The sequence below is a fragment of the Amycolatopsis sp. NPDC102522 genome, from assembly GCF_055584485.1.
The window spans coordinates 54,089-169,431 of sequence record NZ_JBVJLY010000006.1 but is presented as its reverse complement, the minus strand read 5'-3'; the positions used below and the strand labels follow the sequence as shown (position 1 = coordinate 169,431).

At 69.7% G+C, this 115,343-nt stretch carries 96 protein-coding genes and 1 pseudogene (1 of these 97 cut by a window edge); 51 read left to right on the top strand and 46 right to left on the bottom strand.

From position 1 onward, the window contains the following. Positions 1 to 48: 48 nt before the first annotated feature. Together ACZ6YV_RS17485 and ACZ6YV_RS17480 are read right to left on the bottom strand one after the other, a co-directional pair. Positions 49 to 1,050, bottom strand: coding sequence for a LacI family DNA-binding transcriptional regulator (locus tag ACZ6YV_RS17485; RefSeq protein ID WP_465510567.1), 1,002 nt, complete (start codon positions 1,048 to 1,050; stop codon positions 49 to 51). Between the two features lie 32 nt (positions 1,051 to 1,082). Then, the gene (locus tag ACZ6YV_RS17480; protein ID WP_465510566.1) at positions 1,083 to 2,282 is read right to left on the bottom strand and encodes an MFS transporter; all 1,200 of its coding nucleotides are present in this window, start codon (positions 2,280 to 2,282) and stop codon (positions 1,083 to 1,085) included. 58 nt (positions 2,283 to 2,340) lie between these two features. On the opposite strand from ACZ6YV_RS17480, the gene ACZ6YV_RS17475 reads away from it, so the two are divergent. Beyond that, entirely contained in the window at positions 2,341 to 2,886 is a 546-nt protein-coding gene (locus ACZ6YV_RS17475) for a hypothetical protein (RefSeq protein ID WP_465510565.1), read from the top strand. A 114-nt stretch (positions 2,887 to 3,000) separates the two neighbouring features. Continuing rightward, entirely contained in the window at positions 3,001 to 4,407 is a 1,407-nt protein-coding gene (locus ACZ6YV_RS17470) for a PepSY-associated TM helix domain-containing protein (protein WP_465510564.1), read from the top strand. On the opposite strand, the gene ACZ6YV_RS17465 is transcribed toward ACZ6YV_RS17470, so the two are convergent. After that, positions 4,397 to 5,308 carry an SDR family NAD(P)-dependent oxidoreductase gene (locus ACZ6YV_RS17465; protein ID WP_465510563.1) on the bottom strand — a complete coding sequence of 304 codons (912 nt, stop codon included), beginning with the start codon at positions 5,306 to 5,308 and terminating at the stop codon, positions 4,397 to 4,399. The genes ACZ6YV_RS17470 and ACZ6YV_RS17465 overlap by 11 nt on opposite strands. A gap of 80 nt (positions 5,309 to 5,388) precedes the next feature. Here ACZ6YV_RS17465 and ACZ6YV_RS17460 point away from each other — a divergent pair, with 80 nt between their 5' ends. Both ACZ6YV_RS17460 and ACZ6YV_RS17455 read left to right on the top strand, forming a co-directional pair. Further along, positions 5,389 to 5,964, top strand: a complete 576-nt coding sequence (locus ACZ6YV_RS17460; protein WP_465510562.1) for a TetR/AcrR family transcriptional regulator — start codon at positions 5,389 to 5,391, stop codon at positions 5,962 to 5,964. Positions 5,965 to 6,322: 358 nt separating this feature from the next. Beyond that, the gene (locus tag ACZ6YV_RS17455) at positions 6,323 to 6,661 is read left to right on the top strand and encodes a helix-turn-helix domain-containing protein (protein WP_465510561.1); all 339 of its coding nucleotides are present in this window, start codon (positions 6,323 to 6,325) and stop codon (positions 6,659 to 6,661) included. Here the strand turns inward: ACZ6YV_RS17455 and ACZ6YV_RS17450 are convergent. Then, on the bottom strand, positions 6,658 to 7,179 hold the full coding sequence (locus ACZ6YV_RS17450) for an alpha/beta hydrolase fold domain-containing protein (RefSeq protein ID WP_465510560.1): 522 nt from the start codon (positions 7,177 to 7,179) through the stop codon (positions 6,658 to 6,660). The two genes, ACZ6YV_RS17455 and ACZ6YV_RS17450, sit on opposite strands and share 4 nt — an antisense overlap. 102 nt (positions 7,180 to 7,281) lie before the next feature. Between ACZ6YV_RS17450 and ACZ6YV_RS17445 the strand changes: the two genes are divergently transcribed. From ACZ6YV_RS17445 to ACZ6YV_RS17435, 3 genes are all read left to right on the top strand, one after another. After that, positions 7,282 to 7,878 carry a YdcF family protein gene (locus tag ACZ6YV_RS17445; protein WP_465510559.1) on the top strand — a complete coding sequence of 199 codons (597 nt, stop codon included), beginning with the start codon at positions 7,282 to 7,284 and terminating at the stop codon, positions 7,876 to 7,878. A gap of 146 nt (positions 7,879 to 8,024) precedes the next feature. Continuing rightward, the gene (locus ACZ6YV_RS17440; protein WP_465510726.1) at positions 8,025 to 9,203 is read left to right on the top strand and encodes an HNH endonuclease signature motif containing protein; all 1,179 of its coding nucleotides are present in this window, start codon (positions 8,025 to 8,027) and stop codon (positions 9,201 to 9,203) included. A gap of 499 nt (positions 9,204 to 9,702) precedes the next feature. After that, a complete protein-coding gene (locus tag ACZ6YV_RS17435; protein WP_465510558.1) occupies positions 9,703 to 10,356 on the top strand; it encodes a hypothetical protein in 654 nt (217 codons plus the stop codon). Positions 10,357 to 10,609: 253 nt separating this feature from the next. Here ACZ6YV_RS17435 and ACZ6YV_RS17430 read toward each other — a convergent pair whose 3' ends face one another. Genes ACZ6YV_RS17430 through ACZ6YV_RS17420 form a run of 3 tightly spaced genes read right to left on the bottom strand, consistent with a single transcriptional unit; the run spans position 10,610 to position 13,842 of the window. Further along, positions 10,610 to 11,785: a 4-hydroxybenzoate 3-monooxygenase gene (locus ACZ6YV_RS17430; protein WP_465510557.1), complete on the bottom strand. Its 1,176-nt coding sequence runs from the start codon at positions 11,783 to 11,785 to the stop codon at positions 10,610 to 10,612. 32 nt (positions 11,786 to 11,817) lie between these two features. Continuing rightward, the gene (locus tag ACZ6YV_RS17425) at positions 11,818 to 12,591 is read right to left on the bottom strand and encodes an IclR family transcriptional regulator (protein WP_465510556.1); all 774 of its coding nucleotides are present in this window, start codon (positions 12,589 to 12,591) and stop codon (positions 11,818 to 11,820) included. A gap of 12 nt (positions 12,592 to 12,603) precedes the next feature. Further along, complete coding sequence (locus tag ACZ6YV_RS17420) at positions 12,604 to 13,842, bottom strand: ArsB/NhaD family transporter (protein WP_465510555.1); 1,239 nt, start codon at positions 13,840 to 13,842, stop codon at positions 12,604 to 12,606. 71 nt (positions 13,843 to 13,913) lie between these two features. Between ACZ6YV_RS17420 and ACZ6YV_RS17415 the strand changes: the two genes are divergently transcribed. Next, positions 13,914 to 15,137, top strand: a complete 1,224-nt coding sequence (locus ACZ6YV_RS17415) for an FAD-binding protein (protein WP_465510554.1) — start codon at positions 13,914 to 13,916, stop codon at positions 15,135 to 15,137. On the opposite strand, the gene ACZ6YV_RS17410 is transcribed toward ACZ6YV_RS17415, so the two are convergent. Next, positions 15,134 to 15,484 (bottom strand): hypothetical protein, encoded by a 351-nt coding sequence (locus ACZ6YV_RS17410; RefSeq protein WP_378246479.1) that lies wholly within the window; start codon positions 15,482 to 15,484, stop codon positions 15,134 to 15,136. The genes ACZ6YV_RS17415 and ACZ6YV_RS17410 overlap by 4 nt on opposite strands. Before the next feature lie 51 nt (positions 15,485 to 15,535). Here ACZ6YV_RS17410 and ACZ6YV_RS17405 point away from each other — a divergent pair, with 51 nt between their 5' ends. Next, entirely contained in the window at positions 15,536 to 15,826 is a 291-nt protein-coding gene (locus ACZ6YV_RS17405; protein ID WP_465510553.1) for a hypothetical protein, read from the top strand. Here ACZ6YV_RS17405 and ACZ6YV_RS17400 read toward each other — a convergent pair. Next, complete coding sequence (locus tag ACZ6YV_RS17400; protein WP_465510552.1) at positions 15,807 to 16,763, bottom strand: helix-turn-helix domain-containing protein; 957 nt, start codon at positions 16,761 to 16,763, stop codon at positions 15,807 to 15,809. The two genes, ACZ6YV_RS17405 and ACZ6YV_RS17400, sit on opposite strands and share 20 nt — an antisense overlap. Positions 16,764 to 16,863: 100 nt before the next feature. Between ACZ6YV_RS17400 and ACZ6YV_RS17395 the strand changes: the two genes are divergently transcribed. Next, entirely contained in the window at positions 16,864 to 17,865 is a 1,002-nt protein-coding gene (locus ACZ6YV_RS17395) for a saccharopine dehydrogenase family protein (protein ID WP_465510551.1), read from the top strand. On the opposite strand, the gene ACZ6YV_RS17390 is transcribed toward ACZ6YV_RS17395, so the two are convergent. Further along, entirely contained in the window at positions 17,855 to 18,361 is a 507-nt protein-coding gene (locus ACZ6YV_RS17390) for a M15 family metallopeptidase domain-containing protein (RefSeq protein ID WP_465510725.1), read from the bottom strand. The two genes, ACZ6YV_RS17395 and ACZ6YV_RS17390, sit on opposite strands and share 11 nt — an antisense overlap. 154 nt (positions 18,362 to 18,515) lie before the next feature. Between ACZ6YV_RS17390 and ACZ6YV_RS17385 the strand changes: the two genes are divergently transcribed. From ACZ6YV_RS17385 to ACZ6YV_RS17310, 16 genes are all read left to right on the top strand, one after another. After that, on the top strand, positions 18,516 to 19,250 hold the full coding sequence (locus tag ACZ6YV_RS17385; RefSeq protein WP_465510550.1) for a response regulator: 735 nt from the start codon (positions 18,516 to 18,518) through the stop codon (positions 19,248 to 19,250). Then, positions 19,247 to 20,653 carry an ATP-binding protein gene (locus ACZ6YV_RS17380; protein WP_465510549.1) on the top strand — a complete coding sequence of 469 codons (1,407 nt, stop codon included), beginning with the start codon at positions 19,247 to 19,249 and terminating at the stop codon, positions 20,651 to 20,653. The genes ACZ6YV_RS17385 and ACZ6YV_RS17380 overlap by 4 nt, the downstream gene beginning before the upstream one ends. Beyond that, the gene (locus tag ACZ6YV_RS17375) at positions 20,650 to 21,111 is read left to right on the top strand and encodes a GerMN domain-containing protein (protein WP_465510548.1); all 462 of its coding nucleotides are present in this window, start codon (positions 20,650 to 20,652) and stop codon (positions 21,109 to 21,111) included. Before ACZ6YV_RS17380 ends, ACZ6YV_RS17375 begins: the two co-directional genes overlap by 4 nt. A 120-nt stretch (positions 21,112 to 21,231) precedes the next feature. Then, positions 21,232 to 21,981: a 2,3-dihydro-2,3-dihydroxybenzoate dehydrogenase gene (gene dhbA / locus ACZ6YV_RS17370; RefSeq protein ID WP_465510547.1), complete on the top strand. Its 750-nt coding sequence runs from the start codon at positions 21,232 to 21,234 to the stop codon at positions 21,979 to 21,981. A gap of 166 nt (positions 21,982 to 22,147) precedes the next feature. Then, entirely contained in the window at positions 22,148 to 23,344 is a 1,197-nt protein-coding gene (locus tag ACZ6YV_RS17365; protein ID WP_465510546.1) for an isochorismate synthase, read from the top strand. After that, positions 23,341 to 24,963 carry a (2,3-dihydroxybenzoyl)adenylate synthase gene (locus ACZ6YV_RS17360; RefSeq protein ID WP_465510545.1) on the top strand — a complete coding sequence of 541 codons (1,623 nt, stop codon included), beginning with the start codon at positions 23,341 to 23,343 and terminating at the stop codon, positions 24,961 to 24,963. Before ACZ6YV_RS17365 ends, ACZ6YV_RS17360 begins: the two co-directional genes overlap by 4 nt. After that, positions 24,960 to 25,631 (top strand): isochorismatase family protein, encoded by a 672-nt coding sequence (locus ACZ6YV_RS17355; protein WP_465510544.1) that lies wholly within the window; start codon positions 24,960 to 24,962, stop codon positions 25,629 to 25,631. The genes ACZ6YV_RS17360 and ACZ6YV_RS17355 overlap by 4 nt, the downstream gene beginning before the upstream one ends. Beyond that, positions 25,628 to 25,861, top strand: a complete 234-nt coding sequence (locus ACZ6YV_RS17350) for a phosphopantetheine-binding protein (protein ID WP_465510543.1) — start codon at positions 25,628 to 25,630, stop codon at positions 25,859 to 25,861. Before ACZ6YV_RS17355 ends, ACZ6YV_RS17350 begins: the two co-directional genes overlap by 4 nt. Beyond that, positions 25,858 to 26,712, top strand: a complete 855-nt coding sequence (locus ACZ6YV_RS17345; RefSeq protein WP_465510542.1) for a siderophore-interacting protein — start codon at positions 25,858 to 25,860, stop codon at positions 26,710 to 26,712. The genes ACZ6YV_RS17350 and ACZ6YV_RS17345 overlap by 4 nt, the downstream gene beginning before the upstream one ends. Before the next feature lie 31 nt (positions 26,713 to 26,743). Continuing rightward, positions 26,744 to 27,748 (top strand): ABC transporter substrate-binding protein, encoded by a 1,005-nt coding sequence (locus ACZ6YV_RS17340; protein ID WP_465510541.1) that lies wholly within the window; start codon positions 26,744 to 26,746, stop codon positions 27,746 to 27,748. After that, positions 27,745 to 28,728, top strand: coding sequence for a FecCD family ABC transporter permease (locus ACZ6YV_RS17335; protein WP_465510540.1), 984 nt, complete (start codon positions 27,745 to 27,747; stop codon positions 28,726 to 28,728). The genes ACZ6YV_RS17340 and ACZ6YV_RS17335 overlap by 4 nt, the downstream gene beginning before the upstream one ends. Further along, complete coding sequence (locus ACZ6YV_RS17330) at positions 28,725 to 29,747, top strand: FecCD family ABC transporter permease (protein WP_465510539.1); 1,023 nt, start codon at positions 28,725 to 28,727, stop codon at positions 29,745 to 29,747. Before ACZ6YV_RS17335 ends, ACZ6YV_RS17330 begins: the two co-directional genes overlap by 4 nt. Next, positions 29,744 to 30,520 (top strand): ABC transporter ATP-binding protein, encoded by a 777-nt coding sequence (locus ACZ6YV_RS17325; protein WP_465510538.1) that lies wholly within the window; start codon positions 29,744 to 29,746, stop codon positions 30,518 to 30,520. Before ACZ6YV_RS17330 ends, ACZ6YV_RS17325 begins: the two co-directional genes overlap by 4 nt. Next, the gene (locus ACZ6YV_RS17320) at positions 30,514 to 40,479 is read left to right on the top strand and encodes an amino acid adenylation domain-containing protein (protein WP_465510537.1); all 9,966 of its coding nucleotides are present in this window, start codon (positions 30,514 to 30,516) and stop codon (positions 40,477 to 40,479) included. The genes ACZ6YV_RS17325 and ACZ6YV_RS17320 overlap by 7 nt, the downstream gene beginning before the upstream one ends. Further along, positions 40,476 to 41,882, top strand: a complete 1,407-nt coding sequence (locus tag ACZ6YV_RS17315; protein WP_465510536.1) for a DHA2 family efflux MFS transporter permease subunit — start codon at positions 40,476 to 40,478, stop codon at positions 41,880 to 41,882. The genes ACZ6YV_RS17320 and ACZ6YV_RS17315 overlap by 4 nt, the downstream gene beginning before the upstream one ends. Further along, positions 41,875 to 42,918: a 3-deoxy-7-phosphoheptulonate synthase gene (locus ACZ6YV_RS17310; protein ID WP_465510535.1), complete on the top strand. Its 1,044-nt coding sequence runs from the start codon at positions 41,875 to 41,877 to the stop codon at positions 42,916 to 42,918. Before ACZ6YV_RS17315 ends, ACZ6YV_RS17310 begins: the two co-directional genes overlap by 8 nt. 37 nt (positions 42,919 to 42,955) lie before the next feature. On the opposite strand, the gene ACZ6YV_RS17305 is transcribed toward ACZ6YV_RS17310, so the two are convergent. The 6 genes and pseudogenes from ACZ6YV_RS17305 to ACZ6YV_RS17280 form a co-directional block, all read right to left on the bottom strand. After that, positions 42,956 to 43,387 (bottom strand): SRPBCC family protein, encoded by a 432-nt coding sequence (locus ACZ6YV_RS17305; protein WP_465510534.1) that lies wholly within the window; start codon positions 43,385 to 43,387, stop codon positions 42,956 to 42,958. Between the two features lie 134 nt (positions 43,388 to 43,521). Then, the gene (locus ACZ6YV_RS17300) at positions 43,522 to 44,148 is read right to left on the bottom strand and encodes a hypothetical protein (protein WP_465510533.1); all 627 of its coding nucleotides are present in this window, start codon (positions 44,146 to 44,148) and stop codon (positions 43,522 to 43,524) included. Between the two features lie 342 nt (positions 44,149 to 44,490). After that, positions 44,491 to 45,147 carry a response regulator gene (locus tag ACZ6YV_RS17295; RefSeq protein WP_465510532.1) on the bottom strand — a complete coding sequence of 219 codons (657 nt, stop codon included), beginning with the start codon at positions 45,145 to 45,147 and terminating at the stop codon, positions 44,491 to 44,493. After that, a complete protein-coding gene (locus ACZ6YV_RS17290) occupies positions 45,126 to 46,196 on the bottom strand; it encodes a histidine kinase (RefSeq protein WP_465510531.1) in 1,071 nt (356 codons plus the stop codon). The genes ACZ6YV_RS17295 and ACZ6YV_RS17290 overlap by 22 nt, the downstream gene beginning before the upstream one ends. Beyond that, entirely contained in the window at positions 46,189 to 47,292 is a 1,104-nt protein-coding gene (locus ACZ6YV_RS17285; protein ID WP_465510530.1) for a sensor histidine kinase, read from the bottom strand. Before ACZ6YV_RS17285 ends, ACZ6YV_RS17290 begins: the two co-directional genes overlap by 8 nt. 25 nt (positions 47,293 to 47,317) lie before the next feature. Next, positions 47,318 to 47,771 (bottom strand): annotated as a pseudogene (locus ACZ6YV_RS17280) (TolB family protein); the annotation flags it as partial. Positions 47,772 to 48,053: 282 nt separating this feature from the next. On the opposite strand from ACZ6YV_RS17280, the gene ACZ6YV_RS17275 reads away from it, so the two are divergent. Both ACZ6YV_RS17275 and ACZ6YV_RS17270 read left to right on the top strand, forming a co-directional pair. Further along, on the top strand, positions 48,054 to 48,674 hold the full coding sequence (locus tag ACZ6YV_RS17275; protein ID WP_465510529.1) for a hypothetical protein: 621 nt from the start codon (positions 48,054 to 48,056) through the stop codon (positions 48,672 to 48,674). A 71-nt stretch (positions 48,675 to 48,745) separates the two neighbouring features. Continuing rightward, a complete protein-coding gene (locus ACZ6YV_RS17270) occupies positions 48,746 to 50,386 on the top strand; it encodes a choice-of-anchor A family protein (protein ID WP_465510528.1) in 1,641 nt (546 codons plus the stop codon). Here ACZ6YV_RS17270 and ACZ6YV_RS17265 read toward each other — a convergent pair. After that, positions 50,383 to 51,261: a DUF2268 domain-containing putative Zn-dependent protease gene (locus tag ACZ6YV_RS17265; RefSeq protein ID WP_465510527.1), complete on the bottom strand. Its 879-nt coding sequence runs from the start codon at positions 51,259 to 51,261 to the stop codon at positions 50,383 to 50,385. The genes ACZ6YV_RS17270 and ACZ6YV_RS17265 overlap by 4 nt on opposite strands. Positions 51,262 to 51,799: 538 nt before the next feature. Here ACZ6YV_RS17265 and ACZ6YV_RS17260 point away from each other — a divergent pair. Continuing rightward, entirely contained in the window at positions 51,800 to 52,705 is a 906-nt protein-coding gene (locus tag ACZ6YV_RS17260) for a hypothetical protein (protein WP_378237069.1), read from the top strand. A 2-nt stretch (positions 52,706 to 52,707) separates the two neighbouring features. Here the strand turns inward: ACZ6YV_RS17260 and ACZ6YV_RS17255 are convergent, their stop codons facing one another. Beyond that, complete coding sequence (locus ACZ6YV_RS17255) at positions 52,708 to 54,981, bottom strand: hypothetical protein (RefSeq protein ID WP_465510526.1); 2,274 nt, start codon at positions 54,979 to 54,981, stop codon at positions 52,708 to 52,710. Between the two features lie 296 nt (positions 54,982 to 55,277). Here ACZ6YV_RS17255 and ACZ6YV_RS17250 point away from each other — a divergent pair, with 296 nt between their 5' ends. The 9 genes from ACZ6YV_RS17250 to ACZ6YV_RS17210 all read left to right on the top strand — a co-directional run bounded on the left by ACZ6YV_RS17250 (position 55,278) and on the right by ACZ6YV_RS17210 (position 69,723). Then, positions 55,278 to 55,607, top strand: coding sequence for a hypothetical protein (locus tag ACZ6YV_RS17250; protein ID WP_465510525.1), 330 nt, complete (start codon positions 55,278 to 55,280; stop codon positions 55,605 to 55,607). Next, positions 55,607 to 58,186: a hypothetical protein gene (locus ACZ6YV_RS17245; protein ID WP_465510524.1), complete on the top strand. Its 2,580-nt coding sequence runs from the start codon at positions 55,607 to 55,609 to the stop codon at positions 58,184 to 58,186. The genes ACZ6YV_RS17250 and ACZ6YV_RS17245 overlap by 1 nt, the downstream gene beginning before the upstream one ends. A 17-nt stretch (positions 58,187 to 58,203) precedes the next feature. After that, positions 58,204 to 61,506, top strand: coding sequence for a tubulin-like doman-containing protein (locus ACZ6YV_RS17240; RefSeq protein ID WP_465510523.1), 3,303 nt, complete (start codon positions 58,204 to 58,206; stop codon positions 61,504 to 61,506). Positions 61,507 to 61,510: 4 nt separating this feature from the next. Then, a complete protein-coding gene (locus ACZ6YV_RS17235; protein WP_465510522.1) occupies positions 61,511 to 63,988 on the top strand; it encodes a hypothetical protein in 2,478 nt (825 codons plus the stop codon). Between the two features lie 23 nt (positions 63,989 to 64,011). Next, positions 64,012 to 65,085, top strand: a complete 1,074-nt coding sequence (locus ACZ6YV_RS17230; protein ID WP_465510521.1) for a toll/interleukin-1 receptor domain-containing protein — start codon at positions 64,012 to 64,014, stop codon at positions 65,083 to 65,085. Then, complete coding sequence (locus ACZ6YV_RS17225) at positions 65,078 to 67,309, top strand: hypothetical protein (RefSeq protein WP_465510520.1); 2,232 nt, start codon at positions 65,078 to 65,080, stop codon at positions 67,307 to 67,309. Before ACZ6YV_RS17230 ends, ACZ6YV_RS17225 begins: the two co-directional genes overlap by 8 nt. Then, positions 67,306 to 68,280, top strand: coding sequence for a hypothetical protein (locus ACZ6YV_RS17220; protein WP_465510519.1), 975 nt, complete (start codon positions 67,306 to 67,308; stop codon positions 68,278 to 68,280). The genes ACZ6YV_RS17225 and ACZ6YV_RS17220 overlap by 4 nt, the downstream gene beginning before the upstream one ends. Then, positions 68,273 to 68,749, top strand: a complete 477-nt coding sequence (locus ACZ6YV_RS17215) for a hypothetical protein (protein ID WP_465510518.1) — start codon at positions 68,273 to 68,275, stop codon at positions 68,747 to 68,749. The genes ACZ6YV_RS17220 and ACZ6YV_RS17215 overlap by 8 nt, the downstream gene beginning before the upstream one ends. 80 nt (positions 68,750 to 68,829) lie before the next feature. Further along, positions 68,830 to 69,723: a hypothetical protein gene (locus ACZ6YV_RS17210; protein ID WP_465510517.1), complete on the top strand. Its 894-nt coding sequence runs from the start codon at positions 68,830 to 68,832 to the stop codon at positions 69,721 to 69,723. On the opposite strand, the gene ACZ6YV_RS17205 is transcribed toward ACZ6YV_RS17210, so the two are convergent. Next, on the bottom strand, positions 69,720 to 70,391 hold the full coding sequence (locus ACZ6YV_RS17205; RefSeq protein ID WP_465510516.1) for a GntR family transcriptional regulator: 672 nt from the start codon (positions 70,389 to 70,391) through the stop codon (positions 69,720 to 69,722). The two genes, ACZ6YV_RS17210 and ACZ6YV_RS17205, sit on opposite strands and share 4 nt — an antisense overlap. Further along, positions 70,388 to 71,821, bottom strand: a complete 1,434-nt coding sequence (locus ACZ6YV_RS17200) for an aldehyde dehydrogenase family protein (protein WP_465510515.1) — start codon at positions 71,819 to 71,821, stop codon at positions 70,388 to 70,390. Before ACZ6YV_RS17200 ends, ACZ6YV_RS17205 begins: the two co-directional genes overlap by 4 nt. A 138-nt stretch (positions 71,822 to 71,959) precedes the next feature. On the opposite strand from ACZ6YV_RS17200, the gene ACZ6YV_RS17195 reads away from it, so the two are divergent. Next, on the top strand, positions 71,960 to 73,405 hold the full coding sequence (locus tag ACZ6YV_RS17195; protein ID WP_465510514.1) for a GMC family oxidoreductase: 1,446 nt from the start codon (positions 71,960 to 71,962) through the stop codon (positions 73,403 to 73,405). On the opposite strand, the gene ACZ6YV_RS17190 is transcribed toward ACZ6YV_RS17195, so the two are convergent. Genes ACZ6YV_RS17190 through ACZ6YV_RS17180 form a run of 3 tightly spaced genes read right to left on the bottom strand, consistent with a single transcriptional unit; the run spans position 73,389 to position 76,381 of the window. Next, complete coding sequence (locus ACZ6YV_RS17190; RefSeq protein WP_465510513.1) at positions 73,389 to 74,312, bottom strand: alpha/beta hydrolase; 924 nt, start codon at positions 74,310 to 74,312, stop codon at positions 73,389 to 73,391. The two genes, ACZ6YV_RS17195 and ACZ6YV_RS17190, sit on opposite strands and share 17 nt — an antisense overlap. Then, the gene (locus ACZ6YV_RS17185) at positions 74,309 to 75,268 is read right to left on the bottom strand and encodes an aldo/keto reductase (RefSeq protein WP_465510512.1); all 960 of its coding nucleotides are present in this window, start codon (positions 75,266 to 75,268) and stop codon (positions 74,309 to 74,311) included. The genes ACZ6YV_RS17190 and ACZ6YV_RS17185 overlap by 4 nt, the downstream gene beginning before the upstream one ends. 9 nt (positions 75,269 to 75,277) lie before the next feature. Continuing rightward, positions 75,278 to 76,381 carry a zinc-binding dehydrogenase gene (locus ACZ6YV_RS17180; protein WP_465510511.1) on the bottom strand — a complete coding sequence of 368 codons (1,104 nt, stop codon included), beginning with the start codon at positions 76,379 to 76,381 and terminating at the stop codon, positions 75,278 to 75,280. A 50-nt stretch (positions 76,382 to 76,431) separates the two neighbouring features. On the opposite strand from ACZ6YV_RS17180, the gene ACZ6YV_RS17175 reads away from it, so the two are divergent. Further along, on the top strand, positions 76,432 to 77,811 hold the full coding sequence (locus ACZ6YV_RS17175) for an amidohydrolase (protein ID WP_465510510.1): 1,380 nt from the start codon (positions 76,432 to 76,434) through the stop codon (positions 77,809 to 77,811). Here ACZ6YV_RS17175 and ACZ6YV_RS17170 read toward each other — a convergent pair. After that, positions 77,728 to 78,444 carry an SDR family NAD(P)-dependent oxidoreductase gene (locus ACZ6YV_RS17170; RefSeq protein ID WP_465510724.1) on the bottom strand — a complete coding sequence of 239 codons (717 nt, stop codon included), beginning with the start codon at positions 78,442 to 78,444 and terminating at the stop codon, positions 77,728 to 77,730. The genes ACZ6YV_RS17175 and ACZ6YV_RS17170 overlap by 84 nt on opposite strands. Before the next feature lie 69 nt (positions 78,445 to 78,513). Between ACZ6YV_RS17170 and ACZ6YV_RS17165 the strand changes: the two genes are divergently transcribed. Then, entirely contained in the window at positions 78,514 to 79,455 is a 942-nt protein-coding gene (locus ACZ6YV_RS17165; RefSeq protein ID WP_465510509.1) for an aldo/keto reductase, read from the top strand. 288 nt (positions 79,456 to 79,743) lie between these two features. Here the strand turns inward: ACZ6YV_RS17165 and ACZ6YV_RS17160 are convergent, their stop codons facing one another. The 5 genes from ACZ6YV_RS17160 to ACZ6YV_RS17140 are packed head-to-tail and all read right to left on the bottom strand — an operon-like array spanning position 79,744 to position 85,668. After that, positions 79,744 to 80,436, bottom strand: a complete 693-nt coding sequence (locus ACZ6YV_RS17160; RefSeq protein WP_465510508.1) for an alpha/beta fold hydrolase — start codon at positions 80,434 to 80,436, stop codon at positions 79,744 to 79,746. A gap of 36 nt (positions 80,437 to 80,472) precedes the next feature. After that, on the bottom strand, positions 80,473 to 81,393 hold the full coding sequence (locus ACZ6YV_RS17155; RefSeq protein ID WP_465510507.1) for an ABC transporter permease: 921 nt from the start codon (positions 81,391 to 81,393) through the stop codon (positions 80,473 to 80,475). Further along, a complete protein-coding gene (locus ACZ6YV_RS17150; RefSeq protein ID WP_465510506.1) occupies positions 81,390 to 82,334 on the bottom strand; it encodes an ABC transporter permease in 945 nt (314 codons plus the stop codon). The genes ACZ6YV_RS17155 and ACZ6YV_RS17150 overlap by 4 nt, the downstream gene beginning before the upstream one ends. Further along, entirely contained in the window at positions 82,331 to 83,911 is a 1,581-nt protein-coding gene (locus ACZ6YV_RS17145) for an ABC transporter substrate-binding protein (protein WP_465510505.1), read from the bottom strand. The genes ACZ6YV_RS17150 and ACZ6YV_RS17145 overlap by 4 nt, the downstream gene beginning before the upstream one ends. Then, positions 83,908 to 85,668, bottom strand: coding sequence for a dipeptide ABC transporter ATP-binding protein (locus ACZ6YV_RS17140; RefSeq protein ID WP_465510504.1), 1,761 nt, complete (start codon positions 85,666 to 85,668; stop codon positions 83,908 to 83,910). The genes ACZ6YV_RS17145 and ACZ6YV_RS17140 overlap by 4 nt, the downstream gene beginning before the upstream one ends. Before the next feature lie 235 nt (positions 85,669 to 85,903). Here ACZ6YV_RS17140 and ACZ6YV_RS17135 point away from each other — a divergent pair, with 235 nt between their 5' ends. Continuing rightward, positions 85,904 to 86,890 carry a methyltransferase gene (locus ACZ6YV_RS17135; protein WP_465510503.1) on the top strand — a complete coding sequence of 329 codons (987 nt, stop codon included), beginning with the start codon at positions 85,904 to 85,906 and terminating at the stop codon, positions 86,888 to 86,890. Further along, complete coding sequence (locus ACZ6YV_RS17130) at positions 86,887 to 87,822, top strand: alpha/beta hydrolase (protein ID WP_465510502.1); 936 nt, start codon at positions 86,887 to 86,889, stop codon at positions 87,820 to 87,822. Before ACZ6YV_RS17135 ends, ACZ6YV_RS17130 begins: the two co-directional genes overlap by 4 nt. Before the next feature lie 264 nt (positions 87,823 to 88,086). Here ACZ6YV_RS17130 and ACZ6YV_RS17125 read toward each other — a convergent pair whose 3' ends face one another. From ACZ6YV_RS17125 to ACZ6YV_RS17110, 4 genes are read right to left on the bottom strand one after another with little or no spacing between them, the layout of a single operon-like run. Continuing rightward, positions 88,087 to 88,674 carry a TetR/AcrR family transcriptional regulator gene (locus tag ACZ6YV_RS17125; RefSeq protein ID WP_465510501.1) on the bottom strand — a complete coding sequence of 196 codons (588 nt, stop codon included), beginning with the start codon at positions 88,672 to 88,674 and terminating at the stop codon, positions 88,087 to 88,089. Between the two features lie 41 nt (positions 88,675 to 88,715). After that, positions 88,716 to 90,350: an amidohydrolase gene (locus ACZ6YV_RS17120; protein ID WP_465510500.1), complete on the bottom strand. Its 1,635-nt coding sequence runs from the start codon at positions 90,348 to 90,350 to the stop codon at positions 88,716 to 88,718. Positions 90,351 to 90,353: 3 nt separating this feature from the next. Further along, on the bottom strand, positions 90,354 to 91,145 hold the full coding sequence (locus ACZ6YV_RS17115) for a molybdenum cofactor biosynthesis F family protein (RefSeq protein WP_465510499.1): 792 nt from the start codon (positions 91,143 to 91,145) through the stop codon (positions 90,354 to 90,356). Positions 91,146 to 91,155: 10 nt separating this feature from the next. Then, a complete protein-coding gene (locus ACZ6YV_RS17110; RefSeq protein ID WP_465510498.1) occupies positions 91,156 to 93,021 on the bottom strand; it encodes a primary-amine oxidase in 1,866 nt (621 codons plus the stop codon). A 122-nt stretch (positions 93,022 to 93,143) separates the two neighbouring features. On the opposite strand from ACZ6YV_RS17110, the gene ACZ6YV_RS17105 reads away from it, so the two are divergent. Next, positions 93,144 to 93,863: an SDR family NAD(P)-dependent oxidoreductase gene (locus ACZ6YV_RS17105; protein ID WP_465510497.1), complete on the top strand. Its 720-nt coding sequence runs from the start codon at positions 93,144 to 93,146 to the stop codon at positions 93,861 to 93,863. A gap of 14 nt (positions 93,864 to 93,877) precedes the next feature. Continuing rightward, positions 93,878 to 94,675, top strand: a complete 798-nt coding sequence (locus tag ACZ6YV_RS17100; protein WP_465510496.1) for an SDR family NAD(P)-dependent oxidoreductase — start codon at positions 93,878 to 93,880, stop codon at positions 94,673 to 94,675. 256 nt (positions 94,676 to 94,931) lie between these two features. Here the strand turns inward: ACZ6YV_RS17100 and ACZ6YV_RS17095 are convergent, their stop codons facing one another. From ACZ6YV_RS17095 to ACZ6YV_RS17055, 9 genes are all read right to left on the bottom strand, one after another. Beyond that, positions 94,932 to 95,627 (bottom strand): ABC transporter ATP-binding protein, encoded by a 696-nt coding sequence (locus tag ACZ6YV_RS17095; RefSeq protein WP_465510495.1) that lies wholly within the window; start codon positions 95,625 to 95,627, stop codon positions 94,932 to 94,934. Beyond that, complete coding sequence (locus ACZ6YV_RS17090; protein WP_465510494.1) at positions 95,624 to 97,339, bottom strand: branched-chain amino acid ABC transporter ATP-binding protein/permease; 1,716 nt, start codon at positions 97,337 to 97,339, stop codon at positions 95,624 to 95,626. Before ACZ6YV_RS17090 ends, ACZ6YV_RS17095 begins: the two co-directional genes overlap by 4 nt. Continuing rightward, positions 97,326 to 98,186: an ABC transporter permease subunit gene (locus tag ACZ6YV_RS17085; protein ID WP_465510493.1), complete on the bottom strand. Its 861-nt coding sequence runs from the start codon at positions 98,184 to 98,186 to the stop codon at positions 97,326 to 97,328. The genes ACZ6YV_RS17090 and ACZ6YV_RS17085 overlap by 14 nt, the downstream gene beginning before the upstream one ends. A 12-nt stretch (positions 98,187 to 98,198) precedes the next feature. Continuing rightward, positions 98,199 to 99,377 carry an ABC transporter substrate-binding protein gene (locus tag ACZ6YV_RS17080; protein ID WP_465510492.1) on the bottom strand — a complete coding sequence of 393 codons (1,179 nt, stop codon included), beginning with the start codon at positions 99,375 to 99,377 and terminating at the stop codon, positions 98,199 to 98,201. Further along, positions 99,374 to 99,775, bottom strand: coding sequence for a nuclear transport factor 2 family protein (locus tag ACZ6YV_RS17075; protein ID WP_465510491.1), 402 nt, complete (start codon positions 99,773 to 99,775; stop codon positions 99,374 to 99,376). Before ACZ6YV_RS17075 ends, ACZ6YV_RS17080 begins: the two co-directional genes overlap by 4 nt. A gap of 48 nt (positions 99,776 to 99,823) precedes the next feature. Further along, complete coding sequence (locus ACZ6YV_RS17070) at positions 99,824 to 100,591, bottom strand: MoaF C-terminal domain-containing protein (RefSeq protein WP_465510490.1); 768 nt, start codon at positions 100,589 to 100,591, stop codon at positions 99,824 to 99,826. A 40-nt stretch (positions 100,592 to 100,631) separates the two neighbouring features. Beyond that, the gene (locus tag ACZ6YV_RS17065) at positions 100,632 to 101,630 is read right to left on the bottom strand and encodes an AraC-like ligand-binding domain-containing protein (protein ID WP_039917793.1); all 999 of its coding nucleotides are present in this window, start codon (positions 101,628 to 101,630) and stop codon (positions 100,632 to 100,634) included. A gap of 74 nt (positions 101,631 to 101,704) precedes the next feature. Next, complete coding sequence (locus ACZ6YV_RS17060; protein ID WP_465510489.1) at positions 101,705 to 102,190, bottom strand: hypothetical protein; 486 nt, start codon at positions 102,188 to 102,190, stop codon at positions 101,705 to 101,707. Between the two features lie 55 nt (positions 102,191 to 102,245). Next, positions 102,246 to 103,352 (bottom strand): abortive phage infection protein, encoded by a 1,107-nt coding sequence (locus ACZ6YV_RS17055; RefSeq protein ID WP_465510488.1) that lies wholly within the window; start codon positions 103,350 to 103,352, stop codon positions 102,246 to 102,248. Between the two features lie 39 nt (positions 103,353 to 103,391). Here ACZ6YV_RS17055 and ACZ6YV_RS17050 point away from each other — a divergent pair, with 39 nt between their 5' ends. Beyond that, positions 103,392 to 104,024 (top strand): TetR/AcrR family transcriptional regulator, encoded by a 633-nt coding sequence (locus ACZ6YV_RS17050; protein WP_465510487.1) that lies wholly within the window; start codon positions 103,392 to 103,394, stop codon positions 104,022 to 104,024. A gap of 22 nt (positions 104,025 to 104,046) precedes the next feature. Here ACZ6YV_RS17050 and ACZ6YV_RS17045 read toward each other — a convergent pair whose 3' ends face one another. Then, positions 104,047 to 104,958, bottom strand: coding sequence for an ArsR/SmtB family transcription factor (locus ACZ6YV_RS17045; protein ID WP_465510486.1), 912 nt, complete (start codon positions 104,956 to 104,958; stop codon positions 104,047 to 104,049). A 453-nt stretch (positions 104,959 to 105,411) separates the two neighbouring features. On the opposite strand from ACZ6YV_RS17045, the gene ACZ6YV_RS17040 reads away from it, so the two are divergent. Next, positions 105,412 to 105,804 carry a lactococcin 972 family bacteriocin gene (locus tag ACZ6YV_RS17040; protein WP_465510485.1) on the top strand — a complete coding sequence of 131 codons (393 nt, stop codon included), beginning with the start codon at positions 105,412 to 105,414 and terminating at the stop codon, positions 105,802 to 105,804. Positions 105,805 to 105,941: 137 nt separating this feature from the next. On the opposite strand, the gene ACZ6YV_RS17035 is transcribed toward ACZ6YV_RS17040, so the two are convergent. Further along, positions 105,942 to 107,276, bottom strand: coding sequence for a cytochrome P450 (locus ACZ6YV_RS17035; RefSeq protein ID WP_465510484.1), 1,335 nt, complete (start codon positions 107,274 to 107,276; stop codon positions 105,942 to 105,944). Positions 107,277 to 107,406: 130 nt separating this feature from the next. Here ACZ6YV_RS17035 and ACZ6YV_RS17030 point away from each other — a divergent pair, with 130 nt between their 5' ends. The 4 genes from ACZ6YV_RS17030 (at position 107,407) to ACZ6YV_RS17015 (ending at position 112,891) form a co-directional block, all read left to right on the top strand. Continuing rightward, on the top strand, positions 107,407 to 108,687 hold the full coding sequence (locus ACZ6YV_RS17030; protein ID WP_465510483.1) for a hemolysin family protein: 1,281 nt from the start codon (positions 107,407 to 107,409) through the stop codon (positions 108,685 to 108,687). Between the two features lie 63 nt (positions 108,688 to 108,750). Beyond that, positions 108,751 to 110,430 (top strand): dihydroxy-acid dehydratase, encoded by a 1,680-nt coding sequence (gene ilvD / locus ACZ6YV_RS17025; RefSeq protein ID WP_465510482.1) that lies wholly within the window; start codon positions 108,751 to 108,753, stop codon positions 110,428 to 110,430. 50 nt (positions 110,431 to 110,480) lie between these two features. Further along, positions 110,481 to 111,233 carry an NPP1 family protein gene (locus ACZ6YV_RS17020; RefSeq protein ID WP_465510481.1) on the top strand — a complete coding sequence of 251 codons (753 nt, stop codon included), beginning with the start codon at positions 110,481 to 110,483 and terminating at the stop codon, positions 111,231 to 111,233. Positions 111,234 to 111,748: 515 nt separating this feature from the next. After that, on the top strand, positions 111,749 to 112,891 hold the full coding sequence (locus ACZ6YV_RS17015; protein ID WP_465510480.1) for a helix-turn-helix domain-containing protein: 1,143 nt from the start codon (positions 111,749 to 111,751) through the stop codon (positions 112,889 to 112,891). A 3-nt stretch (positions 112,892 to 112,894) separates the two neighbouring features. Here ACZ6YV_RS17015 and ACZ6YV_RS17010 read toward each other — a convergent pair whose 3' ends face one another. Continuing rightward, on the bottom strand, positions 112,895 to 115,207 hold the full coding sequence (locus ACZ6YV_RS17010) for a LuxR C-terminal-related transcriptional regulator (protein WP_465510479.1): 2,313 nt from the start codon (positions 115,205 to 115,207) through the stop codon (positions 112,895 to 112,897). Between the two features lie 89 nt (positions 115,208 to 115,296). Next, positions 115,297 to 115,343, bottom strand: the end of a protein-coding gene (locus ACZ6YV_RS17005) for a hypothetical protein (protein ID WP_465510478.1). It continues 187 nt past the right edge of the window; only the last 47 of its 234 coding nucleotides appear in the window; its start codon lies off the right edge, out of view — the gene reads right to left on this strand; the stop codon is at positions 115,297 to 115,299.

The following is a 115,343-nucleotide window of genomic DNA, read 5'->3' as shown; positions in this document are numbered from 1 at the left end:
AGCAGGCGCCCTCCCGGGCGGGAAGGCGCCTGCTTCGCGGACGGTGGGTTACCGGCGGGCGGTGGAGCCCCGGACGACGAGTTCGGGCGCGAACAGCAGCTCCTCGGCCGCCACTTCGCCGCCGTTTATGCGCTTGACCAGCAGTTCCACCACGGCGCGGCCCATCGCCTCGATCGGCTGGCGGGTCGTGGTCAGCGGCGGGTCGGTGCAGTTCATCAGCGCCGAATCGTCGTAGCCGACCACTGAGATGTCGTCGGGCACCGACAGTCCCTGTCGCCGTGCCGCGCGGATCGCGCCCAGGGCCAGGAGGTCGCTCGCGCACAGGACGGCCGTCGCGCCGCGCGGGTACAGCCGGGCCGCGGCCGCGTGACCGCCTTCGATGGAGAACATGCCGTGCTCGATGAGTTCGTCCAGGACGGGGAGTCCGAGCTTCCCCGCGTAGGCGCGGAACGCCTCGAGTTTGCGCTGGGACGGCACGTGGTCGGTCGGGCCGAGGACGAGGCCGATCTTCTCGTGCCCGAGCGAGCTCAGATGCCCGACGACCTGCTCGACGGCGACAGCGTCGTCGCACGAGATCTGCGGTAGTCCGAGGTGGTCGACGGCGGCGTTGATCAGCACCGTCGGCAGGCGACGCTCGGCGAGATGGTGGTAGTGGGAGTGCACCGCGTCGGTCTGGGCATACAGCCCGCCGGCGAACACGACGCCGGAAACCTGCTGCTGGAGAAGTAGTTCGACGTACTCCGCCTCGGAGACACCGCCCGCGGTCCGCGTGCACAGCACCGGGGTGAAACCCTGCTGGGCGAGGGCGTTGCCCATGATCTCGGCCAGCGCGGGGAAAATGGGGTTCTGCAGTTCGGGAAGGACCAGGCCGACGAGGCGGGCACGGTCGCCGCGCAGCTGGGTCGGTCGTTCGTAGCCCATCACGTCCAGCGCGGTGAGGACGGCGGCCCGGGTGCCGGCGGAGACCCCGGACCGGCCGTTGAGCACCCGGCTGACCGTGGCTTCGCTGACCCCGACCTTGAGGGCTACTTCGGCAAGACGACGCGTCATGGGTGAAACTTTACCGCAAGCGAGCGCAAAAACTAGACACCCTTGATCGATGCGGTAGCGCGAAAGTCGCGCGAGGAGGGAACCAGCGCCGCTGCCGCCGGTGCGGCGAAGCAGACGACGGCGCACACCGCCAGCACTGGCGCCGCCCCGAATCCGTCGATCGCGGGCGCGATGAACGCCAGCCCTGCCGGTGCCAGGCCGTAGGAGAACAGGAAGTCCAAAGAGGACACCCGCGCGAGCTTCCCCGGTTCGACCTCCCGCTGGGTCGCGGTGAACCACGGGACGTTGAACAGTTCGATGCCCAGCCCCGCGACGGCGTAGGCGGCGATGACGAGAGCCGGGTGCACCGGGAACAGCAGGCTCAGCGGCGCGAAGCCGTAAAAGCCGAGCCCGATCAGTGCCGCCCAGCCTTGACGCTTCGGACGCCAGCGCGCGATGACGACGGCGCCCGCGAGCGCGCCGAGCGTGTACGCGGTGAGCCCGCCCGCCAGTACGGCTTCGGTGCCGTAGCGGTCGCGGCTGACCAGCGGCAGCACGACCCCGGTGGCGGAGTAGCCGGTCGCGATCACGGCGGTCAGCGCGCCGAGCCCGGCCAGGAACCACGGGTGACGGCGAGCTTCACGGAGACCGTCGGCGAACTCGCCGAAGAAGCGGGTCCTGGTGGCCGGAAGCGGCGCGAAGGTGCCTCGCGGCGGGATCAGCGCGGTGCCCAGCCAGAGCACTCCGGTGCCGATCACCAGGGCCGACGTCGAGGCGATCTGCGAGAGCAAAGCGGTGAGACCAGGCGCGACCAGGGTCGTGACCCGGACCGCCAGCGTCATCGCGGCGTTGGCCTGCTGACGCCGGTCCTCGGCGATCACTTCGGCGGTCAGTGCCTGGAATGCCGGGCGGCACGCACCCTGCCCGATCCCGACGACGGCGGCCGCGACGGCCGTCAGCAGGACGGACCGGCCCGTGCCGACCGCGATCAACGGCGTGGCGAGACCCGCGATCAGGCCTGCCCACAGCACGACCTGACGGCGGGAGTGCCGATCGGCGAGGACCCCCGCCACCGGGACGGCCCCGAGGAATCCCACGGTGCGGGCGGCCAGCACGATGCCGAGGTCCACCGCCGAAAGCGAGCGTTCGAGCACAGCGAGGCCGAGGATGAACGGAAGCGCCCAGGTCGCCAGCCCGGAGGCGGTGTTCCCGGTCCAGAGCCGGACGAACGGCAGGCTGGTGTGGTACTTCAAGCCAAATCCCTTCTTCTGACCCGCGACAGAAGGCCCGGTCGCGCTCTACTCTGCCTCCGTGCGCACGCCGACCCCGAACCGAGGCCCGGCCAGGCGCCTCCGCGGCGGCGTCGTGGGGGTCCTGACCGGCGTTTTGGCGACCGGTGCCCACGTCAGCACCAGCGGGCGTGTCCCCGACCTCGGGGTGGTCGTGCTGCTCGTCGCCCTGCTGAGCTGGGTGGCCTACGCGTTCGCGGTACGCCGTCGTGGCCCGCTCGCCATCCTCGGACTGGTCGCCGGCGGCCAAGCGGCGATGCACGCTTCCTTCACCTTCCTGACCTGGGAGTCACACTCCGGGCATGCCGAAACCCCGGGCAACGGCCTGCTCATGACGGCCGGGCACGCCACCGCGACCCTCGTGGTCGTCACGGCGCTGGCCGGCGCCGAGCGTGTCCTGTTCGCCCTCCTGACGCTGATCGCTTCGGTCCTCCCGCGCCGCCTGGCGCCACGACCCGCGACTGCGCCGCTGCGGATTCACGTCCCGCTCGCGGTGAAGTTCCCCTCGACCGAGGCGCTCCTGCGGGACGTGCTTTCGCGGCGCGGTCCGCCGGTGTCGTTCGCCTGATCCCCGAAACCCTGCCGAGACCCGTGTCGCGGCAGGGCTCAGCACGCGTGCCGTGATCACTCCGGCACGCGGCGAAGGCGCACGCCTCCCCACCGACGCCTCAGGAGTTCCCCCATGGCAACACAAACCGAACCGACCACGAGCCCACCCCGCGCGTCCGCCTGGCGTGGGCTGTTCCTCCGGCTCCACTTCTACGCCGGCGTTCTCGTCGGGCCGTTCGTCCTCATCGCCGCGCTCACCGGCGTCCTGTACGCGGCGACGCCGCAGATGGAGTCTTGGGTCTACTCGGACCAGCTCCGGGCACCCGTCGGGCTGAGCCAGGCCTCGCTCGCCGACCAGGTCAAGGCGGCGCAGGCGGCCAACCCCGGCGGCGAACTGGTCGCCGTCCGTCCGGCCCCCGAACCGGGCGACACGACCCGTGTGCTGTTCGCCGAAGCCGGACTCGGCGAGTCCGAGCGGCGTGCGATCTTCGTCGACCCGGCCACCGCGCAGGTACGCGGCGACCTCGTCGCGTACGGCTCGAGCGGCGCCCTTCCGCTCCGGACCACTCTCGACCAGTTGCACCGCAACCTGCTGCTCGGCGAACCAGGACGGCTCTACAGCGAACTCGCCGCGTCCTGGCTGTGGGTGGTCGCGCTGGGCGGCCTCGTGCTGTGGGTGAGCCGTCGTCGCGCCCGCCGGAACGAGAAGGCGGAGAAAGCCGCGAAGACCGAATCCGCGCGCGGGAAGTCCGTGCGCCGTCACGGATCCGTCGGCGTGTGGGTGCTGCTCGGCGCGCTGTTCCTGTCCGCGACAGGACTGACGTGGTCGGCGTACGCGGGCGAGAACGTCTCCGCGCTGCGTGAATCGCTCGGCTGGGCCACCCCGGCGTTGAAGGTGGCGGGCGCGGACGAGCACGCTGGGCACGCGGGTCACGGGGAAGCGCCCGCCGCACCGGCACCCGCGCGGCCCGAGAGCGTGGACGCGATGCTGGCCTCGGCCCGCGCCGCCGGGATCGACGCGGCCTCGGTGGAGATCGGGCTGCCCACCAAACCCGGCGCTCCTTGGCAGGTGGCGGAAGTCGAGCGCGGCTGGCCGACGCAGGTCGACGCCGTCGCGGTCGACGGGACCACCGGGCAGATCCTGGGCGAGGTGCGGTTCGCCGACTACCCGCTGATGGCGAAGCTCGCCCGCTGGGGCATCGACGCGCATATGGGCGTGCTTTTCGGCTGGCCCAACCAGATCGCGTTGCTCCTGCTCGGCGCCGGTCTGGTCACGCTGGTCGTGCTCGGCTACCGCATGTGGTGGCAGCGCAGGCCGACCCGGGCCACCGGCCTGACCTTCGGGCGGCCGATCCCGCGCGGGCAGTGGCGGAAGGCGCCCCCCGCCCTGGTGGCCGGGCTCCTCGTCCTCGCCGCCGCGATCGGCTGGTTCGTGCCGCTGTTCGGCATCAGCCTACTGACGTTCCTGGTGATCGACCTGCTACTGGGCCTGCGGTCCGGCCGTCAGTCCAAAACGGACTCCACCGACGTCACCGTGTGACCTCGGCGCCGGTGAGGCCGACGCTCGCCGCCCACACCCGGGCGGCGAGCGCGGTGTCGGCCAGCTTCCCGCGAACCGGTTCCCGTCGGGGTTCACCACGCAGGCCGAACACCCGGGGGCCGTACATCTCGCCGCCGCGCACGGCGGGGTCGAGCACGGCACGGACGGCGGGCCAGGCTCCGGCTTCCTTGCCCTGCAAGAGAAGCCCGGCCGGGAACTTCCGCCCGTCCGGCGTCGGGTGCACCGGCCGCGACGGGGTCAGGGAATCGAGCGCGCCACCGGGATGGTCGACGACGCTCAGCACCGTGCTCCCGGCCGCGCGCAGCCGCCGATCGAGCTCGAAGGCGAACAGCATCTGTGCCAGCTTCGAGCGCGCGTAGGTGCGTTTGGGCTGGTAGTCCCGCTTGCTCTGCAGGTCGTCCAGGTCGAGCTCCGCGGACTTGCCCACGAAACTGCCCGTGGTGACGACGCGGCCGGCCTCCGCGGCTTCGAGCAGGGGCATCAGGTGGTGCACCAGGACGAAATGCCCGAGATGGTTGGTGGCGAAGGTCAGCTCGTGCCCCTCGGCGCTCTCGCGCCTCGGCTGGTTCTCCAGGAGCACGCCCGCGTTGCAGACGACGGCGTCGAGCCGCTCGATCTCCAGGCTGTCCACTGAGGACTTGATGGACGGCAGATCGGAAAGATCGAGCTGCAGGTGCCCGAGTTTCGCGTCCGGGACCCGGGACCGGATCGACGTCATCGCGGCATCGGCCTTGGCGGTGTCCCGGCTGCCGAGGAGCACGGTGGCGCCGGTCCCGGCGAGCTGTTCGGCGGCGAAGTAGCCGATCCCCGCGTTGCCGCCGGTGACCAGGAAGGTCTTGCCGTCGGCGCGAGGCAGGTGGTGGACGTCCCACTGGTTCATGACGCGCTCCTCAAAGTCGAAGTCACTTCGAATATACATCGACTTCGATTTCGGAGGGCATCCGATGTAGTGTGGGTCGCATGGGACAGACCGAGCCGGGCAGGCGCGAACGCAAGAAGGCGGCGACCCGACAGGCCCTGTCGGGAGCGGCGAGAGAGCTGTTCCTGGAACGGGGCTTCGACAACGTCACCGTCGCGGAGATCGCGGACGCCGCGGACACGGCGGTGTCCACCCTGTTCGCGCACTTCCCGGGTGGCAAGGAGGCGCTGATCCTCGGCCACGGGCACGAACGCGAAGCGGCTTTGGCCGCCGCTGTCCGCGCCCGGCCCGAGGGGGTTTCGATCCTGCAGGCGTTGCGGGACTTTCTCGCGACCCGCGGTCCGTTCGACCCGGATCCCGATCCGCAGTCACGCCGGGTCGCGGATCTGGTGGTCGCCACCCCGGCGCTGCGCGCCTACGCCAGGACACTGTGGACGGGCTGCGAGGACGCGCTCGCGAAGGTCATCGCCGAGGAGACGGGCCAGGATGACTTCTCCGTGCGGCTGCTCGCCCGGTATGTCTTGGAGATCCCGGATCTGGCCGGTGTCGAACCGGATCCGGCGGCCGCGCTGGACGCCGCCTTCGCGTTTTTGCGGAGGGGTTGGCCGGGCTTCTAGCCTGGAGCGATGAAGGGTCTGCTTTTGCGGCTGTCCGCGGTGGACGCCGACGCGGAAGCCGCGGTCCGCGTGGCTGGCTGAGCAGGGACGGCCTCCCGTCGCCGCTGCGATTCACCCCGGACGGCGAGCGCGCCGCCGACGCCGTGGCCGAGCCCGCGTCGGCCGATCTCGGCGAGCCGCCGGGGAAGGTCTGGCTGGAGCGTTCCGGGCCGCCGGGACCGCTGGACGATCTCGTGCTGGAGCGAGCCGCCGAGGAGGACCGGGCCAGAGCGCTCCGGCTGCTCGGCCTGGAGACCGGGCGCCCGGTCTCGAAACCCGCCGGTCGTGGATGCAGGCGCGGCTGGCCGAACGTTTCGCCGTGCCCGCGGTGGAACCGGTCGTGGTGCACGGCGAACTCGGTTCGCTCACTCTGCTGGCCGAGGTCCCGGTGGCGCGACTACGGGAACAGGACGACGTCCGTGCTTTGGACGCGCTCGCCGCGACACCGACCGGGGCGGCCGATGTCGCGGCACTGGAAGCGTTCTGCCGCACGGGATCGCTGCGGCAGGCAGCCGTCGCGCTGCACCGCCACCACAGTTCGGTGGCGGCACGGCTGGCGCACGTCGAGGACGCGCTGGGCTGGCGGCTGGACGAACCGGGCGACCGCTTCAGAGCCCGCCTCGCGTTGCTCGCCCGCCGCCTCGCGCAGCGCGGCTAGACGTCCAAGGCGCGCGAGAGCACGGCGAGTGCTTCGGCGACCTCGCGTTTGCTCGCGGCGGCGTGCTTCACCGCGGCCGAACCATGGAACGTGCCGGGGAACAGGTGCAGTTCGGTGGTGACCCCGGACGCCAGCAGCGTTTGGGCGTAGGCGATCCCCTCGTCGCGCAGCGGGTCGAACTCCATCACCGAGACGTACGCGGGAGGCAGGCCGCTCAGGTCCACCGCCCTGGCGGGTGCGGCGTGGACCGGGACATCCGCGCTGCCGCGGTCCCCCTTGCCGAGGTAGCTGTCCCAGCTGACCTCGGCCCGCGGCCGGTTCCACTGTGGAGTGTCGACGAACGCCCGCATGCTCGGCGTCTCCAGCCTGTCGTCGAGTTCCGGTTCGCTTGCGAAGACGCTTTCGTCGTCGCGCGTGCTCCGCGGGAACGTGGTGCTCCTACTGCGACGATCTCGACGCCCGGTTCGCTCTGCTATTCGCCGCGGAGTTGCGGGAGAAACTCGGCGCTGTATGACCACGATTCTTCTGGTGAGTTTTGCATCGGAAACGACGGCTCAGTCCGGCAGATGAGACTTGCTCCGGTCTCTGCTGTGCGACACCGGGTGTCCTAGAGTCGCGGCATGAGGCGATGGGCAGGGTTGGCGGTGGCCGGGGCAGTGGTCCTGGGCTGGGGAGAATGGCTGAACCGGCGTTGGTCTCGTACTCTCGTCGGGCACAGTGGAAGCGGTTCCGAGGCGGTGGTCGTGCTGGGATACCGGAACCCTCAAGCGACGGCGAACCTCGTCAACCGCTGGCGAGTTCGTGCCGGCCTTCGTTCTCTCGCCGCCGGCGACGGCCGGGACACGCGCGTGATCTTCAGCGGCGGCGCGACCGGCGACGGCGCCGCGGAGGCCCGGTTGATGGCTGACTACGCGAAGTCCGTGCTCGGGTTCGACGGCACCGTGTTCCTCGAAGATCGCAGCAGAACGACGTGGGAGAACATCGCGAACGTGATCCCGCTGCTCGAAGACGTCGACCGCATCAAGATCGCCTCCCAGCCTGCTCACGCCCTCAAAGCCCGTGTGTACTTACGTCGGCAGCGCCCTGATCTTGCCGAAAAGCTCGTGCTCGCGGATGACTACCGCCCCGGAGAGTGGTTGATCCTCAAACCGCTGCTGGCTCTGTATGGACTGTGGACGCTTCGCGGCCTCGAAGGCGAGCGGAAGATCTCGCTCTAGCCGACGTCATCCTTGGAAGTCCTTGGTGGAAAAGGAATCGAGGGCTCGAATCCATTCTTGTCGGTGGTCGGTTGTAGGTTCGTTCCGTGGCTACTTCTGGGGCCGAGCTCTCGGCCGTTCTCGAGGAATTGACCGATCCGGATCGTTTGGAGGAGATCAATGCCTTAGCAGGTTCCTTGGATGGAAAAGATTCCTTGCTCGTCGCGAAGGAGGTCGGTTTCGCGATTGCTCGGCTTGAGGCATTGCGGTATCGGGCGCTGTCCCGGTTGAGCGAGGTACGCGCCGGTGTGCGGAGTGTGGTGCAGGAGGTCGCGCTGGAACTGTCTCTTGTGGACGGTTTCGCCGGTTCTCTCGTGGCGACAGGAGTGGCACTGACGTCACGGCTGCCGCGGACGTTGTCGTTGATGGACCGTGGCCAGGTGAGCGGGTTCGCGGCGCAGAAGGTGACCGAGGCGACCGCGTGGCTGTCCGATGAAGACTCCCTGACGGCGGATTCGGTGCTGGAGTCGCGTTTGCCGGAGAAGAACAGCGAGCAGGTCCGCAAGGCGGCGAGCTACGCGGCGATGAGGGCCGATCGATCCGGTGCTGAAAGACGGGCGACCGAGAGCAGGGAAGGCCGACGCCTGTCCATGGCTCAGGGGGAGACCGGAGTCGCCTCGATCGAGGTGGTGGACGGTCCCGTCGAGAAGGTCACGGCTGCCTATCAGCGAATCCACCGGGAAGCGCGGGCACTGCGGAACCAAGGTGACACGCGCACGATGGACCAGCTCCGCGCCGACATCGCGCTGGACCTGCTCCTCGGCGGTCAAGGTGGTGTCTCGGAACGTACCGAAGTGTTCCTGTACATGGACCTCACCACGTATCTGGGGCTGAACGACGACCCGGTGAAGATGGCCGGGCACGGCTACCTTCCGGCGGGGTTGGGCCGTCAGATCGCCACCGGACCGAACACCGTGCTCCGGCGGATCATCACCGACCCGCTCAGCGGTCAGGTCCGAGACCTGGGCAGAACGCGCTATCGCCCCGACGCGGCAACGGCCGAGTTCGTCCGGGTGCGAGATCGCGAGTGCCGAAGACCCGGTTGCACCCGGGCCGCCCACGCCTGCGAACTCGACCACTCGATCCCGTGGCAGTTCCAAGGCGAGACGAACGTGGCCGATCTCGTCACCTACTGCACTCGTGACCACCGGTTGAAGGACGAACCCGGCTGGATCTACCGCCTTGACCCCGACGGCAGCCTCGCTGTCACCACACCCACCGGACAGACCCACACCAGCACTCCGCCGCCTCTGCATGAACCTCGGCCGGAGGTGCTGCCGTTTTGAGTCGTTGCCGAAATGCGGCGACGGGGTCGGCTTCGGGCGGCGCCCGGATAGCTGGGTTTGTATTTGGTGGTGGGTGCTTACTCGAGCTGTTGCCGATAAGCGGCGACGAGCAGGTAGTCGAGAGCCGGTCAGGCCCACGCCAGTACGCGCCACCTCTGTATGAATCCAGGCCGGGTGTTGCCGTTTTGAGCTGTTGCCGGAATATGGCGACGGGGTCTGCTTTCTGGCGACGCCTGGGGCAGCTGGGTTTGTGTTGGCGGTGGATGCTTGCCCGAGCCGTTGCCGAAATGCGGCAACGAGCAGGTAGTCGAGAACCGGGTAGGCCCACGCCGGTACGCCGCCGCCATTGCACGAACCCCGGCCGGGGGAGCTGCCGTTTGAGTCGTTGCCGAAAAGCGGCAACGAGCACGTAGCCGAGAGGAGATGGTCGTTGACTCTGGTGTTGCCTTGGTCGGGATAGTGGGGTCGTGCCGAACCTGTGATCGGCTACCTTGCGGGCGTGGACATTCAGGTGCTTGAGGGCGCGCTGGTCGAGGCGCAGACGGACGCTGTCACGGGAATGGACAGGCGTGCGTTCGGGGAGTTCGTCGGGCCTCAGGGTGAACTGGCGTCGTACGCGCTCGGCTGGACCACCGGGTCAGATCCGCACGTCGCTCACCTGTCGGTCGGTATCGGCGCGGGCAACCCCGGTGGCGGGACCTTTCATGCTGTCGTCTTCGAAAACGACGGTGGGCACGCGTTCTCGCTGACCGACGACCCGTTCGAGCGTGTGCCGCAGGGTGGCCCGGACTTGACCGCGAACGAGGCGCGCGCCCATGAGGACCTGCCGTTCGTCTGGTGGGTCACTGACCAGGTCATGCAGCGCGATCGGCGGGCTTGGTGGATGCGGCACTGGCTGCTGCGCACCACCAGTATCCAGACCGTCGAGGTCTTCGAGCGCCGCGAGCCGATTCTGCTCGTCCAGCACGACGCCGACGACGGCATGTGGCAGCTCATCGGCGCTTCCGACGCGGACTTCGGCACCGGGAAGATCGGGCACCTGCATCACGCCATCGACGAAGACCCGACCCTGATCGACATCCTCGACCTGCCACCCGGCGGCAGCGCGACACGTACGGGCGCCGGAAGTCCTTGGACCGGCCGCTACCGCTGAGCGACACTCTCGGCCGAGACAATTCGGCTGCGACCGCCGCGGTGGCCGGGCGCCATGGTCGTGTGCGTCCCGGACACCTCCGCGGGGGACTGGCAGGCGGTATTCGATCTGGTCAAGTCGCGCGGTTGGAAGTGGGAGTTCCGTCAGGGCGCCACGACGTCGCCCTTGCCTCTGGTCGCAGAAGCGTTCGTCCGGCCGTTGGATCGGGTGAGGCTGCTGGCCGACCCGCTGAAGCGATGACAGCGACACAGCATCAGAAACCGATGGGCAGTCCCGCGTAGTTCTCCGCCAGCCCTGCCCGCCCAGCCTCGCTCCGAGCCAGCCAGCGCAGCTGCGAGAGCTGCAGCTGCCGGTCGAACGGATCGCCCGATTGGTGCAGCATCGTCGTCATCCACCACGAGAAGTGCGTGCACCGCCAAACCCGGCGCAGCGCGGTGTCGGAGTAGGCGTCGGCGAGCGTGGAGTTCCTGTCCCGCACCAAAGCGGCCAAGGCTGGGGCTAGGAGAGCGACGTCGGCGACGGCGAGGTTGAGGCCTTTGGCGCCGGTGGGCGGCACGATGTGTGCGGCGTCGCCGGCGAGGAACAGGCGACCGTGCCGCATGGGTTGCTGCACGAAGCTGCGCATGGGCAGCACGCTCTTGTCGGTGATCGGTCCGGGCGTGAGCGTCCAGCCGTTCTGGCCGTGGCCGAGCCGGGTCGCGAGTGCTTCCCAGATCCGGTCGTCGGACCACGTGCCGATGTCGGTGCCGTTGGGCACCTGCAGATACAGCCTGCTGACGGTGGCCGAGCGCATCGAATGCATGGCGAAACCGTCGGGATGCCAGGCGTAGATGAGCTCGTCGGTCGACGGGGCGACGTCGGCGAGGACGCCGAGCCATGAGTACGGGTAGGTGCGTTCCCAAGTCTGCTTCGCGGCGTCGGGAATAGCGGTGCGGCAGGGCCCGAAGGAGCCGTCGCAGCCGACGACGACATCGGCGTCCAGCCTCTGCGGTGTGCCGCCCGGGCTGGTGAAAGTGACGTAGGGCTTGTCGGTCTCAAGGTCGTGCACGGCGGTATCGGTGACCTCGTAGTGGATCTGTTGCCCGGCCGCCGCCCGCGCCTTGCCGAGGTCCTTGGTGACTTCCGTCTGGCCGTACACCGTGACGCTTCGCCCGACCAGGTCCACGAAGTCGAGATGGTGCCGTTCCTCCGGCCATTGCAAGTAGATACCGCGATGCTCATCGCCTTCGCGGTCGAGCCGGTCGGCGAGCCCTGCCTCGCGAAGGAGGTCCACTGTGGACTGTTCGAGGATGCCCGCCCGGATCCGCGCCTCGACGTACTCGCGCGAGCGGGTCTCCACGATCACCGATTCGACCCCTGCCAGATCGAGCAGATGCGACAGGAGAAGTCCGGCAGGGCCGGCGCCGACGATGGCGACTGGAGTTCGCATGACCGGAGTCTGATCGCCCCTGGGACGAACTGCTAGCGCTCGCTTCCACTCAGTGAAACTCCCAGGCTTCGGCCGATCCCGGCGGCCGCGACCTGGAGCGCGGAGACCAGCCGCGCCCGGCCGCGGCTCAGGTCCGGGACGACCAGGCCGAGCGCCGCGACGACGTCACCACCGGTGGACGGGCGGATCGGGACGGCGACCGAGCAGGCGCCTTGGCTCATCTCCTCGACGGTCTGCGCGAAGCCCTCCCGTCGGACACGCCGCAACTGCTCGCGCAGCCGCCCGGGCTGCGTGACGGTATACGGAGTGATGCGGGTCAGCGAAGCGAGCACCTGCCGCTGCACCTCCTCCGGGGCCCAGGCCAGTAGGACCTTCCCGACGCCGGTGGCGTGCAGCGGCAGCCGCCCGCCGATCCGGCTGACCACCGGCACGGACGCGTTCCCGGAGAGCCGGTCGAGGTAGAGCACCTGGCCGCCGTCACGCTCGCCGAGATGCACGGTGGCATCTGTCGCGCCGTAGAGATCCTGGAGGAAGGGCGCGGCGACCTGCCGTAGTTCGAACTGGACGGGGGCGAGCAGGCCGAGATCCCACAGCCGCCTGCCGACGGCGTAGCGATCCTCGCGCCGCTCCAGCGCGCCCAAGCCCACGAGTTCCCGCGCCAGCCGGTGCGCGGTGGGCAGCGGCAGACCGGCGCGGTTCGCCAGCTCGGTCAGCGACAGCTCGCGGTGGTCGACGTCGAAGGCGCCGAGCAGCGCGAACGCCCGCGAGACGACACCGGCGCCGGGGGTGGACAGGTTGCCTGGCATGCGCCCAGTTTCTCACTGAGTGGAAGTCAGGGCGAGTCCGAGCCACAGGCCGGCGACGGCGAGCACGATGGACGCCGGGACGGTGAGCAGCCCGAGCCGGGTGAACTCGCCCAGATCGGGCCGGGTGTCGTGCCGGTGCAGGATCCGCCGCCACAGCAGCGTCGCCAGCGAGCCGACGTAGGTCAGGTTCGGCCCGAGGTTGACCCCGATCAGCACGGCCAGCACCACCGGCGTCCCGCCCGCGGTGGCGAGCGGCAGCAGCACCAGCACCGCGGGCAGGTTGTTGATCAGGTTGGCGAGCACGGCCGCCACCGCGGCGGCGCCGAGCAGGGCGAGGAACGTGCTGGAGGTCGGCACCAGGTGGCTGAGTGCCTCGTCCAGCCCGTTGTCGACGACGGCGCGGACCACGATCGCCAGCGCGAGCACGAACGCGAGGAAGGGGATGCTCGCCGACCGCACGATCGCGGCGGGCGAGGTCCGCCGCTGCGCGAGGGCGCGGACGGCCAAGACGACGGCACCGGCGAAGGCGGCCCACGCGGGACTGACGTCCAGCAGCGACGTGACCACGAACCCGGCCAGCGTCAGGCCGAGCACCACCAGGACGAAGGCCGGGACCTTCCCGGCAGGGACCGCCTTCCCGCCACGGGGCCGGGCCGCCAGGTCGGCGGCGAAGAACCGGCGGAACACCAGGTACTCGGTGAGCACCGCCGCGAGCCACGGCAAGGTCATCAGCGCAGTGAACCGGAGGAACGAGATCCCGGTCGCGGCGACGGCGAGCAGGTTGGTCAGATTGGACACCGGCAGCAGCAACGACGCCGAGTTCGCCAGATGCGTGCAGGCGTAGGCGTGCGGTTTGGCCCGCGCGCCCATCCGCGCGGCGGTGGCGAACACGACCGGGGTCAGCAGGACGACGGTGGCGTCCAGGCTGAGCACCACGGTGACCGCCGCCGCGACGGCGAACACCGCGGGCAGCAGTCGTCGCGGCTTTCCCCGGCTGAACCGGGCCATGAGCGTCCCGGCCGCTTGGAAGAGCCCCTCGTCGTCGCACAACTTGGCCAGCACGAGCACCGCGGCGAGGAATCCGACGACCGGGGCGAGCCTGGCCACCTCGTCGACGGCGTCGGGGAACGAGATCGCCCCGGCCACCAGCACGATCCCGGCGGCGGGGACGGCGGCGACAGCCTCCGGCAGGCCGCGTGGCCGGATCACCGCGAAGGCCAGGACGATCAGCAGGAGCGCGATGGACACCATCTCGCCGGGAATGCCCGTCAGTGCGAACCTCCTCCGTGTGAAGCCGACTTCCGCAATCTAGGCTGGGTCTGGTGCGCGAGACGAACTGGGCGGGAAATCAGACCTTCACCGCGGAGCGGATCCTCCGGCCTCGCACGATCGAACAGGTCCAGGAGGCCGTCGCCGGAGCGTCCGCGGTCAAGGCACTCGGCAGCAGACACTGCTTCAACGACATCGCGGACTGTCCTGGCGGTGTCCAGTTCGATCTGTCCGCGCTTGACGTCGAGGTCGAACTCGACGCGGAGGCCGCGACGGTCACGGTGCCGGCGGCGGCTCGGTACGGCGACATCGCCGTTCAGGTGCACGAGGCCGGGTTCGCGCTGGCCAACCTCGCGTCGCTGCCTCATTGCACGGTGGCGGGCACCGTCGCGACCGCGACCCACGGTTCCGGGCGGCGCAACCAGGGTCTCGCGTCTGCCGTGTCCGGTTTGGAACTGGTCACCGCGGACGGCGGCCTGCGGACCTACGAGAGGCATGACGGCGTTGTCGTCGGCCTCGGTGCTTTAGGCGTGGTGATCCGGCTGACGCTCGACCTCGTGCCGTCCTTCGACCTCCGCCAGGACGTTTTCGACGGCTTGCCCTGGGAGACGGCGTACGAGCATTTCGAGGAGATCCAAGACGCGGGTTACAGCGTCAGCATGTTCACGAACTGGGCCCGCGACACGATCGACCAGGTCTGGGTCAAGGGGCAGGGGCAGCCGGGCACGGACTTCTTCGGTGCGCGGGCGGCGGACGGGCCGCGGCATCCGGCCCACGCGGCGGGGATCCCGGCGGACAACTGCACGCGGCAGCTCGGGGTCCCGGGGCCGTGGCACGAACGGATCCCGCATTTCCGCCTGGACTTCACACCCAGCGTCGGGAACGAACTCCAGACCGAGTACTTCGTTCCCGTCCGGCACGCCGTCGCGGCGATGGAGGCCCTGCGCGGCATCGGGCACCGGCTGGCGCCCGCCTTGCTCGTCTCGGAGATCCGCACGGTCGCGGGGGACGACCTGTGGCTGAGCCCGTTCCACGGCGGTGACCGGCTGGCGCTGCACTTCACCTGGCAGCCGGACGAGGACGCGGTCCGCGCGCTGCTGCCCGTCATCGAGGAACGCCTGGCGCCCTTCGGGGTGCGGCCGCACTGGGGGAAGCTCTTCCACCACGCCGCGGACTATCCGAAGCTGGCCGATTTCCGTTCACTGGTCGAGGAACTGGACCCGGACGGCAAGTTCCGGAGCCCGTTCGTGCGGCGCCACGTCTTCGGGGAGCGCTAGTCCGATTGCGACCACGCGGCGACGGGCAGTGAGAGGTACACGCCGACGTCGTCGATCCCGGTCGCCGATTCGATGCTCGTGCGCAACAGGTCCACTCGCTCCTGCCGGTTGTCCGCTCGGCTCGGGAACCACTTCGACCGGACCTCGACCAGAAGGTCCAGTCCGAAGCGGTCGTACGGTCCCGGCTGCCGGAAGCGCAGCTCGACGTCGCCAGGCTGAAGGTCGCCGTCGTAGGGCTCCTCGGGGCATTCCACCGCGACGGACACGAGATGCGGCAGCACCGAACCCAGCTCACGCAGCTTGGCTTCGGGAATTTCGGGGGAGTAGGTGATTTCCACGAGAGGCACGAGCTCCAGCCTAGCCGCTATCGGGGTTCTCCCGCGCCGGAACTGTTCGATGTGGACGGCCTCCGCGCCGTCTTCGGCAGGGCACTCGCCGACGAGCCCGGACAGCGCGCGCCACGGGCGCGGGTGCTGGTCGTCGACTACCTGACGATCGTGCCGCGCACCCGGCCCGCCTGTGACGGTGTTCCGCTCACCCCGGCGGCCACCGCCAGCGCGAACCACGACGGCTGCGCGGCCGTTCCCTGGATGGAGCGCTACTCGACCGCCCAGGGACGGGTTCCGTATCACCCGAACGAGGCAGGGATGGCGGCGGTCGCGGACCTGGTCACGGCGCGGATCCGCTAGCCGTCCGGGCGCGGAAGGTGCGGCGGTAGCTGTCCGGCGGCACTCCGACGGTCCGGTTGAAATGCCGCCGCAGTGTCGTGGCGGTGCCCATTCCGGTGGCCTCCGCGATGAGGTCGACGCTGTCGTCCGTGCGCTCCAGGAGTTCCTGCGCGCGGCGGATGCGCTGGATCAGCAGCCAGCGCAGCGGAGTCGTCCCGGTCGCTGACCGGAAGTGCCGGGCCAGGTTGCGCGAGCTCATGTTCGCGTGCCGGGCGAGGTCCTCGACGGTCAGCGGCCGGTCCAGCCGTTCGGTCACCCAGGGGAGCAGGCCGCCGAGCGGATGGTCGTCCTGCTCGGGCACCGGGGCGGTGACGAACTGGGCTTGCCCGCCCGCGCGGTGCGGCGGGACGACCAGGCGGCGGGCGACGGTGTTCGCGACCGCCGAGCCGAGGTCGGAGCGGACCAGATGCAGGCACAGGTCCATCGCGGCGGCCTTGCCCGCCGAGGTCAGCACGCTGCCGTTGTCGACGTAGAGGACGTCCGGATCGACCTCCACCAGGGGATGGCGGGCGGCGAGGACGTCGGTGTGCGCCCAGTGCGTCGTCGCGCGGCGGCCGTCGAGCAGACCGGCGGCCGCCAGCACGAACGCGCCCGTGCAGAGGGACGCCACCCGCGCGCCCGCCTCGTGGGCGGCGCGGACGGCATCGACGAGGTCGGTGGGCGGAGCGACGTCGATGTCGGCCCAGCCGGGGACGATGACGGTGTCGGCGCGGGCGAGATGGCCGAGCCCGCGATCCGGTTCGAGGAGGAATCGGCCGACCTTCACCGGCTTCGGACCGCAGACGCTGAGGTCGTACCAGGAACCGAAACCCGGCAAAGGGGTGCCGAAGACTTCGTGGGCGATGGCCAGCTCGAACTGGAGCATCCCGTCCGTGGCGGCGAGCGCGACCGTACTCATGTCCGAAAGTGTACGCATGATGGCGTTCCGGACACTGTCGGCGGTGGGTTCCCGTCGGCAGGATGGTCCACAGTGGATCAGTCGAGGGCAGGAGAATCCCATGGGTACGTACGACGTCGCGGTGTTCGGGGCTTACGGGCACACCGGGCGGTTTGTGGTGGAGGAGTTGCGCGAGCGGGGGTTCGGCGTGCTGGCCGTGGGCCGCGACGAGGCCAAACTCCGCGCCTTGCCCTGGCTCGATCTGGAGATCCGGCAAGCGTCGGTCGACGATCCGGCCTCGCTGGACCGCGCGTTCGAGGGCGCGGACGCGGTGATCAACGCCGCCGGGCCGTTCGCGGACACCGCCGCCCCGGTGATCGAAGCGGCGCTGCGCGCGGGTATCCCGTACCTGGACGTGGCCGCGGAACTCGAAGCGAACATGGACACCTTCGCGAGGTTCGCTGACAAGGCGGCGGGCGCGACGGTGATCCCGGCGATGGCGTTCTTCGGCGGTCTCGGCGACCTGATGGTCACCGCCGCGATGGGCGACTGGACGTCCGCCGACGAGGCGCACATCGCCTACGGGCTGAACAGCTGGCACCCCACGGAAGGGACCCGGGCGGCGGGCAAGGTCTCGCGGGAGCGGCGGAACGGCAAGCGGATCCGGTTCTCCGGCGGCCGGATCGAGCACCGCGACGACGCGCTGCCGGAGTCGGACTGGGCTTTCCCCGCGCCGCTGGGGACCCGTGCCGTGCTCGGCGAGTTCTCGATGGCCGACATCGTCACCGTCCCGAGCCACCTCGCCATTCCCGAAGTGGTCACGTACATGACCACGAACGCGGCCCGCGAAGTGGTGACGCCCGAGACGCCGGCGCCTCCCGCGGACGGCCCGTCCGCGCAGAGGTTCGTGGTCGACGTCGTCGTGCGGTCCGGTGGAGAGGAACGGCGGATCGTCGCAGAGGGGCAGGACATCTACGCGATCACGGCACCGCTGGTGGTGGAGGCGGTCCAGCGGGTGCTCGACGGGCGGACCAAGGCGACCGGGGTCGTCTCGGCCGGTGAGGTCTTCGACGCGGCCGACTTCCTGGCGGCGCTGGCTCCGCGGGTGACCGTCACCGGGTGACGCCCAGCCGCCAGCCGGGGTGAGGCAGCCGCACGGGCGGCACCTCGCCGGGCCGGTACTCGAAATGCCACCATTCGTTGTCGTAGATCCGGTAGAGCTCGAACCGGGCACCGTGATCCTCCAGCCACTGCGCGCCTTCGCGCGGCCGCACGTCCAGCGCGGTACCCCGGACGTGAGCCGAATCCTTCGGCGGCAGGACGCGCTTGTCTCCCCGCTCGGTCTCGTCGAGGAACAGGCGGAGCTGCTCGGCGGCGTCGCGGTGCCCCGAGGTGAGACCGAGCAGCGTGCGGTGCCGCCAGAACGCCTCGGTCCTGGCGGCGGTGAACGCGGCCAGGGTCCCGCCGGTGAGCCCGGCGAGGTTCTCGGCCGGGAACCGCAGCGACAGCGCCCAGCCGCAGGCGAGCCGCCGGGCGTGGCCGGGGGACCGCAGCCACGCCGGGATCAGCAGCAGTATCGCGAGGACGCGGGTGACCGCCGCGAAGACGAGTTCTTTCATGCCGTTCACAGTCGCCGCCGCTTGTGCCGGGCCGATCGCGGCGACGTGCGCGGACGCCGACGAAAATGTCACCGTTCCGCACGGTCCGCGTCGTGACGCAACGATGACAGTCCGCGGACGTTCCGCGGAAACGGGATCGGCACCATGACGTGTCATGGACGAGCGGATTCCGTCCGGCGCTGCGATAGTCGTCGGCATGCCCAGGGTGCTGCTCATCGAGGACGACCAAGCCGTGCGTGACGGGCTGAGCATGGCGCTCGGTGGCCGCGGCCACGCGGTCGACGCGGTGGCCACCGGGGAAGAAGGCCTGGCCAGGCTCGCGTCGCGGCCGCCGGACATCGTCGTACTGGACCTGATGCTGCCCGGGCTGGACGGCTTCGAGGTCTGCCGCCGGATCCGGGCCGCGGGTGACCTTCCGATCATCATGCTCACCGCGCGCAACGAAGACATCGACGTGGTGGCCGGGCTCGCCGCCGGCGCCGACGACTACGTGGTCAAGCCCGCGAGGGCCCAGGTGCTGGAGGCGCGGATCCGCGCGGTGCTGCGCCGCACCGCGCAGCCCTCGCCCCCGGTGCCCGCGCAGGCCGAGATCGAGCGGCACGGCGACCTCGGCGTCGACAGGGCCGCGCTGACGGTGACCAAGGGCGGCAAACCCGTCGCCCTCGCGCCGACCGAACTGCGGCTGCTGCTGGAACTGACCCAGGTGCCGGGCCGGGTGCTCAGCCGCCAGTACCTGCTGGAAAGTGTTTGGGAGCACGGCTATTTCGGTGATTCCCGGGTCGTCGACGCCTGCGTGCAGCGGTTGCGCGCGAAGATCGAGGAAGACTCTTCCGCACCGGCGTACGTGCAGACGGTCCGCGGGTTCGGCTACCGGTTCGGGCCGCTGTGAAGCTCGGAGGTCTGCGCACCCGGCTGTTGCTGGCGTTCAGCCTGCTGGTCGTGATCACCGCGGCGACGGTCGCCGGTGGCATCTACGTCCAGTCCCGCAACGTGATCCTCCGGCAGGCCCAGGACGCCACCGCCCGCGTCCTGGTCGACAAGGCCACCGCGCTGTACCCGCTCGGCCCGCTGCCGCCGGGTGACGGGACGCTGAGCCGGATCAGCGGCGAACTGTCCGACCGCGACTTGAGTTCCCTGGTCCTGTACGAGGACCGGTCGAACGGGAATCAGCAGGTACGGGCGCTGATCTCGCCTGATCTCCGCGAGGCGGTCCGGTCCGGGAACGTCGCCTGGCAACGGGTCGACGCCGGGGGCACGCCGATGCTGGTGGTGGGCACCAGGTTCACCGTGCAGTTTCCGGGCGGGCAGGAGCGGGCTTCGGGAATCGAGGCCTACATCGCCCGCAGCATGGTCCCGGAGGAACAGAGCATCGACGAACTCGCCACCCGTGCCTGGCTGATCGGCGGGGCGGCACTCGTTTTCGCCATCGGATTGGCACTGCTGGCCGCGCGCGGCGTCCTGCGGCCGGTCCGGGAACTGGGCGACGCGGCGCATCGGCTGGGAGCGGGTGATCTGCGGGCCCGGATCAACGTCCGCGGTTCGGACGAACTGGCCGGAGTGGCGCGGACGTTCAACGAGACGGCCGAAGCGCTGGAAGGTCACGTCAGCGAGCTGAAACGGATGGAAGCCGACGCGCGGCGGTTCGTCGCCGACGTCTCGCACGAACTGCGGACCCCGCTGGCCGCGATGACGGCGGTCGCGGACGTGCTCGAACAGGAGGCGCCGAGCCTTTCCGGGGACGCCGGTCGAGCGGCGCGGATGACCATCGACGAGACGCACAACCTGACGCGGCTGGTGAACGACCTCATCGAGGTGTCCCGGTTCGACGCCGGGGCCGCCGCCCTCGCGCCGGAAGAGGTCGACGTCGCCGAGGTGGTCACGGCGAGCCTGCGCATCCGGGGCTGGGTGGGCGAGGTGGAGGGCGACCTGCCCGCCGGGATCTTCGCCGTGCTGGATCCGCGGCGGCTGGACGTCATCGTGGCGAATCTGGTCGGGAACGCGTTGCGGCACGGGGAAAAGCCGGTCACGCTCCGGCTTTCCGAAGTGGGGGAGTGGCTCACGCTGGAGGTCGCGGATCACGGCCCCGGTCTGGCGTCCGAAGTGCTGCCGCACGTGTTCGACCGGTTCTACAAGGCGGATTCGGCCAGGGCGCGATCCGGCGGCAGCGGGCTTGGTCTCGCGATCGCCTGGGAGAACGCCCGCCTGCACGGCGGCACCCTGGTCGCGGCCAACGGTATCGAGGGCGGCGCGGTGTTCACGCTGCGCCTGCCCCGTGAGGGAGTGACGGCATGAAGAAGGCATGGCTCGCGCTGCTCCTGACGGTTTCGGTGGTCGCCGGCTGCGGCGTGCGGCCCAGCGGCGTCATCCCCGGCGCGCCCGCGCCGTCGGGCCCGGCCGACGGCGCGGTGCTCTACTTCCTGTCCGGTGGCCAGCCGGTCCGGGTGCTGCGCCCGCTCCCCGGCGGACTGGCCCCGGTGAACCCCGTCGACCTGCTCGCCGCCGGGCCGGACGAGAGCGAACGGGACCGGCTCTATGCCAGCGAAGTTCCCCTCGGCACCACGGTTCTCGGCCAGATGGCCACGCAGAACGGCCTCACGGTGACCCTTTCGGTCGGCGTCGCCGGGCTTTCGGCGCGGGCCGTCGAGCAGATCGCGTGCACCACCAGGGACTCGGTCGGCGGCAGCCCGCAGATCGTCTTGCGGGGCGAAGGAACCGAACGCGGTCCGCTGTCCTGCCCCCTGCCGGGCTAGAGGCCTTCCGGCGTGATTGCCGGGAGTGGTCCGAATCACCGGTGTCGTTCCCTCGCTTTGTCCGGATTCGCCCGCTAGCTTAGGCAAGGCTAAGCAAACGGAAACGTAGGGTGGTTTGGCGTGGAAGGGATCGAGGGCAAGGTCGCGCTCGTCACCGGAGGCGCGCGCGGGATCGGGGCGGCCGTCGTGGACGGGCTCGCCAAGGCGGGCGCGACCGTGGCGGCGGTGGACCTGACGGAAGGGCCTTCACGGGACGGGGTGACCTCGTTCGTCGCGGACGTCGGGGATCCCGAAGCCGTGGCGCGGGTGGTCGACGAGGTCGAACGCGAACTCGGGCCGATCGGGATCGGGGCGTCCGTGGCGGGCGTGCTGAAGCCGGGGTCCGTCTGTGAGACGAGCGACGAGGACTGGGCGGCGACCTTCGCGGTCAACTCCACCGGTGTCTTCACCGTGCTCCGCGAGATCTCCCGCCGGATGCTGCCCCGCCGGAGCGGGGTGCTGGTGACGGTCGGCTCGAACGCCGCGGGCGTCCCGCGCACCGGGATGGCCGCCTACGCCGCTTCGAAGGCCGCGGCGACGATGCTGACCCGCTGCCTGGGGCTCGAACTCGCCGGCTCCGGTATCCGCTGCAACATCGTCTCGCCCGGTTCGACCGACACCGACATGCAACGTCTACTGTGGACGGACGAAAACGGCGCGGACCGTGTCATCGCGGGAAATCAGGAGCAATACCGTGTCGGCATACCGCTGGGCCGGATAGCCGAACCGGCCGACATCGCCGACGCCGTCCTGTTTCTGGCTTCGGAGCGCGCGCGGCACATCACGATGCAGAACCTCTACGTCGACGGCGGCGCCACGCTTCGCGGGTGATCTCGATGACGCAACGAAGACTTTTCGGGCCCATATGATTAGGTTAGGCTAACCGAAAAGGTGTGTTCGGCGCGTCCGGGGGGTCACGGTCCGCGTCGGCAAAGGGTACTGCGACACAACAAGAGTGCCTGCCTGATCAGTAGTATTTGCGAAAGGGAATCCTGTCGTGTCCTCACCTGCACCGGCCCGACCAAGGCCGGTCCACCAGGCGGCCGATCTGCTGGCGGCGTACCTGCCCGGATCGTTCTACTACTCGTCCGCTCGAGGATCGCTGCTCGCCGACGGGGTTTACTCGCCGGTCCACGCGGCGCCGGGCAGGCGTGCCCGCGCCGCGGCCGAAGTCCTCGACGCCGCTCTCGTGGCGGGAGTGACCGAACCCGTGGTGGCCGGGGCGATCGGGTTCCGGCCCGACGCCCCGAGCAGCCTGGTGGTGCCCGCCGTGGTGCGCCGGGCGGGCCCGCCGCGAGCCGGTGGACCGGTGGCGCCGCTCGGCGGCGGGACCTGGTCGGTCTCGCCGCGGCCCGCGCCGGAGGTCTACACCACCGCGGTCGCCAAGGCGCTGGACGAGATCCGCGACGGTGATCTGCGCAAGATCGTGCTGGCCCGCTGCCTCGACGTCACCGGCGGCGACCCCGTCGCCGTGCCGCGCCTGCTGGCCCGTCTCGTCCACGCCGACCCGGCGGCGCACGCCTTCGCTGTCGACGTCAGCGCGCCCGGGGATCCCGCGCCGCGCACCCTGATCGGCGCGAGCCCGGAACTGCTGGTCTCCCGTCGCGGCCGGATCGTCATGGCCAACCCGCTGGCCGGATCGAGGCCGCGCGTGGCCGACGACGCCGAGAACTCCCGGCGCGTCGCCGATCTGCTGGCGTCCGAAAAGGACCGCGCCGAACACGCCCACGTCGCCGCGCAGGTGGCCGAGGTGCTGGGCCGGTTCTGCGTCGACCTCGACGTCCCCGCCGAACCCGAGGTGATCGGCACGCCCACGATGTGGCACCTCTCGACCCGGATCAGCGGACGCCTCGCCGACGCGGGCGACGCCGGTTCGTCCGCGCTCGCGCTGGCCGAAGCGCTGCATCCGACACCCGCCGTCTGCGGTGTCCCGACCGGACTCGCCCGCGACACCATCGCGGCGCTCGAACCCGAAGATCGCGGCTACTACGCGGGTCTCGTCGGCTGGACCGATCAGGATGGTGACGGCGAATGGGTCGTCACCATCCGCTGCGCCGAAGTCCGCGACCGGACCGTCCGGCTCTTCGCCGGCGCGGGAGTGGTGGCGGGTTCCGACCCGGCGGCCGAACTCGCCGAGACCGGCGCGAAGTTCGGCACCATGCTGCGGGCGCTCGGACTGGAGGGAGCGGCGTGAACCCGGACCACGTGCCCTGGCCGCCCGAAACCGCCGCGCGCTACCGGGCTTCGGGACACTGGCGCGGCCAGACCTTCGGCAAGCTGCTGACCAGTCTCGCCGAGGCTTACGCCGAACGCCTCGCCGTGATCGGCGAGACCGCGCGCTGGACCTTCGCCGAACTCGACGAGCGGGCGCACCGGCTCGCCGCCGGGTTCGCCGGAGCCGGGATCCAGGCCGGTGACCGGGTCGTCGTGCAACTGCCGAACGTGCCCGAGTTCGCGTCCGTGGTCTTCGGACTGTGGCGGGCCGGGGCGCTGCCGGTGTTCGCCCTGCCCGCGCACCGGGCCAGCGAACTACGGCACTTCGCCGAACAGAGCGAGGCCGCCGCGATCCTGACCGTCGGCGAGCACGAACGGTTCGACCACGCGGCGATGGCCCGTACTGTGGCGGCCGAAATCCCGTCGGTGCGCGAGGTCTTCGTCGTCGGTACGGAGAAATTCGCGGCGCTCGAAGCGACCGCACCGCGTGCCCTGCCGGATCCGGATCCCGCCGGTGTCGCGTTCCTTCAGCTTTCCGGCGGCAGCACCGGTCTGCCCAAGCTGATCCCGCGCACGCACGACGACTACCTCTACAGCGTCCGGGAAAGCGCCCGGATCTGCGGCCTGCGCCCGGAAAGCGTCTACCTGGCGGCACTGCCCGCCGCGCACAACTTCCCGCTCAGCTCACCCGGTCTGCTCGGCGCCCTGCACGCGGGCGCGGCGACGGTGTTCGCGCCGCGGCCGGACGCCGACACCGCGTTCCGGCTGATCGAGGCCGAGGGCGTGACGATCACCGGGCTCGTGCCGCCGCTGGCCGCCGCGTGGGCGCAAGCGGCCGCGAGGACCACCCGCGATCTGTCCACTTTGGACGTTCTCTTGGTCGGTGGCGCCAAATGCGCCCGCGAACTGGCCGAGAAGATCGGGCCCGCGCTGGGCTGCCGCCTGCAGCAGGTGTTCGGCATGGCCGAGGGGCTGGTCTGCTACACCCGGCTCGACGATCCGGACGAGTACGTCCTCGCCACGCAGGGACGGCCGATCTCCCCGGACGACGAGATCCGCGTCGTGAACCCGGAGGATCCACTGTCCACTTCGGACGACGTCGTCGCGCCGGGTGAGATCGGCGCCCTGCTGACCCGCGGGCCGTACACGATCCACGGCTACTACCGCGCCACCGAGCACAACAAGACGGCCTTCACCGAAGACGGCTTCTACCGCACCGGAGACCTGGTGCGGCAGCATCCGTCGGGACATCTGGAAGTGGTCGGCCGGGCCAAGGAACAGATCAACCGCGGCGGCGAAAAGGTGGCCGCGGAAGAGGTCGAGAACCATCTGATGGCTCACCCCGGCGTGCTCGACGCCGCCGTCGTCGCGGTGCCGGACCCGTACCTGGGCGAGCGCACCTGCGCCTACGTCGTCCCGGCTGCCGGTGCCGAGCCCGCCGCGGCCGAGCTGCGCCGGTTCGTGCGCGAACGCGGCGTGGCGGCCTTCAAGGTGCCCGATCTGGTCCAGGTGGTGCCGGAGTTCCCCGTGACCGGTGTCGGCAAGACCAGCAAACGCGAGCTGCGGGCGGCGCTGGCCGCCCTGGCGAAGGAGAAGTGAACGTGTCGCTGCCCAAGATCCAGCCGTACGCCCTGCCGACCGAGGCCGAACTGCCCGCCGGCCGGGTCGGCTGGAAACCCGACTCCGCCCGCGCCGCGCTGCTGGTGCACGACGCGCAGCGCTACTTCCTCGCGCCGTACGAGGGATCCCCGATCCCGGAGATGGTCGCGAACATCGCCGCGCTGGCCGCCGCCGCGCGCGCGGCGGGCGTTCCGGTCTTCTACACCGCGCAGCCCGGTCACCAGGCCGCCGAGGACCGCGGCCTGCTCACCGAGTTCTGGGGCGACGGCATCGGCGCGGTCATCGAAGACGACCCCGCGGCCGCCGACGTCGTGGACGAGATCGCCCCGCGACCGGGCGACGTCGTCCTGACGAAGTGGCGCTACAGCGCGTTCCAGCGCAGCACGTTCACCGAGCAGCTCGCCGAAGCGGGCCGGGACCAGCTGCTGATCACCGGCGTCTACGCGCATATCGGCTGCCAGGCCACCGCTGTCGAGGCGTTCATGCGCGACGTCCAGCCGTTCCTGGTCGGCGACGCGGTCGCGGACTTCTCCCGCGAACGCCACGACCAGGCCTGCGAGTACGTCGCCCAGCGCTGCGGCGCCCTGACCACCACCGCCGCCGCGCTCGCCGCGCTGGCGCCGATCCACGCCGGAGCCCAGCAATGAGCCTCACGACCGAAAAGATCCACGCCGACGTCGCCGAACTGCTCGGCTGCGACCCGGCCGAACTGAATCCGGAGACCGACCTCACCGACCTCGGCCTCGACTCGATGCGGATCATGGGCCTGGTCGAGCAGTGGCGCACCGAAGGCGCGGAGAACCTGGAGTTCGCGGACCTCGCCGAGCAGCCGACCCTCGGCCACTGGACGCAGGTCCTCACCGGGAGCGCCGCGTGAGCCGCGCAGACCACCGCCACCGGCACCTCGAACGCATCGCCGAGGTCCGCGAGGGACAGCACGCGGAGAAGGTGCCGTACCCGATCCGCGTCCGGCAGGCCGAAGTCGTGCGCACCGAGATGATCGGTTCCGGACTGCTCCGCGTCACCCTCGGCGGGCCCGGGACGGCCGGGTTCGAGGCGCATTCGCCCGACGAACACGTCAAGATCCTGTTCCCCGAACTGGACGCCGAGCCGAAGCTGCCGGTGCAGGACGGCGACATGCTGCGCTGGCCGAAGCCGTCGCCGACGTCGCGCGAGTACACGGTCCGCCGCTACGACCCGGAATCCGGGGAGCTCGATCTCGACGTCGCGCTGCACGAAGGCGGACTCGGGTCCGGGTGGGCCGAGGACGTCACACCCGGCACCCCGGTGCACGTCGCCGGTCCGCCCGGCGGGCTGATCGTGCCGCACACCTACGACCGCTACCTGCTCGCCGGTGACCTCACCGCGCTGCCCGCGATCGCGCGCTGGCTCGAAGAACTGCCGCGCACCGCCGCGGGCTGGGCGTTCATCGAGGTCACCGACGCGAGCGAGGAGATCGAGCTGTCCGCGCCCGAAGACGTCGAGGTGCACTGGCTGCACCGAGGCGACGTCGCGGTGGGCGCGTCCGACGTGCTGGCGCGGGCGGTCCAGACGATCGAGGTCCCCGCCGGTGAACGGCTCTACGCCTGGGTCGCGGGGGAGGCGGCGCAGATCAAACCGCTGCGCCGCTGGCTCAAGAACGACCTCGGGCTCGGCAAGGACGACCACGACGTCACCGGCTACTGGAAACGCGGGGTCGCCGACTTCGACGACGAGCACGACCACTGATCCCCACCCCACCGAAATAACGAGGAAACCCATGCGCACCACAAGAACCCGTCGGCTCACCGGAGCGCTCGCGCTCGCGTTGACGGTCGCGACCGCGACCACCGCCTGTGGCTCCGGCGAAGACGGCAAGCCGGCCGAAGGCGGTCAGACCCGGGTGTTCGCCGCCGACAACGGCCAGATCACCATCCCGGTCTCGCCGAAGCGGGTCATCGCCACCGGCTACGCCGTGCCCGCGCTGCTCGAAGCGGGCGCGCCGCTGGTCGGGGTGTCCAGCTGGAAGCGCGGTATCCCGCTGTTCAACGAGCAGGAGCGCAAGAAGTACGACGAGCTGGCGAAGGTCGCGGGCGAGGCGGCGTCGGAGACGAACTACGAGGCGATCGCGCAGGCGGATCCGGACCTCATCGTCATCGGCGTGCCGAAGCCGGTGCTGGCCGACATCGACATCAAGCGGCTCGAAGCGATCGCCCCGGTCGTGGCGATCGGCCCGTCCGTGCCGTCGATGTGGCGTGACCTCTCCCGCAAGCAGGCCGACGCCGCCGGCGCGGCCACCGGATTCGACGCGATCAAGACCGCGTACGACACCAAGGCCAAGGGCCTGACCGAGAAGTACAAGGCCGTGCTGCCGCAGCTGAAGCTGGGCCACGTCGGAGCGTACGGCGAGGTCGCCAAGGGCAACTTCCAGCGCGAGTTCAACGGTTCCTGGGGCACCAACATCGCCCAGGACCTCGGCGCCACCTACTACGGCCAGGTCAAGGTCAAGGGCGGCGGCTCCAAGGACGTCAGCGAGTACCCGTCGATCGAAGAGCTGTCGACGGCGTTCGCCGAGGCCGACGCGATCACCTACTCGGTCAGCGCCGACGGTGCCGTCCCCGCGCCGGTCAAGTACGTCCTCGACTCGCCGCTGTGGAAGGAACTCCCCGCGGTGAAGGCGGGCAAGGTCTACCCGTTCCGCTACACCGAGGCCGCCACCTACCGGGCCGCGACGTCCACTTTGGACGCCATCGACCAGGCGTTCGCGCCGCTGATCGAGAAGTGACCACCACCGGGCGGTCCGCGCTGCTCGGCGCCGCACTGCTCGGGCTCGTCGTGGTCGCCGTGCTGAGCGTCGGCATCGGCGCGCACGCCATCGCCCCCGGCGAGGTCGTGCGCGCCCTGCTGGGCGACGGGAATCCGAGTGACCGGGCGGTCGTCCTGGACATCCGGATGCCGAGGGCGGTGCTCGCGATCGGGGTCGGCGCGGCGCTCGCCGTCGGCGGCGTGCTCGTGCAGGCCCTGTCCCGCAACGCCTTGGCCGAACCCGGCGTGCTCGGCGTGACCGCCGGGGCCGGGTTCGCCATCGCGGTGGGTTCGGCGTTCGGCCTCGCCGCGTCGGCACCCGCCGAACTGGGCCTGGCCGTCGTGGGCGCGTTCGGCGCCTCGGCGCTGGTGTACGCCGTCGGCAGCCGGTCGCCGTTGCGGCTGGTGCTCGCCGGGACCGCGCTGAGCGCCGTGCTGCTGGGCCTCACCCTCGGCCTGCGGCTGCTGTTCCCGGACACCTTCGACGTCTACCGGTTCTGGTCGGTCGGTTCGCTGGCAGGGCGGGAACAGGCGCCGACCACGGTCCCGCTGATCATCATCGGCCTGTCCCTGCTGGGCGCGCTCGCGGTGAGCCGTCAGCTGAACGCCATCGCGCTCGGCGAGACGGTCGCGCACACGCTCGGCGCGAACGTCGCCCGCGTCAGGACGATCACCTTGCTGCTCATCACGCTGATGGCGGGCGCGGCCACCGCGCTGGCCGGGCCGATCCTGTTCGTCGGGCTGATCGTGCCGCATCTGGCGCGGCGGGTGGCGGGCGCTTCGATCCCGTGGCTGATCGCGTTCGCCGCGCTGCTCGGGCCGGTCCTGATGCTGGTCGCGGACGTCGGCTCCCGGGTCCTGCTGCCGACCGGCGAGGTCCCGGTCGCGATCGTGACCGCGTTCCTCGGCGGTCCGGTGCTGATCTGGGCCGTCCGCAAATACGGGGCGGCGCCGCTGTGACCACACTCGTTCTGCGGCGCGGGCGGTTCTCCGCCCGGATCGAACGCCGCACCCTCTGGTTCGTCGTGGCGATGCTCGTGGTCATCGCCGGGCTGACGCTGCTCGGACTCTGCTACGGCGCGGCGTGGGCGAGTCCCGCCCGCGTGTTCGCCGCGCTCACCGGCTCCGGTGGCGGCCCCGGCGTGGTCATCCGGGAATGGCGCCTGCCCCGGGTCCTCGCCGGGCTCGTGTTCGGTGCCGCGCTCGGACTGGCAGGCGCGATCTTCCAGAACATCACCCGCAACCCGCTCGGCAGCCCGGACGTGATCGGCCTCGACGCCGGCGCCTACACCGGCGCGCTGTTCGCGATCACCGTGCTTTCGGGGACGTCGACGCAGCTGACGATCGGTTCTGTGCTGGGCGGGGTGATCACGGCGGCCGTCGTGTACGCGCTGTCGCTCGGCGGCGGGCTGTCCGGGCTGCGGCTGATCGTGATCGGGATCGCGATCAACGCGATGCTGACCGCGTTCAACTCGTGGATCGTGCTGCGCGCGGAACTCGAGATCGCGATCGCGGCGGTCGGCTGGAACGCCGGTTCCCTCAACGGGGTCGGCTGGGACGACGTCGCCATCCCGTTCGGGGTGCTCGCGGTGCTGTTCGTCGTGCTGTTCACCCGGGCACCTGCGCTGCACCAGGCCGCGCTCGGCGGTGCGCTGGCGGTCACCACCGGTGTCCGCTGGGACCGGTTGCGGCTGGTCCTGGTGCTGATCGGGGTCGGCTGCACGGCCACGGTCACCGCCGTCGCCGGGCCGATCGCGTTCATCGCGCTGGCGGCGCCGCAGATCGGGCGGCGGCTGGCCCGCACACCCGGGATCGGCCTGCTGCCCGCCGCTCTCACCGGCGCCGTCCTGCTGACCGGCGCCGACCTGGCCGCCCAGATGCTGCTCGCGCCGGAATCGCTGCCGGTCGGTGTGGTCAGCACCGTGATCGGCGGCGGCTACCTGATCTGGCTGCTCACCAAGGAGGTGCGGCGCACATGAGTGCCCGCTTGACCGCGCGGGATCTGACCCTGCGCTACGGCGACCGGATCGTTTCGACCCGGCTGAGCCTCGACGTGCCCGACCGCGCGTTCACCGCCGTCGTCGGACCGAACGCGTGTGGCAAGTCCACCTTGCTGCGCGCGTTCGTCCGGCTGCTGCGTCCGTCCGGCGGTGAAGTCCTGCTCGACGGCAAGGACGTCGGTTCCTTCCCCGGCAAGGGTTTGGCGCGGGAACTCGGTTTCCTGCCGCAGGATCCGGTCGCACCGGAGGACGTCCGCGTGCGGCAGCTGATCGCGCGCGGCCGGTTCCCGCACCAGTCACTGTTCGCGTCGTGGTCCGAAGAGGACGAACGCGCGGTGATCGAGGCGATGACCGCGGCCGGGGTGGCGGGGCTGGCCGACAGGCCGGTCCAGGAACTCTCGGGCGGACAGCGTCAGCGCGTGTGGGTGGCCCTGGTGCTGGCGCAGAAGACGCCGTACCTGCTGCTCGACGAACCGACATCGTTCCTCGACATCGCGCACCAGTACCAGCTGCTGAACTTGCTGGCGCGCCTGCGCGACGAAGGGCGCACGGTGATCGCCGTCCTGCACGACATCAACCAGGCCTGCCGCTACGCCGACCACCTCGTCGCCTTGCGGGACGGCCGGATCGTCGCCGAAGGTGCTCCCGCCGACATCGTCGACGCGGAGCTGATGAAGGAGGTCTTCGATCTCCCCAGTGTCGTCGTGCCCGATCCGGTGACCGGAACCCCGATGGTGGTGCCCTCATGCTGACCCTCACCGGAGCCCAGCTCGGGATCTGGACCGCGCAGCGCCTGGAACCCGACTCGCCGTACTACGTCGTCGGTGACGTCATCGAGATCGACGGCGATCGGCCGGTCGGCCTCGTCGCGCTGGCCGAAGCGATCCGGGCGACCGCGGAGGAGGCCGACAGCCTGCGGCTGCGCGTCTTCGAGACACCGGATGGTCCTCGTCAGCTGGTGTCCGCGGAACCGATGCCGTCGCCGCAGGTGGTGGACCTGAGTGGTGAGGCCGATCCGGAGGCCGCGGCGCACGCGCGGGTGGAAGCCGAACGGCGCCGGGTCGCCGAGGCGTGCCGGGGCATGGTGGACCGGCCGCTGTTCTCTCATCTCGTCCTGCGGCTTTCGGAGTCGCGGGTGTGGTTCACCCAGCTCGGGCATCACCTGGTGTTCGACGGCTACACCGCGGCGATGCTCGCGCGCCGGACGGCGGCTCGCTACACCGCTTCGGTCCAGGGCAAGGACGTGCCGCCCTCGACGTTCGCCCGGTTCGCCGATCTGGTCGAGGCCGATCGCGAATACCTTGCCGGGGAACGGTTCCTGCGGGATCGGGAGTACTGGCGCGAGCGGTTCACGCCGTTGCCGGACCTCGACGACGGCGGCAGCGCGTCCGGTCCGCCGGAGAACACGGTGACCGCGCGGGCGGTCCTGCCCGCTTCGGACGTGGTGCGCCTGCGTGAGCTGGGCAAACGCGCCGGGACGACCTGGGGCGACGCGCTGATCGCTTGCTACTCCGCTTTCCTGCACCGCGTGCTCGGCTGGACCGACGTCGTGTTCGCGATGCCGCTGATGTGCCGCGAAGGAGCCGCGCTGCGGACGCCGGCGATGGCGGTCAACGTGCTGCCGCTGCGGGTCACGGTGCTCCCGGCGGATTCGGGGGCCGAGCTGACCGCGAGGGTCGCGGGCGCGCTGAAGGAGATGCGCGGGCATCAGCGCTATCGCGGTGAAGACCTGCCGCAGGATCTCGCGGTGCCCGGCGCCGGGGCGCTGCTGCACGGTCGCGGCATCAACCTCAAGGCGTTCGACCTCAAGCTCGACTTCGCGGGCTCGCACGGCGTCATGCGCAACGTCGCGGGCGGGCCGCCCGAGGACATGGGCCTGTCCGTGCTCCCGACCTCCGACGGCGGGCTGTTGCTCGGCTTCGAGGTCGACGCGCGGACCCACGACCAGGCCGCCGTCGACGCCAAGCTGACCGCCCTGCGCTGCCTGATCACCGCGCTGACCGAACCGGACGGCCCGAGCGTCGGCGGCGTGGACCTGGTCCCGGCGGGGGAGCGGGACACACTCCTCAAGGCGTGGTCCACACCGGCTCCGGACGCCGAACTCCTTGGGGTACCTGAACTTCTGGCCGAACTCGACCCGAACCTGACGGCCTTGGTGTCCGGTGACGAACGGCTGAGCGCCGGGGAGCTCGTCACGCGGGTGCACCGGCTCGCCCGGGCGTTGCGGGCCCGCGGTGTCGGGCCTGACGACGTCGTCGCGCTGGCCCTGCCGCGGTCGGCGGAACTCGTCGTCGCTCTGCTGGCGGTGCTCGACGCCGGGGCCGCGTTCCTGCCGCTGGATCTCGCCCATCCCGTCGAACGGTTGCGGGAACTCGCCGCCGAAGCCGGTGCGGTGCTCACCGTGGCCCACGATCCGGAGATCGTGCCGGGGCCGCAGTTGCTGCTCGGCGAAACGGATCTGTCCACACTGGACTCTTCTCCGCTTTTGCCGGCACGCCATCCGGAACATCTCGCGTACGTCATCTTCACCTCGGGCTCGACAGGCCGTCCCAAGGGCGTCCTCGGCCGGGTCGGCGGGCTCGCGACACTGCTGCGTCATCACCGCGCGACCACGGTCGCCGAGACCGAACGCGCCGCGGGCAGGCGGCTCCGCGTCGCGCACACCTACTCGTTCGCCTTCGATTCCGCGCTCGATCAGCTGATGTGGCTGCTGTTCGGGCACGAACTCCACGTCTACGGCACGGATGTCGCCCGCGACGCCGACGAACTGCTGGCCGCTTTCGCCCGCGACGGGATCGACGTCGTCGACACCACGCCGTCGATGGCCGCGCCCCTGATCGAGGCTGGACTGCTCGACTCGCCGAACCCGCCAGAGCTGCTCGTCCTCGGCGGCGAGGCGACACCGCCCGCGCTGTGGCGCCGGGTCGTGGAGTCCGGTGTCCGTGCCCGCAACATGTACGGCCCGACCGAGGCCACTGTGGACGGTGCCGGATCCTGGCTGGACGACGGGGAACCGACCGTCGGGACAGCGGTACCCGGCACGGCGGTGCGAGTGCTCGACGCCGCGTTGCGCCCCACGCCCGCCGGATCGCCGGGTGAGCTGTACCTCGCCGGACCGCATCTGGCGCGCGGCTACCTCGGGCGCCCCGGCGCCACCGCCGAGCGGTTCGTCGCCGATCCGTTCGGCGCGCCCGGCGACCGGATGTACCGCACCGGGGACCTCGTCCGCTGGGTGCCCGGCCGCGGGCTGGAGTACCTGGGCCGCCGCGACGGTCAGGTGAAGGTGCGCGGCCACCGCGTCGAACTCGGCGAGGTCGAGGCCGCGCTGGCCGCCGTCCCCGGCGTGCGCGCGGCCGCCGCCGCTGTGCGAGGACCGAGGCTGATCGGGTACGTCGTCGGCGAGGTCGTCCCGGACGACGTCCGCGCGGAACTCACCGGACGGGTGCCGGAGCATCTCGTGCCCGCCGCGGTGGTCGTGCTCGACACGCTTCCGTTGACCTCCAACGGGAAGATCGACCGCGCCGCGCTGCCCGCCCCGCGCGCGGCGGCCGGGCGGACCGCCGCCACCGACCGCGAGCGGCTGCTGTGCGCGACCATCGCCGAGGTGATCGGCGTCGACGAGGTCGCCGTCGACGACGACTTCTTCGCGCTGGGCGGCGACAGCATCACCGCGATCAGCGTCAGCAGCAGGCTACGCGCGCACGGCCTCGACCTGCGCCCGCGTGATCTGCTGGCCCGCCGCAGTTTCGAGGCACTGGCCGCGGCGAGCGCCGAGATCGGCGGTCCGGCGGCGCCGCCGGACGAGCCGGTCGGTGAGGTGCCCGCCCCGCCGATCGTCCGCGCCCTGCTCGACCCGCATCCGGACGTCGCGACGATCGCCGGCTACACGCAGTGGACCGCGATCCGGCTCGACGAGGACCTGCCGCCCACTCTGCTGATCGAGGGCGTCCAAACGCTGCTGGACCACCACGACGTCCTGCGTCTGCATTCAGAGGACGAAATGCGGGTCCGCGAGCGCGGGGCTGTGAAGGCGTCCGACGTGGTCATCGAAACCACCGGGGACCCGGCCGAGGTCGCGGCGGAACTCGCGGCCTCGCTGGACCTGCGGACCGGAGTGCTCAAGGTCGCGCTGCTGCCGGATCACCTCGTCGTCGTGGTCCACCACCTCGCGATCGACGGTGTCTCCTGGCGTGTCCTCCTGCCGGACCTGCGTGCCGCCTGCGCCGGCGAACCGCTCGAACCCACCGGGACGTCGTGGCGACGGCACGCGCTTCTCCTTGCCGAGCAAGGGGCTTCCGGCGCTCGTCGCGGCGAACTCGACCACTGGCGCGGCGCGCTCGACGGCCCGCGGCTCGGCCACCGGCCGCTCGACCGGGCCACCGACACGGTCGCGACCGCGCGGCGCTCGACGACGTTTACCTCACCGGAACAGACCGACGCGGTGCTGAACAGCCTGCCCATGGCTTACCGCGCCGGACCGGACGACGTCCTGCTCGCCGCGCTCGTGCTCGCCCTCCGGTCGTGGCGGGGTGCCCCGGTCGAGGCCGAAACCGTCTCGCTCGAAGGGCACGGCCGGGACCAGGACGGCCTGGATCTGTCGCGCACCGTCGGCTGGTTCACCGCCGAGCATCCGCTGCGCGTGCCCGCCGCCGCGGTGGCCGCGACCACGGACTTCGACAGCGCGCTCGCGGGCGGCGACGCGGCAGGGAAGCTGCTGCGGGCCGCCAAAGAGGCCAAACGCGCCGTGCCGGATAACGGTGTCGGCTTCGGCGTCCTGCGGTATTTGGACCCGCTCACCCGGGACGAACTCGCCGCCGTCCCGCCGCCGGACGTCGTCCTGAACTACCTCGGCCGGTTCGCGGCACTGCCCGGCACCGGCTGGCGGCTGCCGGAGGAGGACCCGTTCGCGGTCACCGAGCCGGACGCCAAGTCGCTGGAACAGGTGCTGGCGTTGAACTGCTTCGTGCGTGAGGACGGAAGTCCCCGGCTCGCCGTCGAATGGACGGCGGCCAGTGCGGTGCTCGACGCCGAAAGCGTTGAGGCGCTGCAAGAATCATGGTCCCGTGCGCTGGAGGCGATGGCCGCGCACGCCGCCCGGATCGGACCGGACGGCGGGGGGCTCACGCCGTCCGACCTGCCGTTGGTCGGCCTCGAACAGGCCGACATCGACCTGCTCGAACGCCTGGGCCGGGTCGAGGACGTCCTGCCCGCGACCCCGCTGCAGACCGGGCTTTCGTTCCACACCCTGGCGCGCGGCACCGAAGACACCGACGTCTACGTGGTGCAGGCCGTCACCCTGCTCAGCGGCGCGCTCGACGCCGACCGCATGCGGGAGGCCGCGGCGGAAGTGCTGCGGCGGCATCCCGCGTTGCGTGTCCACCTGCACACCACCGACGCGGGAGAAGTCGTCCAGGTGGTGCCCGCGGAGGTCACGCTGGACTGGCGGTCCGCGAGCGTGTCACCGGAGGAAGTCGCGGCCGAATGCCGGGCCGAACTGGCCCGCCCGTTCGACCCGGCGGCTCCGCCGTTGATCCGGTTCCTGCTGCTGACGCTGAGCCCGGACGTGCATCGCCTGGTGCTCACCAACCATCACGCGCTGCTCGACGGCTGGTCGATGCCGCTGGTCGGCCGCACCCTGCTGGCCACCTACGCCGAACTCGGCGGCGGCCCGGCGGCCCCGGTCGCCCCGCCGCTTTCGGAGTACCACCGGGTGCTCGGCGAACGTGATCCGGACGCGGCGCTGGAGGCGTGGCGCGAGGCGCTGGCCGGGCTCGACGAGGGCACGCGGCTCGCTCCCGCGAGCCTGGAGTCCACTGTGGAGCGTCCCGAGCGGGTCACCGTGGAACTGGGCGGGGAGTTCAGCGAGCGGCTGCGCGCCTTCGCCCGTGAACGCGGGATCACCCCGACGACGGTGTTCCAGACCGCCTGGGGTGTCCTGCTCGCCAGGTTGACCGGGCGCCGCGACGTCGTCTTCGGCTGCCCGGTCTCCGGCCGCCCGGCCGACGTCCCCGGCGTCGAGCGCATGATCGGGCAGCTCGGCAGCACGATCCCGGTACGCGTGCGGTTCGACGCCGCAGACACCGCGGTCACCGTGCTGGAGCGCGTGCACACCGAAAGCGTCCGGCTCACCGATCACCACCACGCCGGACTGCCGGACATCCAGCGCGCGGCCGGCGTCGGCGACCTGTTCGACACGATGCTGGTGATGGAGAACTTCCCGCTCTCCAGCCGCGCCCGTACGACCCTGGCGCCCGGCCTCGACCTCGTCGGGGTCGACATCACCGACGCCACGCACTATCCGCTCACGGTGATCGTGCTGCCCGGCGACGAGTTCACCGTCGGCCTCGGCTACCAGCCGCAGGCGTTCAGCCGCGACGAGGCCGAGTCCTACGGCCGCTGGCTGCGGGCCGTGCTGCATGAAATCGTCGCCGATCCGGCGCGGCCGGTCTCCCGGCTGCGCGCGCTCGACGCCGAGGAAGAGCGTGCGATGCTGCGCCTCGGCGAAGGGCCGGAACCCCGTCGTGAACGGGGCGGCATGCTGGCGGAGTTCGGCCGCTGGGTCCGCGAGACCCCGGACGCAGAAGCCGTCGTATGCCGTGACCGGAGCCTGACCTACGCCGAACTGGACCGGCGGGCCAACCGGCTCGCGAACACCCTGATCGGCGCCGGGGTGAAACCGCAGGACCCGGTCGCGGTCCTGCTGCGCCGCGACGTCGACCTCGTGGTCGCGCTGTTCGGCGTGATCAAGGCGGGTGCGGTGCACGTCCCGATGGACCCGGACTACCCGGCCGACCGGCTCGCCTACATGCTCGGCGACATCAAGCCGGCCGCGGCCGTGTCCACTTCGGACGTCGAAGGTCTTCCGGTGGTCGACCCGGATGATCTGTCCACTGAGGACACGGATCCGGCCGTCCGGCTCGGCGATGACGCGCTCGCCTACGTCATCTACACCTCCGGGACCACCGGCAAACCCAAGGGCGTGGCGGTGCCGCATCGCGGCGTCCCGAGCCTGATCGCGCTGCAGGAGGACATCGTCGGGATCGGGACCGCCGAGCGGTACCTGCACTTCGCCTCGACGAGTTTCGACGTCGCCTTCTGGCAGTTCATGCTGCCGCTGCTGTCCGGCGGGACCTCGGTGATCGCGCCGGAGGAGGTGCGCGTTTCCGGCGACGACCTGCTGGCCTACGCCGCCGAACACCGGGTCACCGGGCTCAACCTGCTGCCGTCGTTCCTGTCCGCGATGCCCGACGACGCGACCGTCGATCCGGACGTGTTCTTCGTCGTCGGCGCGGAACGGCTCGACCCGGAGCTGGCGCGGCGCTGGGGCAACCGGCGGGCGCTGTTCAACGCCTACGGGCCGACCGAGGTCACCATCAACTCGGTCACCTGGCACTACGACCCGGCCGATCCCGGACCGTTGCCGATCGGCCGTCCGGATCCGGAGGTCCGCGCGTACGTGCTCGACGGGGGTCTTCTCCCGGTCGGCACGAACGTCACCGGCGAGTTGTACCTGGCCGGGCCGAAGCTGGCCCAGGGCTATGTCGGCCGGGCGGCGCTGACCGCCGAGCGGTTCGTGGCGGACCCGTTCGGGCCGCCGGGGGAGAGGATGTACCGGACCGGTGACCTGGTCCGCTGGCGCCCGGACGGGCAGATCGTCTTCCTCGGCCGCGCCGACCACCAGGTCAAACTGCGCGGGTTCCGGATCGAACTCGGCGAGATCGAGACCGCGCTGACCGCGCACGACGACGTGCGCGCCTCGGCGGTGATCGTCCGCGAAGACCGGCTGGTCGCCTACGTCGTTCCCGTGGACGGCACCGAACCCGACCCGGCCGAGCTACGCGAGTACCTCGCCGCGGAGCTGCCCGCGTACATGGTGCCGACGGCGTTCGTGCCGCTGGACCGGCTTCCGCTCGGCCCGAGCGGCAAACTCGACCGGGCCGCGCTGCCCGAGCCCGAAGCCCGCTCCGACGGCGGGCGTGAACCCGCCACCCCGGCGGAAGCCGTACTGCTGCGGGTGGTCCGCGAGCTGCTCGGTTCCGACGTCGGACTGGACGACGGGTTCCTCGACGCGGGTGGAGACAGCATCGCCTCGCTGCGGGTCGTGTCCCGCGCCCGTCGCGAAGGGCTGCATCTGACCGCGCGCGACGTCCTCGAAGGTGGCACGGTCACCGGAATCGCCGCGCGCTGCGGCGAACCCGAACGGGCCGAGGAAGCCCACGCTGTCGGGGACGCCCCGCTCACGCCGATCATGCGCGATCTGTTGCGGCGCGCGGGAAAGGCGGCCGACGGGTTCTGCCAGTGGGTCGAGATCTGCGTGCCTTCGGCGGACGACGTGACGCGGTGGCGCTCGGTGCTCGACGCCGTCCTCGCCCGCCACGACGTCCTGCGTGCGCATCTGGTCGAGGACGTGCTGCGCGTCCCCGACGTCGGGGCTGTGACCAGCACCGACGTGCTCACCACCGTCCGGGTGGCCGACGATCCGCGTGCGGTGCTGGACGCGCAGGTCGAGCAGATCGTGGCCAGGATGGATCCGCGCACCGGGCCGATGCTGCGGGCGGTGCTGGTGGACGCGGGCGAGGAGCGGCCGGGACGGCTGCTGCTGGTGGCACACCACCTGGTCGCCGACGCGGTGACCTGGCGTGTGCTGCTCGACGACGTCGAACAGGCCTTCCACGGCAACACCCTGCCCCGGCGCGGGCAGTCGTTCCTGGGCTGGGCGCGATCCCTGCGGGCGGCCGCGCCGCATCGAGAGGACGAAATGCGGTATTGGCAGGGGGTCGCCGCCGCGCCGGTGACCACGCTCGGCCGGACGCGGCTCGATCCGGCGCGCGACACCGTGGCGACCGCGCGGCATCACCGGATCGACGTCGGGGCGGACACCACGCACGCCGTGCTCACCGCCCTGCCCACGGCCTACCGCACCGGCCCGGACACCGTGCTGCTGACCGCGCTCGCCCGCGCGGTCGCCGCCTGGCGAGGAACCGAGGCCGATCTGCTCGTCGCCGTCGAAAGCCACGGCAGGCCGGGGCACACGCCGGACTTCGCGGGCACGGTCGATCTGGCGCAGACCGCGGGCTGGTTCACCGCCGTGCATCCGGCGCGGATCGCCCCGCCCGCCGGACCGGTGCCGGACGCGCTGCGCGTCGTCCGCGATCACTTGCGTGCGGCGGGAGACGGCCTCGGCCAGGGAATCCTCGGTGTCGAAGGCCCGCGGCCCGAGATCGCCTGGAACTATCTCGGCCGTTTCCCGGCGGCCCCGGTCACGGAAACCCCGTGGCAGCGGCCACCGGACGCCGATCCACTCGGTTCCGGTGGCGGCGTCGAGATGCCGCTGCCGTACGCGCTGACGGTGAACGCGATGGTCCCCGACGGCGGCACGCTCGGCGTCCGCTTCACCTGGCCGTCCGCGCTGTTCAGCGAAGACGGGATAGCCGTTCTGGGCGAGCATTTCCGCCGCGCGCTGGACGAACTCGCCGCCGATATTCCGGGGCCTGGCGAGGTCATGCCGCTGACGCCGTTGCAGGAGGTGATCCTGCGCGAGTCCCGGACCGCGGAAGAAGATCCGTACCCGGTGCAGGCCGCGTTCACACTGTCCGGTGACCTTGACGTCGAGGCGCTTCGGGCTGCGGTGACCTCGATGGTGCGACGGCAGCCGAACCTGAGTGCTGTGTTCCCGCCGTCGCACGAGGTCCAGGTCGTCCCCGTGGAGCCACAGGCCGGGTTCCGTGTCCGTGATGTGTCCGAAGTGGACACAGTGGACGCCGCGCTGGACGAGGAGCTGGCGGAGCCTTTCGACCTCGCGAACGGGCCGCTGTGGCGCGTCACAGTGCTGCGGCAAGGGCCCGGCCGTCAGACGCTCGTGCTGACCAGCCACCACCTGCTGTCCGACGGCTGGTCCGCGCCGCGGATCCTCGGCGAGTTGTTCGCGCTGTACGAGGGGAAGCCGTTGCCGGAGCCGGTGCCGCCGGCCCGGTACACCCGCCTCCTCGCCGCGGCCGATCACTCCGCCGACGTCCGGGCGTGGCGGGCGGAACTCGACGGCCTGCCCGAAGGTGACCACCTGCCGCGCACCGTCGGCGCCGCCGAACCCGCTCTGTTCACTGTGGACGGTCCGTTGGTCGCGGAACTGACCCGACTGGGCGCGGCACGCGGGCTCACCGTCAACACCCTGCTGCAGGGTGCCTGGGCGGCCGTGCTCGCGACCCACGCCGGGCGCCGGGATGTGAGCTTCGGGGTGATGACCGCGAACCGGACATCCGATGTGGACGGTGTCGAGGAGATCATCGGCCTGCTGGCCAACAGTGTCCCGGTCCGTGCCCGGTTCACCGGGACGGTCGCCGAGGCGCTCGCCGACCTGCAGGCGAGGCAGCAGGCGATGGCCGGGCATCACCGGATGGGCCTGCCCGAACTCGCGTCGCTCGCCGGACGCGAGCGGCTGTTCGACAGTCTGCTGGTGTTCGAGAACTACCCGGTGGACCCGGCGAAGCTGCGCGAACCCGCGCCTGGCCTGACCGTCACCGGGACGAGGTTCCGCGAACGGACGCACCACGCGGTGAGCGTCACCGTCGTCCCGGGCGAGCGCGGCTGGGAAGGCGTCCTCTACGCACGGCACACAGACGCTCGTTCGCTGGCCGACGATCTGGTCCGGTTCCTGCGGGACCTGCCGTCCTGGCTGGACGGCGACGCCGCCGGATTCGTGGGGGAGCGGTGACCGCGCGCCCGATCGACGCCGCGCTGTGGCGCACGGCGGCCGTGCTGGTCCTCGGCACGTTCATGGCGACCTTGGACAGCACGATCGTCTCGGTCGGCGTCGACACGCTCGCCGAGGAGTTCGGCGCGCCGGTCACCGGCGTCCAGTGGGTGACGACGGCGTACTTGCTGGCCGTGGTCACCGCGGTGCCGGCGTCCGGCTGGCTCGCGGACCGGTTCGGCGGCCGCCGCGTCTGGCTCACCGCCGTCGCGGTGTTCCTGCTCGCGTCCCTGCTGTGCGCGCTGGCGCCGACTTTGCCCGCGCTCATCGCTTTCCGTGTCCTGCAAGGGCTCGCGGGGGGTCTGCTGCCGCCGACCGGGCAGGCGCTGCTGGCGCGAGCCGCCGGACCGGATCGGATCGGCCGCGTGATCAGCGTGGTCGGTCTCGTGCCGCTGTTGTCGCCGGTGCTCGGCCCGCTGGCGAGCGGCACGATCCTCGCCGTCGCCGACTGGCCGTGGCTGTTCTACGTCAACCTTCCGGTCGGCGTGGCAGCGGTGATCCTGGCGCGGCGCTGGGTCCCGGCGGGTGAACCGGGCGGCAGGGGAGACCGGTTCGATTTCCGGGGCGCGATGCTGCTTTCGCCCGGGCTCGCGGTGCTGGTGTTCGGGCTGACCTGGTTCGAACAGGGGAACCCGGTGGTCGCCGGGATCGCGGTCGCGGCGGGCGTGGTGATGCTCGCGGCGTTCGTCCGGCACGGGCTGCGGGCCGAAGCGCCGCTGCTCGATCCGAGGCTGTTCACCAAACCGCCGTTCGGGGTCGCCGCGCTCGCACTGGTGCTGCTCGGCGCGTCGGTGTTCGGCACGATGTTCCTGCTCCCGCTCTACCTCCAGCGCGGCGCCGGACTGTCCACTGGGGACACCGGTCTGCTGCTGGTGCCCCAGGGCATCGGCGCGGCGGCCGGGTCGGTGCTGGTGACCCGGCTCGTCGACCGGATCTCGCCGCGCACCCTGGTGCTGAGCGGGATCGGGCTGGTCGCCCTCGGCACCGCCCCCTTCACCCAGCTCGGTCCGGGTGTCCCGGACTGGGTGATCGCGGTTTCCCTGCTGCTGCGCGGTTTCGGCGCGGCGCTGATCGGCGCGCCGGTGATGACGATCGTCTACCGCCGGGTCGAACCCGCCCGGCTGCCCCGCGCGGCCGGGGCGCTGAACCTGCTCAACACGCTCGGCGGCTCGATCGGCACCGCGGTGCTGGCCGTGGTGCTGCAGGCCCGGCTGGCCGCGCGCGGCCCGGACGTCGCAGCTGCCTTCGCCGACGCTTTCTGGTGTGTTCTCGGCCTCGCCGTCGTGGCGGTCGCCGGTGCGACGCGGCTGCCCCGCACCGGGGTGGCCGCCCCCGACAAGAAGAAAGGTCACGCGGATGCCTGACCAGGACACCCTGCCCAGCCCGGCCGAGGTGGCCATGAGCGGCGTCGTGCCGGACGAGATCGCCCGGCACCGCGAAACCGTCGCGGACGTCCTCGCCCGGCGCGACTCCCGCCTGCTCGTCGTCGTGGGTCCGTGTTCCGTGCACGACGCCGGCGGCGCGCTCGAGTACGCGCACCGGCTCGCCGAAGTGTCCGGACGGTTCGCCGACGACCTCGTCGTGGTCTTGCGCGCCTACCTGGAGAAACCGCGGACGATCGCGGGCTGGACCGGCCTCGTGCCCGACCCAACCTTGGACGGCAAGGGCGACCTCGCGGCAGGAGTCCGGATCGGACGGCGGTTCCTGGTCGACGCCGCCGCGACCGGGCTGCCGCTGGCGTACGAGTTCGTCGACCCGTTCCTGGCGCCCTACTTCGCCGACACCATCAGCTGGGGCGCGATCGGCGCGCGGACCGTGGCCAGCCAGCCGCACCGGCACCTGGCGTCGTGGCTGCCGATGCCGGTGGGCATGAAGAACTGCGTCTCCGGACGGCTGGACACGGCCGTCGCCGCGGTGCGGGCGGCCGCGCTGCCGCACGTGTTCCCTGGCGCCGCCGCGGACGGGCGACCGCGGATCCAGCGCAGCACCGGGAATCCGGACGCCCACCTCGTCCTGCGCGGCGGTCCGAAACCGAACCATCACGCCCACGCCGTCGCGGACGCCCTCGACGCGCTGACCACCGCCGTCCTGCCGCACCGGCTCGTCGTCGACGCGTCGCACGGCAACAGCGGCAAGGACCACAACCGGCAGCCCGTGGTCGTCGCGGACCTGGCCGATCAGATCTCGGCGGGCAACGACGCGCTGGCCGGGGTGATGATCGAGTCTTACCTCGCTGACGGCAGGCAGGACGTCGGGTCCACGCGGCCGCGGCCGGATCTGAGCATCACGGACGCCTGCTTGGGCTGGGAACGGACCGTTCCGCTGCTGGAGTCTCTCGCGTGTGCGAACGCGGTGCGGCGGCTGAGCGCTCCGCGGCGCGCCGGAGCGTCCCGCAATTAGTCGACTGGTTGCGTTCGTGACCCTTTCATGACACTCGCTAAAGCGCTTCGAGGGCCTTCGTCATCTCCGGCACCAGCTCGTCGCCCATTTTCTCGAACTGCCGCTTCAGGAAGGGATCCGCGAGTTTCGCCAGCCCGTGGAACTCGATGGTGGCGTGATAGCTGATGGTCGTCGTGCCGTCTTCTTCGGTCACCGTCAGATCATCGGTGGAAGTGGCGGTCTTGTTGTCGCCGACGAACACGATCCGCCCCGGTTCGAGCCGGTCCAGACGGTAGGTGAGTTCGGTCTTCTTGCCGCGGAACTCGGACACGTTGTGCCACTGGGCCCCGACGACGATCGGGCCGGTGTCCGCGCGGGTGCAGGACACGGTTCCGGGATCCCACGCCTCGGCGTGGGCGAAGTCCCGCAGGTAGTCGACGACGGTCTGGGCGGGAGTCGGGACGGTGATCGTCCGGTGCACGTGAACCACCCGGTAAACGGTACGCACCGGTACCGCGCGCCGCAGTGTGGCCAGTGTTGGGTGAGTCGTGGCGGGCTCACCCAACACTGGCCACGGCTGCGCTGTGTCACATACTTCGGCGAGACTCGATTGACTGCGGGAATTTACTTCTTCCAGACGACCGGCTTGTCCTTGTAGGCGTCACTGTCGCTGAAGGTCGCGCCGCCGACCTCGTCGCCGTCCTTGATGGCCTGGAGCCCACAGGTCTCGAAGGTCGCGCCGACGGTCTTGAAGTCCTTCTTCGCCGTCTCGGACTGGCACTTCGGGGTCTCGCCGGTGATGATCACGCCGGTGCTCTTGCCGTCCGGGCCGACCGCGCGCAGCCGGATCGAGCTGTAGGTGAGGTCCGTGCCGCCGACGTTCTCCACCGACATCCGGATGTACACCGGCGTCATGCCCTTGGCCTTGTCACCGTAAGCGGCGAGGTCTTCCTTCGCGCCCAGTTCGATCGCCTTGACCGTGATCGCGATGGTGCCGGACTTGTCGTTGCCGTACTTGAACGGCACGACGGCGCGGTCGCCGACCTTCAGTTCGCTGCCCGGCGCGGTGGCGTCGGCGTTCGAGACCGGGACGGTGCCGCTGGTGGCGGGCGAGGACTCGGGAGCCGACGACGTCGGAGCGGGCGCGGGGGCGGGAGCCGGGCTGCCCCCGTCTTCCTTGCCGCCGCACGCGGAAAGCAGCAGCACGGCCGCGCAGCCGGTGGCGAACAGGGCGATACGGTGGGACTTCATGGATCTCCTCGGACTTCTCGCCGGGTCGGCTCCGGCGTACTCGCCACGCACCGTAATCGATGCCGGAGTACGGCGGGGTGGTCCGTTCGCACCACGGATGATCACGATTCGGTTACGCTGATCGGCCCAGTCGTTGTTACTTCTTCCAGATGATCGGGTCTTCCTTGTACCCGTCACCGTCGGTGAAGGTCACGCCACCGATCTCGCCGCCGACGAGGTCTTCCTTCGGCCCGATGTCGATCGACTCGACGGTCTTCCCGCCGAATCAACTCCCGGCGTGTTTGCTACGCAAGGTAGTCACTGAAGTGGTCCGATGCTGTGGCTCGTTCACACCACAACCGATCACAAATCGCTTACGCCGATCAGCCCGTCCTGGATCGCGCGCGCGACGAGCGCGGCCTTGGTCGGCGCCTCCCGCCCGATCTGCGCGTACTTGACCCGAATCCGTTCGAGGTGCGAGTTGACCGTGTTGGGCGAGATACCCAGCCTGTGTGCGACGAAGTCCTTCGACTCGGACTGGAACCACTCGATGAGCACCTCGGTCTCGCGCGCGGAGAGGGCGGGACGCCGCTCCGAGCGGTCCCCGGCCAGCGCGCCCGCGAGCGAGGGCGGCGTGTACGACCGGTCGGCCGCCGCCGCGCGCACGGCTTCGAGGAGGTGTTCCGCGCCCTCGGCCTTGGTGAGATAGCTGAGCGCGCCGAGTTCGAGGCACTGCAGGACGGTCTCGTCGTCGGCCCGCATCGAATAGACGATGACGCGCCGGCCCGCTTCGGTGAGCCGCCGCAGATCGCCCATCGCCGGGGTGGTGCTGTTCAGGTGCAGGTCGAGGATGACGACGTCGGCTCTCGCGCCCTCGCCGATCCAGGCGGCCCGCACGTCCTCGCCCTCGGCCACCACGGTGACCGGCGGGGTGCCCGAGGACAGCCAGTGCACGACCCCGGCCCGTACGGCCGGATGATCGTCGACGACCACCGCGGTCAGTTCGCTCGCGAATGCCATTTCGCCTCCATCCACGATCGTTCTCCCAACGCGTGCCATTCGACGTCGACGGCGCCCGATCCGTTCGGTGCCGCGCGGGGTTCACCGTCGGTGATCGCGGCGACCCGGATCTCGTCGCCGGTCCGCAGGACGCTGACCCTGGCCTGCGACCGGGCGGCGACCAGCGCGGTCATCAGCGGCCCGGTCAGTGCGCGGCGCACGTCGGTCGGGACGGGCGCCGGTTCGCCGCTGACAGCCAGGGTCACCGTCAGGCCCCGCCTCTCGGCGAGGTCGACGCACGCCGAAACCTCGTGCACCAACGGATCCGGGACGTCGTCGTTCTCCGCGAACAGCCTCCGCAGCTGCGTCGCGGCGAGCGTGCAGCGCTGCCGGACCGCCTCGTCACGAGGGTCCAGGGTGCGGTCGGCCAGTCCGGCGAGCAGCGGCAGGGTGGCGCCGAGCTGACCGGCGAACCGGCTCCGCTGATCGGCCTCCCGCTGCTCGGCGAGCGCCTTGCGATGGGCCTGCCGGTCCCGTTCCGCGGAGGCCTCCGCGGCCTCGCCCGCCCGCCGGTTGACGACCCTGATCAGGGTCAGCGTCGCGGCCTGGAAGGCGAGCACGCCGAGCCCGACGATCGCCACGGCACCGATCTCGCCGCGATCGGTGGGTGCCGAACCGATCTGCCGGGAGAGGGCGAGCGTCACGTGGACGCCGAGCGCGGTCATCGCGATCACGGGCCGGTCCAGCAGCAGCACCAGCAGATGCCAGCCCGCGAGACCGGACGCCCAGTCCTCGTCGCCGAACAGCTGATCCGCGGGCATCGCCCAGATCGCGAGCGCCGAGGCGGCGAGGACGACCACCGCTCCCGGGAGCGCCACCGGCCAGGGGACCGGCTTCCAGCGCAGCACCCACCACGCCGCCACGACGAGCACCAGGGCGAGCGCGGTGAACGCGATCCGGCTCGCGGTGTCGTTCAGCCGGGCCAGGCTGAGCCCGACCTGGATCACCGCCGTCGCGAGCAGGACCGCGATCCGGCAGCCGCCCAGTACCCGGTTCGCGGTCTCATTCATGGGGCCACACCAGAGCCACCGTGGTCCCCGCGCCCGGCGCGGAGGTCACCTCGGCCCGGCCGCCCACGGCGGCCATGCGCTCGACGAGCGAACCCCGGACCCCTCGCCGCTGGGCCGGGGTCTCCGCCGGATCGAAACCGCGGCCTTCGTCCCGGACAGTCACCCGGACACCGTCTTCGACCGTCAGCCGGGCCTCGCCGACCCCGGCGTGCCTGTCGACGTTCACCAGCGCCTCGCGCACGGCCCGGACCAGCGCGAGCGCCGCCGAAGCCGGGATCGGCGGGATCGGCGACCAGTGCGTCTCGACCTTCACCGGGCTCTGCGCGAGGACGCCGCGCAACGAGGTCTCGAGGTCGACCACACTGCCGGGACCGGATTCGCCGGTGAGGATCGCGAGATCCCGGCGGGCGTACTCGGCGACTTCGGCCGGGTCCGTCGTTTCCCCGCGCTGGGCCACCGTGAGGAAGGTGGCCGCCGCCGTGTCGTGCAGGACGGCCAGATACTCCCGTTCCTGCCGTCGCCGTTCCACGGCGAGGGATTCCTCCCGTGCCAGGCGGGCCCGGCGTTCGCGGAAGTGGTCGATCCGGCGCGTCGTCCGTGACAGCAGGAGATACGCGCCCCGGGCGAGCGTGGCTTCGAGCAGCACGCGCAAAACCACCGAGAAGCCGTCCTCGAAACCGAGCGGCACCACTTCGATCGTCAGCAGGCAGACGATGGCGGGCACGGTGATCTTCGGCGGCCACTCCCATTGGAGGGTGATCGCGGTGATCGTGAGGACGTTCAGCGCCCACTGGTTCAACTCGCCCGCTTCGGGCGCTGTCAGGAACTGGGTGCCGCAGATCGCCGCGGCGCGCACCAGCGTCAGCGCGAAGGCCACCGGCCTGCCGCGGCCGGTCTTCCCCGCCAGGTGCTCGGCCACGGCGGTGACCAGTGCCAGCGCGAGCAGTCCGAAAGCGAGCGGGAGCGCGCCCGTCGGCGTCGCGAGTACCCCGAAAGCGCTGATCACCAGCAGTCCGGCGCCCCGGGCCGGACCGGCGAACCGGCCGACCACCCGCAGGAACTCCGCTTCGACGGAGGTCTCACGATCTGACGGCACGGGCAGCAGTCAAGCAGGCAAAGGGTCACCGCACCACCGCGGGGGAGGAGGCGGCCGGCCGGACGAGGACGGGCGCGCCGGTCCCCGTCGGCGGGCACCGCGTAGATCGCTTTGTCCCGGCCGTAAGCGACGGTCCGATCGTCCAGCCACTGTGGCTGGTCGTCCAGATGCGCCGGGTCGGCGAGCGGGACATCGCGGCCGTCCACCAGGGACAGCACGTGCAGCCGCCAGCGGTCGCCCTCCCGGAACTTGTAGGCGACGCGGGTGCCGTCCGGCGAAAGCGACGGGCATTCGACGTCGCGCCGCAGCGTGGTCAGCGTCCGGCTCCGGAGATCGCCCCGCACCAGCCAGGTGCCGCCAGCCGACGCGGCGGTGGCGAGGGTGATCATCGCGTCCCTCGGCGCGGTGCGGATGCCCTTGCCCGCGCGGTCGGCGCCGATCACCAGGCCGATCGCGCCGAGCGAGGACTCCTCTTCCGGCTATGCAGGGAAGGCGATCAATTCGTTAACGTGCAAGGAATTCCGGGATTCTTCCGACCCTAATCGCGAACGGATCCCCGTCAACGAAAAGCCGTTCTCGACGCTGGACAACTAACTCTGAACGGGGCCCGGGCGACCCGACGAAAGTCGGGCGTTCCGGGCGGTACGCTGCGCCTTCATGACGGGGTGGCATCAGCGCGCTCAGTTACCGGCAGAACGGGGAGAACGTTCACCGGTCTGCTGGGACCGCGGCGGCCACGCGGCAAGGTGAACCCTCGCGCGGTGGCCTACGACCAGGTGTGGCGCCGTCCCGAGACGATCGCCCGCGCACTGGCGAAAGTGGACGCGACGCCGGCGGAACTCGACACTCCACATCGGCTTTCGCAATACGTTTCGTACCGTGTCGACGGCTACGGTCACGAAGAATCGTTGCGGGTCCGGCGGCTGATCCGCGCCGACCACGACGGCACCTCCCGGTTCCTGTTCGTGATCCGCTGTTCCAGCCTCACCAGGGAACCGATGGTGTTGTTCACCGAGGGCTGTCGTCCGGCGCGGTTCCGCGCGGACGTCCCGTCGTCCACTTGCGCCTTCGAATTCGCGCTGGATCGGACACTGGCGGCGGGAGAACTGGCCTTCGTGGAGTTCGGCGTTCGATTCCCGCCGGGACAGACCGGGAAGCACGCTCAGATGGCCATCTTCCGGCCCGCGAGGGACATGGCGTTGAGCGTGGCGTTCGATCCGGCCTGTCTGCCTCGGCGATGCTCCGCGTTCTTCCGTTCGCGCAGCGCGTCACCACCGGAAGAACGCGGAGAAACGACCTTCGACCAGGAGACCAGCACTTTTCAGTTCATCACGCTGGACCCGCTTCCCGGGCAATACGGAATTCGATGGAGCTGGACCTGAAACCACCCGGTCGGGGGTATTTCCGGATTCCGATTGTGTTCATCCGGTCGATGGGTATGAGAATCGCCCTCATGCGTGCAAGGCGATTCGCCTCTCTTTCCGCCGGTGCCGCCGCCGCGGTGTGCGTGGCGGCACTCGTGGTCACCGACGGCGCGGTCGCCGCCCCCTTGCCGGGCGGACTGGGACCGTGCGTCGGTCCGGCCTGCCCCGGCAAATACCCGCCGGTGAACAATCAGGACTACGCCGGCCGGGACAACGGCATCAACGTCTATGTCGGCGGCGAATTCCAGGTACGCGAAGCCGCTGCGGAAGCCGAAGGGCGAGTCGTCGTCCTCGGCAATTTCGACATGGCGAAACGAGCGGGCGCGTCCGCCATCTACAACGTCGGCGTCGCCGGTGTCGGATCACGGGTCCCGCCGCCGGACGGTGGCGACTTCCTGACCACCGGAGGCAACGTCGGTATCGCCGCGGACCAGCGGCTGGTCGCCGACGACGGCGTCGTCCGGCACGCGGGAACCGTCACCGGGACGGTGACCGGCACGCTCGAAAAGGACCCCGACGCGGCGAAACCCTATGCCGGCCTGCGCGAAGATCTCCAGGTGGCGAGCAAGTGCTACGCCCGGGAAGGCACCACGCCGCGACCGGCCACCGGCACGGCGGTCAACCAGGGATATCGCACCCTGTTCACCGGGGACGGGAAAGCCGCGCTGCAGGTGTTCAACGTCGACTTCGACCTGACCGGCGCCACCGGCGGCATGCAGGGGATCGAGTTCGAGGGCATCCCGGCCGGGGCGACGATCCTGGTCAACATGGTGGGGGCGGCCCGGACGATCAACACCTACACGGGTGACCTGAACGACCAGGACCCGCTGAACAAACTGCGGGAACGGCTCCTGTGGAACTTCCCGGACGCCACCAAGGTGAAGATCGCCGGTGGTGCCCAGTTCCAGGGCAGCGTGCTGGTCGGCGAGCCGGGGAGCACCGCGACCGTCACCGCGTCCGGGATGAACGGCCGCTTCTTCACCACGGGTTCGCTGGTGCACAGCTCCGAGGCCACCGGTGGTGGCGGCCAGGAGTTCCACGCCTACCCGTTCACCGGCGACCTGCCCGAATGCGGCAGCACGCCGACCACGACACCGAGCAGCTCGACGTCCACGTCCACCTCCACGTCCTCGTCGTCCAGCTCGACGAGCCCGACCACGACCAGCAGCTCGCCGACGAGTAGCAGTTCGACCACGACCAGCAGCTCGACCACGCCGACTTCGACCACCTCGACTTCGACGACGCCGACCACGTCGACCTCTACGACCTCGACTTCCACCACGCCGACGTCGACCACGTCGTCGAGCCAGACGAGCAGCACCACGTCCAGTAGCACTCCGTCGAGCAGCTCGTCGTCCAGCTCCACGTCGAGCAGCAGCGCCACTACGTCGTCGAGCTCGTCGAGCCCGACCAGTTCGAGCAGCGTGTCTTCCAGCAGTGCGCCGACCACCAGCAGTTCGTCGAGCACGACGCCAGGGCCCGGGGTGACCACGTACACGACACCGGACCAGCCGGGAGCGACCACACCGGGTGGTGGGCCGACCGACAGCGGTCCGCTGGCGTCGACCGGTAGCGACATCCGTGGCCTGCTGGTCTCCGGCGGGTTCCTGCTGCTCCTCGGTGGCGCGCTGGTGGCCCTCACGATCCGGTCCAGGCGCCGCGAGTCCTAGGCCAGCGCGATGTCGATGACGTCGCGGCGGTCCGCCAGCAGGGCCTCCGCGGCAGTGCGGCCGGTCGCGGCGAGGTAGGCGTCGATGAGGCGGTTGCCCGCCGCGTAGCCGGCACCGGTCGGCAGGCCGACGGGAGTGCCGCCGTAGCGGGCGGCGGTCTCGTCGCCGTGCACCCACGCCGTGAAGTTCTGCATGCCGGTGATCTCCAGCCCGGAGACGACCTTCGCGAACACCGCGTCGTCGCGCAGATGCGGCACGCCGATGCGCGCGTAGCCGAGTTCGTCGCCGTACAATTGACGGGCGAATGCGTCGGCCAGCCCTTCGGACACGATCTGCTCGCCGACGGTGACCGTCGCCGGATCCCAGATCACGCCGCCGGGGCTGTAGCGGAGGTTGTGGTTCAGCTCGTGGACCGCCGTGGCCTCCAGCCGCGCCAGGTTCTCCGGATACGGCCAGAAGTTGAGGTGGATGTAGCCGGACACGCTGCCGTTCGCCGTCATCCCGAGGTTCGGGCCCATGAAGTGCTCGTCGCCGGGATCGCCCAGCACGGTGAGGACGGTGATGTCCGGTACCGCCAGCCCGGGCGTCGCCGCGAGCTGCACGGTGACGGCGTCTTCGAGCGCTCGCTGGATGCGGTTCCAGGCGTCGGCTTCGTGCAGGGCTTCCAGCGCTTCGAGGCAGTGCTCTTCGTTCCGGTCGAGCGGGAAACCGGAGCTCATCGCGTGCATCGCGACGAGGTCGGCCTCGCCGGGGAAGTAACGGTACAGGCCGGCGGCGGGTTCGGCCATCGCCTTGAACAGCGCGGCGCGGTCCGCCTGCGGTGCGCGGAGGGTGTCGCGCATCGCGGGGTAGGTGTCGAGGACCTTGATCGTCATGGGAGTGACGGTAAAGCCTCCAGTGGGTGGAGACTCAAGTGATCTGCGGTGAGGCTTGCTCCGGCAGCTACTTTCTCCGCGGTGCGGGGAACCGAGCCGCGTTCCACGAATTTCGAGCCAAGTGTCCCAATGGGCATCGGAATACGTAGTCGATGCTGATGAAGATCATCGCCCGGAGCCGGTTGGCGTGCCCCCCTCTTGTGTCACGCCAACCGGCGGCGAGCACCGGAATTCAAGGCGGTACGATCAGGTTAATCGAATGATCCGACTGCTTACTGATCGGTCACCTTTCCGTTGTCACCCTGGAACAGTCGCACGCCCGCCGGGTCGCGACAAGCGTTTCCTGTTGCCTGTCAACAGGAAACCCGTCGGCGGGGGAAAGGGTCCCGGACTTCTTCCACCATGATCGACTGGACAACCGACTCCCCGACTCGCCACTATGTGCAGCCACGTGACAGACAGGGGAGGTTCTGTGGACGTCAGCAAAGGCGACCTGATCAGTGAACTGAAGATTCTGCGTAAAGGTCGTGGTGTGGCAATGCCGCAGCTGTCCGAGCGGGTGGGTCCCGCTCTCCGCATGGTGTGTGAGCTGACCAAAGAGGACGGTGCGACCGAAGCCCGCCGTAAGATTTCCGAGCGGCTGACGGTACTGAGTTCCCACTTGCCCGACGATCTGCGGACGGTCGTCCTGGCCGCGTTCGGGCTGACCCCGGACGCGCGGATGCCGTTCTATCAGGACCGGGTGCATTGGGCGGCCACCAGAATCAATCGTGACGATCGGACGGCGCGTCGCCGGATCGACGACGGCATCGCGCAACTCGCGGAATTCGCGGTCGGCACGCTGCGACCGGTCACCCGGGCGAAGCGGGTGGGACACCACTGGCACACCGAGGAACTGCGGGTCGCGCTCGCCGTCGACAGGCCGGTGCCGGAAGCCTTCGAATTCCGGCGGGTGGTGGCCGATACCGACGATCTCACCGAACTCGATCTCGCGCTGACCGTGGCGGCACCGGATTCGTCCGGCGCAAGAGCGCGAAAGGAAGACCTCGACGTCGAGGTCTTCCACGGTGGGATACTCACCGGAAGGCGCATGGAATCTTCCGACCGATTCGGGTTGGCGCTCAAACTGCCCGCCGCGTTGAACCACGGCGACAGACATGAGATCGCCTTGCGATTCCGTGCCAGGATCGAGCCGCACTACGTCTGCGTCCCCAGGCATCCCTGCGATCTTTTCGATCTCCACGTCCGGCTCGGCAAAGAGCGGGCACCCCGCGAGGTCGTCCTGCTGAACAAGGCTTTCCAGGGCGACGCCCGGGATCCGATCGCCGAAGGCACGAGCATTCCGGTGAATGAAGCGGGCGAGGTCCATGTCCGCTTCGAAAATCTCGATCCGGGGTTCGCCTACGGCATCAAATGGAGATGGTCGGAGCCGTCACTTTCCTGATTTCAGGGAAGGCGGTCGAGAGTGGTCATCAGCGACAGGACCGGCTTCGGCAGCCGGACGACCCATTTCGCGGTCATCACCTTCGCCGAAAGCTTCGCCACCGGCCCCATTGTGCTGGTGAGGCCGCGTTCGGCGGCCTCCACCAGCGCGACTTCACGCCCGCTCGTCTCCCTGCCGGACAACACCAAGGCGATGACCAGGTCGAGGTGACTTTCGATGGTTTCGGGATGACCGACCCCGAGCAACCGGATCTGGGGTTCGAGTATCGAGTCCAGAATGTCGGCCTGCCGCCCGAATTCGCGGAGCATGCCGTGCGCGAGGCCCATCCCGTGCCGGGCTCGGCAGCGAAGGGGATGGTCGTCCTCCAACACCCGGACGATGTCCCGCTCGGTGTCGGTCAGCGCCGCGAGCGCACGTTTCGGATGTCCGTGCGCGAGCAGCGCACGGCCCGCGCGCACGGCCGCCGCGAGCGTCAGCGGATGGTCGCGACCATGCTCTTCTTCGTACCTGGTCTTGACTTCGCGGAGCGCGACCGCAGACCACTCCCAGGATGGCGCGGCCGGTTTCAGCTCCGACAGGTCGAGTTCGAGGATCGCTTCCGCGTGGACGGCTTGCGCCTCCGTACACTCCGGATGCCACTCGCGGCCGGCCGCGCGGTACGCGGCGACGACCTCGTCCGCGACGGCTCTGGCCTTCCGCGGTTGCCCGGCCAGGTGCAAGGCCCGTGCCCATTCCAGCTTGGCGATCGGTACGACTTCCGCGAAATCGCCACGGGGGTGGGAGAGCATCGGCTCGAGTAAGGCGGCCGCGTCAGCCGGTCTACCGCGCAGCCGCCATGCGACAGCTGTCGCCAGCACCAGCCGGAAGCCTTCGTCATCGACGACGTCATCGCCCGCGGAGGGAGCGTGTTCCGTCCAGAACTCTTGCTCGGCCTCGGAATACCGGCCCAGCTCGTCCAACGCCCGCGCGGCGATCAGTTTCGCCCGGAGCCGGACCCGCTGATCGGCTTCGGCGAGTCCGGCCGCCTTCCCGGCATGGTCCACCGCTTCTGGTTGTAGTCCGCAGCCGAGTTCCACCCGCGCCGCCGCGACCAGGTCTTCCGGGCAGTCCGGGTGGATCGCCAGGATCCTCGCGCGAATTTCGCCCGCCGCGGCGAGATCACCCAGCGCCTCGTAGGCGTCCGCGGCGGGCCGGAGCAGCCGGGCCTGGTGTGGCACCGGCCATTCCGCCACCGCTTCGGCGTGCTGGATCAGGAAGTCCGGGCGATCACCACGGTGCTGCTCCAGCCAGTCGAGCACGACCGGCTCCGCTTGGAACGCGAACGTCGCGAGCCGTGTGGGATCCTCGCGAAGCACATCGAGAGCGACGTCGTGCACTTGCCAACCGCCGTCGGCCAAGTCGGTGAAGGGTGGCAGCCGCGGTTCGGTCGCCAAGCCGAGCACTTCCGAGATCAACCGTGACGGCACCGGTACCGGCGCGAGTGCCGCGGCGACGTGGAGTACGGCGAGCGCCCCCGGATCGAGCCGGTCGAGTTCGTCCCGGACGGTCTGTTCGACGTCGTGCGGGCGTGTGTCCAACGCCCGCACTTCGAGCCCGGCACTGATCGCGTTCGCCGCGCCGCGCAGAACCCAGGGCTGACCGGAACAGCGCTCGGCGAACCGGAGCACGGTTTCCCGGTCCGCTTGATCCATCGGTGGTGTCTCCGCCGAGAAGAACTCCAGGCCGTCGTCCGGCGTCAGCCCGCCCAGTTCCAGGGCCGGTGCCCACCAGGCCGATCTCTCGACTCGGCTGGTCAGCACTGTCGCCACCTGTCCGGACGGGATCAGCAGCTGATCGAGCACGCTCGGCGGCAGGTCCACCGGCAGGTCGTCGATGACCAAAAGCGCCTTCCCCGCGGAGAACCGGTCGGCGGCCACTCGCCGGAGCCTGGTGAGCGGGACACCACGAACGTCGAGGCCGAACTTCTCCGTCGTCACGCGTGCCAGGTCGAGATGGAACCGCGAAAGGAAGTCCTCTGGAGGGTGCTGTCCGAACGGTCCGATCCAGAAGATCCCGCCGGGGTAAGCGTTTCGGCGGCTGTGGGCGTACTGCGCGGCGAGACCGCTCTTGCCGATCCCCGGCCGGCCCGTGATCACGAGCGCCGCAGGGGAGGTGTCACCAAACAGGACATCGTGGATCGCGCGCAGTTGTGGACGCCTGCCGACGAAGCCGGACGACCACCGCACCCGGGCGGGCAGGTCGGCTTCGGTCGGCGCACTGGGATCGTTGTCGGGCATCAGCGGTTGATTCCTCCGATTGTGCCTGCTCATCGAGTGGTCACGCGGCGTCAGCGACGTTCGTGGCATCCACCGATAGTGGATTCTCACCCTGCCTTGTTTCGCCACCGGATTCACCGGAAGCACGGATATTTGTCCAGATTCTGACCAACCGCACGGTGAGACGTCCAGAAAACGGGCACCGGCGTCATCTTTGACAACTTCTGGACAAAGGCTGACCAAAGCGTGATACGGCGATCGGAGTAATCGACTATGTGGTGGCCCGGCCTGAAGACTGAAACGGATGGTTGTCCGCGATGAACGATGAATACGCCGACTCATGGCAGGAGAAGCGGCCGCCGATGGTCATTCTGCTGCTGGCCGTGCTTTCGGTGGCAGGCTCGTACATCTTGCTCCTCTTCGGAGATTTCGGCAGCCACCTCACGGGTTATCTGCTGGGATCGGTGGTCTGTGCCGGATTGATCACGGTGTTCATGAAGGTGGACATGAATCGCCGTACCGCGCCGGACGTGGTGTACCTGGCGTCGGCTTCGGCCCGGTTCGGCTGGTCCGCGGTGCTGCTGGGCGGAATCGTCGCCTCCGGGGCCCACGCCTGGTCGATCGCCGCGGAACTGGCGGTGCGCTGATGACCCGGTTCATCCGCCTGCTGCCGGTCCTGCTGGTATTCGCCCTGACGACCTTTTCGCCGGTGGGCAGCGCTTCCGCGCAAAACGGCCCGGCGACCGCGTACAGCGAGGTCGCTTCGTGTTTCTCCGCCCGCGGAAAGCTCGCCGTGCTGGCCTTGGTCGACGAATCCAAGAGCCTCAAGAGCACCGACCGCGACGCGAATAGGGTCGACGCGCTGGTGAGCATGTTGCGAACGCTCGCCAGGTACGACTCGACCGGTGAAGGAACGCCGAAGAAATCGATAGAAGTGCAGCTCGCGGGATTCGGAACGTCGTTCACGGCGGGTCCGTGGCGCGAGCTGAATCCCTCGACGATCGGTGACCTCGAAGGCCAGGCCAAGGGATTCGCCGAGCGGGACACGGCCAACGACACCGATTTCGCCACGGCGTTGCTCGGCGCCCAGAACGAGTTCGTCCGCAAAGACGCCGCGAGCGGCACCCAGCCGCCCTGCCGTCTCCTGCTGTTGTTCACCGACGGGATGTACGAGCTGACCACGAAGAACCTCGATCGGCCCTATGGCGGCGGCGCGAGCCGCACCGACCTCGACGCGATCGTCGCTCGTGGCAAGGAGTTCCTGTGTGGACCGAGACAGCTGACCGACCAGCTTCGCGAGGCGGGCACGGCCATCGTCGCGCTCGGGCTGGCCAGCCGGGAACAGGGGTTCCTGCAGTCCATCGCCGAACGGGACGCACCGGGAAGCCACTGCGGCGACTCGAACAGCCCGCCCGGTAAGTACGTGGCCGTCGGTGGCCTCGAAGAGTTGCGCAGCGCGTTCGACTCCGCGATCGCGCAGGCGCTCGGCGGCACTCCTGTCCCGTCGCCGCAGCCGGTCACGGTGTGCGCGCTCGCCTCGCCCGCCGACGAACGCTGCGCTCAGCGCTTCGCCCTCGATCAGTCCCTTCGCGAATTCCACCTGCTGCTCAAGCTCGGCGGCCCGGGGATCGCGGTGGACGTGACCCCGCCCAAGGGGAATACCTTCCGGCTGACCGCCGACCAGCGAAGCCCGCTCACCGTCGGCGGTGCCGAACTCACCGTCTCCGCGCTGACCGCGTCGGATCTGGTGGTCGACGGGCGGCTGCCCGCGGCGGCGCCGGAATGGGTGGGCACCTGGACCGTCCGGTTCGTCGACACCGGCGGGACCAATCCCGCGGCGATCGCGCAGTCGCAGCTCACCGTGTTCGGTGGCCTGGTCCCGGTGATCGACCCCGAGGCACCCGAGTTCCAGGCGGGGAAGCGCACCGACTTCCGGATCCGGGTGACCGACACGGCGGGGTCGCCGCGGACCCCGGCCGATTTCGTGCGCTCCGCCAAGGTTTCCGCGTCGTTGACCGATCCGCAGGGGAAGGCGGCGGACATCCCGGTGAGCCCTGGAGCAGAAGGTTCGTACACGGCGGGCTTCGCGATGCCCGACACCACGGTCTCTTCGGTCGCGACGCTGAAAGTGACCCTCGACGTGGTGACGGCGTCCGGCCTGAGGTTGCAGCCGCGCGTGGTGACTCGGCAGGTGACGGTCAAACCTCCGTCGGCGTACCCCACGGTCACCGGCGCCCTGGATCTGCCGCCGATCCTCGACAGCGGCACGACGACCGGCTCACTGACCATCACCGGCGGACGTGGCGGCAAGGGATGCGTCTGGTTCACCCCCAGGTTCACCCGGATCCCGCCGAACACCGGGGCGATGGCGACCCGGTTCACTCCGGACGCCACCGATCCCCAGCGCTGCGTGCAGGTCGGCCCGGGCCAGAGCACGCAGGTCGCCGTCGAGGTCTCGCCGGAGAACGTGCGCAGCGGAGTCGCACAGGGGGAGTTCACCGCGACGCTCACCGCGGACGGCGAATCCCCACGTGAACTGAACGTCCCGGTGCGGTTCCAAATGGACCGTCCACCGGACGCGGTCACGCAGTGGGCGTTGTTCGTCCTGATCGTCGTGGGCGGTGTACTCCTGCCGTTCGTGCTGCTGTGGCTGCTGAATCGGTGGTCCGCGCGGTACCTCGATCCCGGCCAGATCCGCCATGCCGAACGCGAGGTCGAGGTCACGAGCATCGACGTCCGCGACGCCGCGACGGCGAGACCGCTCCGAGAGGTACTGGACGTGCAGTCGTTCAGCTACCTCGACGGCGCCCCCAGCGAGAGGTGCAAGAGCTTCGCGTCCGGCGTGCTGAGTTTCGGCCGCCGGATCCCGGTGCTGCCGTGGGCTCTGCCCCACGGAACCGTCCGGGCCGGCGGTGCCGGCGTCCTCACGGCCGCGGGTGGCGGGCGGAAGAAGGCCGACTGGGGCCGGGTCGGTTTCGACCTCGGCCAGACCTGGGTGCTCGTCATCGACCAGGTGTCACCCGATACCCAGGGGCCGCTTCGCGGGACGTTGCACCTGTTCGTGACCGACTTCCACATCGGGGCAAAACTCGGGCGCCTGCTGGAAGCCATCGAAAGGGAAGTGCCCGCCGAGGTCCGCAACTCGGCCGACCGGATCCAGCCCCGGGAAACCGGTCCCATACCGGACTCGGAGCCGGAGCCGGAACCGTTCATCCCGCCCAAATGACTCTCTAGGAGAACCTGATGTTGCAGAAGTTCCTCGTCGTCGGCGTCGGCGGATCCGGCGGGGTCACGCTGCGGATGCTCCGGGCCCGGCTGCTCGAATACCTCGCGGAACGCGGGTACGACGGCGGCCTGCCCGCCGCGTGGCAGCTCATCCACATCGACGTGCCGCTCGAACAGGACCGCAGGCCGGAACGGATCCCGCTGCTGCCGCCCAGCGACTACGTCGGGCTGGCGGTCGAAGGGCTGACCTATCGGGACGTCGACGAGATGTTGTGCGCGAACGGCGACCCCGTCGTCCGGCACACGGCCGGCTGGCGGCCGGATCCCGACGAGTGCAACGTCGCGCCGGAGTCCGGCGGCGGCCGGTTCCGCGCGGTGGGGCGCGTCATCCTCGGCGCGCGGATGGGCTCGGCCCACGAACGGCTCCGCACCGCGGTCAACGCGCTGCACAGTGAGCAGGCGAACGAAGAGTTCAGCGAGGTCTGCCGACGGCTGACCGGGAACGGGGTGCCCAGCCAGAACCCCACGCAGGTCGTGGTGGTCACCTCGCTCGCGGGCGGCTCGGGTTCCGGGCTGTTCCTCGACGTCTGCGACATGCTGCGTCAGCTCGAACCGAGCGTGCAGGGCCGACTGGTCTCCGTGATGTACACGCCGGAGGTCTTCGACGAGCTGTCGCCCGCGGACCGCGCCGGGATCAACCCCAACGCGCTGGCGACCGTCTGCGAACTGCTCAACGGCCGGTGGAACGGCGAGGCGTCGTCGCCGGACGAGTTCTCGTTCCTGCGCGCGGCGGGCGCGGCCGCGGTGGACCGGATCACCACCCGCGGACCGCGGATCCCGTACCTGATCGGCCGCACCAACGGCCAGGTGAACTACTCGGACCAGGGCGAGGTCTACGAGGCGGTGGCCCGGGGGATGACCGTGTGGGCCACCAGCCCGGAGATCCAGTCCAGGTTCTCCAGCTACGAGATCGGGAACTGGGCCTCGCGCGCCAACGGACCGGACCGGACGGGACTGACCGGCGACAACACCGAGATCCCGCTCAGCTCCTTCGGCTGTGCCTCGGTCGGCATCGGACTGGACCGCTTCGCCGGGTACAGCACCGATCGGCTGACCAGGGAGGCCGTCGAGCACGTGCTCTCCGGCCATTGGCGCGTCGCCGACGAAAAGGTGGTCAACGAGGAGAAAGCGCGGCAGGACCGGGTGGAGGTGTCGGTACGGAGCTTCCTCTCCAACTGCGGCCTCGACGAACAGGGACCGCACCGCAACGACATCCTCGACGCGATCCGGGGCGGGCTGAGCAGCGACAAGGCGCGCGACGACGTCCGCGCGCAGATCAGGCCGAAGCTGCTCGACCGGGTGCGGGCGCAATGGCCGTCGAGGGCCGACGCGCGGCTGGTGGCCAAACGCGTCACCGAGCGCATGACCGAACAGTGGACGACGGAGTTCGCCGCCTGTGAAGCGCGCTACTTCGAAGCCACGACAGGGTGGATCCGCGATCTGCAGAAGGTGATCCAGAAGCACACTGCGGACTTGCTCGCGGCCGAAGGCGGTCCGGTGGCGGTCGACGTGCTCCGGCAGGTGAAGACCGAGCTGACCGAAATCGTCGTCAAAGAGCTGGTCGACGAACTGAACAGCCAGAAGCGCATGGTCAGCGAGATGAACAGCCGGGTCAGCGCGGCGCTCTCCGGCACGACGACGATGCCCGCCGACCACCCCAAGGTGGCGCAGGCCGTCGACGCGGCCATCGACTGCTTCCACAACCACACCGAAGTGCTGGTGCACGAACTGGCGATCGAGCTCATCCGCGACATCGGGGACAACCTGCTCGATCCACTGAGGACGGCGCTGGTCGCCGGCCTCGACAGCCTGCAGGCGGATCGCGCGGGTTCGTCCGTCCAGCCGTCGCCCGTGCCGGGCTGGCCGGTCGAGGACGCACCGGTCCCCGGTTCCTACTACCCCGCGGGCAACGAGCTCGTGCTGGAGCGGGTGAGCTCGTACCCCGAAGAGTTCACCCGGCTGCTGCGGGCGCAGTCGAACGACGAGAACGACGGTAACGCGATCATGCGGGCACGGACCGCGGTGATCACCGGGCAGGACCAAAGCGCCGTCGAGACCACGAAACGCTGGGTGCCTCGCGACGTGCGGCTGCGGCAGGCGCAAAGCCCGTCCTCCGCCAAGTTCAAGACCGGACTGGCCCTGACGGCGCTGCGGGAGCGCGCCCGCGACTGGATCCGGCGCCCGGACACGCCGATGGCCCGGCACCTCGGCCAGACCCTGGGTACCTATCTGGCGGAGAAGGGCGACCGGCGGCAGGAACACGAACTCCGGCTGGAGAACTTCCGCAACCTGCTGGCGCAGGCGGTGAAACTGTCGCGCCCGCTGATCGCGATCGACGCGCCCGCCCTGATGCGGGTGCACCAGCGGTCCCTCGGCTACCGCGAGGTGATGACACCGCTGCCGTTCCCGAACGGGCATCCGGGGCAGGACGCCGCACGCAAGGTCTTCGCCTCGCACAGCGACGCCGACTTCGGGCAGCTGCTCGGGACGCGGGACACCGAGCGGATCGACATCTTCACCTTCCTCGACGCGCCGGTGCAGCCCGCGGTGATCTCCTCGCTCACGCGTCCGATCGCCGCGCAGTGGCAGCAGGAGAAGAGCCAGCCGAACATGGCGGGCTTCTGGACCTGGCGCCGGGCGAGGGGGCTGCCGTGGTTCGTGCCGTGTCCTCCCGGCGTCCGCCGCAACATCGTTCGAGGCTGGTTCCTGGCGCGGTTCCTCAACCAGATCAACTGTGAGGGCGGCGATCTGCGCACCGTGCCCACCGGGGTGTGGACCCCGGACGGTTACGTGAAGTTCCCCTTCCCGTTGCTGGGCAAGAAGATCCGCAAGCTCAACGAGTGGCTGCCCGCGGTGCTAGAGTCCGTGGCCCTCACGGTCGTCGGCGTCGCCGATTCCGCGCCGTACGAACGGCTGATCCAGCTCGGCGAATCGCTGGAGCAACAGGACGAACTCAGCGACCGGGGTGAACTCGCGCGCTGGTTGGAGGACGGGCTCACCGGGGCGGGCGCGCCCATTCCCGAACCGGAGGTCGCGGGAACCAGGCACGACCCGCCGGAGGACCGGGTGAAGTTCGCCCTCCAGTACGTGCAGAAGTACCAGGACCACTACGACTCGTTCCGCGATCTGCCGCTCAACGCCGCGTCGGCGCTCGGCGTCTCGCGTGCCTGGGAGATACGGGAAGACATTTGGAGCGCGCTCGCGACCTTCCACGACGCCGTGGTCAACGGTGAAACCATCGATCCGTCCGATGTGGGGTGAGCCGGTGCGGACCATCACCGTCGTCATCGGAGCAAGGGAAACCAGGGAGGTGCTGCTGGCCTGGGGAGCGGCGGGTCTCGTCCGGCCGTTTCTGTGGTGGGAGGAGGAGAAAGAGGGCAGGCACTGGGTACGCCACAGCGACCAGGACACCGAACCGGTACCGCTGCTCGACGCGCTGGCGGCGGTCAAATACGACCGCGTGCGCCTGCTCTGCCTGCAAACCTTGACCGGAAGCGAGAGCGACTCCGGAGCGGTCGCACTTTCCTTGCGTGTCAAGGGCCTCGTCGAGCGTCATCTCGGCCGCGGCCAGCGACTGTCCACAGTGGGCGTCCTGGTGCCGTCGACTGGGGTGGCGAAGGTGCCCCAATCGGTGCTGTCGAACCGGTGGGACACGACCGCGGTCGTGGTGGACCAGGACGGCGTGGATCCCCTCCACACCAGCCGCGAGATCCACACCGCCGGTGATCTGGCCGCGCACGCCGCCCTCGCGGTCGCCACCATCGGGGGGATCTGGCCGGGGATGGACGACGCCCCGTTCGACGACGACGTGGCGGGTGCCGGGCACCAGGAACCCCGCGTTCGGCTGGTGCGCGCCCACGCGCGTGCCCTGCGCGGCGACGGCATCGCCGCGGAACTCGTGCGAACGACGCTGTCCCACCGCCGTGATCCGGAATGGGTGGCGCTCCGCGCGAACGCCGTGCCCGCCGCGGATCCGGACGGGATCGTCGAGCGTGCCACCGTCGAGTTCCTGGACGGGCCGGGAATACGGGTGCGCCGCACGCCGTACACCGGCCGAGGTCGCCGTCCTCTGCGGATCACACCGGGGCAGGTGCTCCGGCTGCTGGGGCTGTTCGTCCGCGGGCGGATCCCCGAACTGCGCCGGGAACTCGGCTCGGTGGTCGTCGACGGGGCCCATGACCGGGTCAGGCGGTTCGCACTGCGGCTCCAGGTCGAAGCGGAGACCGGTGTGGTGGTGGGACTCGACGACCGGAACCTGGACACGGGAAAGCTCCCCGATCTCGAGGTCACCAAGGGCACGGTGGACCTGGCGCGGGCGTTGCTCTCCGACGTCGCGAGGCACGCCAGGCCAGGCGGATTCACCGCCGAGTGGACGCGCTTGCGGCAGCTTGCCTTCGGCCTGGCCGACGCGGGAAGACTCCCTGACGGCTGTGTGGAACCGGTGTCCGGCGCGCGGCGCCAGGTGCTCGGCCCGGCGTCGATCAGCCCGGCTCCGCCCGCCTCGGAGAAGTCGCTGCGCGAATGGCAGGACGAACGGCCCGGTTCGCTGTTGTCAGGTATCGGCACTCGCCTGTTCGACGACGCGAACGCCGCGAAGAACGCCTTCTTGGCCGCGTTGAAGCGCCTGCGTGAGGCAGCGCCGGCTTTGTCCGCGAGTTTCACGCTGACGAAGCGACTGTGGTGGGCCTGGCTGGTGATCTGCGTGCTGACGCTGACCGGGACCGTCGGCGGCCTGATCGCCGGCTTCTCCGAAAGGCTCGACTGGTCGCAGGCCGCGCTGCTCGCCGGCGGTTCCGTCGCGGGTCTCGTCGTCTGCTCGGTGATCGTCATGACCTACGGGCTCCGCCTGTGGCTGTCCGACGCGCGCGGGTTCATCCGGATCACGACCGACTACGAGGACGCGCACCGTGTCGCCGAACACGAGGCGGCCGAACTGATCCGGCTCACGACCGCGTGTGGCGAGTATCAGGAGGTGGCCATGACGATCGCGATGGTCACGCATTCCGGCTGCGACGGTACGGCGGCGCCGACCGTGACCCCGGCCGACCTCGCGGCGCTGCCCCGGCCGTGGGCGTTCGGGGTGGCGGCGGCCGAGATCGCCCCGTCGAGGCTGGCCCGGCTCACGGCGATCGTCGGCGGCCGGGCGTTCGCCGGCGGCTGGATCTCCGCCCTGTACGCGGAGATCGTCGCGAAGTCGATGTCCGCGCTCAAGTTCGACCGGGGGCTCGCCAAAGCGGATCCCCTGCCGGATCCGGACACCGAGCCCGCCGCCCGCCGGGCACTGTGGACGGACCTGCGCAAAGGCGCGGCGGAAGAACTCCTCGTCGAGGAAATCCGCGCGCACGTCATCGAAGAGCTTCCCGGCGAACGACTCGAAGAGCTGTTCCCGACCGTCTCACCGGTCGACGGCGAACCGACTCCGGCTCTCTCCTTCTTCACCGGCCTCCGAGCCACGGGGGAGACGGGCGAAGGGACGTTCAACACCCGGTACTGGAACGCGGGATCCGGCTACCGCGCCGTCACGAACGCGACACGGGTCTGGTTGCCGGAAGCGCTGGGCCCGGAGCACACGGCCACTTCGACGCCGATCGGCTCACCGAACCTGGCCGAGGACCCCGTCACCGCGCATTCCGCGCGACTCGACGCGACCCCGCCGATCGTCTGGTCCGATCTGGCCCTGTTCGCCTGCGAGCCACTCGCCGACGAACCGCCCGCCCCCGAAATCGTCGGCGACGTCGGCTGATCCGGACATCAAGGAGCATGGGAATGACCGACCACGATCGATCCGCCGAGCGGCAGTACGACGTCTGCCTGTCCTTCGCCGGGCAGCAACGCGACTACGCGAGGGAAGTCGCCGAGCTGCTGGAAGCGGAGGGTGTCAAGGTCTTCTTCGACGAGTACAAGACCGTGGACATGTGGGGCGAGGACACCTACACACATCTCGACGAGGTCTACAACTACCAGTCCAGGTTCTGCCTGTTGTTCGCCTCCGCGGACTTCGAGCGCAAGGTCTGGCCGAACCACGAACGCGTCTCCGCCCAGGCACGCGCCATCCGGAGCGCGGAGGCCTACATCCTGCCGATCCGCTTCGACGACACGAAGATCCCGGGGCTCCGGGAGACCATCGGCTACCTCGACGCGAGGGACGCTTCACCGGCCACCGTGGTGAAGATGCTCATCGCGAAAATGAGGCGCACCCCGGTCCTGAAGACGGTCAAGGGGACCATTCTGGTCCTCGCCACCGAGAACCCGGACCTGGATGTCGATCGGATCCTCGAGATCGCCCTCACCCGCGGCCGGGTGGAGGTCCCGCCGGAGTTGCGGTCGCGGACGGCTTCCCGGAGCACGGTGATGATCCCGGTGTCGGAGCGGACGGCGGCGGAAGTGCTGTCCACCGTGATCCCCGCGCTCGAATCGGTCGCCGAGGAACGGCTCGCCCGGCTGTCCGGCACGACCTTCCGGATCGGCGTGCACGAGGGCGAGGTGCCCGCGGGCGACGGCTTGCGGTGCCTCGACGTCGTCGCGACCGAAGCCTCGGTCACCGCGGCCGTCGTGGACGAAACACTGGCGGCCGCGCCCAGGGCCGACTGCGTGGTGGTCGCCTCGCAACGCATCCACGACCACGTGCTCCGGACGGGACGCGCCGGTGCGGCGAGCTACCGGCAGGTGACCCAGCCGGACGGCAGCGCGCTCTTCCTGCGGGTACCCGGCTACCCGAAGCCTCCGGTTCCCGGGGAACCGGAGGACACGGCGCAGGGCAAGACGACGAACAACGTCTTCTTCAGCCAGGCCACCATCGATCACCTGGGCGACAACCACTACGGGGGCTCGAATGGCTGACGACGAGGACATCGCCCCGGAGGAAGGATCGGACGAGCCGGCGGCCGACGCCGAACCGCAAGAATCGGACCCCGAGCCTGCTCCGCAGCCAGCATCCGAGCCGACACAGCCGGACGATGCCAAGGAAGGCGCGGAGGCGGAACAAGAGCCGGCCACCGACCCTGCCACATGGAAGGAGCTGAACCACAACTTCGACGAGGCCCTGCGGTCGTTGCTCGGTGACGGCGGGTTCCGGTTCGGCGGGACCGGCACGAACAACATCTTCTTCGGGACGACGTCGGTCGCGACACTCGGCGACAACCACTCGTCCGAGGCCTCGGGCCGCTTCGGTCCGGCCTTGCGCAGCGGGCCCGTCTCGTCCGCGATGCTCGACCAGATCCGGGCGTCCTTTGTGGAGCCTGCGGGCTACCAGCGGCTGAGACAGGCACTGGAAGAACGTCAGTTCGTGTTCGTCAGGGCGCGTAGCGGCTCCGGGAGGACGACGACCGCGCTGCGCCTGCTCGACCAGACTTGCCGGACCGGGGTGCGCAAACTCGATCCCGACACGAGGCTCAAGGCCTTGGGCGCCAACGATTTCGAGGACTCCCACGGCTACCTGCTCGAATCGTTCGACCCGGATCAGGCGGCCGGGCTCCGCCTGTTCCACGCCGAAAGGCTCAGCCAGTTGATGCGGGACAAGGGTTGCATGATGATCGTCATCGTCGGCGAGACCGCGCCGCTGCCCGCGGGCGAATTCGGAGAGTTCGTCATCGAGGAGCTCGGCGCGATCGAACCGCAGACCCTGCTGACCCGGCACCTCAAGTGGCACCTGCGTGGAGCGCCCACCGAGGGCACGGCCGACTCGCTGCTCAACCGGCCCGAAGTGAAGGAGATCATCGCCGAGATCACCGAAGACGTGCCGCCACGAGAACTCGCCGAACTCGGTGAACTGCTGGTCCAGGTGGCGCATGACCGCATCGGCCTGGACGGGGTCCGTGAGCGGTACTCCCGAGTGGCCAGGGCCAGTTTCCTCGAATGGTTCGATCGGGAGTCCGACCCGGAGCAACGCGCCTTCGAGATCGCCTTGGCGGTGCTCAACAACGAGACGGTGACTCTGGTGTCCGACGCGGCGGCCATCCTCGCCAAGCGGATCAAGACGGTGGAGGTCCCGCGCCGCTTCGACCGGGCGAAACCGTTGTTCAAAACCCCGCTCCAGAGCCGGCTCGCCGCTGCCAAGGCCGAAGTCTTCCAAGACACCTTGCAACTGAAGTACGGAGACGTGGCGGTCCGGAAGGTCCGGTTCAACGACGACCGATTCCCGCGATGGCTGCTGGACCATGTCTGTGATCAGTACAGCGAGGAATTCGAGATCGTCCGGGAATGGCTCACCGAGCTCGGCGAGCAGAACAACGATCGGCTGAGGATGCGGGCGGCGGTGGCCGTCGGCCTGTTGAGCGGTTACGACTTCCCTTCGATCTACAGCAAGATCATCAGCGAGTGGGCGACGGCTGACAGCTACGCCCCGCGGTGGGCGGCCGCGGCGGCCTTGCAGTTACCCAGCGGGGACCCGGCACTGGGCCGGGTGATCAGCAGGCTGCTCACCGATTGGATCAAGAAGCCGGACATGCCGATGGCCTTACGGAGGACCGCGGCGCAGGCCCTTGGCACGACCGAGGCGATGAGCGCGGACAAGGTCCTGACCCTGCTGAAGTACGCGGCGCGGCAGGGGGATTTCGTTCTCTCTTACGCGATCTGCGAGAGCCTCTGCCGGCTCTTTCGGCAGCCGGAACGACGGCCGGCGGTGCTGGAAACCCTGCTGAACTGGACAGCGGACGAGAGATTCCCGTATCGGCGCGAGACCGGCCTCAGGGCACTGATCTTCATCTCTCGCTGCCTGGACGACGTGGAAGTGGCCGAGAGTGTCGAGGAGTGGCCGATCTTCCTGTGGGTGGCAGATCAGGACGCCGGGCAACGCGAACAGATCATCACGCTGTTCGGCCGGGTCCTGATCGCTGCGGGATTTCTGCACGGCGGCTATTCCAGGATCACCAACTGGGTCCGGCGGGCGCGGCGAGATCAGACGCTCCGCGTGCCGCTCGCCCGTTTTCTCTACGACGTCGGCAAGGAATCCGACGAACTCGAAAGCATCCGCGAACACCTCGAATACTTGGCCACCGCGAAGCGGAGCCTCGCCGGAACCGCACGGACACTACTGCTCCATTTCGACGAAAGGACCGTGAGATGAGTGAAGAACCGGCTGACGACGGCAAGGTCGTGCACACCATGGACGTCAGTCGGGCGAGCCTGCGCAAGGTCAACCCGGCCTCGTCGGGGCATACGGCCATCGTCTACCTCACCAGGCGCGGTACCTACGAACTCGCGACCAGCAAGCTGACCATGGGCGAACTCTGGCTGGACACGCCGAGCGAGATGTATACCGTCGACCTCACCACCCACGCCGACATCCTCTCGCTCGAACTGCCGTCACAAGAGGAAGCGTTCCGCTTTCCCGCCACCGTGCACGTCAGCTGGCGGGTCTCCGACCCGATCATCGCGGTGCGGACCGGGCTCAACGATCCGATCGGTCAGGTGCAACGCGTCCTCGAAGGACAGCTGCGCACGGTCACTCGCAAGTTTTCGCTCACCGAGAACCCCCAGGCGGAGGCCGAGATCAACGCGAGCTACCAGGGCAAGCCGATCGTCGTGTCCCCGGCGCTGGTCATCGAGAGCTGCTCCGTGCTGATCGATCCCGAAGCCGGCCAGCGAAGGCACGTGGAGGAACTGCGGGTCACCGCGCACGACCGGCAACTGTCCATGCTCAGAGAAGAGAACGATCTCGCGCTGAAGAAGCAGCGCATGGACATGTACATCGAGGCGTTGCGCGCCGACAACATGAGCATGCTCGCCCTGGTGCTCGCCGGACACGGCGAGGACGCCAAGGCAGTAATCGAACTGGTGGTGCGGGAAAAAGATCGGAACTCGGAGAAGGCGCGCGACGTCCTGGACATGCTGATCGAGAAGAAGCTGGTCAACCGCCACGACGTCAAGGAGATCATGAACGAGGCGGCCAAGACGGTTTCGGAGCACATCGGCGACGTCAACCCGCTCGCCACGCGCAAGACGGTCGCGGTCGACGAGAAGCCCCCGCCGACACGGGTCACGAGCCGCCGCGTCGAGGTCGACGACGATGATGACGACGAAGACGACGATGCCTGATGCCGTTCTCGTGAACCCGATTTCGGGCCTTCCACTGATCGGCGGTCTCTTCGGTCTCCTCGACGAGGCCGCCGACCGGCTCGGGTTCGCGCTGTGGTTCAGGATCTTCCTTGGCTTCGTCTACGCGGCCGCCTTCGGCTACCTCATCGCGTGGCTGCTCGTCACGTACGTCGTGCCGTGGGCGGGCTCGGCCCTGCGCCGGCCCGCCAGGAAGGTCGGCGAGGGCCTGCGGTTCGTCCTGCTCGTGCCGGACTGGGCGCTCAGCCGTGCCTTCCGGCGGTCGGGTCACATCCCGCCGCAGGTGGTCTACGACTACGGCGGCGTGGTCATGAGATTCGTCGACCGGTTACAGGAGGTCATCGAGCGCGGGCTGCCCAAACTCGCCGGCAGCCGCGCCGCACCGCGCTGGCAGCTCCTGGTGTTCGTGGCCGTCTGGTTCCTGGTCTGGGGCACTTCGCTTCCGCGTTAGGCCATGAGGGGGCGACCCTGAGACGGGACCAGGGAAAATCCCGGATGTCCCGAGCTCCGCCCGCCCCTAACCTCGTGATCATGATCCGACGGATACTGCTGACGCTGCTCGCCGGCGCGGCGGTCTTGCTCGTGCCCTGGACCGTCTACCTCGCGCACACGCTGCCCGACAGGTACGACACCGGCCAGTGGCGCGCGGCCTGGGTCGGATTCGACGTCGCCCTCTTGCTCTGTTTCGCCGCTGGAGCGTGGCTCGGGCTACGACGCCGCCGGGCGGCCGTGCCGCTGCTGTCCGCCACGGCGGCGATGTTGTGCTGCGACGCGTGGTTCGACGTCATGCTCGGCTGGACGTCGACCGAGCGGTGGACCAGTATCGCCCTTGCCGTCTTAGTCGAGGTCCCGGTCGCCGTCCTGCTGGCCCTCGCCGCGCGTCGCCTGTTGAGCGAGGCCATGCCACAGCGAGTGGTGACTTTGCGCGACATCATGATGCGGGAAGACCCGAGGTACCAACAGGTGATGCAGGAACTTCCCGCCGGCTCCGAGCAGGTGGCGCGGAAGTCCGGCCTGGAGGCGGAGGAAGTCGCCGAATGCCTGAAGACCCTGCAGGACACCGGTTTCGTACGCCGTGACCGGAAAGGGAACTGGATTTCGATCCCGCAAGACCTGCGTGAGCCGAGGCCGGACGACTACGACGGCGCGGACCGGGAGCGCGTTAACGCGTTCCTCGACGCGAAGTACGCGAACGAGGTCGCCCTGCTGTCCTGGGCGGCCGCGCACCGCGACGAGTTCGGCCCTTGGTCGACGGCTCAGCGGACCTCGACGCGGTTGACCGAAGCGGAATTCCGCGAACTGGAAGCCGAGTACCGCGAGCTGATCACGCGGTACTGCCAACGCCGTCGGCGGCCGGCGGCGGAAGAGAAGGAACTGTCAGTGCGCTTCTACGCGTTCCCGCCGCCGGTGACCGTGCCGTCTTAAGGGTGCCGCCAGGCCAGGAACGTCTCCAAGGTGGTCAGCCGGTGCTCGCGCACGGCCAGTTCGATCTCCCCGGCCGGGGCGTTCCGGTCGAACAGGTCGAGGATCTTCTGGTGCTCCTGCACGGATTCGTGCGCGCGGCCGGGGACGAAGCTGAACGTCGACGTGCGCAGCCCGGCCAGCCGGTTCCAGCCGCGGTTGACCAGGTCCAGCACCTGCGGATTGGGGCAGGTGCCGAACAGGACGCGGTGGAAGTCGCGGTTCAGGGCGGTGAACCGCGACGGCTCGAAGTTGTCCAGGCAGGCCGTCAGTTCCGCGTTGAGTCCTTTGGCCTCGTCGAGCACCTCGCCGGGCAAGGACGGCGCCGCCAGCGCGGCGGCGTAGCCCTCGACCAGCGCGAGCGTCTGCATGGTGTGCTGGTAGTCGCTCTCGTCGACCATCGCGACCTGGGCGCCGATGTTGTGCTCGTAGGTCACCAGCCCTTCGGCCTCCAGCCGCCGGACCGCCTCGCGGACGGGCACGGTGCTGACCCCGAGTTCCTGCGCGATCTGCCCGAACACCAGGCGGTAGCCGGGGGAGAAGGTGCCGTCGTCGATCCGTGCCTTGATCCAGTGGTAGGCGATCTGCGACTTGCTCTTCGGGGTCGAGTTCACCGCGTCGCCAGCGGTCACGAGTAGTGCAGCCAGACTGATTTGATCTCGGTGTACGCGTCGATGGCCCACGGACCCATCTCGCGACCCCAGCCCGACGCCTTGTACCCGCCCCACGGCGCGGCCATGTCCGGGATCGGCGGCATGTTGACGAACACCGCGCCCGCCCGGATACCGTTCGCGAACCGCTGGGCGACCCCGAGATCGCGGGTCCACACGGTGGCCGCGAGCCCGTATTCGGTGTCGTTCGCCCGTGCCAGGAGTTCGTCCTGATCGTCGTAGGCGGTGACGGCGAGGACCGGGCCGAAGATCTCCTCGCGCATGATCGTCATGTCGTCGGCGACACCGGCGAACAGGGTCGGCTTGTAGAAGTAGCCGTCGCGGTCCAGGGTCTGGCCGCCGGTGACGAGGTCCGCGCCCTGTTCGCGACCGGTCGAGACCAGGAAGTCCACGTGCTCGCGGTGCTTCGCGGACACGAGTGGCCCGAGCTGGGTGGACTCGTCGAGGCCCGGGCCGAGCTTGAGACCCTCCAGCCCGGCGGCCAGCTTCGCGACGAACTCCTGTTCGCGCTTGCGGTCCACGAAGAACCGGGTGTACGCCGCGCAGACCTGCCCGCTGTTCAACGTCGCGCCCGCGAGGTTGCCCGCGACGGCGGCATCGATGTCGGCGTCGCGTGCGATGATGCTGGGGGCCTTGCCGCCGAGTTCGAGGGTGAGCCGTTTGAGGTTCGACTCCGCGCTGGCCGCCGTGATCAGCTTCCCGACCGCGGTCGACCCGGTGTAGGACAGGTGGTCGACGTCGCCGTGCCCGCTCAGGAGCGCGCCCACCGCGCCGTCACCGGTGACCAGGTTGACCACTCCCGGCGGGAACCCGGCTTCGGCCACCAGTTCGACCAGCCGGATGCTGGTCAGCGGCGTGACCTCGCTGGGCTTGATCACCACGGTGTTGCCGGTGGCCAGCGCGGGCGCGAGCTTCCACACCAGGATCATCAGCGGGAAGTTCCACGGCGTGATCAGCGCGTTCACCCCGACCGGCTCCCGGCGGGTGTAGTGCAGCGTGTCCGGGAAGGACACCGGGTTGGTGGTGCCCTGGATCTTGGTCACCCAGCCCGCGAAGTACCGCAGGTGCTCGGCCGCGCCGGTGACGCTGACCTGGCGGGAGATGCCGATCGGCTGACCCTGGTCGCGCGTTTCGAGCGCGGCCAGCTCCTCGTGGTGCTCGTCGACCAGGCTCGCCAGCTTGAACAGCAGCGCGGCCCGCTGGACCGGCAGCAGTCCCGCCCAGGCGGGATCGTTCAAGGCCTTCCGTGCGGCTCCGACAGCGGCGTCCACGTCGGCGGCAGACGCGGTGCCGACGTCCTCGATCACCTGGCCGGTGGCCGGATCGTACGTCGGCAGGGACCCACCTCCGGCGGTGGTCCACTGTCCGTCGATGAACAGGCGTGTGGCCATGGCTAGCTCCTCCTCGACCGGTGTGTGATCGAGTATCGGGCGCGCCGGGCTCCCCGGTCTTGCCCGCCAGGGCACGCCGATTGTCGGCCAGCGAACCGAATCCGCCGGACGTCCTCCCACCTTGCGAGGGTGGGGGACATGGACGTCATCGTGGTGGGAGCGGGTTCGGCCGGTTCGGTGGTCGCCAGGAGACTGGCCGACTCGGGAGCGTGGGTCACCCTGCTCGAAGCGGGCGGGCCGGACAGCAACCCGGCCATCCACGACCCTTCGCGGGCGGGGGAGCTGTGGCACGGCCCGGAGGACTGGGACTACTACACCGTGCCGCAGCCGCACGCGGCGAACCGGCGGCTGCACCTGCCGCGCGGCAAGGTGCTCGGCGGGTCGCATTCGCTCAACGCGATGATCTGGGTCCGCGGCGCTCCGGCCGACTACGACGGCTGGGACCTGCCCGGCTGGCGGTGGGACGACGTGCGCCCGGTCTTCGAACGGATCGAGAAGGACCTGCTCGACGTCGTGCCGAACGAGCCGCTGCACCCGATCCAGCAGTCCATTGTGGACGCGGCCGTGCAGACCGGCCTGCCGTTCAACCCCGATTATAACGGGGACGAGCTCGACGGCGTCTCGGTGCAGCGCGTCACCACGCGCGACGGGAAACGGCTCAACACCTGGCTCGCCTACGGTCAGCCCGCCGCCGAGCGGATGACCGTCCACACAGGAGCGCTCGTACACCGGTTGCTCTTCGAGGGCGACAAGGTGACCGGCGTGCTGGCCGAGGTCGACGGCGAACTGCGCAAGGTCTTCGCCGACGAGGTCGTGCTCGCCGCCGGCGCGCTGGCCTCACCGGCGATCCTGCTGCGCAGCGGGGTGGGGCCGGTCGACGAACTGGAGGTACACGGGATCGACGTCGTCGCCGAACTGCCGGGCGTCGGGAAGAACCTGCACGACCACCTGCTCGCTCCGGTCATCTTCGCGACCGACAGCCGTCAGGTCGACCCGCCCGCGCCCGGCCGCTCGGTCACGCAGACGCATCTGTTCTGGCGCAGCCGTCCGGGGCTGGCGGTGCCCGACACCCAGCCGATCCACTTCAGCGTGCCGATGTACGAGTCGTGGATGACCGGCCCGGAGACCGGGTTCTCGCTGATGGCGGGCATGGTCACGCCGCGCAGCCGAGGCAGTTTGCGACTTGCGGGGCCGGACCCGGACGACATGCCATTGATCGATCTCGCCGCGCTGGAGGATCCGGCCGACTTCGAAAGCCTGGTCGCTTCGGTGGAGCAGTGCCGGGAGATCGGCCGGGCGGCCGCACTGGCGGAGGGCTGGGGTGCCCGCGAGCTGTATCCGGGGCCGGACACCGACGTCCGCGAGTACGTCCGGCGGACCGCCATCACCTACCACCACCAGGTCGGGACCTGCCGGATGGGCACCGACGCGGACTCCGTGGTCGATCCGGAACTCGCCGTGCACGGCATCAGCGGGCTCCGGATCGCCGACGCGTCGGTGCTGCCGCGGGTGACCACGGGCAACACCAACGCGCCGGCGGTGCTGGTCGGCGAGCAGGCCGCACGGTTCATGCTTCGCGGATAGCGCGGCGCAGCCAGGAGGCCCGGGCGGCGAGCGCGGCCCGGGTCACCTCGCTGTCCGGGGCGAACCGGTCGAAACCGTGGTACGCGCCCGCCCAGACGTGCAGTTCGGTGGGCACGCCCGCCTGCCAGAGGCGTCCCGCGTAGTCGACGTCCTCGTCGCGGAAGATCTCGGCCGCGCCGACCTCGATGAAAGCGGGCGGGAGCCCGGCGAGGTCGGTCGCGGTCGCCGGGACCGCGTACGGCGAGGTCTGTCCCTTCAGGAGGGATCGCCAGCCGAACTCGTTGGCTTCCCGCCCCCATACGCCGCGTTCCGCGAATTCCACTGTGGACGCGGAGTCGTTGCGGCTGTCGATCATCGGGCACAGCAGCAGCTGCCCGGCCAGCGCCGGTCCACCGCGATCCCTGGCCAGCAGGGCGATCCCGGCGCTGAGACCGCCGCCCGCACTGCCGCCGCCGACGATCAGCCGGGCCGGGTCGAAACCGAGTTCGGCGGCGTTCTCGACCATCCAGGTCAGGCCCGCGTAGCAGTCTTCCAGCGGCGCCGGATGCGGATGCTCGGGGGCGAGCCGGTAGTCCACCGTCACCGCGACGAAGCCGAACTCTTCGACGAGCGCGACCATCCGGGGCAGGTCGGCGAACCGGTCGTCCAGCACCATGCCACCGCCGTGGATGTTGTACAGCCCCGGAGCGCCTTGAGCGCCACGGGGTTTGACCACGGTGACGACGACATCGGTACCGGGAACCGTCCTGTCTTCCCAGACGAGATCCCGGTCGCCGATCGCCTCGGCGCAGCTCAAGTTCATCTCGGCCATGGCCTGCCGCATTCCCGGCAGCGACTCCGCGCTCAGTGGCGGTCCGGAGGGCAGGCCTTTGAGCGCTTCGGCGAGTTCGGGGTCGAAGGCCGTCACGGTCCCTCCGGGTCGACGATGTCCTGGTCCGCCCAGTGCGGCGCGACGAGTTCACGGAGTTCGTCCGCGCCCACCCGCTCGACGAGGTCCACGGCGCCCAGGTTGTCCTTGAGCTGCTCGGTACTCGTCGCGCCGAAGAGCGTGGTCGTGTTGGCCGGGTGGGTGAGGGTGAAAGCCAGGCACAGCTGCGCCGGCGTCGCACCCAGTCCGCTCGCGATCTTCGCGAGTTCTGGGGCGGAGGCGGCGATGCGCTCGCGGATGTCGCCGGGGTCGCGGCCGACCTGACGGGCGCCGCTGTTCTTGCCCAGCAGGACACCGCCCTCGAAGATGTCCGAGGACTGGAGCGTGACCCCGAGCTCGCCGAAGACCTTCTTGAAGGGTTCACCGTCCGGAATGGACCGCCGGGCGACGCTGTACTTCAGCTGCGCGATGGCGGGTCCGGGCACGTTCTCCGCCGCGGCGAAATCGTGCAGGGCCTGGATCGTGCCGGCGGACCAGTTGTTCACGCCCCACTGTCCGATGAGCCCGGCCTCGCGGAGTTCGTTCAGATCCAGTACCAGCTGGTGCAGGTCGGTGTCCTCGCGCCGGAGATCGCCCAGCACCACCAGATCGGCGTGGTCGACGCCCGCGCGGAACAGCGCGTTGTCCAGCTGGTCGCGGAGGCCGTGCTCCGGATAGCCCTCCAGCCAGAGCTTGGCGGAGAGCAGGTAGTCCTCCCGCCGGAGCCCGGCCGCGCGGACCATGGCGGAGAACAGCACGTCGGTGTAGACCGCGGTGGCGCCGGGGAAACCGTAGACGCCGACGTCGAACAGCGTGATGCCGGAATCGACCGCGGCGCGGACCAGGTTCACCGCCTCGCGGAAGTCCATCCGGTCGTAGGTGTGCCACGAGCCGAGCGAGAGGACACCGGTGAGCGGGCCGTCGCGGCCGACCCGGCGCTGGGGGATGACAGGCATTGAGGTCTCCTAGGGAAGGCGGGGATCGATGACGGCTTTGAGCTCGCTGAGCCGCGACATCGACTCGACGCTCTTGGACGCTTCGGAAAGGCCGACAGGCGCGCTGAACAGGTCGTCCCAAGGCATCCGGTCGGCGAACGTGCGGAAGAAGTCCACCGAACGGTGGTAGTCGGCGATGTCGCCGTTGAGCGAGCCGACGACCGTGAGTTCCTTGCCCATCACGGTGCCCAAGGCCACGGGGGACGGCATGGGGCCGGTGGACCCGACGATCGCGATCGTGCCGCGCTGGGCGGCGAAGGCGACGGCCTCCTCGCCGATGGTCGGCCCGCCCGCGAAGTCGAAGACGTGGTCGGCGCCGCGGCCGCCGGTGAGTTCCTTGACCCGTTCGACGCGGTCTTCGGCGGTACCGTCGACCGGGATCGTCGCCGTCGCCCCGAAGCGTTCGGCGGTCTCCAGCCGGTCGGCCGGGCCGCCGATGGTGATCACGTCGCCCGCGCCGGAGATCCGCGCGACGGCGGTGGCGAACACGCCCAGGGCGCCGGCGCCCTGGACGACGACCGTCGCACCGGGACGGATCCCGCCGGAGCGGGAAACGGCCCGCAGCACGGTTTTGCCCGCGCAGCCCGACATCGAGGCCCAGGTGTCCTTGACGTCGTCCGGCAGCAGGAGCTTGGCCGCGCCGGGCGTCACGTAGCAGTACCGGACGAGACCGCCGGTGGCGTACGGGAAGACGTCGGAACGCTGGAGGAAGCCGTACCCGCGCTTCTCGCAGGCGACAGGTTCGCGCAGGATCGTGCAGCCGTAACACTTTCCGCAGGTCGACTCGGACCAGCCGATGCGGTCGCCCTCGGCGATCTCCCGGCCGAGGGTGTCGGTGGTGCCCGGTCCGACGGCCACCACTTCGCCGACCATTTCGTGCCCCAGCACCATCGGGAGCATGCCGGGGAAGGTCATCTGGCCGGACCAGATGTGCACGTCGGTGCCGCACAACGTAGTGCAGGTGATCCGGACCAGCGCGGCGCCGGGTTCCGGCTCTTCCGGTAGCGGTAGTTCCCGCAAGGTGAGCGCGGAGCCGTGTTCGGTGAGCACCGCCGCTTCGGTTCTGTTGACCATCTTTTTAGTCTACAGTCGTAGGAGAAAAAGTCCAGATCCTGGAGGAAACCATGCCGTCGCAACGTATTCGCCCCGCTTCACTCGTGGTCCGCGGCGGCCCTGTGCTCACTCTCGACCCGGCGGGCACCGTCGTCCGGGCGATGGCCGTGCGTGACGGCCGGATCGTCGCCGTCGGTGACGTCGCCCTGGACCACATCGGCCCGGAGACCGAGGTGATCGAGCTGGCGGGGAGAACCGTCCTGCCCGGCATCAACGACGCCCACTTGCACGCGACCTGGCTGGGTGCCCGGTGGCCGGACACGCTCATCGGTGGCGCCGGATTCACCGGGGGAGAAGAGAAAACGGTGCGGGACTCCGCCGAACGGCGGGCCGCGATCCTGCGTGCGGGCGAGCTGTGCGCGTCGCTCGGCATCACGAGCTACACCGAGCCCGGTCTGGGCCCGGGGGAGACGGGGTGCTTCGGCGCCGAGGTGCTGGAGGAATACGCGGCGCTGGCGGCGGAAGGGCTCCTGCGCGCGAGGGTGACCGCGCTGCGCCTGTTCGGCCTGCTCGACGGTGCCAGTTCGCTGGAGGACTTCGAGCGCGGGCTGACGACACCGTCACCCGCTGCGGATCCGTTGTGGCTCACCGTGCCCGGCGTCAAGATCTTCGCCGACGGCATCCCGCCGATGCGGTCCGCGTGGACGCATCACTGCTATGCCGACGGCTCTCACGGTGCGTTGCTCGTCGACGGCGACGACGATCCAGGCCGCGCGGGCAACCTCGCCGCGATGATCCGCCTCGCCCACGACGCCGGGCAGGTGGTCGCCGTGCACGCTACGGGCGACCGCAGTATCGAAGCCGCCCTCGGGTCGCTTCGCCGCGGTGACCACCTGGTGCACGGGGATCTGGTGACGGCGGAACAACTGGCGCGGATGGCTTCGGCGGGGGTCGGCCTGACCGTGCAACCCGCGATCGCGGTGGCGATGCGGGGGATGCTGGCGGACGCGCTCGGCGCCGAGGTCGGTGCCCGAGCCTGGCCGCTGGCGGAGATGCTGGACTCGGGCGTCCCGCTGACCTTGAGCAGCGACGCGCCGGTGGTCACGCCGGACTGGCGGGTGCACATCGTGGCGGCGGCCGGGATGCTGGAGGCGTCCGAAAAGGACTCCGCGCTGATGGATCGGCTGCTGCGCTGCTACACGGTCGCGGCCGCCGAGCAGGACGGTGGTGCGGAATGGAAGGGTTCATTGACCGTGGGCCGTGTCGCCGACTTCTGTGTGCTGTCGGCGAATCCGCTCGAGGTCGCGTTCGCGGACCTGCCGGACGTCGGTGTCGAACTCACCGTGTCCGGCGGCCGCGTCGTCTACTCAGGTGAGCAGTTGCCCGCCGTCGACCTGGAGGCTCACCCCGGTGAGATGGCCGGCGTCGGCGGAGGCGAGGAACAGGACTGACGGCACCACGTCGGCGACGGAAGCGATGGTTCCCAGCGGAATCCTCGCTTCCCAAGCCGCGCGGGCGGCGGTGTCCGAGGCGAAGCCCGCCGTCATCGGGGTCAGCACCGGGCCCGGTGCGACGGCGTTGACCCGGATGCCGTGCGGTGCCAGTTCGAGCGCGGCCGAGCGGGTGAGCGCCTCGACCGCGGCCTTGGTGGCCTCGTAATGACCGAGTCCGGGGGTCGGCTGCCGGGCGCCGATGGAGGTGATGTTGACGATGGCACCCCGGGTCCCGGCCGCCAGCATGTGCGCGCCGACCGCGCGCGTCATCAGGAAGGTGCCGCGGAAGTTCACCCGCATGCACAGGTCGAAGACGCCGATGTCCAGCCCCACCAGGGGACCGCCGCCCCCGGCGAGGCCGGCGTTGTTGACCAGGACGTCCACCGCGCCGAACTGTTCGGTGATCAGCGCCAGGGCCGCGTCGACCGAACCCGGGTCGGAGATGTCGAGTTCGACGTGTTCCGCGCCGAGTTCGCCGGCCAGGTCGTGGGCCGCGCGCGCGTCGACGTCGGCGATGACCACGCGGTCACCCGCGGACTGGAAGGCTTCGGCGACCCCGCGGCCGATGCCACTGGCGCCGCCGGTCACCACTACGAGTCTCTTGTTCATTCTACGATCGTAGACTAAAACTTGTTTCTGTTGCCAGAGAAAGGAAAACTCGTGCACGAGAAGCAGAACGGACTGGGCTTCGCCACTTCGGCGCTGAGCCTGGGCTCCTGGAACACCTGGGACCGCATGGAGTTCGACGACGCGGTGCGCCTGATCCGGCACGCGCTCGACGCTCGCGTCACGCTGTTCGACGTGGCCCACTACAACATGGGACCGCATTCCGAACAGTCGCGCACGGATCTGATCTTCGGCGAGGCCGTCCGCGCGGCAGGGATCAAGCGCGACGAGTACCAGCTGTGCGGGAAACTCTGGCTCTGGGACTACCCGAACACCGGTTTCGCCGAGCAGCTCACGACTTCGTTCGACCGCGTCGGCGTCGACCACATGGAAGCCGTCGTCGTCGGCGACTACTTCGAGCGGCCGGACATCCCGCGGATCGTCACCGAGGTGGCCGAACAGATCCGGCTCGGCCGGTTCGACGTCTGGGGTGTCAACAACTGGCACGCTTCGGATCTCGACCTGGCACTGGACTTCGCCGCTGCCGAAGGGCTTCCGGCGCCGGCTTTCGCCCAGCTGAAGTACAGTGTCGCGCGGCGTTCCATGGCGGAAGGCCCCTTCTACGGCCCGCATTTCGAGGCCGGTCGGCTGACCTTGCAGGCGTCGGATGTGTTCGAGGGTGGGGTGCTGCTCGGCAAGACACCGGAACGGAAGATCGGGGCGGACATGGGTGGGATCCGGGAGTCGATCCGGGATGCCGCCTCGCGAGTCGCCGCCGTGGCCGGGGACTTCGGCGTGAGTACTTCGCAGCTGTCCCTTGCTTTTTGTCTCGCCTACGGGCCGGTGGCGAACGTGTTGTTCGGGGTGAGCCGGATGGCTCAGCTGGAGGACAACCTCGGTGCGGTCGCGCTGGCCGCTTCTCGTGGTGCGGAGGTGCGGGCGGCTCTGGAGGATCTCTGGCTGGACCGCTCGGTCGCCGCCGATGGGACCTTCTGACGCCGTCGGTGATGTTATGAACGGGACTTTCATCGCAAATTTTGCGATGAAAGTCCCGTTCATAACATCGGTCGGGTGGCCGACGCGGCGCGGGCAAGGAAGCGATGTCGCGAAAGCCACTTTCGGGACATCAGACGTCCCCAAAGTGGCTTTCGCGACACCTCCGCGCCCCCAACCTCCGCGACCCCACGCCTCGCAAGTCCGTGAAGGCTCCCTTCCCTCGGCTCAGCCGAGGGAAGGGAGCCTTCACTACCTTGAGGGTAGGAAAGGAGGCCTTCACGGAGCGCGTCAGGCCAGGAACTCCAGCACGGCCGCCTTGAACTCCGGGCTCCGCAGCGCCCCACCGTGATCCCCGGGCACCCGCACGAGATCAGCGCCCGAGACCAGCTCGACCAACGTCTCGATACCCTGGCTCACCGGATCGTCCACCCCCGCCACGAACCGGGTCGGAACAGAGACAGCACCGGCGACAGGAGCGAAAGGCTCCTCACGTAGATCCTCGATGCACCGGGCGAGCGCGGCCGGATTCCGTCCCGGCGCGGTGATCATGTGCGCGATCATCCCCGTCAGCGGATCCGCGGGTGCCTTGCCACCATCGGCGAAGGCCAGCGCGGCCGCGACATCGACAGCGCCGAAGGGTTCGAACGGGCTCACCCCCGCCAGCACGAGCCGCCGGACCGGAGCCTGCGCGGGCAGCTCCCAGGACAGCCGGGCGCCCAGCGAATACCCGACGACGTCCACTTCGGACAGATCGGCGACGAGCCGCGACAGTTCGCCGGTGATCGCGACAGCACCCAGCGAGCCCGAGGGAGCCGGGCTGGAACCGTGCGCGGGCAGATCGGGTACGAGCACCTCACGGCCCGCGGCGGTGAGCGCGGCGGGCCACCCCGTGGTGATCCAGTCGGTGTGCCCGTCGGAGGCGAATCCGTGCACCAGCAGCACAGGCGGTCCCGAGACGGTTTCGGGAGCGAATCGGCGCACGGCCAGAGAAGTAGTGGCAGACAACGGAATCCTTTCTCAGGTGCCGGAGGGCCGGCGGGTGCGCAGACGCTGCATCTCGCTCAGTGTCCGCGCGCGGGCGTCGACGGCGATCCGCAGCGACGATCCGATGAGGTTCAGCAGGAACACGCACACCATGATCGTCACGCCGGGCGCGATCACCAGCCAGGGCGCCTGCACCAGGTACGACCGGCCTTCGGCGATCATGTTGCCCCAGGTCGGGGTCGGGGGAGCGATGCCGAGACCGAGGAAGCTCATCGCGCCGTCGACCAGCATCGCCGCCGCGGACAGGATCACCACCTGCACCAGCGCCAGCGGCAGCACGTTCGGGAACACGTGCACGACAAGGATCTTCCACTTGCTCATCCCCGAGACCCGCGCCGCGCCGATGTAGGCCCGGCCGGCGATGCCGAGCACGCGGCTTCGGATGACGCGGGCGGTGAACGGCGTGAAGATCACCGTCAGCGCGATCAGTTCGGTCCAGATGCTCGCGCCGAGCGAGATCGCCAGCGCCATCGCGAGGATGATCGCCGGGAACGACATCCAGGCGTCCATGATCCGCATCAGCACCGCGTCGGCCGTTCGGAAGAACCCGCTGATCAGCCCGATCACCAGACCGGTGAAGGCCGCGCACAGGGTGATCAGGGCGGACAGCCCGAGCGACGCCCGCCCACCGGAGACCAGTCTGGCGAGCACGTCACGGCCGAACGAGTCGGTTCCGAGGAGATGCGCGCCAGAAGGCGGCAGCAGCCGGTTGACGGGGTCGGTCGCGCTGACACTCGGCAGGAAGAACGGCAGCACGATCACCGTCAGGACGAGCAGCGCCAGCACCACGGTGCTGATCACCAGCATCCGGTTGCGCCGGAACACCTTGGCCGCGCGACCGGCAGGGGGTTTCTCCCGCACCGAAGACGTCCTTTCCACCAGTGCCACGCTCACGAGACACGCACCTTCGGGTCGAGCAGCGCGTACGACAGGTCTACCAGCAGGTTGACCAGCACGAACAGCACCGCGACGAACAGCGTCACACCCTGGATCAGCGGGAAGTCGCGAGTGGACACCGCGCCCATCAGCAGATGGCCGAGCCCCGGTACGACGAAGATGGACTCGATGATCACGATCCCGCCGACCAGCATGGCGAAGTTGCTGCCCAGCTGGGTGATCAGCGGCATCAACGCGTTCGGCAGGACATGCTTCGTCATGACCTGCCGCTCGGACAGCCCCTTGACCCGCGCGGTGCGCAGGTACGCCAGCGGCAGCTCACCGAGCAGGCTTTCGCGCAGGGTGAGCACGAACAACGCGGTCTGCCCGATGACCAGCACGGTCAGCGGCAGCACCAGCGCGGGTACCGCCGTCGCCGGGGCGGTGAACAGGTTTTCGTAGCCGCTGGAGGGGAACCAGCGCAGCGTCACCGAGAACAGCAGCACGAGCATCAGCGAGATCCAGAAGTCCGGCATCGCCATGCCGAGCGCGGACAGCCGGTCCAGCGCGCGGGCCACCGGATTGCGCGGCGACACCGCCTGCCAGGAGGTGATCGCGACCGAGAGGAAGAAGCTGATCACCGTCGACAGCACGGCCAGGGTCAGCGTCGGCAGGATGTGGTCGGCGACCACGCCGAGCACCGGCGCGTGATAGGTGATCGACGTGCCGAAGTCGCCTTGCAGCACGTTTCCGGCCCAGCTGAGGTACTGCTCCCACAAGGGCCCGTCCAGCCCCATGCTCTCCCGCAGGGCGTCCACATCGGACGGTCGCGCGGTCGGGCCGAGGATGGCCTGCGCCGGGTCGCCGGGGATCAGCCGGATGACGAAGAACATCATCGTCCCGACGATCACCAGGATGATCGCCAGATCGCGCAGCCTGCGCAGCAGCAGACCGGTCATGACGCCAGCCAGGTGTTCCAGAAGACGCGGTAGAAGTCGCCGTAGCCCTTGAGCTTGGGGGAGTAGGCCGCGTACAGCCTGGACTGGCTCAGGGTGATCACCGACAGCTGCTTCCAGGTGAACGCCTGCAGCTTGTCCACGACCGTTTTCGCCTGCTCAGGCGTCGTCGAGGCGTTGAACTCGGCCATGAGCCCGTCCAGCTCGGGAGAGGTCGAACCGTTCAGCGTGCCCAGGGTGAGCGCGGGCATCTGCGCGGGCGAGGTCAGCGCCGAGTCGAAGAACAGGGTGGTGATGTCCCAGCCGCCCGGTTCCTTGGTCAGCGTGCCGAGCATGGTCGCGAAGTCGAAGGTGTCGATCTTGGTGTTGATGCCGATCTTCGACAGGCTGTCCTGGATCAGCACGGCCCACTTGCCGAACTCCGGGTACGAGTTCGTGGTGACGATGCGGATCGTCGCGCCGGCGGTGATCCCGGCCTCGGCCAGCAGCTGCTTGGCCTTCTCGGGGTCGTGCTTCTTGTAGACCTCTTCACCCGCGGTGGAATAGAACTGCTTGTTGTCGGGCGAGGCGAAGGCACCGGTCTCGAGGGTGAGGTCCTTGCTGCCGCCGGTGGCCGCGTTGATCGCGGGCTTGTCCAGCAACAGGTTCAGCGCCTCGCGAGCACGGGGGTCGGCGAACTTCGAACCGGTGTTGAAGTTCGGGATCACCACGTTGTCGTTGCCGCCGGGCAGGTTGTGCACGACCACGGCGGGGTTGTTGCGCAGCGTCTCGTACTGGTCGTTCGTGGGCATGATGTGGTCCCACTGCCCGGTCTGCAGGCCGTTGATCAGCGCGTCCTGGTCGGAGACCACCTTGTAGGTCACGGTGTCCAGGTACGAGTGCTTGGCGCCCGCCTGCCCGCCCCAGTCCTCTTCGGACCGGGACTTGTAGCCGGAGTACCGCTCCAGCACCAGTTCACGGCCGATGTCCCAGCTCTTCAGCTTGTACGGCCCGGTCCCGATCGCCTTGTCCTGGGCGAAACCGGTCGGCGCGACACCGGTGAGGTTCTTCGCCTCGTAGATCTCCGTGCCCGCGCCGGCGAGTTCGTTGATCAGCGGGTACCGCGGCTGCTTGAGCTTGATGGTCACCGTCGCCGGGTCTGCCGGGGTGATCGCCTCGATGTCCGGGGTGACCAGCTGGCCGGTGCGGTGCACCTGTTGCCACCGCTTCAGGCTCGCCACGACGTCCTCCGACGTCAGCGGGTTGCCGTCGTGGAAGGTGACGCCCTGGCGCAGCTTGAAGGTGTAGGTGAGCCTGTCCGGGCTGGTGGTGAAGTCCTCGACCAGCATGGGCCGGGCGGTGAAGCCCTTGTCCACCTCGAACAGCTTCTCGTACATCATGTTGCCGATATGCGCGGTCACCTGGCCGGGGTTCGCGACCATGTCGAGGGACTGCGGGTCGGTGGGCACGGCGACGTTGAGGTTGCCGCCGGGCTTCGGGGGCCCGTCCGCGGCGCCACCGCCGGCCTGCCCTCCCATACACGAGCTGAGCAGCAGGACGGTCGCCAAGCCGAGGGCGGCCGAGGTCAGGGTTCGTCTCATGGGTTCCGCACTCCAGTGTGGGGGTGGGCGGGCAGTTCGGGGTTCGCCGCGAGAAGACGGCGGGTGTACTCGTGCCGGGCGCGGAGCCGGATCTCGTCCGGGTCGCCGATTTCGATCAGTTCGCCCTGGTACATGACGCCGACGCGGTCGGCGACCGAGAGCACCAGGCTGAGGTTGTGCGTGATGAACAGGAAGCTGAGCGCGCGGGTGCGCCTCAGTTCGAGCAGCAGGTTCATCACCTGGCCCTGCACCGAGACGTCGAGCGCGGAGGTGGGCTCGTCGGCGACGATGAGGTCCGGTTCGGCGGCGATCGCGCGGGCGATCGAGACCCGCTGCCGCTGTCCGCCGGAGAGTTGCGACGGCAGTTTCTTCGCGGTGTCCGAGGGGAGACCGACCTCGTCGATCAGCTCGGTGACCCGGCGGTCCAGTTCGGCGCCGCGGAGGCCGGTGAGCTCCCGCAGGGGTTCGGCGATGATCCGGGCGGCGGTGTGCCGGGGATCGAGCGAACTCTGCGGGTCCTGGAAGATGAGCTGCGCACGGCGGCGGAACGCGCGCTCTTCGCCGTCGAGCCCGGTCGGCGTGCACCGGTGCTCACCGAAGGCGATGGTGCCCGCGGTGGGCGGTTCCAGCGCGCTCACCAGGCGGCCGAGCGTGGTCTTGCCCGAACCGGATTCCCCGACCAGGCCGAAGAACTCGCCGGGCGCGATCTCCAGTGAGACTTCCTTGACCGCGTGCACCTCGGGCTCGCGGTTCAGCGAGAACCGGCCACGGCGTCCGTACACTTTGGACACCGAGTCGATGACGAGCGCGGTGCCCTCGCCGGCGTTGTCGGCCTTGGCGCGGTTCAGCGTCCTGGTCTCTGTCGCGACCGCAGAGTCGCCGTTCATCGCGGCTTCGAGCAGGGCTTCGGAGATGGTGGGGAAGCCGTCCCGCCTGCTCACCCCGAGCTTTGGGACACAGTCGAGCAGCGCCTTGGTGTACGGATGCTTCGGCGCGTGCAGAATGTCCTCTTTGGACCCGAGTTCGACCAGTTCGCCGCGGTACATCACCGCGATCCGGTCCGCCACCTGCGCGGCCACGCCCATGTCGTGCGTGATGAAGACGCACGCGGTGCCGTGGTCGCGGCGGACGCGGTCGAACAGGGTGAGGATCTCCGCCTGCGTGGTCACGTCCAAGGCCGTGGTCGGCTCGTCGGCGATCAGCAGGCTCGGGTCGGCCATCAGCGCCAGTGCGATCATCACGCGCTGCTGCATCCCGCCCGACATCTGGTGCGGATACAGGGAAAGCACGCGGTCGGTGTCGGTGAGGCCGACCTCCTTCAACAGGCCGCGAGCCTTCGCGTCGGCCTCGCGATGCAACGGCGTGCCCTTGCGCGCGGCCTGGCGCGGCAGGGAACCAGGCTTGCGATAAGCCTCGATCAGCTGCTTGCCGACCCGTTGACTCGGGTTGAGTGAGTCCAGTGCCTCCTGAAAGATCATCCCGATCCGCGGGCCGCGGTAGGCGCGCATCTCGTCGGCGGACAGGCGCGTGAGGCCCACGCCGTCGACGGTGATCTCACCGCGGGTGAACACCGGCGCGACGAACTCCAGCAACCGGATGATCGACAAGGCCGTCACCGTTTTACCGCTGCCGGATTCGCCGACCACGCAGAGTGTCCGGCCTTGTTCGAGGTCGAACGAAAGTTCGCGCACCAGTTCGCGTTCGGTTTCGTCGGCGATGACGCCGACGGTCAGTTCTCTTAATTCGAGCAGGGTCATGAATCCCCTTTCCCGAGCCCGCCCGAAGCGGACCGCACAGCCGGGGAACGGGCCTCCGGCGGGGGTAGTTCTACGCATGTTGACACTGGGCGAGTGCGCTGTCAATGGGTATATTCTACGAATGTAGGAAGTTGATATCCGGCAGGTTTTTCCTGGTGGTGGGCGAAAACTTGCACTGGATTCTTTTGTCTACGTCTGTAGACTCTCGGCCGAAACGAGCTTAAGGAGGGCACCCGTGAGCGGGTCGACCAACACTGCCGGTCCCGAGCGGATCGTGGACATCGCCGTGGGCTACATGGCGGCCAAGCAACTCTTCGCGGCGAGCCGGATCGGCCTGTTCGCGGCACTCGCCGACGGGCCGCTGACGGCCGCGGAACTGGCGGAAAAGACCGGTAAACCGGAGAAGATCACCCGGATCCTCGGTGACGCCATGTCATCACTCGGCCTGCTGTCCCGTGTGGACGGAAGTTACGAACTGGCCGCCGACGCGGCGGAATATCTCGGCGGCGGGGGCCTGGACCTGGCGCCGTTCCTGACGTTCCTGGACTCGATCAGCTACCCCCATTGGTTGCAGTTCGGCCACACCGCCGACACCGGCGAACCCGGCAAACTGGAGATGGACGACGCGCGCTGGGGCACGTTCATGTCCGGCGTGATGACGTATAACGCCCTGCACGCCAAGATGCTGGCCGGCGCGTTCGATTTCGGCTCCCATCGAAATCTTCTCGACCTCGGTGGGCTCTCGAGCGCGTTCGCGGTCGAAGCCATGAAGGCCAACGAGGAACTGCACACGACGTTCGTCTTCGACCCGGGCTTCACCGAGTCGGTCACCACGGCGGCGGCCTTGGCGGGTCTCGCCGACAGGGCGACCGTCGTCGGGGCGGAGACGCCGACCGCGCGTCCCGAAGGCGAGTTCGACCTGGTGATGGTCAACCACGTCGTCCACCGCTTCGACGCGAAGCAGAACGCGGAGATCCTGCGCAACGCCCGCGCCGCCGCGTCGTCCGGGGCCACCCTGCTGTTGCTCGACTTCTTCCTTGACGACGACGCGGTCCAGCGGCCGATCGACGCGCTGCACGCGGGGGAGTACCTGGTGATCGACGGGACGGTCGTCTACCCGGAGGCCGAGGTCCGGGAATGGCTGACCGACGCGGGCTGGCGGGTCACCGACCGGCTCGCGCTGCCGGGCAGCCCGCGGGTGCTCGTCGCGGAAGCGGTGTGACGGTGACCCTCGATCCCGCGGTCAAGGAGCTGCTGGCCCGCAGCGCTTCGGAGGAGGCCCCTGCCGGACCGCTGACGGCCCCCGAGTTGCGAGCCGCTTTCGCCGCCTCGTGGCGACGTCCCGACACGGTCGAAGAGGTCGCCTCCGTCACCGACCACGTCCTGCCGACCGGTGTCCGCGTGCGGATCTACCTGCCTGAGGTCGCCGCGCCGGTGCCGGCGTTCGTCTGGATCCATGGCGGCGGCTGGACCATCGGCTCGATCGACGAGAACGAGGTCGCGTCGCGGGCGGTGTGCAACGCGGCCGGGGTCGCCGTCGTCGCGGTGGACTACCGGCTCGCGCCGGAGAACCCGTACCCGGCGGCCCCGGTCGACTGCTACACCGTCGTCGAATGGCTGGCCGCGGGGGGCGCCGGAGACGCGGTCGACGCGGGGCGGATCGCGATCGGCGGGGAGAGCGCCGGCGGCAACCTGTCGACGGTGGTCTCGATGATGTCCCGCGACCGGAGCGGCCCGCCGCTGGCCGCGCAGGTACTGATCTGCCCGGTCTACGGGCACCCGGACGACGGCTTCCGGTCCTACGCGGACTTCGCGGAGGGGTTCGGCATGACCGCCGGGGCGATGCGGTTCTTCTTCGAGCAGTACGTGTCGGACCCGGCGCAGCTGAACGATCCGTACCTGCTGCCGTTGCGTGCCGAGAACCTGACCGGGCTCCCGCCCGCGCTGGTGCTGACGGCCGAGTACGACGTCCTGCGGGACGAGGGGGAGGAGTTCGCGCGGCGTCTGACCGACGCCGGGACCCAGGTCGAGATGACGCGGTACTCGGGGCAGATCCACGGCTTCTACGGGCTGTACACGGACCTGCCCGCTTCGCCGCGCTCGCACAAGCACGTGGCGAGCTTCCTCACCCGGGTGTTCGACCGGCGCGTTTAGTCCTCTGAGGGTCCCTTCCCCGCGTTCAGCGCGAGGAAGGGACCCTCAGAGGCGCCAACGCTGTGCGCACATACCGATCTCGCGTGCTTGAAGGCGGAACTCGCGTGATTGAAGGCGGAACTCGCGAGTTCCGCCTTCAATCACGCGAGTTCCGTCCTGAATCACGCGAGTTACGGCTTTGATCACGCGAGTCGCGCCTGCGGGACCGGTTGTTCGCACTACGTACTACCGCATCGAGAGGACTGAATGCGGGAGTACGCGGTGTCAGGGGCGGGTGAGGCGCGCGAAGAACGACTCGAGGTGCTGCCCTTGCAAGGCGATCGTCGAGAACTCCCCGGCGACCAGGCTCATCACGTTCGCCCCGGCGTTGATCAGCACGATCTCGTCGACCAGCTGCTCGTCGGGGGTCTCGGTGACGATGTCGCCGTCCTCCCGGCCCTCGGTGAGATACCGGTGCAGCAGACCCCGCCACGAACGGATGTGCTCGAGGTACTTGTCCTGCAGCTTCGGGTTGGTCAGCGAAAGCTGCCAGAAGGTGAGCAGGACGCGCCCCGCGGCGATGCGGTCCTCGTCGATCGGCATCGACGACACGCACAGCTCGCGAAGCGCTGTCAGGCCCCGTAGTTCGTCCAGTTCCACGTACTCGCGCATCATGCCGAGCGCGCGTTCGTAGGTGGCCTGGATGATGTCTTCCTTGCTCGGGAAGTACAGCTTGAGCGCACCGTTGGCGAAGCCTGCGGCCGCCGCGATTTCGCGCATGGTGGCGGCCTCGATCCCGCCCTGGGTGATCAAATCCCAGGTGACGTCGACGATGTGGCTGCGCCGCTCGTCGTGGTCGATGATCTTCGGCATCGGCAGACCTCCCGCACTGGTTCTTCTACCAGTGTAGGAGATCAGGCGCGGTGATACACGCGGTGCCCGGCGAACCACGTTTGCGTCACCTTTGTCTTGACGAGCGCGGACGGATCGGTTTTGAACGGATCGCGGTCCAGGACGACGAAATCGGCAGACTTCCCGGGCACCAGCGAGCCCGTGACGTCGCCCAGCCCCATGGCGCGGGCGGCGGCGAGCGTGAAGACCTCGACGGCTTCGGCCAGGGTGATCGCCTGCTCCGGCCAGAGCGCCCCGGGGAACGTGCCGGTCGGGTCCTGGCGGGTGACGAGGCCGTGGATGCCCTCCCACGCGTTCGGGGACTCGCTGACCGGCCAGTCGGAACCGCCCGCGACCAGCGCGCCTTCGTCCAGCAGTGACCGGTTCGGCTGCATCCGCCCGGCCCGCTCATCGGGCAGCACCTCGGCGATGGCCGCCGGGATGACCCCGGGGACCCACAGGAACGGCGAGATGTCCGCGGCGACACCCAGCGAGGCGAAACGCGGGAGGTCGTCGGGGTGGACGAACTGGCCGTGCGCGACCTGGAACCGCGCTTCGGTGAACCCCTCGCCGCGGACCTTTTCGACGGCGTCCAGCGTGGCGCGCACCGACGCGTCCCCGGTGCAGTGGACCTTGGCCGAGAGCCCCGCCGCGGCCGCGGTGCGCAGCCAGCCCGCGAGTTCGTCGCCCGGCATGGTGGTCGCGCCGTGATGACAGGCGCCGTGTGCGGCGTCCGGCAGGTACGGCTCCAGGAAGGCGGCGGTACGGGTCGGCGGCACGCCGTCGAGGAAGATCTTCACGAAGTCCGGCCGGTGGTGCTCGCTCCGGTACTGCCCGGCGACCTCCAGCAGCGGCGCGCCGATCGGGTCGAAGCCGAAGATCGGGTCGTTGATCAGCAGGGACGACACGACCCACGCGTGCAGTTCGCCCGCGTCGTCGAGCGACTTCAGCGCGCCCAGGATGTCCGCGGAGACGCCGGCGTCCTGGAACGCGGTGACCCCGTACGAATGCAGCGTGCCGATACCGTGCCGCGATGCCGCAATGTGCTGATCCGCGGAAAGTGTCCGCGTCTCGCTGAGCGCCCGCTCGACGGCGACACCGGCGGCCTCGAGCAGGACGCCGACAGGCTCGCCGGTCGCGGGGTCGCGGACGATCTCACCGCCCGTCGGATCGGGCGTCGTGTCCGTGACGCCCGCCAGTTCCAGGGCCCGGCTGCTGACCCAGCGGTTGTGCCTGCTGTCGTCCGAGAGCATGACCGGACGTCCACCGGCGGCCTCGTCGAGCGCGTGCCGGGCCGAAGACCTCGAAAGGGTGCTGACCAGAGTGGACGCCCAGGCGCCCCCGACCACCCATTCGTCCGGTCCGAGGTTCGCGGCCCACGAGCGGACCGCCGCGAGGATGTCGTCCAGGCCCGCGTCGAGGCCGAAGTTCAGTTCGAACAGGGCCGCGCGCCCGGCGAGGGCGTGGTGGTTGTGCACATCGACCAGGCCGGGCATCACGAACGCGCCGTCGAGGTCGACGACCTCGGTGTTCGGCCCCCGTTCGATGTCCTCCAGGGACAGCACCCGGCCGTCCTTGATCGCCAGTGACGACGCCCAGGGCCGGGCACCGTCCACTGTGTACACCGTGGCGTTGGTGAGGATGAGGTCGGCGGTCAAGGCTCAGCTCCCGGCGGGGTCGTAAGCCTCGGGGTGCACGGTGGTGCTCAGCAGCTTGCCGTGCGCGCCGAAGGTGAAGTGGGTCGGAGTGTTCCCGGTGGCGTCCAGTCCGAAAAGGACACCGTGCGAGCGCAGCCGCTTCGCGTCACGGTGGTCGGCGACGGTCACGGAAGCGCACGGGATCACCTTCTCCCGCCAGGCGAAGACGTAGATGCCCGGCCGCAGTTCGTAGACCGAGTTCTCGTCGGTGTCCGCGAGTCCCCTCTCCGGTCCGGCCAGGCACTGCCAGGTGTACCAGTGCGGGCTGAGGTACACGTGCTCGTAGGCGTGTTCGGTGCTGTACACCCACAGCACCCGGCGCCCGACCAGGGACGTGGTCGGGGCCAGCGACTCGCCGCTGGGCTCGATCCCCCCGATCGTGGCGGCCACGAACTGCTGCGTGACCCGCGGCGAGGTGTCGCCGATCTTGCTCAGCACGAGCAGCGCGCGGCCGCGGCGCAGGTCGAGCAGGAGGGTGAACGCCTCTTCCTGCCGGGCCTGCGGGTGGAACTGGACGTAGTACAGGTCGTCGTCGACCAGGAACGTCTCGCAGCGGTCGGTGCCGGTGCCGTGGTAGGTCCATTCGATCCGGGTACCGGAGAAGCCAGCGGTGAACTTGGTGCCGTCTTCGCAGGCGAGTTCGAAGGTGCGGCCGTGCAGGTCGCCGACCGTGGGGGCCTTGTTCGCGTCGAAACCGGGGGCGAGGCCGTCCAGCGGCAGCCAGGTGGACGTGTCGGACAGGGTCAGTTCGGGCATCGCGGGAGTCCTAGTGATCGTGGGCGGAACAGTGATCGTCAGCAGCGCCGGACGGCAGGTCGAGGGCCGGGTTTCGGTCCAGGAAGCCGTAGGGGCGCAAGGAGAAACCGGAGTAGTCGACAGGCATGACCGGCCAGTCCTCCGGGCGCGGGATGTGGGTCGGGCCGAACACGTGCCACAGCACGAGGTCGGTGTCGGTCAGGTCCCGGTCGGCGGCGGTCCAGGCGGGCAGTCCCGCCCCGCCGGGATGCGCGTTCGGCCGGTCGCCCGCCGGGAAGCGTTCGTCGGCGCGGTACGGCGTCGCCCACAGGTGCCGGGTGGCGAACGTCGCCCGCTGGTGGACGGTCGATTCCGGCTGCGCCATCAGCGTCGCGGACGGCCGGGGGACCAGCTGGTACGCGGTGGGCGTGCCGAGCCGGTTGGTCCGCTCCGCGCTGCGGATCTCCCAGACACGCGCCTTGGCCGGATCCGCGTGCCGCCGCGCTTCCAGCTCGGTCCGCAGCGGGGTTTCCTTCCAGGTGAAAGCGTTCCCGTACGGGTTCTGCTCACCCATCGGCACCCGTTCGACGTCGACCTCGACGAGCGAGTTGCGTTCGCCGTCGATCGCCACGTCCAGCCGCGCGCAGAACAGGTGCTGGTGCACCGGCGCGAACAGGCCGGGCGCGATCTCATTGGCGTGCGGGTGTTTCGTGCCCGCGGGCGCGGCGCCGGCGAACACGATTCCGGTGGCCTTCGCCTCCAATTCCACGGTGCCGTCGAGGTAGAGGTACCAGAAGAAGCCGTAGTCGTAGTTGCCGATGGTGGAGATCGACGAGATCACCAGCCGCCGCGAGCGGCGGACCTCGGCGCGGCCGTCGAGATCCGTGTGCTTCCACAGGATCCCGTAGTCCTCCTCGTGCATGCAGATCGCGCGCGGGATCTCGACCGGGTGACCGTGGTCGTCGGCGACGAACGCGGGGAAGTAGTGGATGACACCGAGGCAGTCGCAACCCAGCCGCAGGTCGTTGCCGTTCTTGCCGAGCAGGTACTCGCCCGCGTCGAAGTAGCTGATCCAGAACCGGCCGGGCGCGGTGTCCCCGTACGGCACCACCATCTCCGGTACCGACGCACGGTGCAGCACCGACCGGTCCTGGAAGCTGATCTGGTGCAGCGTCAGTCCTTCGCGGGCGTTGAAGCCGACGCGGAGTTTCCAGCCTTCCCAGGTGACCTCGTTGCCGTCGACGGTGAAACTCGGCCCCTCGGGCTGAGTGATCTCGATCGGCTTGAGCGTGGTCCGGGCCGGCACGTCGCCGTAGCGGCCGTGTTCCGGCGGGACGGGCACGTCGCCCTCGTCCTCGACCCGCAGCACCCGCTGCTCGGTCAGGTTGATGTGCACGATCAGGCCTTCGACCGGATGCGCCCACGGGCTGTCGGACTCGTCGTCGCGCAGGAACGTCAGCGAGCGGATGACGCGGCCGGTCTCGTCGGGGCGACCGAAGAACCCGGGCGCCAGAGGAGCGCAGAAGGCGTGCTCGATCCGGTCGGCCAGCCCGCGCCGCTCCATCGCGGCCCGCCATTCCGGCGACGCCTTGGTGATCGACGCGGCGAGGTCGTACTCCTCGAACAGGTACGCGGGCTGGCCGTCGCCGCAGTCCACGGTGGAGAGCACTTCGCGTTTCGCCAGCGAAACGACCACGTCGCGAGCGTGCCCGGTCGCGGTGTCCAGCAGCGTGTACTGGACGCGCCGGTCGGGGGCGGCGTCGCCCTTTTCCGGCTCGACCGGCAGGACCGACGGGAACCGCGTGGTCGCGGTCAACTGGCCCTCGTCGGCCAGGATCGCCCGGCCTGCGGTGAGTTCGTCGGCGGTCAACGGGTCGAGCGGATGCGGCCTGGTCATGCTTCGCAGTCTTGCCTCTTCGCCCCCGGGTGAAAAGACCGCGAGGCCGTCATGCCGCTTTCGACAAGAAGGATGCACTGACGGCCAACCGCCGTGAAAGGTCCGGACCGCAGGATGGCGCCATGGGACTGGAGCTCGCGGGCAAGGCCGTGCTGGTGACCGGCGCGGCGTCCGGTATCGGCCTTGCCTGCGTCGAGGCGTTCCTGGCCGAGGGCGCGCGGGTCGGCGCCCTCGACCGGGCACCCGTGCCCACGCTCGCGGACGGCCTCCTGGCCGTGCACGCCGACGTGACCGATGAGCCGTCGGTGGTGGCCGCTGTCGACGCGGTGGCCGGCCGGTTCGGCGGGCTCGACGTCGTCGTCGGCTGCGCCGGGATCTCCGGCCCGGTGGGGACGCCGGTCACCGAAACCTCGGCGGAGGACTTCGCCGCGCTCATGGCCGTCAACGTCACCGGCCAGTTCCTGCTGGTCAAACACGCCGCGCCGTGGCTCGCCGCGTCGAACGGCTCGGTCGTGCTGCTGGCCAGCGACTCGGCGTTCACCAGCGCGCCCGGCATGGTGCCCTACTGCGCCTCGAAGGGTGCCGTGGTCGCGATGACCAGGGCGCTCGCGGTCGATCTCCCCGGCGTCCGGGTGAACTGCGTCTGCCCGTCGGTGGTCGACACCCCGATGGCGCGCGGTGATCTCGGCGAGGTGCTCGACGATCCCGCGTTCCCGGTGCAGGCTCCTGACGAAGTCGCCTGGCAGGTGCTCCATCTCGCGTCCGCGCGTTCGCGGGCTGTCAACGGCCAGGCCGTGCTCGCCGACTTCGGCGTCTCGGCCCGCTCCGGTTTTCCCGCTTAGAAAGGACTCCGCTGGTGAAGAAGGTTGTCGCGATCACGGGTGGCGGTACCGGTATCGGTGCCGCGGTCGCCCGCCGTTACGCCGACGAGGGTGCCCAGGTGGTGGTGCTCGGACGGCGGCTCGAACCGCTGGAAAAGGTGGCCGCCGAAACCGGCGCGCACGTCATCGCGTGCGACGCCAGCGATCGCGAAGCCGCCGAGAGCGCGGCGGCGGAGATCGTCGGCAAGTTCGGCAGGCTGGACGTCGTGGTGGCCAACGCCGGCGGGCACGGCCTGTCTTCGGTGGTCGACACCGGCGACGAGGAATGGGAACTGGCGCTGCGCTCCAACCTCTCCAGCGCCTTCGTGTTCTGCCGGGCCACGCTGCCGTCGCTGGTCGAATCCGGCGGTCAGGTGGTGATCGTGTCGTCACTGGCCGGGCTGTTCGCCGGGCCGAACGTCGCCGGCTACACCGTCGCCAAGCACGCGCTGATCGGGCTGACCCGCTCGATCGCCCGCGACTACGGGCCGAAGGGTGTCCGCGCGAACGCGGTCTGCCCCGGCTGGGTGCGCACTCCGATGGCGGACGGCGAGATGGACCAGTTCGCCGAGGCCGCGGGCTTCGACGGCGGACACGCCGAGGGATACCGCCGCGTGACCGCCGAGGTCCCGCTGCGCCGTCCCGCCGAGCCGGAGGAGATCGCGTCGATCGTGCGGTTCCTGGGGTCTGCGGAGTCGTCGTACATCACCGGTGCGGTGATCGTGGCGGATGGCGGCGCGCACGCTGTCGACCTGCCGACGCTGGCCTTCGAACGGGCGGGTATGGGTTCTTAGCCGCTAGACGCGCGTGAAGGCCCCCTTCCCTACCTTGAGGGTAGGCAAGGAGGCTTTCACGGACTGTCGAGTGACCCTCCCCGGTACTGGGGAGGCTGGGCGTGTCGCGAAAGCCACTTTCGGGACGTCTGATGTCCCCAAAGTGGCTTTCGCGACCTGGCTGGCGGGGACATCGGGCAGGGCGTCCCACCAGGCCGTGAAGGCCTCCTTGAGGGACCCAGAGTCCCTCAAGGAGGCCTTCACGGACTTGCGCGCGTCAGGATTCGCCGAGGTAGGCCGAGTGCAGCGTGCCGGGGGAGTCCAGCAGGTCCTGAGCGGAACCCGCATAGGTGACCCGCCCCGAAGACACCACCAGAGCATCGCTCGCCACCCTGAGAGCCAGATGCGTGAACTGCTCGACCAGCAGGATCGCCGCCCCCTCCTCGGCGAACCGCGTCACCATCGGCAGCAGTCGCGTGAACACCACCGGCGCGAGCCCCAGCGACATCTCGTCGATCAGCAGGAACGACGGCCGCGCGGCGAAGGCGCGGGCCAGCACCACCATCTGCTGCTCGCCCCCGCTGAGCAGGGCCGCCGGCGAATCGCGGCGTTTCTCCAGCTCGGGGAAAAGCTCGAAAAGTTCGTCGGCCCGCGCGCGGGTGCGCGCGGTCAGCATCAGGTTCTCCAGCACGGTCAGCCCACCGAACACCGCGCGACCCTGTTCGATATGCGCCAGACCTCGGCGGGCACGGGAGACCCGCGACTGCTTCGTGATCTCGTCCGGTCCGATGTGGACGGTCCCCGACGCGGCGGGCACCACGCCGGAGACGGCTTCGAGGAGGCTGGTCTTCCCCGCGCCGTTGGGGCCGACGAGCGCGGTGATCCGGCCCGGCTCCAGGGTGAGGTCGACGTCCCGGATCACCGGCCCGGCACCGCGGGTGACCGTCAGTCCCGCTATCCGCAACGCGTTCACAGCATCTCCGTTTCACCCATGTACGCCTTGAGCACGGCCGGATCCGCGAGCACCTCGGCCTGGGGGCCGGAGGCCAGCACACTGCCGAAGTCGAGGACGGTGATCGTGTCGCAGACCGAGCGAACCAGGTCGAGGTCGTGCTCGATGAGCAGCACCGACACCCCGAACCGCGCGGGGACCTGCCGCAGCCGTTCCCCGAACGCGACGTGCTCTTCGTGCGGGAGTCCGGCGGCCGGCTCGTCGAGCAGCAGAACCCGCGGCCGCGCCAACAGATGCCCGACGACCTCGACCAGCCTGCGCGCGCCGACGTCCACTTGCGACAGCGGGGTGCGGGCGGCGGGGCAGCCGAAGAAGTCCAAGGCCTCGCCGATCTCGTCGGCGGTGAGCCGGCGCCGGGCGAGGAACTTCAGGTACGCCCCGACCGTCAGTCCCGGCGGCACGCGGTCCTGCTGGAACGTCCGCCGCAACCCGGCGCGAGCCCGGTTCGACGGCGACCCGGTCAGCGGCTTGCCGCCCAATTCCACTGAACCCTCGGCGTTGGGCAGGAATCCGCTGATCGCGTCGACCAGCGTCGACTTGCCCGCGCCGTTGGGCCCGATGACACCGAGCACCCCGTGTTCCGGCACCGCGATGTCCACTGAGGACAGGGCGGCCACGTGCCCGAAGTTCACGCTCAGCCCGCGCACGGTGAGCACCGGCGGACCGGGCGCCACGGACTCGATCTCCACGGTCCCGGCCGCGAGGTCGAGTTTCGCGGGTTCCTTTTTGGACCGCCGGTACCACACCTGCCGCACCGTGGTCCCCAGGTTCCCGCCACCGGCCAGCGCCTGCACGCCGAGCACGCCGAACACCACGAATCCCCAGTCCTGCGGGATTCCCCAGCGCTTCAGCAGTTCCGGCACCCCGACCCACAGCACCGCGCCGAACACGGCCATGTCGATCAGATGCGCGCCCGACATGATCGCCAGCACGTAGAGCGCCAGCGACTGGATCGCGGTGAAACTGGCCGGGAAGGCGAGCCCGACCTGCCCGGTCAGCAGGCCGCCGCTGATCCCACCGAGGGTGGCGCTCACCGCGAACGCGGTCAGCTTCGACGTCCGCACGCTCGTGCCGGCGGCCGCCGTGCCGCGTTCGGAGAACGCCACCGCCTGCCACGCGCTGCCCCAGCGCCCGCGGCGCAGGAAGTACACGGCCAGGCAGCACAGCACCAGCACCACGACGGCGAGCTGGAAGTAGGACCGGTCGTCGGAGAAGGCGTCCGGCCGTTCGACCGAGATCCCGCCGGAGACACCGGGGAACTGCAGCTGGACCAGCGCGAGGTCGGCCGCGGCGGCGAGCCCCAGCGTGACGACGGCGAGGTTGATCCCGCGCAGCCGCAACGCCGGGAGCCCGACGAGCACCCCGACCGCCCCGGCGGCGAGACCGCCGAGCAGCAGCCAGGTGAGGAACCCGCCGGGCGCCTGCGCCTCGTTCAGCGCCGACACCACCCAGGCGCCGACGGCGCCGAAGGTCAGCTGGCACAGGGAGATCATCCCCGCGCTGCCGGTGACCACGCCCAGCCCGAGCAACGAGATCCCGGCGACGACGGCGCTCATACCGAGGTACACGAAGTACCCGTCGAGCCCGACGCTCAGGCCGAATCCCACCGCGATCGCCACGACGGCGACCACGAACGGGATCCCGGCGCGTATCCCACGTTCAGCGAGCCGCATCCCACACCTCCTTGCGCTGCGACCAGAGCAGCAGCGCGACGATCACGACGAACGGCAGGAAGTACCGCACCACCGAAAGGCCGTCGACCTGCGCGGCCGCGCCTTGGATCAGGCCGAGGCCCAGTCCGCCCGCGACCGCGAGGTCGAGACGGCGGAACCCGCCGAGCAGGGCCGCCGCGGACGCGGGGACCACCAGCATCGCCAGCGACGTCGCGTCGTTCGACTGCGACGGCGCGACGATCGAGATGACCAGCGTGCTGACCACGCCGGTGACCGCCCAGACCGCGATGCTGAGCCGTTTCGCCGGGATGCCCAGCAGCTCCGCCGTCGTCGGGCGTTCGGACAGCGCCCTGAGCTGGACCCCCGCCGGGGTCCGGCTCAGCACGATCCGGCTGGCCACCGCCACCAGGACGGCCAGCGCGACGGTGACCACGGTGACCTGGCTGATCACCACGCCGCCGACGGTGACCGCCGGACCGTCGAGGATCGGGTGGAACGGCTGCGGTTTGTTGCCGAACAGGATGAACGACAACGAGATCAGCAGGAGCAGCACCGCGACGGTGACCGCCGAGCGGGTGCCGGTGTCCGCCTCGGCGAGCCAGGTGGACACGATCCAGCCGAGCAGCGCGCTCAGCGCGCCGCCGAGCAGGATCCCGGCGATGGTGGCGAGCCATATCGGCAGGCCCAGATCGACGGACAGGAACACCGCCACATAACAGCCGAACATCCCGGTGGCCGACTGGGCGAAGTTCACCACCCGCACCAGCCGCGACATCAGCGTCAGGCACACCGCCAACACCGCGTACAGTCCGCCGGCGGCCAAGCCTGCCAGCGCTCCCTGCAGCATCGAATCCTCCTGTTACTTCTTGGGAATCCGCAGCCAGTCGTCGGCGACGAGCTCCCATTTGTTGGTGCCGGAGGCGAGCTTGATCGGCCAGCCCGCGGTGTTGTCGTGATGGGTCTTGCCCGGCCCGAAGACGTACGGCGTGCCGACCATCGGATCGGTGATCGGCTGCATCTCGCGCAGCGCCTTGGTCACCGACTCGCGCGTGACGTCACCCTTGATCCCCTTGACGACGTCGAGGAAGTACTTCGCCGCCAGGTAACCGCCCTGGCTGAACGAGGTCAGCGGGATGTTGTTCTTCGTCATCAGCTCGCGCCAGTCCTTGTTCTGCGGGCTGGTCGAGTCGGTGAACGGGTAGAACTCGGCGGGCACGTACACCCCGGCACCGGCGTTGGTGATGGCCTTGGCGTAGTTCTCGCTGTAGACGCTGGTCAGCAGCAGCCAGGTGACGTCGTTCCAGCCCTGCGCCGCGGCGGCCTTGAGCTGGCCGATGGAATCCGGCTCGACCGGGTTCACCGTGATCGCCTTGCACCCGGCGTTGCGGGCCTTGACGATGTAGGAGGTGTAGTCGGAACCGCCGTAGGGCACGGTCGCGTCGAGGTACTTGAGCTTCTTGCCGGTGATGGCCGACCACTCGTCGATGGCAGCCTGGTACGAGGGCAGCGTGTTGCCCGCGATCTCCAGCAGCGCGCAGATGTCGTTCAGCTTCAACGTTTCCGAGCCGTAGAGCAGGGTCAGCGTCATGTCGTGGTACGGGCCGACGTTGGCCGGGGCGATGTTGGGGCTGGTGAAACACGCCGGGTCGACGCCGACGCCCTGGATGGACAGGATCTTCTGCTGCTCGTAGTACTTGTTGTTGATCTCGCACTCGATGAGGCTGGACGACCCGACCAGGGCCACCGCCTCGTCACGGCCGACGACCTCGCGAGCGGCGGCCGCCGCGGCCGCCGGGTCCCCCTTGTCGTCGAGGGCCTTGTACTCGATCTGTCTTCCGTTCACGCCGCCGCTCGCGTTGGCCGCGTCGAAGACCGCCTTGGCCGCCTGGGAGGCTTCGGGGAAGGTGGCCGCGCCGCTGAGCGCGTTGACCGAGCCGACCTTGATCGGCCCGCTCGAACCGCTTTCGGCTCCCGCGCAGCCCGCGGTGGCGAGCAGGACGACGGCGGCGAGGGCGACCAGGCGCCGCGCGGGCTTCACCGGCCCGCCGAATCGTTCGCGGCGTTGACGACGGGGACGGAGTCGACGATCTGCTCGAACGAGGTGACCTTGCCGCCGTCGAACTTCCACACATGCGCGACGCGGGCGGTGAACGAGCGACCGGTCTCGCGGTGCTTGCCCTGGTAGGTGCCGATGCCGATCACCGTGTCACCCGCGTCGGCGAGCTCATCGAGTGAGAAACCGTAGCCCTCCCAGTCGTTCGCGATCGCGCCGAAGACCTTCTCCTTGACCTCGTCCGGGCCGGTGTAGGTGCCGGCGTAGGGGAATCCGGCCGCCTCCGTCCAGGTGGTCTCGGGACCGAGCGGGGCCAGCATGCCCGGCAGATCGCCCCGGTCGCTCGCGGCGTAGTGCGCGGCGATGATGTCTGAATTGGACATTCAAGCTCCCTGATGTCTCTGGTGAACCGCGGCTGCGCTTGTGGGTGGTCAGACCGGTTGAGCGTCGGGGTAGGCGACCGAGCCGAGCGGGTAGATGTGCCCGCCCGCGCGGGAGTGTTCCGACCGGCCGTCGCCGGTCAGGCCGAGGAAGACGCCGGTGGTCTTCAGCGCGTAGCCGAGGTCGTGCAGCCACACACTGGCCACGGCGATGCGGAATTCGCGGAAGCAGAACAGGTAGAGCCCGTCCTGGAACTTCCACACCGTCGACAGGTCCATGTCACCATGGCCGCGCTGCACGCCTTCGAGGCATTGCCACGCATAGCGCTGCGACGACACGTACACGTGTTCGTAGAGGTGTTCCGGGCTGTAGCGGTAGACGTTGCGCTTGCCGATCAGGTCGCGCGACGGTCCCGGTTCCTCGCCGGTCGCCGTGCCCGCGTCGGTGGTGCCGGACCAGAACGTCTGGGAGACACGGGGAACGCCTTCGACGTCCTCGGCGCCGATCACCGAGCGCACGGCGAGCGCGCGATGCGTCGTCGTGGAGAAGACGACGGTGAGTGCTTCACCTTCCACGCTGGAATGGGGGAGATTGACGAAGAAGACGTCTTCCCGGACGGCGACCGCGTCGTACGGATCCTTGATGCCGTTGCAGGTGACGGTTTCAGCGTCCTCGAACCGCAGCGCGAGCGTCGTCCCGTCGTCGAGGGTGACGGTGAACTCGCGTCCCGACAGGTCCGCGTTCGGCAGGCGGTAGGTGGCTATTCCGGCGGCGAACTCGTCATACGTGCGCCACTGTTCCTCGGGTGCTTCGGGCATGCGGTCATCGTCGAGGCGACCGCCCTGGCAGGGCCAGCTGTCACGCGCTGGGCGGCAACAACCGATCGCTCACGGTCAAGCCGCGGCGCAGTTCGCTCGGCGAGCAGCCGAATTCCGTCTTGAACACCCGGCTGAAATGCGGCGCGTCGACGAAACCCCACTTCGCCGCGATGGCGGCGACTGGCCGGGAAGCGTGCACAGGGTCCAATAATTCACGACGGCAGTGTTCCAAGCGGCGGGTGCGGATCCAGCCCGAGACGGTCGTGCCCTGTTCGTGGAAGAGGCCGTGCAGATGCCGGGTGGAGATGTAGTGCTCGGCGGCGATCTGCGCCGGGCCGAGGTCGGTGGAGGAGAGGTTCGTGTCGATGAAGGCGAGGACGCGGCGCATCAGCTCGTGGTGCGGCCCGGCCGTCGCGCGGGCGAGGTCGAGTTCGCTGGCGAACAGCGTGGCGAGCAGATCGACCGCCGTATGCGCGAGCCGGACACCGGCCGGCCCGCCGAGCTGGTCGAGGTTGCTGCCGAGTTGCGCGAGGAAGGGCACCACCACGTTGCCCATGCCGCGCTTGCCCGACATCGGGACCGCTGTCAGCTGGCCGACCAGGTCGCGGGGGAGATCGATGAGCCGCTGCGGGAACATCACCACGAGCGTGCGGAAATCCTCTTCGAACGCCAGGGAATACGGGCGGTGCGTGTCGTACAACGCCACGTCACCGGGGCGCAGCATCGCCTCGCGGTTGTCCTGGATCAGGAGCCCGGTCCCGGAAAGGATCAGGCTCAGCTTGTAGTAGTGCCTGTCCGCCCTGGCGATGAGCTCGGGCGTCCGTTCGACGACGTGCGCCGAGGCGGTCACCTCGGTCAGTTGGACGTCGTCGGCGCCGCACGAGCGGATACGGCCGCGGAAGTGGTCCCGGTGTTCGCTCGTCACGTGCAGCGGCACGAAGGAGTGCGACACCACCGTGCGGAAATCCGTGAAATCTCGCGCGACCGTGGTGGTGGTCGGGTCGGCGGTGGCGGTGGTCACGAGGTCACCTCGCAGCATCGGGGGGTGAATTTCATATACGATAAGCGATACGATGCTGTCGGGCAATGATCGCGACGAGGTCGTGTCGTGGATCAGTCGGCGAGGCGGAACAGGAGGGTCCGAGGGTCCACGTCGACGGGCACCACCGTGCCCGTTTCGTAGCGGCCGACGTCTTCGGTGAGGACCCGTGCACTGAACGGAGTCACTCCCGGACCGGTGACGACGAGGTCGACGTCGTCCGTGGGAGTGCTCACCTCGTCGACCCAGATCCGCGTACTGGACACGACTTCGGCGTTCGCGCGGACTCCCGTCCGGTCGAGCGCGCGGTGGGTCCCGCGGGCCCTGGCGTTCTGCCAGAGGTGCGAGCCGACGGTGCCCAGCCCGCCGATCGTGAACACCACGCCCATGGTGACGACGACCAGGCGATCGTCGTCACCGGGGTCGAAGTGGGTGCTGATCCAGAGCAGGCCCGGGCCGATCAGGACCAGCACGGTCATGAAAAAGCCCATCATGCACCCGATGACGGTGAAGGCGGGCAACTCCGGGGCTTCCTTGCCGTGGCGCTCCGGAGTGGTCACCAGGGCGAGGTTACTGACCGGTTTCCCGAGCTGGTTCGGTAAAAATGCCCGCTTGTCAGCGGTTGTGCCGGGCCATCGCCACGAAAGATCGCTTGGGCTCGAACCGGTACGGTGACTCCTCGTCGTGGTGCTGTTCGCGCAGTGTCTTCACCAGGCCGTACGACGCCATGTCGTAGTCGTACTCCGGCCGGGACGGATGATGCGGCTGGCCCGGCGCGATGAACGTGTACACGTGCGCGCCCTGGATCCCCGCCGCGCCGAACACGCGCAGCAGGCGGACGATGTGGTCGGCCTGTTCGCGCTCGTCCCGCACATGGCCCGGCTTGATCCGAGGCGGGTCCTGGTCGCGGTCGACGATGTCCCAGCCCATCCCGCCCGCCTGAGCGGCGCCGGTGAAGGTACACGCGCCGAATTCCAGCACCGTCACGGGTTTGTTCCACTTCCGGAACTGGGCGAGGTCCTTTGCGTACTCCGCATCGGTGGCGAAGTACGGGTAGTAGTCGATTCCGACGATGTCGAAAAGAGTCCAGTCGACCTGCTCCGCGCCGCCGAGCGCGGCGTAGGTGATCCGGCCGCGGAAGTTCCGGCGGGCGACGTCGGCCGCCCTCGCGAGGAAGTCGGTCAGCCGTTCCATGATCTTCGGCCATTCCTCGGGCGGGATCGTGCCCAGGTTCGCGATCCGCTCCTGGAAGGTCGCGCCCGGCACGATGCCCGGCGTGAAGAGGAGGTGCTCGCAGCCGGCGACGAACTTGACGTCGTCACCGTCGCGCTGCCTTTCGGCCTGCCGCGCGGATTCGGCCAGGTGCTCGAGGACCTCGTCCTGTGGGTGGTCGTAGAGCCTCGGCTGGACGTACACCTCCATCCCGTGCCCCAGCGCGGCGGCCGTCGTTTCGGCGAGCCTGCCGATCTCGGAGCCGAACGCGGTGACGGACGGGCAGCGAAGGCCTTCGGCGACCACGCGGATCTCCTGCTCCACCTGCCGGCGGCTCCAGCGCACCCGGCTCAGCGGATCGCCCGCCGCGTGCAGGACCCCGGTGTCGTAGGCGACCCCTCCCCGAAGCCGGCGCGGGCCGCCTGTCGCCGCCTCGGCCACGCCTTCGCCGAGGCCGGCGACCGCCGCCGCTCCCGCGACGGATTTCAAGAACGTCTTCCTGCTGATCACGACTTCCCCCTTGCTAGTTACTCGACTAGGCTACTGGTCATGCAACCAGAAAATGAGTCGAGCGACCAGGGGAGGCGCTCGTTCATCGAGGAGGCCCGGCGCGGGCAGATCATCTCGGCGGCCGTCGAGACCATCGCCGAGATCGGCTACGCGAAGGCGTCCTTCGTACAGATCGCGCGGCGCGCGGGGATCAGTCCCGGCCTGATCACGTACCACTTCGCCAAACGTGAAGAGCTGATGTTGCAGGTCATGCAGACCGTGCACACATCGATGGACAAGGCGCTGAGCGCGCGGGCCGAGGAGGCCGAGAGTCACGCCGCCGCGGTGCGCTCCCTGATCGAAGGCTTCGTGTTCTACTTCGCGGAGCGGCCGAAGGAGCTCATCGCCCTCGGCCAGATCGCTTCGGCGTCAAGGGATGCCGAGGCCGCGCGGAGCTGGTTCGAGGAACAGAGTGCGAAGACGCTGGCCGAAATGGAGGACATGTTCCGCGAGGGGCAGCGGCTGGGGGAGTTGCGGGAGTTCTCGCCGCGGGTGATGGCCGTGTCGGTCATCGCCGCGATGGAGGCGGCCCCGGCCGAGTTGCTGACGAGGCCCGAGACCGATGTGGCCGGCTACGCGCGGGAGTTGGCCGACCTGTTCGTACGAGCCATGAGCCCGGCGAGGAGTTCGTAGGAGCGTCGGCGACCGGCGCTTGTCAGTTCAGGCGCGGTTGTCGTCCGTGGAGTAACGCGGTGCCGAGCGGGGTGATCGCGTGGATCATCATGTTCTTGTGGCGGTGACTGGTGATCAGGTTGGCGTCGCGGAGCGCGGTGGCGTGGCGACTGGCGGTGGGTAGCGGTGTGGCGGCCCGGCGGGCCAGTTCGGTGGTGGTGGCGTCGGTGTTGTCAAGAGCGCGCAGGACGCGGGTGCGGGTGGTCCCGAGCAGGGGGACGATCGGATCGCCGGCAGGTCGGCGTGCCGGTTCCGCCGGGGTGATGGCGCCGAGGGCGAGGGGCACGGAATAGACCAGCACTGGGGGAAGCGCCGGGTCGATGAGGGTAGTGGGGTTGGGGCCACGGCCGAAGACCACCGGCTGCAGCAGCAGGCCTCTGCCGTCGAGGCGGACGTCGTGGTCGAAGAGATAATCGATGCTCAGCAAGGGAAAGCGCCACGTCGCCGCGGGGCTCAGGGTATTCAGGACTGCTTCGACGCCTTGGTCGGCCATGAGCTGGGCGCGGCGGGTGTGATCGTGTCGCACGGCGGTGGCGATCGCGTCCCAATGCGGGGCGAGGCAGGTGTGGAAATACTCCCGCAGGGCGTGGCCGACCATCCGCAACGCGGGCGGTCTTCCTTCCGCGAGATCGACGGTCCAGGAAGGGAGCGGCCGTTCCTGTGCCAGGTGCGCGAAGTCGGCCGTCAACCGGGAACGTGGCGTGCTCAGCAGCGTGTCGATGCCCTCGGACAGGGTGCCCCCGCACGGCGGGGTCAGGAAGTCGGGCGAGGATCCTGACGCGGGAACCAGGTCCAGCAGCGGCCGCGCGGACGGCGGCAGCCTTCTCCGGGTCTGGTCTCTCCAGCCGCCCAACACCATCTCGGCCCGGGGTTTGCGCAACAAATACGCACTCATCAGGACCTCCCACATCGGATCCGGGCGCCGCGCTATCCGGATACGGGCCAGATCCTCGAGTGTGAAATGGATTCGCAGCATCCCCTGTTCCTCCCCCCGTCTTCGAAGCTACTGCGGAAAACATGATCGTTGCCACCGCGCTCGTCGAAGCCCGCCGGTGATCGATCATGTGGCGGATGTGTCGCAGATCGGTCCGACTGCACCCGAGAGTCCGGAAATCGGCCTCTGGCCAGCGTGTTTTCGGCAGGATGAAGATACTTTCCGCCTTTCTCAGGCCGTCGTAGTATTGGCGTCGCATTCTCGCGGTTCACCTTCCGTGAGTGGGGGACATCGATCGATCAGGCACCCGTGAGTGCCATTTTCGATTCGATCCGAACGGGGTATCGGATGATCGAATTCCGTGCGGCGCGGTGTCTCGCCGAATGCAATTCATCACGATTGTGAAGGAGCGTCATGAAGATTTTGACAGGAGCGGTACTGGGGTCGAGCTTGGTCTTCGCGAGCCTGTTCGCGGTGGCTCCGATGGCCTCCGCCGACTCGGCAGAGGGTGTCTCCGTGGTCCTGACGTCCCCGGGCGTCGGCGGTGTGGTCCTGAAGGGCGACTCGGTGCCGTTCACTTGCCAGAATGTCAGCGGCGGCACGTGGTGCTACGGCACCGAGTCGGCGGGAAGCGGGCAGAAGAAGTGCTACTCGCACTATCTGCACCCCAGCAGGCGCCACAGCGCGACCGCCATTTTGGGCTCCAGGCAAAGCAAGAAGACCGCGAATCGCGGGCAGTGGGCCAAGGCCGAAGTGATCGGCTCCGCGAGCCAAACCTGCAACGCGTACTACAACTCGAACGCCTGATCCAGCCGAGACTGGATGCTGCCAATGTGGCGTTGGGGACGTTCACCGTCCCCAACGCCACATTCGGGGCACCATGGTGCAGTGACGGCTGAGCCGACTAGTGACAGCGAAGGTCCCGCGACCGCCCTCTCGCTGATTTAGGTGAGCGCGGCGGGAAGCGTCTCGAAACCGCGCAGGATCCGGGTCTGCCGCCGCCGCGCCCCGCCCAGGAGCCGAAGGTCCGGGAACCGCTCGAAGATCGACCGCAGCCCGACCTCCCCTTCCATCCTCGCCAGTGAAGCGCCGAGACAGTAATGCCGTCCGGCGCCGAACGACACGTGATCCCGCGCGTTCGCCCGCTCGACGTCGAAAACCGAAGGGGCGTCGAAGATCTCCGGGTCCCGGTTGGCGCCGGCGAGCACCGTGCTGACGATCGCGCCGCGGCCGATCGGCTTCCCGCCGATCTCGGTGTCCCGCGCGCACAGCCTGCCGGTGAGCAGGACGGGCGGGTCGTAGCGGAGGATCTCGTCGACGGCGTTGCTCCACAGATCCGGATTCCCGCGCAGTTTCGAGAGTTCGTCCGGGTGCCGGGTGAGCAGGGCGATGCCGTTTCCGAGGAGGTTGACGGTCGTTTCGAAGCCGGCCGCGAGCACCAGTCCCGCGGTGGCTTTGAGTTCCCGCTCGGTCAGGCCGACGCCGTCCTCGCGGGCGGCGATCAGCTTGCTGAGCAGGTTGTCGCCGGGATTCGCCCGCAGCCTCTCCAGGTGCACGGTGAGCCACGAGTCGAACTCGGCCAACGTGGCTTCGACCGTCCGGAAGGTCCGCCACGGCAGGCCGAGGTCGAGACTCGGCGCCGCTGCTCCGCCGAGCGCGAGCACCTTGTCGCGTTCTTCCGGTGGGACACCGAGGATCTGGCTGATCACGGTGACCGGCAAGAGACCGCAGTACTGTTCGACGAGGTCGACGGGGCTCGCCGGGTCGAGGCCGTCGAGCAGTTCGTCGGAGATCGCCTGCGTGCGCTGCCGCAGCTGTTCGACCGCGCGGGCGGTGAAGACGCGGGTGACCAGCTTCCGGTAGCGCGTGTGGTCGGGCGGTTCGCTCGCCAGCAGCGACGGCGGTTCGATCGGGTGGATCAGCCCGGACTCGGACCAGGCGACGAGCCGGTTGAGCACCGGGTTGTCCGGGACGAACCGCACGGATTTGAACGCGTCGCTGGTGAGGATCTCCTTGCACGCCGGATGTCGCGTGGTCACGTGCCCCACCCGGGTGGTGGCGATGTCGCCGTGCGCGCGGATCTCGTCGAACAGCCCGGTCAGGTCCGCTCCGCCGCTCGCCTCGACGGACAGCCTGCCTTGGAGGTCGCCCCGCCGCGCCGCGGCCCGCAGGGCGACCCGGGGGATCGCGTGGCCGATGCTCCAGCGGGCGACCGGTTTGGCGATCTCCTGCGCCCGGCGCAGGAAGGTCCGTGCGGGAGCGGTCTTGAGTGCGAACATCAGGACTCCGTCCGTGCGGGGTCCTTCGAAGGTATCGGAACTACCCGTCAGTAGCCAGGTACTCGCGACATCTGCGGACCCGCGTTCCGCTCGGTAATGTTCTGCACTTCCGGCGGGCCGGGGAGTGCTTGTGGGCGGCTACGGGTTCGACATCGCGCTGGTCGCGGTGCTGGTGGTGCTCAACGCGGTGTTCGCGGGCAGCGAGATGGCGTTGATCTCGTTACGTGAGGGGCAATTGCGGGCCCTGGAGCGGGACGGCCACACGTCCGCCCGGACGCTGGTGCGACTGGCGCGCGACCCGAATCGCTTCCTGGCGACGATCCAGATCGGCATCACGCTCGCCGGGTTCCTGGCGTCGGCGACGGCGGCGGTGTCCCTCGCGCAGCCCCTGGTGCCGGTGCTGAGCTTCCTCGGCAACGCCGCCGGAGCGGTGGCCGTCGCGCTGGTGACCATGGTCCTCACGTTCCTGACCCTGGTGCTCGGGGAACTGGCACCGAAGCGGCTGGCCATGCAGAACGCGCTGCGGTGGGCGCTGCTGGTGGCGCGTCCGCTGAACTTCCTGTCGGCGGTTTCGCGGCCGGTGGTGTGGGCGCTGAGCGCGTCGACGAACTTCGTCGTGCGGGCGCTGGGCGGACGGTCGGAGGCCGATCCGGACCAGATGTCGCCCGAGGAACTGCGGGAACTGGTCTCGGCGCAACGCGGCCTGAACGCCGAACAGCGCATGATCATCAACGGTGCCTTGGAGATCCACGAACGACGGCTGCGGGAAGTGCTCGTCCCGCGCCGGGCGGTGCTGACGCTCGCGGCGGAGCAGGACCTGCCGTCCGCGCGACGGCAACTGGCCGAGTCCGGCTATTCCCGCGCGCCGGTCGCCCGCGGCGGCCATCTGGACGACGTCGTCGGCGTCGTGCACCTGCGCGATCTGCTCGGCGAACACGAAGACCTCGCCGAGGTCGTCCGGCCGGCGGTGGTGTACCCCGATTCGCTGCGGGTCTCGGACGCGCTGCGCAGTTTCAAGGCCGAGCGGGAGCAGATGGCGCTGGTGGTCGACGAGCACGGCGCTGTCGCGGGCATGGTCACGCTGGAGGATCTGCTGGAGGAGATCGTCGGCGAGATCTACGACGAGACCGACCGCGACGTGCTGGCCGTCCGCGACGGCAAGGACGGTTCGCTGGTGCTGCCCGGCACGTTCCCGGTGCACGACCTCGTCGACGTCGGGGTCGAGCTGCGGGACGCGCCGTCGGGGGAGTACGCGACCATCGCCGGACTGATCCTCGTGATCCTCGGCCGGATCCCGGAGAAGCCGGGCGACCGGGTGGTGGTGTCGGGCTGGACGGCCGAAGTGCTCGGCGTCGAGCATCACGCGATCACGCGTGTGGCGCTGCACCGTGGAGCGAATGCGGTGCGGTGAGTTGCGCCGGGCCCGCAGGGTTGGCAGCGTGCCCGGTGTCCCACCACGAAGAAAGGTGTCCCGATGCCGCAGGACCAGCCGGATTTGAAACCTCGTTCGCGCGACGTGACCGACGGCCTGGAGCGCGCGGCGGCCCGCGGGATGCTCCGCGCGGTCGGAATGGGCGACGACGACTTCGCCAAACCGCAGATCGGGGTGGCGTCCTCGTGGAACGAGATCACCCCGTGCAACCTTTCCCTGGACCGGCTGGCCAAGGCGGTCAAGAACGGCGTGCACGCGGGCGGGGGCTACCCGCTGGAGTTCGGCACGATCTCGGTGTCCGACGGTATTTCCATGGGGCACGAGGGCATGCACTTCTCGCTGGTCTCGCGGGAGGTGATCGCCGACTCGGTCGAGACGGTGATGATGGCCGAGCGGCTGGACGGCTCCGTGCTGCTGGCGGGCTGCGACAAGTCGCTGCCGGGCATGCTCATGGCCGCGGCCCGGCTCGACCTCGCCTCAGTTTTCCTTTACGCGGGCTCGATCATGCCCGGTCAGGTCGACGGGCAGGACGTCACGATCATCGACGCGTTCGAGGCCGTCGGCGCCTGCCTGGCGGGCAAGATCACCCGCGCCGAGGTGGACAAGATCGAGCGGGCGATCTGCCCCGGTGAAGGCGCCTGCGGCGGGATGTACACCGCCAACACGATGGCGTCGGTGGCCGAGGCGCTCGGGATGTCGCTGCCCGGATCGGCCGCCCCGCCCGCCGTCGACAGGCGCCGTGACGGTTTCGCCCACCGGTCGGGGGAAGCCGTCGTCGGCATGCTCCGCCAGGGCATCACCGCGCGGCAGATCATGACCATGGAAGCGTTTGAGAACGCGATCGCCGTCGTGATGGCGCTGGGCGGTTCGACCAACGCCGTTCTGCACCTGCTCGCGATCGCGCGCGAGGCGGAGGTCGATCTGCGCATCGACGACTTCAACCGGATCGGCGACAAGGTCCCGCACCTCGGTGACCTCAAGCCGTTCGGGAAGTACGTGATGAACGACGTCGACAAGGTCGGCGGCATCCCCGTGGTGATGAAGGCGCTGCTCGACGCCGGGCTCATGCACGGCGACGTGCTCACCGTGACCGGCAAGACCATGGCCGAGAACCTCGAAGGTCTCGCGCCCGCCGGGGTCGACGGCGAGATCATCCGCCCGCTCGACCGCCCGATCCACAAGACCGGCGGGCTGACCATCCTCAAAGGATCGCTGGCGCCGGAGGGCGCGGTCGTGAAGTCGGCGGGCTTCGACGAATCGACGTTCACCGGCACCGCGCGGGTGTTCGACGGCGAGCGGGCCGCCCTCGACGCGCTCGCGGAGGGCCGGATCGTCGCGCGCGACGTCGTCGTCATCCGGTACGAAGGCCCCAAGGGCGGGCCGGGAATGCGCGAGATGCTCGCCATCACCGGCGCGATCAAGGGCGCCGGACTCGGGAAGGACGTCCTGCTCATCACCGACGGCCGGTTCAGCGGCGGCACGACCGGCCTCTGCGTCGGGCACATCGCGCCGGAAGCCGTCGACGCCGGGCCGATCGCGTTCGTGCGGGACGGGGATCCGATCACGCTCGATGTCGCGAACCGGACGCTCGAAGTCGAGATCGACGACATCGAGGCACGCCGGGAGGGCTGGACGCCCAAGCCGCCTGCGTACACGCGCGGAGTGCTCGGCAAGTACGCCAAGGTCGTCCGGAGCGCCGCGCACGGGGCCGTCTGCGAGTAAGCCGACCAAGGAGGGTTCCGTGTTGAATCAAGTCGTGAATAAATAACCACATGCGACGGTTCAGCACGGTCCTCTTCGGCACGCTCGCCGCTCTGCTCTTCGTGACAGGAACAGCCTCGGCGGCCCCGCCGCAGGCTTTGGACTGGTCGGCGCCCTGGCCCGACCGGACCTACGAACCCGCCTTCGACTACGACGGCGACGGTTGTTACCCGACCCCGGCCATCGGCCGTGACGGCACCCTCGCGCCCGGGCTCGCGCTGGGTGGCGACGTCAACGGCCAATGCCGCGATCTGTCCGATCTGGACAACACCAACGCGTACTCGCGGGTGAAGTGCAACAACGGCTGGTGCGCGTACCTGTACGCGCTCTACTTCGAGAAGGACCAGGCCGCGCTGGGCCCCGGGAGCGCCGGTCACCGGCACGACTGGGAGCACGTCGTCGTCTGGGTCCAGGGCGAGTGGGGCCAGTACGTGTCGACGTCGGCGCACGGCAAGTACACGACCCGCGCGCGCGACGAGGTCCCGTGGGACGAGACCGGTAAGCACCCCAAGGTGATCTACCACAAGGACGGCATCGGCACGCACTGCTTCCGGCACGCGGGCTTCGGCGAGGAGCCGGAGAACCACAAGAAGCAGTGGCAGTACCCGCCGCTGGTCGGCTGGGACGGCTACCCGCCGGGCCTGCGCGACAAGCTGACCGGGCACGACTTCGGCAGCGCCCAGCTGGGGATCCGGGATTCGTCGTTCAACGGCGAACTCGCCAAGGCGAAGCCCGCCGGGATCCCGTTCGACCCGAACGCCTGAAGCCTGGGCAGGAGTCGTGAGTGGCGTTTCGGGCTCTCCTGAGAGGTAAGGCAAAGGTGGCGTCGGGTCTGAACCCGCGGTGAGCGAGGACGTGACTCGCGTGATCAGGAACGGATCTCGCGTGATCAGAGGGCGAACACGATGAACGGCGTCCGATCACGCGAGATCCGGCTCTGATCACGCGAGTCACGGCTCTGATCACGAGTGATCGCCGTTTGATCACGCGAGACCGCACGACCGTAGGTACCTAGGACACAGTTGGTTCTATGTGGGTTTTGGTGCGTTGGATGACCGGAAATCCACACACCTCTCACCCTGAGTGACAACTCGCGCCCTCGTCGGACACGTCGACCCGACATGTTTGCCGTACCCCTCGAATAACCCGAAACGCGACTTCGCGAACGGGTGATGCGTAGGCGGGATGGGCCCGAGTACGTAATTCACCCGATGTGCCCCTTTACTCCGGAGTAGCAGACTCGGCGCCCCGACGATTCCCGCTGCCCCGGAGGTCGACGATGACCGCGTCCCACGCTCCAGTCCGTCCCGCCCCGGCCCCCTCGGCCCCGACCCGCTCCGCCGCCCTCGTGATCGCCCGCGTGGTCGTCGAGAGCATCCGGCATTCGCTGCCCGAGCACGCGCCGCTGTTCGACGCGCGCGCCACGGAGTTCGTCGCGCTGGTACTGGAGCACGACGGGATGAACTCCGCGCTGGGGATCGCCGCCGGTGCGGACGCCTTCCGGCAGGTCGGCGTCGCCGAGTACGCCGCGGGCAAGGACCTGGCCCGGCTCTCCCGGGCTTACCACTCGGCGGGCCGGTGTGCCCTGCCCGTCCTGGCCTCGCTGTCACGGCAGCCCGGGGCAGGGGCGGCCTTGATGGACACCGGCGTGGAGGCTCTGCTCCGGTGCGCCGACGTCTTGATCCGGCTTTCCACCGCCGCCTACCGGGCCGCGCACACGCCTTCGATGGCCGAGCTGCGCCGAGACCTGCTGAAGGAGATCCTGAGCGGCCGCCCGCCGTCGAAGTGGGCGGGACTCGCGGCCGAGGCGGGCTGGGTGCCGCCCGCGAGGGTGGTCGCCATCGCCGCCGAGCCCGGCGCGGTCCGCGCCTCGTTCGGCCCGGAGGTGCTGGCCGACCTCACCGGCGAGTATCCGCACCTCCTCGTGCCCGACGACGTCGAGATCAGCGGTGTCCTGGCGGGGACACGGGCGGCAGTCGGGCCCGCGGTGGCGCCCGCCCAAGCCGCGGCGTCCCTGCGGTGGGCCCGCCGGACGCTGGAACTGGTCCGGCGTGAGGTGATCGAGGACGGCCCCCTCGTGTGCTGGTCGGACCACCTGACCACGCATTGGCTGTTCGCCGACGAGGTGCTCACCACCGCGCTCGTCACGCGCAGCCTCGCGCCGATCGCCGACCTGCCGGTGAACGAGCGCACCAAACTCGCCGAAACCCTCGAAGCCATGCTCGCCGCCCGCGGCGGGGCGCCCGAGATCGCGAACAACCTGGGCGTCCACCCGCAGACGGTCCGCAACCGTCTCCGCCGTCTCCGGGTCCTGTTCGGTGCCCGGCTCGACGACCCGCAGGAGCGGCTGGACCTGCGGATCGCACTGCGCGCGGAGCTCCTCACCCCCGAGCAGCAGGCCACCCCGATCAGGGCGGCGTGAGCGTCAGGCGGGATCGCCGGACCGGGTCACCCAGGTGGCGACCTGAACGCGGTTCGAGTAGCCGAGTTTGGTGAGGATGTGGTCGATGTGGGTGTCCACCGTGCGGCGGGCGATGCCGAGCCGGTCGGCGATCTCCTGGTTCGTCAGCCCCTCGGCGACCACGTGCGCGATCTCGGTCTCGCGTTTGGTGAGCACCTGCGCGGCCTGTTTCGGCGGCTCGGGGGAGCGCTCGTCGAGGGCGTAGGCGATGGCGTCGGCGGTGGGCATCGCGGCGCCGTCGGCGAACTCCTTGATCGCGACCTCCCAGCCCAGCGCCGCCGTCACGGTGTCGGTGTCGGTCTGCAGCGGTTCGGTGAACGCCTCGTACCGTGTCGGCCACGCGCCCACCGTGCGCCAGACGTTCATCGCCGCGCCCTGCAGGATCGCCGCCCGGTTGGGACGTCCGGTGCGTGCCGCGCAGCCGGCCAGGACGGTGAGCGTGAACCCGACGACGACGCGGTCGTCCACTCGCTCGTGCAGGCGCAGGACCTGTTCGCAGCACCGGCTCGCCACCGCGAGGTCACCTTGCAGGTACTCGGCGGCGGCGCGCGACCACAGCGCCCAGCCCCGCCAGAAGACCTCGCCCCGCCTCTCGCAGCGCTCGACGGCTTCGGCGAGGATCGCCCGGCCGCGGTCGATGTCGCCGTCGAGCCAGACGGCCAGCCCGTGGTTGTAGCTCGCCCAAAGGTCCGCGCCCTCGTCGCCGTGGGCGCGGAACAGGTCGATCGCCGTGCCGAACAGGCGCGACGCCTCGGGCATGTCGTCGCCGATCAGCGCGGCGTAGGCCCGGACGTGGAGCACGTACGCGGCGGCGAGTTCGTCGCCGCTCGTCTCGGCCTCGGCGGCAGCCCTGTCCAGCATGCACCGATGGGCGGACAGGTCTCCCTGCACCAGCGCCAGGAACCCGGACAGCCACAGCCCGTGCGCCCGCTCCGGGACACCGGGCGCCGCGACCTCGTCGAGCCGCCGGACCCACATCCGGCCCTCGGTGTTCAGCCCGCGGACGATCCAGAACTCCTTGACGTCACGCAGCATCCGCAGCCCGACGACAGCGTCCTCAGGCTCGCCGGTGCAGTAGTCGAGGGCGACGCGCAGGTTCGCGTGTTCGCGCCGCAGCCGTCCGATCCAGGCGAGCTGATCGGTCTCCAGCCACTCGGTGGCGTACCGGCCGGCGAGTTCGGCGAACCAGTCCCGATGCCGTTTCCGAACCTCCGTCGTCCCGTCCGTCTCGCGGAGCCTGTCGACGCCGTACTCGCGCACCGACTCGAGCATGCGGTACCGCACGCCGCCCGGGTACTCCTCGCGCAGCAGGATGGACTTGTCGAGCAGCCCGTCGACGACTTCGAGGACTCGTTCGCGGGGCAGTTCGCCGCCGGAACAGATCTGCTCGGCGGCGTCGAGGTCGAAGCTGCCGGAGAACGCCGACGCGCGCGCCCACAGCAGCCGTTCGGGCCCCGTGCACAGCTCGTGGCTCCAGTCGATCAGGGCCCGCATGGTCTCGTGCCGCTCCGGACGGCCACGCCGGTCCTTCGTGAGTACGGAGAACTGCTTGTCGAGCCTGTCGGCCAGCTGGCGCAGCGACAACGCCCGCGCGCGGACGGCGGCCAGCTCGATGGCCAGCGGCAGCCCGTCGAGCCTGCGGCACAGCCGGATCAGCGGTTCGGTGTCGGCTTCGGTGAGCCGGAACGACGGCGCGACCGCGGTCGCGCGGTCCACGAACAGCCGCACGGACTCGTCGTTCACCGCGCGTTCGAAGGAGTCGCCCTGCTCCGGGATCGCCAGCGGCGGCACCGGCAGGACCCGCTCGCCCGCCACGCCGAGCGACTGCCTGCTCGTGGCCAGCACCCTCACCTGGGGACAAGCCCTGACGACGGTGTCGGCGAACCAGGCGCAGCTGTCGACCAGATGCTCACAGTTGTCCAGTACCAGCAGCAACCGGCTCGCCTGCAGTGCTTCGACGACGACCTCGATGGCCGGTTTCGCCGAGCGGTCACCGAAACCGAGGACGTTCGCCACCGTCGGCACCAGCAGCGCTGGTTCCCGCAGTTCGGCGAGCGACACGAACACGACCTCGTCGGCCGTCGACTCCCGATGGACCGCCGCCACCCGCCACGCCAGCCTGGTCTTGCCCACGCCGCCCGGTCCGGTCAGCGTGACCAGCGACGACGCCGCCAGCAGGCGCCGCGCCTCGCCGGTCTCGACGTCGCGGCCCACGTAGCTGGTCACTTCGGTGGGATCGGCCGACCACCCCGAAAGCGAGCCGACCCCGTCCGCCATGCGCTCTCCCGCTATCGCCCAGACCCGCGAAGTCCGTCCGATGTAGACGGAAATCGCCCGGCTGGGGATCCTAGCGGACCGGCGTTCCCCTAGCCGGACACTTGCTTGCCGCGGCTGTGCGCCCAGCCCGCCAGCA

Excerpts from the sequence above, each read along its gene's own strand:
- ACZ6YV_RS17485 (WP_465510567.1), bottom strand. The coding sequence starts at position 1,050 with ATGACGCGTCGTCTTGCCGAAGTAGCCCTCAAGGTCGGGGTCAGCGAA.
- ACZ6YV_RS17470 (WP_465510564.1), top strand. The coding sequence starts at position 3,001 with ATGGCAACACAAACCGAACCGACCACGAGCCCACCCCGCGCGTCCGCC.
- ACZ6YV_RS17465 (WP_465510563.1), bottom strand. The coding sequence starts at position 5,308 with ATGAACCAGTGGGACGTCCACCACCTGCCTCGCGCCGACGGCAAGACC.
- ACZ6YV_RS17460 (WP_465510562.1), top strand. The coding sequence starts at position 5,389 with ATGGGACAGACCGAGCCGGGCAGGCGCGAACGCAAGAAGGCGGCGACC.
- ACZ6YV_RS17445 (WP_465510559.1), top strand. The coding sequence starts at position 7,282 with ATGAGGCGATGGGCAGGGTTGGCGGTGGCCGGGGCAGTGGTCCTGGGC.
- ACZ6YV_RS17430 (WP_465510557.1), bottom strand. The coding sequence starts at position 11,785 with ATGCGAACTCCAGTCGCCATCGTCGGCGCCGGCCCTGCCGGACTTCTC.
- ACZ6YV_RS17425 (WP_465510556.1), bottom strand. The coding sequence starts at position 12,591 with ATGCCAGGCAACCTGTCCACCCCCGGCGCCGGTGTCGTCTCGCGGGCG.
- ACZ6YV_RS17420 (WP_465510555.1), bottom strand. The coding sequence starts at position 13,842 with ATGGTGTCCATCGCGCTCCTGCTGATCGTCCTGGCCTTCGCGGTGATC.
- ACZ6YV_RS17400 (WP_465510552.1), bottom strand. The coding sequence starts at position 16,763 with ATGAGTACGGTCGCGCTCGCCGCCACGGACGGGATGCTCCAGTTCGAG.
- ACZ6YV_RS17395 (WP_465510551.1), top strand. The coding sequence starts at position 16,864 with ATGGGTACGTACGACGTCGCGGTGTTCGGGGCTTACGGGCACACCGGG.
- ACZ6YV_RS17390 (WP_465510725.1), bottom strand. The coding sequence starts at position 18,361 with ATGAAAGAACTCGTCTTCGCGGCGGTCACCCGCGTCCTCGCGATACTG.
- ACZ6YV_RS17385 (WP_465510550.1), top strand. The coding sequence starts at position 18,516 with ATGGACGAGCGGATTCCGTCCGGCGCTGCGATAGTCGTCGGCATGCCC.
- ACZ6YV_RS17375 (WP_465510548.1), top strand. The coding sequence starts at position 20,650 with ATGAAGAAGGCATGGCTCGCGCTGCTCCTGACGGTTTCGGTGGTCGCC.
- ACZ6YV_RS17350 (WP_465510543.1), top strand. The coding sequence starts at position 25,628 with ATGAGCCTCACGACCGAAAAGATCCACGCCGACGTCGCCGAACTGCTC.
- ACZ6YV_RS17340 (WP_465510541.1), top strand. The coding sequence starts at position 26,744 with ATGCGCACCACAAGAACCCGTCGGCTCACCGGAGCGCTCGCGCTCGCG.
- ACZ6YV_RS17325 (WP_465510538.1), top strand. The coding sequence starts at position 29,744 with ATGAGTGCCCGCTTGACCGCGCGGGATCTGACCCTGCGCTACGGCGAC.
- ACZ6YV_RS17320 (WP_465510537.1), top strand. The coding sequence starts at position 30,514 with ATGCTGACCCTCACCGGAGCCCAGCTCGGGATCTGGACCGCGCAGCGC.
- ACZ6YV_RS17310 (WP_465510535.1), top strand. The coding sequence starts at position 41,875 with ATGCCTGACCAGGACACCCTGCCCAGCCCGGCCGAGGTGGCCATGAGC.
- ACZ6YV_RS17300 (WP_465510533.1), bottom strand. The coding sequence starts at position 44,148 with ATGAAGTCCCACCGTATCGCCCTGTTCGCCACCGGCTGCGCGGCCGTG.
- ACZ6YV_RS17295 (WP_465510532.1), bottom strand. The coding sequence starts at position 45,147 with ATGGCATTCGCGAGCGAACTGACCGCGGTGGTCGTCGACGATCATCCG.
- ACZ6YV_RS17290 (WP_465510531.1), bottom strand. The coding sequence starts at position 46,196 with ATGAATGAGACCGCGAACCGGGTACTGGGCGGCTGCCGGATCGCGGTC.
- ACZ6YV_RS17270 (WP_465510528.1), top strand. The coding sequence starts at position 48,746 with ATGCGTGCAAGGCGATTCGCCTCTCTTTCCGCCGGTGCCGCCGCCGCG.
- ACZ6YV_RS17265 (WP_465510527.1), bottom strand. The coding sequence starts at position 51,261 with ATGACGATCAAGGTCCTCGACACCTACCCCGCGATGCGCGACACCCTC.
- ACZ6YV_RS17260 (WP_378237069.1), top strand. The coding sequence starts at position 51,800 with ATGCCGCAGCTGTCCGAGCGGGTGGGTCCCGCTCTCCGCATGGTGTGT.
- ACZ6YV_RS17255 (WP_465510526.1), bottom strand. The coding sequence starts at position 54,981 with ATGCCCGACAACGATCCCAGTGCGCCGACCGAAGCCGACCTGCCCGCC.
- ACZ6YV_RS17250 (WP_465510525.1), top strand. The coding sequence starts at position 55,278 with ATGAACGATGAATACGCCGACTCATGGCAGGAGAAGCGGCCGCCGATG.
- ACZ6YV_RS17245 (WP_465510524.1), top strand. The coding sequence starts at position 55,607 with ATGACCCGGTTCATCCGCCTGCTGCCGGTCCTGCTGGTATTCGCCCTG.
- ACZ6YV_RS17240 (WP_465510523.1), top strand. The coding sequence starts at position 58,204 with ATGTTGCAGAAGTTCCTCGTCGTCGGCGTCGGCGGATCCGGCGGGGTC.
- ACZ6YV_RS17230 (WP_465510521.1), top strand. The coding sequence starts at position 64,012 with ATGACCGACCACGATCGATCCGCCGAGCGGCAGTACGACGTCTGCCTG.
- ACZ6YV_RS17225 (WP_465510520.1), top strand. The coding sequence starts at position 65,078 with ATGGCTGACGACGAGGACATCGCCCCGGAGGAAGGATCGGACGAGCCG.
- ACZ6YV_RS17220 (WP_465510519.1), top strand. The coding sequence starts at position 67,306 with ATGAGTGAAGAACCGGCTGACGACGGCAAGGTCGTGCACACCATGGAC.
- ACZ6YV_RS17215 (WP_465510518.1), top strand. The coding sequence starts at position 68,273 with ATGCCTGATGCCGTTCTCGTGAACCCGATTTCGGGCCTTCCACTGATC.
- ACZ6YV_RS17210 (WP_465510517.1), top strand. The coding sequence starts at position 68,830 with ATGATCCGACGGATACTGCTGACGCTGCTCGCCGGCGCGGCGGTCTTG.
- ACZ6YV_RS17200 (WP_465510515.1), bottom strand. The coding sequence starts at position 71,821 with ATGGCCACACGCCTGTTCATCGACGGACAGTGGACCACCGCCGGAGGT.
- ACZ6YV_RS17195 (WP_465510514.1), top strand. The coding sequence starts at position 71,960 with ATGGACGTCATCGTGGTGGGAGCGGGTTCGGCCGGTTCGGTGGTCGCC.
- ACZ6YV_RS17185 (WP_465510512.1), bottom strand. The coding sequence starts at position 75,268 with ATGCCTGTCATCCCCCAGCGCCGGGTCGGCCGCGACGGCCCGCTCACC.
- ACZ6YV_RS17180 (WP_465510511.1), bottom strand. The coding sequence starts at position 76,381 with ATGGTCAACAGAACCGAAGCGGCGGTGCTCACCGAACACGGCTCCGCG.
- ACZ6YV_RS17175 (WP_465510510.1), top strand. The coding sequence starts at position 76,432 with ATGCCGTCGCAACGTATTCGCCCCGCTTCACTCGTGGTCCGCGGCGGC.
- ACZ6YV_RS17150 (WP_465510506.1), bottom strand. The coding sequence starts at position 82,334 with ATGACCGGTCTGCTGCTGCGCAGGCTGCGCGATCTGGCGATCATCCTG.
- ACZ6YV_RS17145 (WP_465510505.1), bottom strand. The coding sequence starts at position 83,911 with ATGAGACGAACCCTGACCTCGGCCGCCCTCGGCTTGGCGACCGTCCTG.
- ACZ6YV_RS17140 (WP_465510504.1), bottom strand. The coding sequence starts at position 85,668 with ATGACCCTGCTCGAATTAAGAGAACTGACCGTCGGCGTCATCGCCGAC.
- ACZ6YV_RS17125 (WP_465510501.1), bottom strand. The coding sequence starts at position 88,674 with ATGCCGAAGATCATCGACCACGACGAGCGGCGCAGCCACATCGTCGAC.
- ACZ6YV_RS17115 (WP_465510499.1), bottom strand. The coding sequence starts at position 91,145 with ATGCCCGAACTGACCCTGTCCGACACGTCCACCTGGCTGCCGCTGGAC.
- ACZ6YV_RS17110 (WP_465510498.1), bottom strand. The coding sequence starts at position 93,021 with ATGACCAGGCCGCATCCGCTCGACCCGTTGACCGCCGACGAACTCACC.
- ACZ6YV_RS17105 (WP_465510497.1), top strand. The coding sequence starts at position 93,144 with ATGGGACTGGAGCTCGCGGGCAAGGCCGTGCTGGTGACCGGCGCGGCG.
- ACZ6YV_RS17090 (WP_465510494.1), bottom strand. The coding sequence starts at position 97,339 with ATGCGGCTCGCTGAACGTGGGATACGCGCCGGGATCCCGTTCGTGGTC.
- ACZ6YV_RS17085 (WP_465510493.1), bottom strand. The coding sequence starts at position 98,186 with ATGCTGCAGGGAGCGCTGGCAGGCTTGGCCGCCGGCGGACTGTACGCG.
- ACZ6YV_RS17075 (WP_465510491.1), bottom strand. The coding sequence starts at position 99,775 with ATGTCCAATTCAGACATCATCGCCGCGCACTACGCCGCGAGCGACCGG.
- ACZ6YV_RS17070 (WP_465510490.1), bottom strand. The coding sequence starts at position 100,591 with ATGCCCGAAGCACCCGAGGAACAGTGGCGCACGTATGACGAGTTCGCC.
- ACZ6YV_RS17065 (WP_039917793.1), bottom strand. The coding sequence starts at position 101,630 with ATGCTGCGAGGTGACCTCGTGACCACCGCCACCGCCGACCCGACCACC.
- ACZ6YV_RS17050 (WP_465510487.1), top strand. The coding sequence starts at position 103,392 with ATGCAACCAGAAAATGAGTCGAGCGACCAGGGGAGGCGCTCGTTCATC.
- ACZ6YV_RS17045 (WP_465510486.1), bottom strand. The coding sequence starts at position 104,958 with ATGAGTGCGTATTTGTTGCGCAAACCCCGGGCCGAGATGGTGTTGGGC.
- ACZ6YV_RS17040 (WP_465510485.1), top strand. The coding sequence starts at position 105,412 with ATGAAGATTTTGACAGGAGCGGTACTGGGGTCGAGCTTGGTCTTCGCG.
- ACZ6YV_RS17035 (WP_465510484.1), bottom strand. The coding sequence starts at position 107,276 with ATGTTCGCACTCAAGACCGCTCCCGCACGGACCTTCCTGCGCCGGGCG.
- ilvD (WP_465510482.1), top strand. The coding sequence starts at position 108,751 with ATGCCGCAGGACCAGCCGGATTTGAAACCTCGTTCGCGCGACGTGACC.
- ACZ6YV_RS17020 (WP_465510481.1), top strand. The coding sequence starts at position 110,481 with ATGCGACGGTTCAGCACGGTCCTCTTCGGCACGCTCGCCGCTCTGCTC.
- ACZ6YV_RS17015 (WP_465510480.1), top strand. The coding sequence starts at position 111,749 with ATGACCGCGTCCCACGCTCCAGTCCGTCCCGCCCCGGCCCCCTCGGCC.
- ACZ6YV_RS17010 (WP_465510479.1), bottom strand. The coding sequence starts at position 115,207 with ATGGCGGACGGGGTCGGCTCGCTTTCGGGGTGGTCGGCCGATCCCACC.